At 70.5% G+C, this 109,863-nt stretch carries 116 protein-coding genes (2 of these 116 only partly in view); 41 read left to right on the top strand and 75 right to left on the bottom strand.

Annotated elements, in window-relative coordinates; all coding sequences use genetic code 11:
* A protein-coding gene (locus tag ABC766_RS29210; protein ID WP_287091317.1) for an ArsR/SmtB family transcription factor crosses the window boundary here: on the bottom strand, nt 1-26 show its 5' portion. The gene continues 982 nt to the left of window position 1, outside the view; 26 of the gene's 1,008 nt are visible here — the first part of the coding sequence; it begins with the start codon at nt 24-26; its stop codon lies off the left edge, out of view.
* A gap of 131 nt (nt 27-157) precedes the next feature.
* Here ABC766_RS29210 and ABC766_RS29205 point away from each other — a divergent pair, with 131 nt between their 5' ends.
* Nucleotides 158-739 (top strand): histidine phosphatase family protein, encoded by a 582-nt coding sequence (locus ABC766_RS29205; RefSeq protein WP_345820081.1) that lies wholly within the window; start codon nt 158-160, stop codon nt 737-739.
* A 9-nt stretch (nt 740-748) separates the two neighbouring features.
* Here ABC766_RS29205 and ABC766_RS29200 read toward each other — a convergent pair whose 3' ends face one another.
* From ABC766_RS29200 to ABC766_RS29190, 3 genes are all read right to left on the bottom strand, one after another.
* Nucleotides 749-1,645 carry a bestrophin family protein gene (locus ABC766_RS29200; RefSeq protein WP_287091315.1) on the bottom strand — a complete coding sequence of 299 codons (897 nt, stop codon included), beginning with the start codon at nt 1,643-1,645 and terminating at the stop codon, nt 749-751.
* Nucleotides 1,646-1,840: 195 nt separating this feature from the next.
* Nucleotides 1,841-2,779 carry an ROK family protein gene (locus tag ABC766_RS29195; RefSeq protein ID WP_043384370.1) on the bottom strand — a complete coding sequence of 313 codons (939 nt, stop codon included), beginning with the start codon at nt 2,777-2,779 and terminating at the stop codon, nt 1,841-1,843.
* Entirely contained in the window at nt 2,779-4,152 is a 1,374-nt protein-coding gene (locus tag ABC766_RS29190; RefSeq protein ID WP_043354440.1) for a dicarboxylate/amino acid:cation symporter, read from the bottom strand. Before ABC766_RS29190 ends, ABC766_RS29195 begins: the two co-directional genes overlap by 1 nt.
* Before the next feature lie 244 nt (nt 4,153-4,396).
* Between ABC766_RS29190 and ABC766_RS29185 the strand changes: the two genes are divergently transcribed.
* Nucleotides 4,397-4,825, top strand: a complete 429-nt coding sequence (locus ABC766_RS29185; protein WP_345820080.1) for a L,D-transpeptidase — start codon at nt 4,397-4,399, stop codon at nt 4,823-4,825.
* A gap of 185 nt (nt 4,826-5,010) precedes the next feature.
* On the opposite strand, the gene ABC766_RS29180 is transcribed toward ABC766_RS29185, so the two are convergent.
* The 3 genes from ABC766_RS29180 to ABC766_RS29170 form a co-directional block, all read right to left on the bottom strand.
* Complete coding sequence (locus tag ABC766_RS29180; RefSeq protein ID WP_043354429.1) at nt 5,011-5,985, bottom strand: hypothetical protein; 975 nt, start codon at nt 5,983-5,985, stop codon at nt 5,011-5,013.
* Between the two features lie 319 nt (nt 5,986-6,304).
* Nucleotides 6,305-6,715, bottom strand: coding sequence for a peptide-methionine (R)-S-oxide reductase MsrB (gene msrB / locus ABC766_RS29175; protein WP_043354431.1), 411 nt, complete (start codon nt 6,713-6,715; stop codon nt 6,305-6,307).
* A 100-nt stretch (nt 6,716-6,815) separates the two neighbouring features.
* On the bottom strand, nt 6,816-8,006 hold the full coding sequence (locus ABC766_RS29170; RefSeq protein ID WP_043354433.1) for a YihY/virulence factor BrkB family protein: 1,191 nt from the start codon (nt 8,004-8,006) through the stop codon (nt 6,816-6,818).
* A gap of 113 nt (nt 8,007-8,119) precedes the next feature.
* Between ABC766_RS29170 and ABC766_RS29165 the strand changes: the two genes are divergently transcribed.
* From ABC766_RS29165 to ABC766_RS29155, 3 genes are all read left to right on the top strand, one after another.
* Complete coding sequence (locus tag ABC766_RS29165) at nt 8,120-9,193, top strand: UV damage endonuclease UvsE (protein WP_345820079.1); 1,074 nt, start codon at nt 8,120-8,122, stop codon at nt 9,191-9,193.
* Nucleotides 9,194-9,239: 46 nt separating this feature from the next.
* Nucleotides 9,240-9,797, top strand: a complete 558-nt coding sequence (locus ABC766_RS29160; protein WP_345820078.1) for an alpha/beta hydrolase — start codon at nt 9,240-9,242, stop codon at nt 9,795-9,797.
* Between the two features lie 149 nt (nt 9,798-9,946).
* Complete coding sequence (locus ABC766_RS29155; RefSeq protein ID WP_012319110.1) at nt 9,947-10,174, top strand: hypothetical protein; 228 nt, start codon at nt 9,947-9,949, stop codon at nt 10,172-10,174.
* A gap of 4 nt (nt 10,175-10,178) precedes the next feature.
* Here ABC766_RS29155 and ABC766_RS29150 read toward each other — a convergent pair whose 3' ends face one another.
* From ABC766_RS29150 to ABC766_RS29115, 8 genes are all read right to left on the bottom strand, one after another.
* Nucleotides 10,179-11,210 carry a YcjF family protein gene (locus ABC766_RS29150; RefSeq protein WP_043384384.1) on the bottom strand — a complete coding sequence of 344 codons (1,032 nt, stop codon included), beginning with the start codon at nt 11,208-11,210 and terminating at the stop codon, nt 10,179-10,181.
* A 31-nt stretch (nt 11,211-11,241) separates the two neighbouring features.
* On the bottom strand, nt 11,242-12,687 hold the full coding sequence (locus ABC766_RS29145) for a YcjX family protein (RefSeq protein WP_043354447.1): 1,446 nt from the start codon (nt 12,685-12,687) through the stop codon (nt 11,242-11,244).
* A gap of 72 nt (nt 12,688-12,759) precedes the next feature.
* On the bottom strand, nt 12,760-13,896 hold the full coding sequence (locus tag ABC766_RS29140) for a hypothetical protein (RefSeq protein WP_345820077.1): 1,137 nt from the start codon (nt 13,894-13,896) through the stop codon (nt 12,760-12,762).
* 139 nt (nt 13,897-14,035) lie between these two features.
* The gene (gene hisN, locus ABC766_RS29135; RefSeq protein WP_345820076.1) at nt 14,036-14,824 is read right to left on the bottom strand and encodes a histidinol-phosphatase; all 789 of its coding nucleotides are present in this window, start codon (nt 14,822-14,824) and stop codon (nt 14,036-14,038) included.
* Nucleotides 14,825-14,942: 118 nt separating this feature from the next.
* Nucleotides 14,943-16,997 carry an AI-2E family transporter gene (locus ABC766_RS29130; protein ID WP_345820075.1) on the bottom strand — a complete coding sequence of 685 codons (2,055 nt, stop codon included), beginning with the start codon at nt 16,995-16,997 and terminating at the stop codon, nt 14,943-14,945.
* A 114-nt stretch (nt 16,998-17,111) separates the two neighbouring features.
* Nucleotides 17,112-18,566: an MmgE/PrpD family protein gene (locus tag ABC766_RS29125; protein WP_345820074.1), complete on the bottom strand. Its 1,455-nt coding sequence runs from the start codon at nt 18,564-18,566 to the stop codon at nt 17,112-17,114.
* Between the two features lie 113 nt (nt 18,567-18,679).
* Nucleotides 18,680-19,972 carry a nicotinate phosphoribosyltransferase gene (pncB, locus tag ABC766_RS29120; RefSeq protein WP_043352305.1) on the bottom strand — a complete coding sequence of 431 codons (1,293 nt, stop codon included), beginning with the start codon at nt 19,970-19,972 and terminating at the stop codon, nt 18,680-18,682.
* Nucleotides 19,973-20,094: 122 nt separating this feature from the next.
* Nucleotides 20,095-20,598, bottom strand: a complete 504-nt coding sequence (locus tag ABC766_RS29115) for a pyridoxamine 5'-phosphate oxidase family protein (protein WP_043352302.1) — start codon at nt 20,596-20,598, stop codon at nt 20,095-20,097.
* 144 nt (nt 20,599-20,742) lie between these two features.
* Between ABC766_RS29115 and ABC766_RS29110 the strand changes: the two genes are divergently transcribed.
* The 3 genes from ABC766_RS29110 to mobA all read left to right on the top strand — a co-directional run bounded on the left by ABC766_RS29110 (nt 20,743) and on the right by mobA (nt 22,968).
* A complete protein-coding gene (locus tag ABC766_RS29110; protein WP_043352300.1) occupies nt 20,743-21,015 on the top strand; it encodes a hypothetical protein in 273 nt (90 codons plus the stop codon).
* A 158-nt stretch (nt 21,016-21,173) separates the two neighbouring features.
* Nucleotides 21,174-22,322 carry an iron-sulfur cluster carrier protein ApbC gene (apbC, locus tag ABC766_RS29105; RefSeq protein ID WP_043352298.1) on the top strand — a complete coding sequence of 383 codons (1,149 nt, stop codon included), beginning with the start codon at nt 21,174-21,176 and terminating at the stop codon, nt 22,320-22,322.
* Between the two features lie 4 nt (nt 22,323-22,326).
* Nucleotides 22,327-22,968, top strand: a complete 642-nt coding sequence (gene mobA / locus ABC766_RS29100) for a molybdenum cofactor guanylyltransferase MobA (RefSeq protein ID WP_345820073.1) — start codon at nt 22,327-22,329, stop codon at nt 22,966-22,968.
* Nucleotides 22,969-23,162: 194 nt separating this feature from the next.
* Here the strand turns inward: mobA and ABC766_RS29095 are convergent, their stop codons facing one another.
* From ABC766_RS29095 to ABC766_RS29070, 6 genes are all read right to left on the bottom strand, one after another.
* Nucleotides 23,163-23,621, bottom strand: a complete 459-nt coding sequence (locus ABC766_RS29095) for a peptidylprolyl isomerase (protein WP_043352288.1) — start codon at nt 23,619-23,621, stop codon at nt 23,163-23,165.
* Nucleotides 23,622-23,698: 77 nt separating this feature from the next.
* Nucleotides 23,699-24,196 (bottom strand): hypothetical protein, encoded by a 498-nt coding sequence (locus ABC766_RS29090; protein ID WP_345820072.1) that lies wholly within the window; start codon nt 24,194-24,196, stop codon nt 23,699-23,701.
* A 7-nt stretch (nt 24,197-24,203) separates the two neighbouring features.
* Nucleotides 24,204-24,752, bottom strand: a complete 549-nt coding sequence (locus ABC766_RS29085; RefSeq protein WP_043352284.1) for a peptidylprolyl isomerase — start codon at nt 24,750-24,752, stop codon at nt 24,204-24,206.
* Between the two features lie 16 nt (nt 24,753-24,768).
* Nucleotides 24,769-25,272, bottom strand: a complete 504-nt coding sequence (coaD, locus tag ABC766_RS29080) for a pantetheine-phosphate adenylyltransferase (protein WP_043352282.1) — start codon at nt 25,270-25,272, stop codon at nt 24,769-24,771.
* Between the two features lie 61 nt (nt 25,273-25,333).
* On the bottom strand, nt 25,334-28,096 hold the full coding sequence (gene gyrA, locus ABC766_RS29075) for a DNA gyrase subunit A (RefSeq protein WP_345820071.1): 2,763 nt from the start codon (nt 28,094-28,096) through the stop codon (nt 25,334-25,336).
* Nucleotides 28,097-28,283: 187 nt separating this feature from the next.
* A complete protein-coding gene (locus tag ABC766_RS29070; RefSeq protein ID WP_078947154.1) occupies nt 28,284-28,601 on the bottom strand; it encodes a hypothetical protein in 318 nt (105 codons plus the stop codon).
* A gap of 219 nt (nt 28,602-28,820) precedes the next feature.
* Here ABC766_RS29070 and ABC766_RS29065 point away from each other — a divergent pair, with 219 nt between their 5' ends.
* A complete protein-coding gene (locus ABC766_RS29065) occupies nt 28,821-29,678 on the top strand; it encodes a S49 family peptidase (RefSeq protein WP_345820070.1) in 858 nt (285 codons plus the stop codon).
* 45 nt (nt 29,679-29,723) lie between these two features.
* Here ABC766_RS29065 and ABC766_RS29060 read toward each other — a convergent pair whose 3' ends face one another.
* Nucleotides 29,724-30,650 carry an NAD(P)-dependent oxidoreductase gene (locus ABC766_RS29060; RefSeq protein WP_345820069.1) on the bottom strand — a complete coding sequence of 309 codons (927 nt, stop codon included), beginning with the start codon at nt 30,648-30,650 and terminating at the stop codon, nt 29,724-29,726.
* A 50-nt stretch (nt 30,651-30,700) separates the two neighbouring features.
* On the opposite strand from ABC766_RS29060, the gene ABC766_RS29055 reads away from it, so the two are divergent.
* Entirely contained in the window at nt 30,701-31,723 is a 1,023-nt protein-coding gene (locus tag ABC766_RS29055; protein ID WP_345820068.1) for a P1 family peptidase, read from the top strand.
* A gap of 118 nt (nt 31,724-31,841) precedes the next feature.
* Nucleotides 31,842-32,108, top strand: a complete 267-nt coding sequence (locus ABC766_RS29050; protein WP_051044832.1) for a GCG_CRPN prefix-to-repeats domain-containing protein — start codon at nt 31,842-31,844, stop codon at nt 32,106-32,108.
* A gap of 342 nt (nt 32,109-32,450) precedes the next feature.
* On the opposite strand, the gene ABC766_RS29045 is transcribed toward ABC766_RS29050, so the two are convergent.
* The 11 genes from ABC766_RS29045 to ABC766_RS28995 all read right to left on the bottom strand — a co-directional run bounded on the left by ABC766_RS29045 (nt 32,451) and on the right by ABC766_RS28995 (nt 46,320).
* Nucleotides 32,451-34,808: a bifunctional diguanylate cyclase/phosphodiesterase gene (locus ABC766_RS29045; protein ID WP_345820067.1), complete on the bottom strand. Its 2,358-nt coding sequence runs from the start codon at nt 34,806-34,808 to the stop codon at nt 32,451-32,453.
* A gap of 858 nt (nt 34,809-35,666) precedes the next feature.
* A complete protein-coding gene (locus tag ABC766_RS29040) occupies nt 35,667-35,948 on the bottom strand; it encodes a hypothetical protein (RefSeq protein ID WP_043352597.1) in 282 nt (93 codons plus the stop codon).
* Nucleotides 35,945-38,335 (bottom strand): PAS domain-containing hybrid sensor histidine kinase/response regulator, encoded by a 2,391-nt coding sequence (locus ABC766_RS29035; protein ID WP_179696632.1) that lies wholly within the window; start codon nt 38,333-38,335, stop codon nt 35,945-35,947. Before ABC766_RS29035 ends, ABC766_RS29040 begins: the two co-directional genes overlap by 4 nt.
* Before the next feature lie 53 nt (nt 38,336-38,388).
* Nucleotides 38,389-39,285, bottom strand: coding sequence for an EamA family transporter RarD (gene rarD / locus ABC766_RS29030; RefSeq protein WP_043352599.1), 897 nt, complete (start codon nt 39,283-39,285; stop codon nt 38,389-38,391).
* Between the two features lie 116 nt (nt 39,286-39,401).
* The gene (locus tag ABC766_RS29025) at nt 39,402-41,093 is read right to left on the bottom strand and encodes a methyl-accepting chemotaxis protein (protein ID WP_345820066.1); all 1,692 of its coding nucleotides are present in this window, start codon (nt 41,091-41,093) and stop codon (nt 39,402-39,404) included.
* Nucleotides 41,094-41,337: 244 nt separating this feature from the next.
* Nucleotides 41,338-41,940: a pyridoxamine 5'-phosphate oxidase family protein gene (locus ABC766_RS29020; RefSeq protein WP_043349369.1), complete on the bottom strand. Its 603-nt coding sequence runs from the start codon at nt 41,938-41,940 to the stop codon at nt 41,338-41,340.
* Nucleotides 41,937-42,269 (bottom strand): lipid-A-disaccharide synthase N-terminal domain-containing protein, encoded by a 333-nt coding sequence (locus tag ABC766_RS29015; protein WP_043349371.1) that lies wholly within the window; start codon nt 42,267-42,269, stop codon nt 41,937-41,939. Before ABC766_RS29015 ends, ABC766_RS29020 begins: the two co-directional genes overlap by 4 nt.
* On the bottom strand, nt 42,263-43,030 hold the full coding sequence (locus ABC766_RS29010) for a glycosyltransferase (protein WP_345820065.1): 768 nt from the start codon (nt 43,028-43,030) through the stop codon (nt 42,263-42,265). Before ABC766_RS29010 ends, ABC766_RS29015 begins: the two co-directional genes overlap by 7 nt.
* Nucleotides 43,027-44,760, bottom strand: coding sequence for a glycosyl transferase (locus ABC766_RS29005; protein ID WP_345820064.1), 1,734 nt, complete (start codon nt 44,758-44,760; stop codon nt 43,027-43,029). The genes ABC766_RS29010 and ABC766_RS29005 overlap by 4 nt, the downstream gene beginning before the upstream one ends.
* Nucleotides 44,761-44,848: 88 nt before the next feature.
* Complete coding sequence (metC, locus tag ABC766_RS29000) at nt 44,849-46,039, bottom strand: cystathionine beta-lyase (RefSeq protein WP_043757405.1); 1,191 nt, start codon at nt 46,037-46,039, stop codon at nt 44,849-44,851.
* 107 nt (nt 46,040-46,146) lie between these two features.
* Entirely contained in the window at nt 46,147-46,320 is a 174-nt protein-coding gene (locus ABC766_RS28995; protein WP_164706383.1) for a ribosome modulation factor, read from the bottom strand.
* Nucleotides 46,321-46,409: 89 nt separating this feature from the next.
* Here ABC766_RS28995 and ABC766_RS28990 point away from each other — a divergent pair, with 89 nt between their 5' ends.
* The gene (locus ABC766_RS28990) at nt 46,410-46,679 is read left to right on the top strand and encodes a hypothetical protein (protein ID WP_043384437.1); all 270 of its coding nucleotides are present in this window, start codon (nt 46,410-46,412) and stop codon (nt 46,677-46,679) included.
* An 88-nt stretch (nt 46,680-46,767) separates the two neighbouring features.
* Here the strand turns inward: ABC766_RS28990 and ntrC are convergent, their stop codons facing one another.
* The 3 genes from ntrC to dusB are packed head-to-tail and all read right to left on the bottom strand — an operon-like array spanning nt 46,768 to nt 50,447.
* Nucleotides 46,768-48,234: a nitrogen regulation protein NR(I) gene (gene ntrC / locus ABC766_RS28985; protein WP_043384440.1), complete on the bottom strand. Its 1,467-nt coding sequence runs from the start codon at nt 48,232-48,234 to the stop codon at nt 46,768-46,770.
* 48 nt (nt 48,235-48,282) lie between these two features.
* Nucleotides 48,283-49,425 carry a two-component system sensor histidine kinase NtrB gene (locus ABC766_RS28980; RefSeq protein WP_043384443.1) on the bottom strand — a complete coding sequence of 381 codons (1,143 nt, stop codon included), beginning with the start codon at nt 49,423-49,425 and terminating at the stop codon, nt 48,283-48,285.
* The gene (dusB, locus tag ABC766_RS28975; RefSeq protein ID WP_345820063.1) at nt 49,422-50,447 is read right to left on the bottom strand and encodes a tRNA dihydrouridine synthase DusB; all 1,026 of its coding nucleotides are present in this window, start codon (nt 50,445-50,447) and stop codon (nt 49,422-49,424) included. The genes ABC766_RS28980 and dusB overlap by 4 nt, the downstream gene beginning before the upstream one ends.
* A 171-nt stretch (nt 50,448-50,618) precedes the next feature.
* Here dusB and ABC766_RS28970 point away from each other — a divergent pair, with 171 nt between their 5' ends.
* Nucleotides 50,619-51,950, top strand: coding sequence for a bifunctional 2-C-methyl-D-erythritol 4-phosphate cytidylyltransferase/2-C-methyl-D-erythritol 2,4-cyclodiphosphate synthase (locus tag ABC766_RS28970; protein ID WP_345820062.1), 1,332 nt, complete (start codon nt 50,619-50,621; stop codon nt 51,948-51,950).
* A gap of 226 nt (nt 51,951-52,176) precedes the next feature.
* Here ABC766_RS28970 and ABC766_RS28965 read toward each other — a convergent pair whose 3' ends face one another.
* Complete coding sequence (locus tag ABC766_RS28965) at nt 52,177-52,575, bottom strand: MAPEG family protein (RefSeq protein ID WP_043757423.1); 399 nt, start codon at nt 52,573-52,575, stop codon at nt 52,177-52,179.
* Nucleotides 52,576-52,676: 101 nt separating this feature from the next.
* Between ABC766_RS28965 and ABC766_RS28960 the strand changes: the two genes are divergently transcribed.
* Nucleotides 52,677-53,174 (top strand): CinA family protein, encoded by a 498-nt coding sequence (locus tag ABC766_RS28960; RefSeq protein WP_043384461.1) that lies wholly within the window; start codon nt 52,677-52,679, stop codon nt 53,172-53,174.
* Between the two features lie 22 nt (nt 53,175-53,196).
* Nucleotides 53,197-54,414, top strand: coding sequence for an FAD-dependent oxidoreductase (locus ABC766_RS28955; protein ID WP_345820061.1), 1,218 nt, complete (start codon nt 53,197-53,199; stop codon nt 54,412-54,414).
* A gap of 75 nt (nt 54,415-54,489) precedes the next feature.
* On the opposite strand, the gene ABC766_RS28950 is transcribed toward ABC766_RS28955, so the two are convergent.
* The 7 genes from ABC766_RS28950 to ABC766_RS28920 all read right to left on the bottom strand — a co-directional run bounded on the left by ABC766_RS28950 (nt 54,490) and on the right by ABC766_RS28920 (nt 61,611).
* Nucleotides 54,490-54,948 carry a type II toxin-antitoxin system RatA family toxin gene (locus ABC766_RS28950; protein ID WP_043352527.1) on the bottom strand — a complete coding sequence of 153 codons (459 nt, stop codon included), beginning with the start codon at nt 54,946-54,948 and terminating at the stop codon, nt 54,490-54,492.
* Nucleotides 54,949-54,963: 15 nt separating this feature from the next.
* Nucleotides 54,964-55,947 (bottom strand): lipoyl synthase, encoded by a 984-nt coding sequence (gene lipA, locus ABC766_RS28945; protein ID WP_043757429.1) that lies wholly within the window; start codon nt 55,945-55,947, stop codon nt 54,964-54,966.
* Nucleotides 55,948-56,084: 137 nt separating this feature from the next.
* Complete coding sequence (locus tag ABC766_RS28940) at nt 56,085-56,816, bottom strand: MIP/aquaporin family protein (RefSeq protein ID WP_043352530.1); 732 nt, start codon at nt 56,814-56,816, stop codon at nt 56,085-56,087.
* A gap of 280 nt (nt 56,817-57,096) precedes the next feature.
* Nucleotides 57,097-58,602: a glycerol kinase GlpK gene (gene glpK, locus ABC766_RS28935; protein ID WP_043757431.1), complete on the bottom strand. Its 1,506-nt coding sequence runs from the start codon at nt 58,600-58,602 to the stop codon at nt 57,097-57,099.
* A 55-nt stretch (nt 58,603-58,657) separates the two neighbouring features.
* Nucleotides 58,658-60,190, bottom strand: a complete 1,533-nt coding sequence (glpD, locus tag ABC766_RS28930) for a glycerol-3-phosphate dehydrogenase (protein WP_345820060.1) — start codon at nt 60,188-60,190, stop codon at nt 58,658-58,660.
* An 84-nt stretch (nt 60,191-60,274) separates the two neighbouring features.
* On the bottom strand, nt 60,275-61,096 hold the full coding sequence (locus ABC766_RS28925; RefSeq protein WP_043352536.1) for a DeoR/GlpR family DNA-binding transcription regulator: 822 nt from the start codon (nt 61,094-61,096) through the stop codon (nt 60,275-60,277).
* A gap of 269 nt (nt 61,097-61,365) precedes the next feature.
* The gene (locus ABC766_RS28920) at nt 61,366-61,611 is read right to left on the bottom strand and encodes a hypothetical protein (RefSeq protein WP_051044842.1); all 246 of its coding nucleotides are present in this window, start codon (nt 61,609-61,611) and stop codon (nt 61,366-61,368) included.
* A 206-nt stretch (nt 61,612-61,817) separates the two neighbouring features.
* On the opposite strand from ABC766_RS28920, the gene ABC766_RS28915 reads away from it, so the two are divergent.
* From ABC766_RS28915 to ABC766_RS28880, 8 genes are read left to right on the top strand one after another with little or no spacing between them, the layout of a single operon-like run.
* Nucleotides 61,818-62,312, top strand: coding sequence for a chemotaxis protein CheW (locus tag ABC766_RS28915; RefSeq protein WP_043352540.1), 495 nt, complete (start codon nt 61,818-61,820; stop codon nt 62,310-62,312).
* Nucleotides 62,313-62,319: 7 nt separating this feature from the next.
* Nucleotides 62,320-63,864 carry a protein-glutamate O-methyltransferase CheR gene (locus ABC766_RS28910; protein WP_345820059.1) on the top strand — a complete coding sequence of 515 codons (1,545 nt, stop codon included), beginning with the start codon at nt 62,320-62,322 and terminating at the stop codon, nt 63,862-63,864.
* Nucleotides 63,864-64,436 (top strand): chemotaxis protein CheW, encoded by a 573-nt coding sequence (locus ABC766_RS28905; RefSeq protein ID WP_043352543.1) that lies wholly within the window; start codon nt 63,864-63,866, stop codon nt 64,434-64,436. The genes ABC766_RS28910 and ABC766_RS28905 overlap by 1 nt, the downstream gene beginning before the upstream one ends.
* A gap of 37 nt (nt 64,437-64,473) precedes the next feature.
* Nucleotides 64,474-66,147 (top strand): methyl-accepting chemotaxis protein, encoded by a 1,674-nt coding sequence (locus ABC766_RS28900; RefSeq protein WP_345820058.1) that lies wholly within the window; start codon nt 64,474-64,476, stop codon nt 66,145-66,147.
* Between the two features lie 13 nt (nt 66,148-66,160).
* Nucleotides 66,161-68,401, top strand: coding sequence for a hybrid sensor histidine kinase/response regulator (locus tag ABC766_RS28895; RefSeq protein WP_345820057.1), 2,241 nt, complete (start codon nt 66,161-66,163; stop codon nt 68,399-68,401).
* A complete protein-coding gene (cheB, locus tag ABC766_RS28890; RefSeq protein WP_043387373.1) occupies nt 68,398-69,465 on the top strand; it encodes a chemotaxis-specific protein-glutamate methyltransferase CheB in 1,068 nt (355 codons plus the stop codon). Before ABC766_RS28895 ends, cheB begins: the two co-directional genes overlap by 4 nt.
* Nucleotides 69,462-71,183 carry a response regulator gene (locus tag ABC766_RS28885; protein WP_043387375.1) on the top strand — a complete coding sequence of 574 codons (1,722 nt, stop codon included), beginning with the start codon at nt 69,462-69,464 and terminating at the stop codon, nt 71,181-71,183. The genes cheB and ABC766_RS28885 overlap by 4 nt, the downstream gene beginning before the upstream one ends.
* Entirely contained in the window at nt 71,176-73,062 is a 1,887-nt protein-coding gene (locus ABC766_RS28880; RefSeq protein WP_345820056.1) for a response regulator, read from the top strand. Before ABC766_RS28885 ends, ABC766_RS28880 begins: the two co-directional genes overlap by 8 nt.
* Before the next feature lie 489 nt (nt 73,063-73,551).
* Here ABC766_RS28880 and rplQ read toward each other — a convergent pair whose 3' ends face one another.
* From rplQ to rpsM, 5 genes are all read right to left on the bottom strand, one after another.
* Complete coding sequence (rplQ, locus tag ABC766_RS28875; protein WP_342144361.1) at nt 73,552-73,962, bottom strand: 50S ribosomal protein L17; 411 nt, start codon at nt 73,960-73,962, stop codon at nt 73,552-73,554.
* Between the two features lie 200 nt (nt 73,963-74,162).
* A complete protein-coding gene (locus ABC766_RS28870; RefSeq protein WP_010686165.1) occupies nt 74,163-75,182 on the bottom strand; it encodes a DNA-directed RNA polymerase subunit alpha in 1,020 nt (339 codons plus the stop codon).
* Nucleotides 75,183-75,290: 108 nt separating this feature from the next.
* A complete protein-coding gene (locus ABC766_RS28865) occupies nt 75,291-76,163 on the bottom strand; it encodes an MBL fold metallo-hydrolase (RefSeq protein WP_043355054.1) in 873 nt (290 codons plus the stop codon).
* 34 nt (nt 76,164-76,197) lie between these two features.
* Nucleotides 76,198-76,587 (bottom strand): 30S ribosomal protein S11, encoded by a 390-nt coding sequence (rpsK, locus tag ABC766_RS28860; RefSeq protein ID WP_010686167.1) that lies wholly within the window; start codon nt 76,585-76,587, stop codon nt 76,198-76,200.
* A 172-nt stretch (nt 76,588-76,759) separates the two neighbouring features.
* A complete protein-coding gene (rpsM, locus tag ABC766_RS28855) occupies nt 76,760-77,128 on the bottom strand; it encodes a 30S ribosomal protein S13 (RefSeq protein WP_010686168.1) in 369 nt (122 codons plus the stop codon).
* Between the two features lie 252 nt (nt 77,129-77,380).
* On the opposite strand from rpsM, the gene ABC766_RS28850 reads away from it, so the two are divergent.
* Nucleotides 77,381-77,737 carry a hypothetical protein gene (locus ABC766_RS28850; RefSeq protein ID WP_043355044.1) on the top strand — a complete coding sequence of 119 codons (357 nt, stop codon included), beginning with the start codon at nt 77,381-77,383 and terminating at the stop codon, nt 77,735-77,737.
* A gap of 37 nt (nt 77,738-77,774) precedes the next feature.
* On the opposite strand, the gene ABC766_RS28845 is transcribed toward ABC766_RS28850, so the two are convergent.
* From ABC766_RS28845 to ABC766_RS28765, 17 genes are all read right to left on the bottom strand, one after another.
* Complete coding sequence (locus ABC766_RS28845; protein WP_043757447.1) at nt 77,775-78,005, bottom strand: hypothetical protein; 231 nt, start codon at nt 78,003-78,005, stop codon at nt 77,775-77,777.
* Nucleotides 78,006-78,099: 94 nt separating this feature from the next.
* On the bottom strand, nt 78,100-78,702 hold the full coding sequence (locus ABC766_RS28840; protein ID WP_043355040.1) for an adenylate kinase: 603 nt from the start codon (nt 78,700-78,702) through the stop codon (nt 78,100-78,102).
* A 170-nt stretch (nt 78,703-78,872) separates the two neighbouring features.
* Nucleotides 78,873-80,219 (bottom strand): preprotein translocase subunit SecY, encoded by a 1,347-nt coding sequence (gene secY, locus ABC766_RS28835; RefSeq protein ID WP_043387379.1) that lies wholly within the window; start codon nt 80,217-80,219, stop codon nt 78,873-78,875.
* A 145-nt stretch (nt 80,220-80,364) separates the two neighbouring features.
* Nucleotides 80,365-80,868 (bottom strand): 50S ribosomal protein L15, encoded by a 504-nt coding sequence (gene rplO, locus ABC766_RS28830; RefSeq protein ID WP_043355037.1) that lies wholly within the window; start codon nt 80,866-80,868, stop codon nt 80,365-80,367.
* Between the two features lie 10 nt (nt 80,869-80,878).
* On the bottom strand, nt 80,879-81,070 hold the full coding sequence (gene rpmD, locus ABC766_RS28825) for a 50S ribosomal protein L30 (protein ID WP_043355035.1): 192 nt from the start codon (nt 81,068-81,070) through the stop codon (nt 80,879-80,881).
* Between the two features lie 12 nt (nt 81,071-81,082).
* The gene (gene rpsE / locus ABC766_RS28820) at nt 81,083-81,670 is read right to left on the bottom strand and encodes a 30S ribosomal protein S5 (RefSeq protein ID WP_043355033.1); all 588 of its coding nucleotides are present in this window, start codon (nt 81,668-81,670) and stop codon (nt 81,083-81,085) included.
* A gap of 154 nt (nt 81,671-81,824) precedes the next feature.
* Nucleotides 81,825-82,187 (bottom strand): 50S ribosomal protein L18, encoded by a 363-nt coding sequence (rplR, locus tag ABC766_RS28815; protein WP_010686176.1) that lies wholly within the window; start codon nt 82,185-82,187, stop codon nt 81,825-81,827.
* A 10-nt stretch (nt 82,188-82,197) separates the two neighbouring features.
* The gene (rplF, locus tag ABC766_RS28810; RefSeq protein ID WP_043387380.1) at nt 82,198-82,731 is read right to left on the bottom strand and encodes a 50S ribosomal protein L6; all 534 of its coding nucleotides are present in this window, start codon (nt 82,729-82,731) and stop codon (nt 82,198-82,200) included.
* A gap of 23 nt (nt 82,732-82,754) precedes the next feature.
* Nucleotides 82,755-83,150 (bottom strand): 30S ribosomal protein S8, encoded by a 396-nt coding sequence (rpsH, locus tag ABC766_RS28805; RefSeq protein ID WP_012319176.1) that lies wholly within the window; start codon nt 83,148-83,150, stop codon nt 82,755-82,757.
* A gap of 10 nt (nt 83,151-83,160) precedes the next feature.
* A complete protein-coding gene (gene rpsN, locus ABC766_RS28800) occupies nt 83,161-83,466 on the bottom strand; it encodes a 30S ribosomal protein S14 (protein ID WP_043387382.1) in 306 nt (101 codons plus the stop codon).
* Nucleotides 83,467-83,506: 40 nt separating this feature from the next.
* Nucleotides 83,507-84,073 (bottom strand): 50S ribosomal protein L5, encoded by a 567-nt coding sequence (gene rplE, locus ABC766_RS28795; protein WP_043348261.1) that lies wholly within the window; start codon nt 84,071-84,073, stop codon nt 83,507-83,509.
* Nucleotides 84,066-84,380, bottom strand: a complete 315-nt coding sequence (gene rplX / locus ABC766_RS28790) for a 50S ribosomal protein L24 (RefSeq protein ID WP_012319178.1) — start codon at nt 84,378-84,380, stop codon at nt 84,066-84,068. Before rplX ends, rplE begins: the two co-directional genes overlap by 8 nt.
* Nucleotides 84,380-84,748 carry a 50S ribosomal protein L14 gene (gene rplN, locus ABC766_RS28785; RefSeq protein WP_010686182.1) on the bottom strand — a complete coding sequence of 123 codons (369 nt, stop codon included), beginning with the start codon at nt 84,746-84,748 and terminating at the stop codon, nt 84,380-84,382. Before rplN ends, rplX begins: the two co-directional genes overlap by 1 nt.
* 445 nt (nt 84,749-85,193) lie before the next feature.
* Nucleotides 85,194-85,571, bottom strand: coding sequence for a hypothetical protein (locus ABC766_RS28780; protein ID WP_043348264.1), 378 nt, complete (start codon nt 85,569-85,571; stop codon nt 85,194-85,196).
* Nucleotides 85,572-85,966: 395 nt separating this feature from the next.
* A complete protein-coding gene (locus ABC766_RS28775) occupies nt 85,967-86,662 on the bottom strand; it encodes an amino acid ABC transporter permease (protein WP_345820055.1) in 696 nt (231 codons plus the stop codon).
* Complete coding sequence (locus ABC766_RS28770) at nt 86,659-87,396, bottom strand: amino acid ABC transporter permease (protein WP_345820054.1); 738 nt, start codon at nt 87,394-87,396, stop codon at nt 86,659-86,661. Before ABC766_RS28770 ends, ABC766_RS28775 begins: the two co-directional genes overlap by 4 nt.
* 16 nt (nt 87,397-87,412) lie before the next feature.
* On the bottom strand, nt 87,413-88,216 hold the full coding sequence (locus ABC766_RS28765; protein WP_345820053.1) for an ABC transporter substrate-binding protein: 804 nt from the start codon (nt 88,214-88,216) through the stop codon (nt 87,413-87,415).
* A 720-nt stretch (nt 88,217-88,936) separates the two neighbouring features.
* Here ABC766_RS28765 and rpsL point away from each other — a divergent pair.
* The 15 genes from rpsL (at nt 88,937) to rpsQ (ending at nt 98,570) form a co-directional block, all read left to right on the top strand.
* Nucleotides 88,937-89,308 (top strand): 30S ribosomal protein S12, encoded by a 372-nt coding sequence (gene rpsL, locus ABC766_RS28760; RefSeq protein ID WP_007557568.1) that lies wholly within the window; start codon nt 88,937-88,939, stop codon nt 89,306-89,308.
* A gap of 128 nt (nt 89,309-89,436) precedes the next feature.
* On the top strand, nt 89,437-89,907 hold the full coding sequence (gene rpsG, locus ABC766_RS28755; protein WP_007557567.1) for a 30S ribosomal protein S7: 471 nt from the start codon (nt 89,437-89,439) through the stop codon (nt 89,905-89,907).
* A 30-nt stretch (nt 89,908-89,937) separates the two neighbouring features.
* Complete coding sequence (gene fusA / locus ABC766_RS28750) at nt 89,938-92,013, top strand: elongation factor G (RefSeq protein WP_043348274.1); 2,076 nt, start codon at nt 89,938-89,940, stop codon at nt 92,011-92,013.
* A gap of 58 nt (nt 92,014-92,071) precedes the next feature.
* Entirely contained in the window at nt 92,072-93,262 is a 1,191-nt protein-coding gene (tuf, locus tag ABC766_RS28745) for an elongation factor Tu (protein WP_345819341.1), read from the top strand.
* Between the two features lie 80 nt (nt 93,263-93,342).
* Nucleotides 93,343-93,651: a 30S ribosomal protein S10 gene (gene rpsJ / locus ABC766_RS28740; RefSeq protein ID WP_043351245.1), complete on the top strand. Its 309-nt coding sequence runs from the start codon at nt 93,343-93,345 to the stop codon at nt 93,649-93,651.
* Between the two features lie 51 nt (nt 93,652-93,702).
* Nucleotides 93,703-94,428 (top strand): 50S ribosomal protein L3, encoded by a 726-nt coding sequence (rplC, locus tag ABC766_RS28735; protein WP_043351246.1) that lies wholly within the window; start codon nt 93,703-93,705, stop codon nt 94,426-94,428.
* On the top strand, nt 94,428-95,048 hold the full coding sequence (gene rplD / locus ABC766_RS28730) for a 50S ribosomal protein L4 (protein WP_043351248.1): 621 nt from the start codon (nt 94,428-94,430) through the stop codon (nt 95,046-95,048). The genes rplC and rplD overlap by 1 nt, the downstream gene beginning before the upstream one ends.
* Nucleotides 95,045-95,341, top strand: a complete 297-nt coding sequence (locus tag ABC766_RS28725) for a 50S ribosomal protein L23 (protein WP_012319188.1) — start codon at nt 95,045-95,047, stop codon at nt 95,339-95,341. The genes rplD and ABC766_RS28725 overlap by 4 nt, the downstream gene beginning before the upstream one ends.
* 25 nt (nt 95,342-95,366) lie before the next feature.
* Nucleotides 95,367-96,203 carry a 50S ribosomal protein L2 gene (rplB, locus tag ABC766_RS28720; protein ID WP_244007018.1) on the top strand — a complete coding sequence of 279 codons (837 nt, stop codon included), beginning with the start codon at nt 95,367-95,369 and terminating at the stop codon, nt 96,201-96,203.
* A 5-nt stretch (nt 96,204-96,208) separates the two neighbouring features.
* Nucleotides 96,209-96,487 (top strand): 30S ribosomal protein S19, encoded by a 279-nt coding sequence (gene rpsS / locus ABC766_RS28715; protein WP_012319190.1) that lies wholly within the window; start codon nt 96,209-96,211, stop codon nt 96,485-96,487.
* Between the two features lies 1 nt (nt 96,488).
* On the top strand, nt 96,489-96,875 hold the full coding sequence (rplV, locus tag ABC766_RS28710) for a 50S ribosomal protein L22 (RefSeq protein WP_012319191.1): 387 nt from the start codon (nt 96,489-96,491) through the stop codon (nt 96,873-96,875).
* A gap of 10 nt (nt 96,876-96,885) precedes the next feature.
* Nucleotides 96,886-97,632 carry a 30S ribosomal protein S3 gene (gene rpsC / locus ABC766_RS28705; RefSeq protein WP_012319192.1) on the top strand — a complete coding sequence of 249 codons (747 nt, stop codon included), beginning with the start codon at nt 96,886-96,888 and terminating at the stop codon, nt 97,630-97,632.
* An 11-nt stretch (nt 97,633-97,643) separates the two neighbouring features.
* Entirely contained in the window at nt 97,644-98,057 is a 414-nt protein-coding gene (gene rplP, locus ABC766_RS28700) for a 50S ribosomal protein L16 (protein WP_043384884.1), read from the top strand.
* A 12-nt stretch (nt 98,058-98,069) separates the two neighbouring features.
* The gene (gene rpmC / locus ABC766_RS28695; RefSeq protein WP_091719333.1) at nt 98,070-98,285 is read left to right on the top strand and encodes a 50S ribosomal protein L29; all 216 of its coding nucleotides are present in this window, start codon (nt 98,070-98,072) and stop codon (nt 98,283-98,285) included.
* Nucleotides 98,286-98,306: 21 nt separating this feature from the next.
* On the top strand, nt 98,307-98,570 hold the full coding sequence (rpsQ, locus tag ABC766_RS28690) for a 30S ribosomal protein S17 (protein ID WP_043346666.1): 264 nt from the start codon (nt 98,307-98,309) through the stop codon (nt 98,568-98,570).
* A 473-nt stretch (nt 98,571-99,043) separates the two neighbouring features.
* Here the strand turns inward: rpsQ and recA are convergent, their stop codons facing one another.
* The 8 genes from recA to flgB all read right to left on the bottom strand — a co-directional run bounded on the left by recA (nt 99,044) and on the right by flgB (nt 106,838).
* Nucleotides 99,044-100,105, bottom strand: coding sequence for a recombinase RecA (gene recA, locus ABC766_RS28685; RefSeq protein ID WP_391526775.1), 1,062 nt, complete (start codon nt 100,103-100,105; stop codon nt 99,044-99,046).
* Nucleotides 100,106-100,430: 325 nt separating this feature from the next.
* On the bottom strand, nt 100,431-103,193 hold the full coding sequence (gene cckA, locus ABC766_RS28680) for a cell cycle histidine kinase CckA (RefSeq protein WP_078947320.1): 2,763 nt from the start codon (nt 103,191-103,193) through the stop codon (nt 100,431-100,433).
* Between the two features lie 162 nt (nt 103,194-103,355).
* On the bottom strand, nt 103,356-104,423 hold the full coding sequence (flhB, locus tag ABC766_RS28675) for a flagellar biosynthesis protein FlhB (protein ID WP_043384892.1): 1,068 nt from the start codon (nt 104,421-104,423) through the stop codon (nt 103,356-103,358).
* A gap of 53 nt (nt 104,424-104,476) precedes the next feature.
* Nucleotides 104,477-105,238: a flagellar biosynthetic protein FliR gene (gene fliR / locus ABC766_RS28670; RefSeq protein ID WP_043351488.1), complete on the bottom strand. Its 762-nt coding sequence runs from the start codon at nt 105,236-105,238 to the stop codon at nt 104,477-104,479.
* A 51-nt stretch (nt 105,239-105,289) separates the two neighbouring features.
* The gene (fliQ, locus tag ABC766_RS28665; RefSeq protein WP_043351489.1) at nt 105,290-105,556 is read right to left on the bottom strand and encodes a flagellar biosynthesis protein FliQ; all 267 of its coding nucleotides are present in this window, start codon (nt 105,554-105,556) and stop codon (nt 105,290-105,292) included.
* A 60-nt stretch (nt 105,557-105,616) separates the two neighbouring features.
* Nucleotides 105,617-105,931 (bottom strand): flagellar hook-basal body complex protein FliE, encoded by a 315-nt coding sequence (gene fliE, locus ABC766_RS28660; RefSeq protein WP_342144243.1) that lies wholly within the window; start codon nt 105,929-105,931, stop codon nt 105,617-105,619.
* Between the two features lie 32 nt (nt 105,932-105,963).
* Nucleotides 105,964-106,371: a flagellar basal body rod protein FlgC gene (gene flgC / locus ABC766_RS28655; protein ID WP_043351491.1), complete on the bottom strand. Its 408-nt coding sequence runs from the start codon at nt 106,369-106,371 to the stop codon at nt 105,964-105,966.
* 65 nt (nt 106,372-106,436) lie between these two features.
* Entirely contained in the window at nt 106,437-106,838 is a 402-nt protein-coding gene (gene flgB, locus ABC766_RS28650; protein WP_043351493.1) for a flagellar basal body rod protein FlgB, read from the bottom strand.
* A 353-nt stretch (nt 106,839-107,191) separates the two neighbouring features.
* Here flgB and ABC766_RS28645 point away from each other — a divergent pair, with 353 nt between their 5' ends.
* Both ABC766_RS28645 and ABC766_RS28640 read left to right on the top strand, forming a co-directional pair.
* Nucleotides 107,192-108,403, top strand: coding sequence for a hypothetical protein (locus ABC766_RS28645; RefSeq protein WP_345820052.1), 1,212 nt, complete (start codon nt 107,192-107,194; stop codon nt 108,401-108,403).
* Between the two features lie 200 nt (nt 108,404-108,603).
* Complete coding sequence (locus ABC766_RS28640) at nt 108,604-108,840, top strand: hypothetical protein (protein ID WP_043351494.1); 237 nt, start codon at nt 108,604-108,606, stop codon at nt 108,838-108,840.
* 51 nt (nt 108,841-108,891) lie between these two features.
* On the opposite strand, the gene ABC766_RS28635 is transcribed toward ABC766_RS28640, so the two are convergent.
* Nucleotides 108,892-109,863: the 3' portion of an MFS transporter gene (locus ABC766_RS28635; protein ID WP_345820051.1), read on the bottom strand. It continues 333 nt past the right edge of the window; only the last 972 of its 1,305 coding nucleotides appear in the window; the start codon falls outside the window, past its right edge — the gene reads right to left on this strand; the stop codon is at nt 108,892-108,894.

Here is a 109,863-nt window from a genome sequence, read left to right as displayed (position 1 = left end):
GCCTCTTGCCTGCGTTCAATAGACATAAAGATATGTTTATGTGCGTTTCGCGGTGGGCGCAAGCACGAACTTGCGGGGGTTTGCCGGGTGGATGAGACCGAAGCGCGGCGGCCGCGTTGATGGCAGGGCCGCCGAGTGCGGGCCCGGGGAGGCGTGCATGTCCGAGAGCCCGTTCCCGCAGATCACGCTGGTCCGCCACGGCGAGACCGCCTGGAGCCGATCCGGCCAGCATACCGGGCGCAGCGACATACCCCTGACCCCGGAGGGCGAGGAAGCGGCGCGCGCCCTCGCCCCGCGCCTTGCGGCCCGCTCCTACGCGGAGGTCTGGTCGAGCCCGTCGAGCCGGGCGGCCAAGACCTGCGCGCTGGCGGGCTTCGGTGACCGGCGCGTGATCGATCCGGATCTCGCGGAGTGGGATTACGGCGCCTACGAGGGCCGGACCACGCAGGCGATCCTGGCCGAGCGGCCGGATTGGCGCCTGTTCCGCGACGGCTGCCCCGGCGGCGAGACGGCGGAGGCGGTCGGCGTTCGGGCGGACCGGATCATCGCCCGCGCCCGCGCCCGTGATGCCGACCTCGTCGTGTTCTCCAGCGCGCATGTCCTGCGGGTGCTCGCCGCGCGCTGGATCGGGCTGCCGCCGCAGGGAGGGGCGCTTCTCGTCCTCGGCACAGCGAGCGTCTCGGTGCTCGGCTACGAACACGACCGCACCGAGCCCGTCCTGCGCGCCTGGAACGGCTAGGCGCCGACGCTAGCGCAGCCAATACCCATCCGGCGCGAGCGCGTCCGGCATCGGCTCGCCGAGGGCGTGGTGCACGATCCGGTCGACGGCGCGGACCATGGCGTCGAGGGGCAGGTCGTTCGGCTCGGTGCCGAATGGCTCCTCGAGCTCGTCCCCGAGGGCGTCGAGGCCGAAGAACGTGTAGGCCACGAGCGCCACCACGACGGGCGTCGCCCAGCCCAGGGAGCCCGTGAGGCCCACCGGCAGGAGCAGGCAGTAGAGCCACGCGGTCCGGTACACCAAGAGGGTGTAGGCGAAGGGCAGCGGCGTGTTGGCGAGGCGCTCGCAGGCGGTGTGCACGCCCGACAGCGCCTCGATCCGGGCTTCGAGGATGCCGAACTGGATGTCGCTGAGCCCGCCCGCGCGCATCAGCGCGGCCAGGTCCCGGGTGATGGCGCCCAGAACCGAGTCGGTGGGATTCGGGCCCGACAGGTCCGATCCGGGGCTCATCCGGCCCACCGCGGCGGCCTCGTCGAGGGCGCGCAGGCGGGCATGAAGCCCGTGGGCGAAGGCCGAGAGGCGTCGGAGTTGGCGCGCCGCCTCCCGCTCCGGCAGCAGGGCCGGGAGGATGCGGGCGAGGTTGCGCACCTCGCCGATCAGGTTGCCCCAGTGCTTCCGGGCTTCCCACCAACGCTCGTAGCAGGCGTTGTTGCGGAAGCTCAGGAAGATCGAGAGGGCGAGGCCGACCACCGTGAACGGGGTGACCCCCGCGGTGACCGGGAACAGTTCGGGCCATCGCGATTCCGCCCATACCACCGCGCAGGACACCGCGACGATCCCGGCGAGCTTCGGCGCCACCCGCGGCAGGATCGAGCCGCGCAGGGTGAACAGCAGGGTCAGCAGGTTGGGCCGGGTGCGGACGATCATCGGGGCTTCGAGTCTGGGGGGCTTCTTAGCCCTGCCCTGCCCCCCGCGCCCCGGCAAGGAACGTGTTGGTGAAAAGGGGCGCCGGCCGCCCAGCCCGGCGGGGCGGACCGTGCGAGCTGGCCCGGCTGACGGCGCATCCGGGACCCGTCGCGCGGGCCGCGGGCGGCCGATCGTGCAACGGGGCCCTGGCCGGGATCAGGCGCCCTCTGCCTCCCACAGCCATGCCGCGCCGCGCACGCCCGATGCGTCCCCGTGCAGGCTCGCCCGGATGGGGGTGTCGAAGGTGTCCGAGAAGACATGGGGGGCGATCGCGGCCGGCAGGCCGGCGATCAGCTCCGGGATCCGCGACAGGCCGCCGCCGATCACGATCACATCCGGGTCCAGCAGGTTCACCACCTGGGCGGCCGCGCGCCCGAGCCGCTCGAGATGCGCGGCCAGCGTCTCCTGCGCCGCCGGACTGCCGGTCCGGCCCTCGGCGACGACGGCCTCCGCGGTGAGGTTCCCGCCGTGCCGCCGGGCGTGGTCCGCCGCCAGCCCGGGCCCGGACAGCCAGGTCTCGACGCAGCCCCGGCGGCCGCAATAGCAGGCGGGACCCGGTCGCTCGTCGTCGCGGGGGGCCGGCAGGGGACCATGGCCCCATTCGCCCGCGATGCCGTTGCGCCCCGTGAGCACCCGCCCGTCGAGGGCGATGCCGGAGCCGACGCCGGTGCCCAGGATCACGGCCCAGACCACACGGGCCCCGGCGCCGGCGCCGTCGATCGCCTCCGACACAGCCAGGCAATTGGCGTCGTTCTCGATCCGCAGAGGCCGCTGCAGCCGCTGCTCGAGATCGGCCGCGAACGGGTGTCCGTTGAGCCAGTGCGAGTTGGCGTTGCGCACGAGGCCCGTCGCCGGGGACAGGCTCCCCGGCATGCCGATGCCGACGCTGCAGGGCATGCCGGCTTCGGCTTCGAGACGCAGGACCAGATCGGCCACGGCCTCGACGGTTTCCCCATAGGCGCCGCGCGGGGCGGCCACCCGGGCTTCGGCCAGGGTCGAGCCGTCCCGGCCCAGGACGATCCCGGCGATCTTCGTGCCGCCGAGATCGATGCCGAGGCGCGGGCGCCCTCCGGATCCTGCCGCGGGCGACCCCATCACTCGGCGGCAGCGACCTTGCTGTCGGTTCCCATCGGCTGCGGCGCCTCGTCGGCGATGTGGGTGCCGATGGCGAGCGGATGGGCCATCACCTCGTTGAGCTTGGCCACGTCGAGCTCGCCTTCCCAGCGGCTGACCACCACGCAGGCGACGCCGTTGCCCACGAGGTTGGTGAGCGCGCGGCACTCGGACATGAACTTGTCGATCCCGAGCACGAGGGTCATGGCGGCCACCGGGACCGGGCTGTTGGGGATCGCCGAGAGGGTCGCCGCCAGGGTGATGAAGCCCGCGCCGGTGACGCCCGATGCGCCCTTCGAGGTCAGCATCGCCACCAGGATGATGGTCGCGTACTGGCTGATCGACAGGTCCACACCCACGGCCTGCGCCAGGAACAGCGTGGCCAGCGTCATGTAGATGTTGGTGCCGTCGAGGTTGAACGAGTAGCCGGTCGGAACGACGAGGCCGACCACCGAGTCCGAGGCGCCGAGCCGGCGCATCTTGGTCATGAGCTGCGGCAGCACCGTCTCGGAGGAGGAGGTGCCGACCACGATCAGCAACTCGTCCTTGATGTAGGCGAGGAAGCGCAGGATCGAGAAGCCCGCGATCCGGGCGATCGTCCCGAGCACAACGAGCACGAACAGCAGCGCCGTGATGTAGAAGGTGCCGACCAGCCACGCGAGGTCGTAGACCTTCTGGATGCCGTACTCGCCGATCGTGAAGGCCATGGCGCCGAAGGCGCCGACGGGGGCGAGCTTCACGATGATGCCGATGATCCGGAAGAAGATCTGGCCGGCGGTGTCGATCGCCCGGTTTACGCCGGCCGCCCGCTCTCCGAGGTTCGTCACCACGACGCCGGTGAGGATCGAGATCAGCAGCACCTGAAGCAGGTCGCCGGTGGCGAAGGGATCGAGGAAGCTCTTGGGGATGATCGCCAGGATGTGGGCGACGGTGGAATCGGCGGCCGCCTTGCTGGCGTAGGTCGCGACCTTGCTGGCGTCGAGCTTCGACGGGTCGGCGTTGAACCCGGCGCCGGGCCTGATCACCTCGCCGACGATGACGCCGATCAGGAGCGCGATGGTGGAGACCACCTCGAAATAGACCAGCGCCTTCAGCCCGACCCGGCCGACCTTCTTCAGGTCGCCGATCGACGCGATGCCGTGCACGATGGTGCAGAAGATGATCGGCGCGATCATCATCTTGATCAGGCCGATGAAGGCGTCGCCGAGCCACTTCATCGATTTGCCGGTGGCCGGGTCGTACCAGCCGAGCAGCACGCCGAGCGCGATGGCGATCAGGACCTGGATATAGAGCACCTTGTACCAAGGCTCGCGGGGCGCTGCGGCGGGAGCCGGCGCGTGGATTGCCTGTGCCATGTCCATCCCGTGCGACGACCGCGCACCCTCCCATTGTGCCGGCACGCTAGCGATTATCATCCGGCGCCTCAACGCCCGCACGGTTATGGTCCGGGAACCATCCGTGACAAAAATCTGTCGATCCCGGCCGAAGTCACTTCTCTCGTCTGACAAGTGCGCGCAGGCTGAGCAGCGCGGCTGTTTCTGGTCTCCGGCGGATTGAGCCGGCCAATCGACGGCATCCGGTGAGCTCTGGAGAGTGTCCGTGGCTGGATTCCACCGGGCCCGAACGGCGTTCCTGGGCGCGCTGCTCACCGGCATCCTGATCGAGCCCGCCTCGGCCGGCGTCGTCGCGCGGATCGACCAGTCGCGGCAGCGCATGCGCGTCTATGTCGACGGTTATCCGGCCTATGAATGGCCCGTATCCACGGCCCGTCGCGGCTACGTCACGCCCAGCGGACGGTTCCGCGTCGGGCTGATGGCGCCGATGTGGCGCTCCCGCAAGTATCACGGCTCTCCGATGCCGCACGCGATGTTCTTCCGCGGCGGCTACGCGATCCACGGCACCTATGCCACCGGGGCCCTCGGGCGCCGGGCGAGCCACGGCTGCATCCGCCTGTCGCCCGGCCATGCCGCCGCCCTGTTCGGCCTTGCCCGCAGCCGCGGCGGAGCGACGGTGGTGATCCGCGATTGAGCGACCGGGCCGCCCCACCCCTGCCCCAGGCCTGAGCGGAGATGCGCTTGCGTCGCATGCCGTCGGCACCCGGCACAGAGGCCCGGATCCCCCGGGACCGCCCGAGGAGGGCCGGGTCCCGAAACGCAAACGGGCCGCAGCGCGATCTGCGCTGCGGCCCGTTTTCTTGACGCCTTATCGTGGGCTCAGGTCTGCTGCTGGGTCCGGCGGGGCCGGACGGTCCAGCGCTCGAACATCGAGGCGGGATCCTCGCTCTTCGCGTCCTTGTTCTCCGCCGCGTGATCGGGCTGCTGGTGGATCGCAGCGCCGAGCGCCTGGGACAGGCTCTCGATGACGTCGTCGATGCGGGCATCTCCGTGCAAGGGGTCCCCCGGGCCGGTCTGGGCGGCGGGCGTCTCGGCGGGCGCGGCCGCCTCCGGCGCGGGCTCCGGCTGAGGCTCCGGCTCGGGGTGATGCTCGGGGGCCGGTTCGGGCGGGCGCGCGGCCGCAGCCGGCTCCGGGGCCGGGGGCGCGGGAACGACCGGCGCGGCGGCCGGGACAGCCGCGGCGGCCGGCGTCACGGCCCGACGCATGGCGCTCGTCGCACCCTCGTCGGACTCGGCGTTCCGGCTGCTGCTGCCGTAGCGGCCGAAGCCGAACCGGGGCTCGATCAGGTCCAGCACCGCGTCGAGCGCGGCGTTGCTCAGCGCCACCTCCTCGGCGGCCGGCACGCCCTGGATCGCGAGGGCCTGCCGCTCGAAGGCCGGCTCGTTGCTGACCTCCCGGCCGAACCAGCTCGGGGCATGGAAGGCCGCGGCATCGCCGTCATTGTCGAAGGTGATGCTGATCAGGTCCAGGCTGCCGGGGGTGACGTAGCGGTCGATGGCGATCTCGCGGCCGCCGGCATTCAGGGTGGTGCGGTCGTAGGCGGCCTTCCCGGGGCAGACGTCCAGCAGGGCGTCGCCGTGGGCGCGCGGCACGTCGGTGCGCTCCTCGACCGGGATGCCGTCCGCCCCCTTGTTCACCAGGACCAGCTGGCAGACTTGGCCGTCGACACGCACATAGGACGCGCGGCCACCCTGCGGGGCGAAGTGCCCCTCGGTGATCCGGGCGCCGCCCCGCTCCTTGCGGATCAGGCGGACCAGGGACGGTGCGACCAGAAATCGGCGAACGGTGCTCATGAACTCAAAACCCCTCCCGCTTGGTCGGCAGTGCGCCGATCCGGCGGACAGCCCTCAGCGCCGCCGGGCCGCACGGAAGGGTGCAAGTGGAACCGACCCGCACGGCGTATAAGCTGGACTGCCACGCCGTATTCGTCAGAGCCTGACCGCTTCCGTCGCCAATCACCGGACAGCGACAACCTGAGACTATAGAGCGCTAAGCAAAAACGCGACGAAATCAAGACCGGATCGGGTCGAGGCTCCGGCCGCGGCGCCTTCTATCCCCGATATCCCGGCTTTTGAGCCCGAATTCCGATCCCAGGTTAGGCCGGAACGCGCCTCATTCCGCGGGCTCGAAATTCATCGCCGCGCCGTTCATGCAGTAGCGCAGGCCGGTCGGAGCCGGGCCGTCGTCGAAGACGTGGCCGAGATGGCCCTGGCAGCGGGCGCAGTGGACCTCGGTGCGGACCATCCAGTGGCTGCGGTCCACCGTGGTCTCGACGGCGCCCGGCAGGGGCTCGAAGAAGCTCGGCCAGCCGGTCCCGGATTCGAACTTGGTACCCTGCTCGAACAGCGGCTGCCCGCAGCCGGCGCAGGTGAAGGTGCCGGCGCGCTTCTCGGCGAGCAGGCAGCTCGTGCCGGCCCGCTCGGTGCCGTGCTCGCGCAGGACCCGGTACTGCTCCGGCGTCAGCGTCGAGCGCCATTCCGCGTCGCTGCGGGTGTCCGGGCTGGTGGTCGGCGTGTCGGCCATGGCGATCTCCCTTTTCGCGAAGCTATATAGGGATTGCGCACGGTTTTCGGCAGTCCCGGAGCGTATCGCAATGCCGCGTCCGGCACCGGCGAGGCCGCGATCAGGCGGCCGCGCCGACGGTGTCGGCCATCCGCGCCCGGCGCAAGCCCATCGGCAGCGGCGCGCCCGTGGTGGTGTCGCGGGCGGTCTGGTGCTCCAGCTCGGCGTTGATCTCGCCGCCGAGCAGCACGATCGTCGAGGAGATCCAGATCCAGGTCATGAAGCCGATCACCGCGCCCAGCGAGCCGTAGGTCTCGTTGTAGGTGCCGAAGCTGGCGACGTACCAGGAGAACAGGAGCGAGGCGATGAGCCAGAGCAGGCCCGCGACCACGCTGCCGACCCCGACCCAGCGCCAGCGGGCATGTTCCCGGCTCGGCCCGAAGCGGTAGAGCACCGACAGGCCGCCGAGCAGGACGATCAGGATCGCCGGCCAGCGCAGGGCCGCGAGCAGCCACGCGGTCGAGCCGAGGCCCAGGAAGTTCAGCACCACCGGCACGACCACGATCACGTTGAGCGCGATGATGATGAACAGCAGAGCCCCCACCGTGAAGGTGAGGGACCGGAGGTTCAGCCAGAAGAAATTGCGCTTCTCCTCCTCCTCGTAGACCACGTTCAACGCATCGAACATCGCCTTCATGGCCGCGTTGGCGCTCCAGAGCGACAGCAGCAGGCTGGAGAAGAACGTGATGCTGAGGGATCCGCTGCCCTTGGCGGCGATGCGCTTGACCTGATCGCCGATGAGTTCGACCGCGCCGGACGGCAGGACCGCGTGAAGCTGCGCGAGGTGATCGTTGATGACGGTCACGTCGGCGAACAGGCCGTAGCAGGAGACCAGCGCGGCGATGGCGGGAAACAGCGACAGCAGCGAGTAGAAGGTCACCCCGGCGGCGACCGCCAGCACACGGTCCTTGTTGAACTCCAGGTAGACCCGGACGGCGATGTCCTTCCAGCCGGACCGCGTCATCTCGGTGGGGCTGTCGGCGGCGCGGCCCCGCTCGGCCTGCGTCGCGGCGGTGAGCTGCGCGGCGCGCCCCGAGATCGAGCGCGCGCCCGCGGCCACACCCTTCTGCAAACCCCGATCGTCGGCCGTCGGCTCGCGGTCGCTGGGCGGTTCGCTCGCGGGGGGAGCCGCCGACACGCCGCGCCGCGCCGGCGCCGCCGCGAGGGCGACCAAAGCCGAGCCGAGCATCAGGATCCACAGGATCGAGCCGGTCTCGGATGGTCCGGTCGAACGCGACGGTGACGGAGGCATGTATCGGGGCCAGTGCGCGGAACTGCCGCGCTCGGGACTCCCAACGTCGTCGTGCCGTGGCCGTTCCGCGCATTTGGCGGGGACGCTGCGGCCCTCCGCGCGTTGTGACCGTTATGCACGCTCAGCCCCGCCTCGGATTCTGCTGCAAGTTTGTCCTGGACGAGCCTCCCGGCACCCACGCCACCCTCAAGGCGGAGCGGGAGGCCACGCTGCACATGAATCTCACCAGCGTGACCATGGCCCATCTCACCAAGCTTGAGCCCGCCGCCCGGCGGGCCAAGCTCGCCGGCCTCGTCGCCCACAACCTCGCCGCGCTGGCCCGCCAGATCGCCTGGGTCGGGGCCCGGCCGCCCCTGGAGCGCCTCCTGCGCATGGCGAGCAACGTCCTGCCGGGCTACACCCACCCCATCGCGCAGGCGATCTACGCCGAGCCCGAGATGGCTGCGCTGGTCCAGCGCGGCCTCGCGGAGGCCGGAGCCCTCGCACGCCGGCTCGGCGTGCGCCTGAGCTTCCATCCGGGGCCGTTCTGCCTGCTGGCGAGCCGCAACCCGGCGGCCATCGCGAACGGCCTGTCGGAACTCGACTATCACGCCGAGATCTTCGACCGGATGGGCTACGGCGGCGGCTGGCATCCGCACGGCGCCCACATCAACATTCATGTCGGGGCTGGCGACCCCGGGGTCGCGGGCTTCCGCGAGACCCTGCCCCGGGCGAGCCGGGTGGCGCGCGACCTCGTCACCGTGGAGAACGACGAGAACGTCTTCGGCCTCGACGCGGTGCTGCAACTCGCCGACATCGTGCCGGTGGTGCTCGACCTGCACCACCACTGGGTCGAGAGCGGCGGCGCATACCTCGAACCGGACGACCCCCGGATCGCCCGGGTGACGGAGTCCTGGCGCGGCGTGCGGCCCGTGGCCCATATCAGCGTGTCGCGCGAGGCGGTCTCGTCCGACTGCGATCCGGACGCCCTGCCCGACTTCCCCGCCCTGCGCGGGGCCGGTCACGCGGTCCGGGATCTCGCGGCCCATTCCGACATGATGTGGAACCGGGCGGTGAACGATCTCGTCGCCCGCCATCTCGCCTGGGCGGATTTCGAGATCGAGGCCAAGGCGAAGAACCGCGCCTCCATGCAGATCGCCCGTCACATCCAGGCGCTGGAGCAGGCCGCGCCGATCGCGGCCGAATGACGGGGCGGTCTCGACGTCTCCGCCGGTCCGCTCTAGGCAATCCGACATGAAGACCGCCGATTGCGACATCCTCATCGTCCCGGGGCTCGGAGGTTCCGAGGAAGACCATTGGCAGGCCCGCTGGGCGGGCCGCCTCGCCACGGCGCGGGTGGTGGAGCAGGACCAGTGGCACGCCCCGACGCCGGAGGCGTGGTGCGGGCGCATCGCCGAGGCGGTCGCGGCGGCGACTCGGCCGGTCATCCTGATCGCCCACAGCCTCGGCGTCGTGGCCTGCGTCGAGGCGGTGCCGCTTTTCCCCGCGGGGGTTGTGCGCGGCGCCCTGCTGGTCTCCGTCCCGGACGTGGAGGAGAACCCCGACGTGCCCGCGGCGGCGCGCGTCTTCGCGCCGGTGCCGCGGGACCCCCTGCCCTTCCCGTCGCTTCTGGTCGCCAGCCGGACGGATCCCTATTGCCGCTACGAGCGGGCCGACGACTTCGCCCATGCCTGGGGCTCGCTGACGGTCGATGCCGGCGAATCCGGCCATATCAACGTGGCGAGCGGGCACGGGCCGTGGCCCGAAGGGCTGATGCGGCTCGCCGGGTTCCTGAAGGGTCTGTCCGTGTGACGGTCCTGAATGGCAGGGCTGCACGGAACCCGCCGTCGGCCAGGCTCCGATCCCCGACGCGGTCACCGCATTAACGCGCTGTTTACCACCGCCCCCTTCAGTGGCGGCACGGGCGGTCCTTCGTCCCGAAGCCGCCCCTGGAGAGCACCGTGACGCGCAAAGAGCTTCTGGAACGACTCGAAGCGGTGCAGACCGCCCTCGGCCCCCGGGCCCAGAGCAACTTCAACAGCTCGCTGTTCAACGACGTGACGCTGCTCAAGCGGATCGAGGCCTTCGAGGCCAAGCTCGGCGAGCCCGAGAAGCCGAAGACCGCCGACTATACCGGCAACATGTTCTCCCGCATCGCCAACCGCCGCGCCGCCGCGGGCGCCAAGTAGCCCGCTACGATTTCGGCTCGGCCTCGGCCGAGCGCAGCAGCTCGCCGGCGACGTCGGCGAGCCGCGGCGGGGCCTCCCGCACGAAGGGCAGCGGACGGCAGACATTCAGGGCCGCGAGCCCGAACCGGGCGGTCATCAGCCCGTTGAGCACGCCCTCGCCCAGCTTGGCGGAGACCCGGGCGGCGATCCCGAGCCCCAGAACCTGCTGCATGACGCTCTCGCCCACCGCCATCCCGCCGGTGACGGTGAGATGCGCGAGCGCCGCGCGCCCCAGCCGCAGGAAGCCCAGGAAGCCCGGCCGGCCGCCGTAGATCGCCGCGATCCGGCGCAGCAGCCGCACCGCCGCGAACACCACGAAGGCCACGTCGACGATCGCCCGCGGGCTGAGCGCGGTCACCGCCGAGACCTGCTTGGCCGTCGTCGCGATGGCGTTGCGCGCCTGCCGGTCCAGCCCGGCCAGCAGCTCGTGCTCGGCGAGCCCGATCCGGTCGTCCACGTCGAGGATCGCGTCGGCGGCGGCGTCGATCCGGGCGCGGCCCGCCGACAGCGTGTCGCGGTCGGCGTAGAAGGTCGAGAGCGCCTGCACCACCGCCTGCGCGCCGGTGTGGTCGCGGGTGGCGAGGGCGTCCAGCGCCGACTGGCGCAGGCGCTCGATCTTCCGTTCGCGCCGCAGGCCGGCGAGTTCCCGGACCACGATCGCGAGCAGCGCCAGCGCGGCAAGTCCCAGAAGCGCGAGGGCCACCCAGCCGAGCCAGGGGGCGGCCTGGAACAGGTCGGCGATCATCCGCTCGACCGACAGGCCGACACCGAGGGAGACGAGGCCGCCCACCGCCGAGAGGAACAGGGTGCCCCAGGGCGAGCGCGACCGCGGCGCCACCGGCACGGCGACGCCGTCGGCGGCGTCGACGATCTCGAAGGGCTCGTCCACGATCCGGGCCTGGGGCGGCCGGGCGGCGAGCGGCGTCGTGATGACGCTCGGCTCGGCGGCCGGCTCGGGCGTGATCCGGAAGGCGCGGGGTTTCTGGCCGGAGGTCATGCTCGAAGGCTCCGCGGAGTCGCACACATCGTCACGCCAGACGGTCGCCGATCAGGAACTGCATCGCCCGGTCCAGGCGGATCTGCGGCAGGTGGCCGGGGCGGCCGAGCCCGTCGGGCCTGACCAGCGGCGGCCGGAAGCGCGGGAAGCGCAGCGAGCCCGGCTCAACCGCGCCCTCCAGCACCGCCTCGGCGCGGGCCGGCAGCTCGCCCGGGAAGATCGCGGCCTCGCTGTTGCCGTCGAAGACCTCGTCGCCCACCACCTCGCCGGCTTCCGGGGTGCCGGCCACCGCCCGCAGCGTGTCCGACCCGTCATGGACGGTGGTCTCGCGGGTGGCGCGCACGGAGGCCAGCGCCACCGTGCCCACCCGGGCACCCGCCGCCTCGGTCCGCCGCATCGCCCGGGACACCAGAAGCCGCAGCAGGGCGTCGAGCCGGTCGTGGCTCGTCTGGTGGAGGTGGTCGGCCTTAGTGGCGGCGAACAGCACGCGGTCGGCCCGCGGCGCGAACAGCCGCGACAGCACCGTGTTGCGGCCGATGTTGAGGCTGAGCAGCACCGCGTCCAGCGCCTCCTCCAGCTCGGCCAGTGCGGTGGGGCCGGCATCGACCGCCGAGAGCACGTCCACCAGCACGATCTGCCGGTCGACCCGCTGGAAATGGTCGCGGAAGAACGGCGTCACGACCTTGGTCTTGTAGGCCTCGAAGCGCCGCTCCATCAGCCCCGCGAGGCTGTCGGGCGCGATCGCCTCGGGGAGCCGATCGAGGGGCGCGAAGGTCAGCGCCGGGGAGCCCGCGAGGTCGCCGGGCATCAGGAAGCGGCCGGGCGGCGTCGTCGCCACCGCTTCCGGGCCGGCGCGCAGGCCCGCCAGGTAGGTCTTGAAGGCGTCGCTCGCCCGCTCGGCCGCGACCTCGTCGAGGGGCCCGTTCGGATCGAAGCCCTTCAGCGCCGCGAGCCAGGGCGCCGCCACGGCGGCGCGGCCGGGGCGGCGGGTGCCGCCGATCGTGGCCCGGGACCACGCCGTGTAGCTGGTCTCGATCAGGGCGAGGTCGAGGAGCCATTCGCCCGGGTAGTCGACCACGTCGAGCATCAGGGTGGCCGGGCCGGTGCGCCAGCCGGCGGCACGCTCGTAGGCGATCTCCAGGCGGAACTGGCTGATCCGGTCGGTGGAGCGCGGCCAGCACCGCGCCTCGGTGAGCGTGGCGAAATGCTCCTCGAAGGGGAAGCGCGGCACGTCGTCGTCGGGTTGGGGCACCAGCTTGGCGCGGCGCAGGCGGCCCTCCTGCGCGGGGGCGAAGGCCGGCAGCGCGTGCGTCTCCACGAGGTGGTGGATCAGGGCCGTGGTGAAGACGGTCTTGCCCGAGCGCGCGAGCCCGGTCACGCCCAGCCGCAGGGTCGGCTGGACCAGCAGGTCGTGCGAGGCTTCGGCGAAGGCTTTGACGGCCGAGCCGGCGCGCGCGGCAAGGTCGATCAGGGGCACGGGCGGGCTCGTCGTGAGGGGAACAGGCCGGGCAGAGGTGGCGCGGCGGGGGCCGAACCGCAAGGCTTGACGCTAAGGCGTTGCACCGATGGCGGCGGGCGTGAGCGGCCTCAGCCGTGCGATCGCCCCGGCGACGAGGTCCGGGCCGGCCCGGAGCGTGCCGAGTTCCACCGCCGACATCGCCAGCATCACCGGGGCCAGATTGGCGCGCGGTGTGCCGTCCGGCCCGAACAGGTCGAGGTCGTCGCCGGGCTTCAGGCCGACGCTGGCGCTGATCCGACCGGCATAGGCCTGGATCCGGACCTCGTCGCCGGTGCAGAGCGGGGCCGGCAGGCGCAGGTCGAGGACCGGCAGGCCGGCGGCGATCGCCGGCAGCAGCGCGGATTCGGCCACCATCCGCTGGGCACTCGGAACCCGGCTCGCCGTCTTCCGCTCGAGGAGCGCCGTCGGATCGGCGACGCTCCGGGCCGGCCGCGCCGGCTCGGCCGACGGGGCGATCCCGGCCGCGATGTCGGGCACCGGCTGAAGCATCGCCACGCGCGGCACGGCAGCCGGGCGGCGGGCGGGACGGCCGGCCATCCGGGCGAGGGGCGACCAGGGCTGCACCCGCAGGGCCGCCCGGCCCCGTGGCGCCCCGCCGGGGCGGTGCGCGGCGAGATAGCGGGCCCGGAGGGTCCGCCCGAGGCCCCGCGGCGCGAGGGCCGCCGAGACGGCGGGGGTCACGGCCGAGCGCCCCGGCCGCGCGGGTGCGGACGCGACGCGGCACTCCGCCGGCGCCCAGCGGCGCACGATGGCCAGCGCCGTACGCCGGCCGTAATCGCGGTAGTAGCGCCGCAGCAGGCTCGCGGCGGCATCGGCGCCGTCCTCGAGGGTGGCGAAGGCGGTGTGGCCCTCCCCGTCGGCGCCGATCTCGCCGGACCAGCGGGCGGACTTGATGCACCAGCCGTTGTTGAGCCGCACGCAGCGGGCGACGTAGGGCGGATCCTCCGCCAGCGAGGCCGTGACCGCCAGCGCCCGCGGCATCAGCTGCGCGCCGGTTTGGGCGTGCCAGTTGGAGACCGAGCGGGTGGCGGGATCGAAGCGCGGGGGCGGGCTTTCAGCCGGGGCGGAGGCCGCGGCGAGGGGCGGCAGGGCGTGCGTGAGGGCTGCCGCGCCGGCCTCGGCTCGGGGGACCAGGGTCGTGAACAGGATCAGCGCGTTCAGCAGCACGCGGATGGATCCTGTCGGCGGATCGGAGTCCCCACGCGCTCCCGCCCCCTGCATAGGGGCGCGGGAGAGCGCGTGCCTCCGACCGCGGCGCGCCCGTCCGTTCCCCCGCTCAAAGACATGGCCGTGCGCCGCCGCCGCCTCACGGGGTCAGCACCTTGAGCGCCGCCTCGTGCAGCCGCGGGTCGCCCGCCGCGATCACGCGCCCGCCGCCCGCGGCGGGACCGCCGTCCCAGGCCGTAACACGCCCCCCGGCCCCCTCGACGATCGGGATGAGGGCGACGATGTCGTAGGGCTTCAGCCCGGCCTCGACGACGAGGTCGATCTGGCCGGCGGCCAGCATGCAGTAGGCGTAGCAATCGGCGCCGTAGCGGGACATCCGCACCTGCCCCTCCAGCGACCGGAAGCGCTCGGCCTCCGCGCCCGCCGCGAACAGGCGCGGATCCGTGGTGGCCAGGATCGCCTGGGCGAGGTCCGCGCAGCGCCGCGTCCGCAGCGTCCGCTCGCCCGACGGCGCACGCAGGCGCGCGCTGCGCCCGTCCCCGGTGAAGCGCTCCGCCAGATAGGGTTGGTGCATCATTCCGCGCACCGGGACGCCGTTGCGGCTCAGCCCGATCAGGGTGCCCCAGGTCGGCAGGCCTCCGATGAAGGCCCGGGTGCCGTCGATCGGGTCGAGGACCCAGACGCATTCGGCGTCGGTGCGCTCCGAGCCGAATTCCTCGCCGAGGATGCCGTGGCCCGGAAAGGTCTGGCCGATCATCGCCCGGAGCACGACCTCGGCGGCCCGGTCGGCCTCGGTGACCGGGTCGAAGGGCGCTCCGCCGCGGGCCTTGTCGTCGAGGCCGAACTGGGCGCGGAAGAACGGAAGGATCGCCTTGCCGGACGCGTCCGCGAGGTCGTCCATGAACCGTCCGAGTTCGACGACGCTCATCCGTTCCGTTCCCTGCTGTGCCCGAAGGCCGCCCGACCGACTGCCCGACCGACTGCCCGACCGACCGCCCGATCCCGACGAAACCGGGGTGCCCCCCCGCCCGTCAAGCCCCCCGGGCTCATGCGCCGGCCGAAGCCGGCAGACGCGGCGCCCCGCGCTCCGGGTCCGGGGCGCCGTCCGGCGCCGCGCCGGGTCCGGCTGCGACGGTGGCGTCCGCCTGCGCCAGGACCGCCTCGACGGCCTCGCGCAGCGACCCCACCTGCCCATCCGCCTCCGCGGCGCCCCCCGGTCCGCCGGCGAGGCGGCTCGCCCCGTCATCCTGGGCGAGCCACAGGCCGAGCAGGATCGGCACCCCGGGCAACCGACCCTTCAGCCGGCGGATCAGCCGGCGCAGATGAGTCGGCTCGCCGTCGAGGGCGAGGGAGACCACGCAGACCATGCGCGCCGTCCCCGGATCGAATCGCCCGATCCGCGCGGAAGCCGTCTCGGCGAAGGGGATCGTGCGGACGCCGAGGCCGCGCTTCTCCAGGATCTGTGCGAGGATCGCAGCCGCGGCCTCGTCCAGGAAGCCGCGGCCCGCGACGCACAGGACCGCGCCCGCGCGGGTCCAATCCTCGGAGAGCGCCTCCGGGGTCGGACCCATCGGCAGCGCGCTGCAGGCGCCCTCCTCCCCGTCGCCGGACGCGGCCGCGACGGCGTCGCTCCGGTCGGAGAGGTCGGCGATCAGCTCGGCGAGGGCCGCGCGCATCGCCGCCTTCTGCTGGGCGGTCAGCACCCCCCGGGCCGCGTCCTGGGCGGCGAGTTCGAGGGCCTTGAGCACCACGTCGTCGTAATAGGACGAGAGCGAGCATTGCTGCAGGATCAGCTCGGCATGGCCCAGCACCTCCTCGGCATCACCCGCCAGGACCCGCTGATAGAAATTCTGGACGGGGGTCAGGGCCGGCCGGTCGCCGAACAGCACGTCCAGGAATTCCAGACGCTCCACGTAGCGGCCGAGCACGACGAGGCAGACGGTGAGCGGCGTCGAGAGCAGCAGGCCGACCGGTCCCCACAGCCAGGTCCAGAACAGCGCCGAGACCAGGACCGCAAAGGGTGAGAGCCCGGTGGATTGCCCGTAGACGATCGGCTCGAAGACCTGGCCGGTGAGCGGCTCCAGCACGACGAACAGGATCGCCACGGCGATCATCATGTTCCAGCCGGGATCGACCGCGGCGGCGAGCGCCATCGGCAGGAGGGCCGACAGGACGGCCCCCAGATACGGCACGAAGCGCATCAGGGCCGCGAAGATCGCCCAGAGCACCGGATTCGGCACGCCGATCACGTAGAGGCCGATGCCGATCACGATCCCGAAGGCGGCGTTGAGGGCGAGCTGCACCACGAAGTAGCGGCTGAGCCGCTTCGCGGCGTCGTCGATCGCCACGGTGGTCCGGTGCAGGTCGCTCGATCCCGCCAGCCGGATCATGCGGTCGCGCAGATCCTCGCGCTGCATCAGCACGAACAGCAGCACCACGAAGACGATGCCGACCGTCGCCAGCGGATGCATCACCGGCGAGAGCACGGTGGACAGCATCTCGATCGGGCCCGGCGGGCTCGCGGCGACCTCGACCAGGACGGGTTTCGGCGCGGCCTGGGGCTGCTCGGGACCCGGCGGCGTCGGCGGCGGTGTCGGCGGCGCGGGCGGCTGCGCCTCCGGGTTGTTCACCTCCTTGGCGCCGCCATGGAGCGCCCGCCCGATATTGGCGACGTATTCCGTGGCGTGTCCGACGGGCGAGTCGCGCAGCCCGTTGATCTTGCGCTCGATGGTGGCCCGGTAGCGCGGGACGTCGCCCGCGAGATCCGCCGCCTGGATGCCGATCAGGGTCGCCAGGGCGGCCACGATGCCCAGGGTCAGACCGACGCTGACGCCGACCGCCACCAGCCGGGGCAGACGCAGCCGCCGCAGGCGGTTCACCAGCGGGGTGAGCACGAACGACAGGAGCAACGCGATCGCGATGGGGATGAAGATCTCGCGACCGAAATACAGGGCCGCGATGATGGTCGCCCCGACCACCACGGGCGACGCCATGGCGGCCCGCGGCGTCTCGGCCGCGGCAACGCGGGTCGGCCGCGGCGGAAGCAGAGGCGCCCTGGACCGGGCTGCCGGTTCGACCCCGACCGGGGTTTTGGTACCCATACGCTGATCCGCATCCCGTACGCGACGTGCGGGACTCCGCCGGGAGCAACGGAAGCCACGCGCACGGGGAACGGCACGGGGGCTGAAAATGATCCCGCGGGCTGCGCCGGCCGTCTACGCCCCCGACACGCCGGCCCGCGCCACGTCGCCCGCATCCTTCAGTTCGGGCAGCGACCGGCACAGCTGCATCACCCGCTTGGCCTGCGCCTCCGGGAGGATTCCGGCGGCGAGATCGGCGAACTTCGCGTCCAGCTGCGCGTCGGACATCGGCTTCTCGACGCTGCCGATGGCATGCTCGATGTACCGGTGGACGGTCCGCCCGTCGTTCAGCGTCACGGTCATGTCGACCTGCGCGGGCTCGATGCCGGGGGTGATCACCGGGACCACCTTCTGGCGCATCGCCACCACGCGCGGATCGTTCACCGCCCGGTCGCTGAACTGCTTCTCGCCGCCCGCGCCCTCCACGAAGGCCACCGCCGCCGCGTGGTAGATGCTGAACTTGCCCTCCAGGCCTGTCTTCGGCGCGGTCTTGCCGGTCAGCTCCAGCACGAGCGGATGGACCTTCAGGTCGACTCGCTTGATGTCCTCCGGCCGGACGTTGTCGGCGTCGCGGATCTGGATCGCCGCGTCGATCGTCGGGTGCATGACGATGCCGCAGGCGAAGGGCTTGTAGGTGTTCAGCTGCGCCTCGTAGCGGCTGCCGAGGCCGTCGGTGATCTCCGACCAGTCCTGCTTCGTCGAGATCGTGTTCGCCCAGCCGCGCTTGGCCTCGATCATCCCGTCCGACGAGGTGAAGCCCTTCGCCGCCAGGATCGCGGCGAACAGGCCGTTGGAGGCTGCCCGGCCCGGGTTGAAGCTCTTGTTCATCGAGCCGAACGACTCGCGCAGGCCCACGGGCTGCGAGGCGGCGAGCCCCAGCGCGTAGACCATCTGCTGCTCGGTGAGACCCATCAGCTTGCCGGCGGCCGCCGCGGCGCCGAACGGCCCGCAGGTGCCGGTGATGTGCCAGCCGGCATCGTAATGGTTCGGGTAGACGGCATTGCCGATCCGGCACTCGGTCTCGATCCCGACCACGAGGGCGTCGAGGAAGGCCTTGCCGGTGACCGGCTTCATCTCCGCATAGGCCAGGATCGCCGAGGCGACCGGGCCGGCGGGGTGGATGATCGTCTTCAGGTGGGTGTCGTCGAAGTCGAAGATGTGGCTCGACACGCCGTTGAGGAAGGCGGCGTTCAGGATGTCGAACCGCTCGGTCCGGCCGAACAGCCCGGCCTGGGGCGGACCCGAGAAGGGCTGCAGCGCCGAGACCGCCACATCCACGGTCTCATGGTGCGAGCCGCCGATCGCCACCCCCACCCAGTTGAGGACGCTGCGCACGCTCTCGCGGCGGACCGGATCGGGCAGCGTGTCGTAGGACGACCCCAGGATCCATTGGGCGAGGATCTTCGTGACGTGCGGCGGCGGCGTCTTGGCGGCGGGCTTTGCCGCCTCGGCGGCCTGTCCGACCTGCAGCGCGGGCGTCGCGAGGGCGAGCCCCGCGGCCCCGATGAGCGAGCGGCGATTCATCGACATGGCGTTCTCCCAGGCAGGGCCGCTCCCGGCGGCTCCGGTTGGTCGACATGATAATGAATTCGATTGTGTCCGGTCAGCCGGGGCGTTTCATCGCGCCCGGTCTGACACCGCTCTCAGACCAGCACCGGCAGCGCCTCCTGCTCGCCCACGCCGAAGACCCGCCGGTAGCGGGCGACCTCGTCGGCCGGGCCCTGCGCCTTGGTGGGATTGTCGGAGAGTTTCACGGTGGGTCGGCCCTTCGCCTCCGTGACCTTGCAGACGATGGAGACCGGATCGAGCTTGCCGTCCGGCAGGAGGCCGCGGAAATCGTTGGTGAGCAGCGTGCCCCAGCCGTAGCCGATGCGCATGCGCCCGTGGAACCGGGCGTGGATGCGCTCGATCTCGTCGATGTCGAGCCCGTCGGAGAAGATCGCGAGCTTGTCCCGCGGATCGTGCCCGCGCGCCTGCCAGAACCGGATCACCTCCTCGCCGCCCTCGATCGGATCCTTCGAATCGATGCGGATGCCGGTCCAGTCGCTGACCCAGTCGGGAGCATTGGCCAGGAATCCGGTGGTCCCGTAGGTGTCGGGCAGGATCACCAGCAGGTTGCCGCCGTAATCCTCCTGCCAGTCGGCCAGCACCGCGTAGGGCGCGGCGGCGAGCGCCCCGTCGTCCTCGGCGAGGGCGGCGTAGACCATCGGCAACTCGTGGGCGTTGGTGCCCACCGGCTCGACCTCCTGCCGCGCGGCGATCAGGCAGTTCGAGGTGCCGAGGAACGCGCCGCCCAAGCCTTCGGCCATGGCCTGCACGCACCAGTCCTGCCAGAGGAAGCCGTGGCGGCGGCGCGTGCCGAAATCCGCCACCGACAGGTCCGGCAGCTTCTGCAGCCGCTCGATCTTCTCCCAGACCCGGGTCATGGCCCGGGCGTAGAGCACCTGAAGGTCGAGCTTGCCGAGGCCCCGCAGCACGGCGCGCGCCCGCAGCTCGTTGAGGATCGCGAGCGCCGGGACCTCCCACATCGTGGTCTCGATCCAGGGACCGTGGAAGGTCAGCTCGTACTGGCCGTCATGGACGGCGAGCTCGTAGTCGGGGAGCCGGAAGGTCTCGAACCACGCCACGAATTCCGGCCCGAGGATGCGCCCCTGACCGCGGAACACGTTGCCGCGCAGCCAGGTGATCTCGCTCTTGCTCAGCCGCAACGTCCGGGCGTGATCGAGCTGTTCGCGCAGCAGTCCGGCATCGACCTCGTCGGCGATGCGGATGCGCCGCGTGCGGTTGGTGATGCCGAAGGTGGTTTCGATCGCGGGGTGCCGGCGCAGGATCGTCTGCGCCATCAGCAGCTTGTAGAAATCGGTGTCGAGCAGCGACCGCACGATCGGGTCGATGCGGAAACTGTGATCGTAGACCCGCTTCGCCAGATCGAGCATTCTTTTCGCACTCTGCCGCGCTTCGATGGCGCAGAGCGCATGCCGAGCCCGCGCCCGTCAAGAAGACGGGCGGCCTCCTCCCGGAAACCGCCCGTGCGAACGCCTGTCCTGAAGACCGATCCTCAGGCGAGGTCGACCTTCTTGGTCTCGGTCTTGGGGCTCTCGCCGGTGAGGGAGGCCTTCACGTAGCCGTAGAGGTGCAGCATCGTGCTGTTGGGGCTGTCCCAGTACTCGCCCTTCTCCGGATGGACGCGGATCAGCGCCACCTCGGGATCATTCTTGCCGTTGGGGAACCACGTCTTCAGGCTCTCATTCCACTTGGCGTCGATGATCGCCTGATCGCGGACGATCTCGGCCTTGCCGGCCACCGAGACGTAGTTCTGGCTCGACGGGTCGGAATAGGCGAGGTTGATCTGGTTGTCGCGGCTGATCTCCGTCGTCTTGGGCGAGTGCAGCTTGGTGAAGAACCACAGGTCGCCGTTCTCGTCGGCATCGTTGTTCCACATCGGGCGGCTGTTGAGCGTGCCGTCGGAATCGACGGTGGTCATCATGGCGATCTTCACGTCCTTGATGAGCTCGAACAGCTTCTTCGCGCCTTCGTGGTCGCGGTGGTTGCCCTGATGCATGAAAATGGTCTCCTACGCGTCGTGTCGGTCCCGGCGGGCCTCTCCGAGAGGGGGGGGCGCCGAAGGCTGCCCCGACAACGGATCAATCTCCCGTTGGTTCAGCTTGCCCGTGCGGTGACGGAGGTTCGGATGAAACGCGTTCGGATGATCGTCCGTGCGGCGGTGCCGCTGGTGCTGGTCACGCTCGGCCTCAGCCTGCGGCCGGCCGCGGCCGAGGTGCGCTTCGGCCCGGGCGTGCGCATCGGCGGGCATGACTTCTCGCACCGGCGCTATGGCAGCGTCCATATCGAGCGCGTGAAGCGCCTGCGTGGCCCCCTCGGCTGCCGCCGCCTGCGTCACGGCGTCTACCGGCGCGGCGACGGGACCGTGGTGCGCGGACCCATGGAAGACTGTAACCTCATCGCTCGACCGCGATGACCGAAGACGACCGCGGAGCGGCGTGAGGCCGATCCGGGCAGGACGGGCGTCGGGACGCAGGCGATCGGGCCGGTCGTCGATTGAGGACGCGGGGTCTGGTGTTCTCGGCCCGCTCGGTTACATGCACGGGCATACTTGTTTGCCCGCTGGAGGACATCTTGGCGATTACCCGCGACGACGTGCTGAAGGCGCTCGCCAGCGTCACCGTCGATGCCGCCGGCACCACCCTGCCGGGCTCCGGCCGGCTCTCCCAGGTCGTGGTCGATCCGAACAACCGGGTGATGTTCTCGATCCTGGTCGATCCCAGCGAGGCCGAGCGGTTCGAGCCGGTGCGGCGGCAGGCGGAAGGGCGCGTCCTGCAGATGCCGGGCGTCTCGGGCGTGTTCGCGAGCCTCACCTCCGAGCGGAGCCAGAGCCATCCGGCGCAGAGCAGCGCCGCCCCGCGTCCCGTGACGCCGCCGCCGGTCGCCCCGCCGCGGCCCGGCGCGCCGCCGAACCAGGGTCCGCAGATCGCGGGCGTGCGCCACATCGTGGCGGTGGCCTCCGGCAAGGGCGGCGTCGGCAAGTCCACCACCGCCTGCAACCTCGCCCTGGCGCTCCAGGCCCAGGGGCTGAAGGTCGGCCTCCTCGACGCCGACATCTACGGCCCGTCGGTGCCCAAGCTGTTCGGCCTCTCGGGCAAGCCCACCGTCGTGGACAACAAGGCCATGGAGCCGATGGTCGGCTACGGGCTCAAGGTCATGTCGATCGGCTTCCTGATCGAGCCCGAGACGGCCATGATCTGGCGCGGCCCGATGGTGCAGTCGGCCATCACCCAGATGCTGCGGGACGTGCTCTGGGGCGAGCTCGACGTGCTCCTCGTCGACATGCCGCCCGGTACCGGTGACGCGCAGCTCACCATGGCGCAGGCGACGCCGCTCTCGGGCGCCGTGATCGTCTCCACACCCCAGGACCTCGCGCTGATCGATGCCCGGCGCGGCGTCACCATGTTCAAGAAGGTCGCGGTGCCGATCCTCGGCGTGATCGAGAACATGGCGACCTTCGTCTGCCCGAATTGCGGCCACGCCTCGCACATCTTCGGACATGGCGGCGCGCGCATCGAGGCGCAGCGTCTCGGCGTGCCGTTCCTCGGCGAGGTGCCCCTCGACATGACCATCCGGGAGACTTCGGATTCCGGCCGGCCGGTGGTGGCCACCGACCCGGACGGGCCGCACGCGAAGGTCTATCGGGAGATCGCCGCCCAGCTCTGGGCGAACCTGTCCGGTGCGCCGGCCGGGCGGACGGCGCCGAAGATCGTCTTCGAGTGAGCACGTGCCCGCCCCTCCGGTCCTGGGCCTGATCCTGGCCGGCGGGCAGGCGCGGCGGATGGGCGGGGGCGACAAGCCGCTGCTCCGCCTCGACGGGCGGACCCTGCTGGAGCGGGTGGTCGAACGGCTCGGGCCGCAATGCGGGGCGGGGCTCGCCCTCAGCGCCAACGGCGACACGGCCCGGTTTTCCGGGTTTCCCGGGCCGGTCCTGCCGGATCCGCTGCCGGATCAGCCGGGCCCGCTCGCCGGCATCCTCGCCGGGCTGGAACACGCCGCAGGACATGGGATGGCGCGGGTGGTGAGCGTGTCGGGCGACGCGCCCTTCCTGCCGGAGGATCTGGTGGCGCGGCTATGCGCGGCCGGCCCTGAATCGGGCATTGCCCTGGCTGCCTCGGGCGCGCGGCGGCACTTCACGATCGCCCTCTGGCCGACGATTCTGCGCGACGACCTGCGGGACTATCTGGGGCGCGGCGAGCGCCGCGTCGGCGCCTTCATCGACCGCCATGGCGCAGCGGTGGCGTCCTGGCCGGTCGAGCCGGTGGACCCGTTCCTCAACGTCAACACGCCGGAGGATCTGGCCGCGGCGGAAGACGCGGCGAGATCGGAAGCCGCCGGTCTGGAGATCGGGCCATCTGCGGGCGCGTGAGCCCGATCCGGATCCTGGATAGGCCCTCATCCTGAGGAGCCGAAGCGCAGTGGAGACCGCGAAGGCGGGCTGATCGCGCACCGGCTGGAGCGCGCCGTCCGAGGCCTGCTGCCGCGGGCATCTCAGGAAGAGGGCGTGGACGGGCGGTGCGAGGCCGCCCGCAGGCTGCGGGCGGCCCAGCGTCCCGTTCAGCCTCAGGCGGCGCCGACGGTCGCCTTCACGATCTTGTCCGGCGAGCGCGGCGGCTCGCCCTTGTTGATCGTGTCGACGACGTCCATGCCTTCCACGACCTTGCCCCACACCGTGTACTGCTTGTCGAGGAAGCGGGCGTCGTCGAAGCAGATGAAGAACTGCGAGTTCGCCGAATGCGGGAAGTTGGTCCGCGCCATGGAGCAGGTGCCGCGCACGTGCGGCTCGGCGTTGAACTCGGCCTTCAGGTCCGGCAGGTCCGAACCGCCCGAGCCGGTGCCCGTCGGGTCGCCCGTCTGGGCCATGAACCCGTCGATCACCCGGTGGAACGGCACGCCGTCGTAGAAGCCCTGGGCGGCGAGCGTCTTGATCCGCTCGACATGGCCCGGGGCGAGGTCGGGACGCAGCGCGATGACGACGCGGCCCTTGGTGGTCTCCAGTACGATGGTCTCGTTGTCGGCCATAGTCTTTCCTTCCGGTTGGGGGAACTGTATCGGCGCGCGCCGGATCCGGCCAGCGCCCGTAACGGGTGCGACGGCCCTCAGGCCGGCGGGCGGTAGACGAAGCGGAGCGCCACCGGCCGGCCCGCGATGGCCCGGCCCAGGCCCGCCGTGATGTGGACCGGGGTGCAGCGCGCCAGGGCGTCGAGGGTGCCGCGCACCAGAGCGGTCCGCTGATCGCCCGCGGCGCCCGCCGCGTATGTGACGCGCGGCGGGCCGATCAGGCTCCCGTCGCGCCGCAACGCGAGCCGCACGGTGATCTCGATATCGCCGGCCCCGCCGCCCGGGCGGGCGAGGCCGCCCGGCGCCTGCCAGCAGGCGGCGAGCGCCGGATAGAGCTCGGCCAGGGTGTCGGCGGGCCGCGTCGCCATCCGCGACACCGGCACCGCGATCGTCGCGCGCAGGGTCTGGGGCAGGCTCAGCGGATAGCCGCCCCCCGGCTCGTCGGCGTAGCCGTAGAAGGGGGCGCCGTCATAGGCCGCGGCGGCCGCCGGGATCAAGCTCACCAAGAGGAGCGAGGCGGCGCGCCGACCCGGCATGCGGCCGCTACTTGGCCTTCTCGGCGAGGGTCATGCTGACGATCTTGTCGGGGTCCTGCACGGCGCCGCCGGGCGCGCCGGGGGCGGCCTTCTTGATCTTGTCGAGCACGTCGAGCCCGTCCGTGACGTTGCCGACGATCGTGTACTGGCCGTTCAGGAACGGCGCGTCGCCGAGGCAGATGAAGAACTGCGAGTTCGCCGAGTTCGGATCCTGCGAGCGGGCCATGCCCACGGTGCCGCGGCGGAACTGGGCCGATTGCGTGAATTCCGCCGGGATGTTCGGCAGGCTGGAGCCGCCGGTGCCGTTGCCCTTCGGATCGCCGGTCTGGGCCATGAAGCCGTCGATCACCCGGTGGAACTTGAGGCCGTTGTAGAAGCCCTGCGAGACCAGCGTCTTGATCTGCTTGACGTGCTTGGGCGCCAGATCCGGCCGCAGCTCGATGGTGATCCGCCCGTCCTTGGTCTGGAGGTAGACGGTGTTGGCGTCGGCAGCCCAGGCCGCCGGGGCCGTGCCGAGCGTGAGGGCGAGCGCGAGGAGGGCGTGGCGTCGGTTCATCGAAGTCCTTCCAGTCTCAGGAATGGGCGGCGAAGCGCTGCCGGAGGCGCGCGGCCACGGCGGCGGGCACGAAGGGCGAGACGTCGCCCCCCATGCCGGCGATCTGGCGCACCAGCGTCGCTGTGATCGGGCGCACTTGGATCGAGGCCGGCAGGAACACGGTCTGCACCTCCGGCGCCATGGCGCCGTTCATGCCGGCGAGCTGCATCTCGTAGTCGAGGTCGGTGCCGTCGCGCAGGCCGCGGATGAACAGCGCGGCACCGCAGCGCCGGGCGGCCGAGACGGCGAGATCGTTGAAGGTCACGATCTCCAGCGTCGCGCCCTCCTCCTGCGCCACCGGCCCGCAGGTCTCGGTCAGGAGCGCCGCCCGCTCCTCGGCGGAGAACAGCGGCGCCTTGCCGGGATGCACGCCGATGGCGATCACGAGGCGGTCCACCAGCCGGCAGGCCTGGCGGACCACGTCGAGATGGCCGTTCGTGACCGGGTCGAACGAGCCGGCATAGAGGGCAGTGCGGGTCATCGCGACCCGACCTAGAGCATTTTTGCGCGGGACGGAACCTCGGGGCGGGACGGCCGGAGCCTCATGCCTCCTCGGGACCGCCCTCGATGCTGCCCTCGATGCCGGGCTCCTGCCCGGCTTCGCCGTTGGTTTCGTCCTCGCCCTCGATGTGCTCCACCGAGACGACCTTCTCGTCCTTGGCGGTGTTGAACACCGTCACGCCCTGCGAGGCGCGGCCGACGATGCGGATGTCGTCCACCGGCACGCGGATCAGCTGGCCGCCATCGGTGACCAGCATGATCTGGTCCGAGGCCTCCACCGGGAAGGACGCCACGAGGCTGCCGTTGCGGGCATTGACCCGCATCGCCGTGATGCCCTTTCCGCCGCGTCCCGAGGTCCGGTATTCGAACGACGAGGAGCGCTTGCCGTAGCCCCGCTCCGACAGGGTGAGCACGTATTGCTCGGCCGCCCCCATCTCGTTGTAGCGGTCCAGCGAGATCGCCGCGGCCTCGGCGCCGTCCTCGGCCTCCGACTCGCCGTTCTCCTCCGCCTCGCCGGTCACGGCGCGACGCATCTTCAGGTAGCCGGCCCGCTCCTCCGCGGTGGCGTCGAAGGCGTTCAGGATCGTCATCGAGATGACCCGGTCGTCCTTGGCGAGCTGGATGCCGCGCACGCCGGTCGAATCGCGGCCCTTGAAGACGCGCACGTCCTCGACGGGGAAGCGGATGCACTGGCCGAGCGCCGTGGTCAGCAGCACGTTCTGGTCCGGACGGCAGATCTCGACATGGACGATGTGGTCGCCGGGATCGAGCTTCATGGCGATCTTGCCGTTGCGGTTCACCGTGGTGAAGTCCGACAGCTTGTTGCGCCGGACGTTTCCGCTCGCGGTCGCGAACATTACGTCCAGCGTCTCCCAGGACGCCTCGTCCTCGGGCAGCGGCATGATCGTGGTGATGCGCTCGGAGGTGTCCTGCAACTGCAGGATGTTCACCAGCGCCTTGCCGCGGGCGTTCGGGGCGGCCATCGGCAGGCGCCAGACCTTCTCCTTGTAGGCCTGGCCCTGGCTGGAGAAGAACAGCACCGGCGTGTGGGTGTTGGCCACGAACAGGCGGGTGACGAAATCCTCGTCGCGGGTCGCCATGCCGGAGCGGCCCTTGCCGCCGCGGCGCTGGGCCCGGTAGGTCGAGAGCGGCACGCGCTTCACGTAGCCGGCATGTGACACGGTCACCACCATGTCCTCGCGGGCGATCAGGTCCTCGTCCTCGACGCTGCCGTCGAAGTCGACGATCTCGGTCCGGCGCGGGGTAGCGAATTGCTCGCGGACCTCGATGAGCTCCTGCTTCACGATGGTCTGGATGCGCACCCGCGAGCGCAGGATGTCGAGATAGTCGGCGATCTCGTCGGCGAGCGTCTTCAACTCGTCGCCCACCTCGTCGCGGCCCAGAGCCGTGAGGCGCTGCAGGCGCAGGTCGAGGATGGCGCGGGCCTGGGTCTCGGACAGGCGGTAGGTGCCGTCCTCGGCGACCCGATGGCGCGGATCGTCCACCAGGGCGATCAGCGGCGCGATGTCGTGGGCCGGCCAGTCACGGCCCATCAGGGACTCGCGGGCCGTGTTCGGGTCCGGCGAGGTCCGGATCAGGCGGATCACCTCGTCGATGTTGGCGACCGCGATGGCGAGGCCGCACAAGACGTGCGCCCGCTCGCGGGCCTTGCCGAGGAGGAACTTGGTCCGGCGGGAGACGACCTCCTCGCGGAAATCCACGAAGGCCTCGAGCAGGTCCTTCAGGTTCATCAGCTCGGGGCGGCCGCCGTTCAGCGCCACCATGTTGCAGCCGAAGGAGGATTGCAGCGGCGTGAACCGGTAGAGCTGGTTCAGCACCACGTCGGCCATGGCGTCGCGCTTGATCTCGACGACGATGCGCATGCCCGTCCGGTCGGATTCGTCGCGCAGGTCCGAGATGCCCTCGACGCGCTTTTCCTTCACCAGCTCGGCAATCTTCTCGACGAGCGTCGCCTTGTTCACCTGATAGGGGATCTCGGTGAAGATCAGCGCCTCGCGCTCCTTGCGCAGCTCCTCGACATGCGACTTGGCGCGCATGATCACCGAGCCGCGCCCCGTCGCGTAGGCCTGGCGCGTGCCGGCGCGGCCGAGGATCATGCCGCCGGTGGGGAAGTCCGGGCCGGGCACGATCTCGGTGAGCTGCTCGATGGTCAGGCCCGGATCGTCGATCAGGGCCACGCAGGCGTCGATCAACTCGCCGAGATTGTGCGGCGGGATGTTGGTGGCCATGCCGACCGCGATGCCGCCGGCGCCGTTGACGAGGAGATTCGGGAAGCGGGCCGGGAGGACGGTCGGCTCCTCGCGCGACTCGTCGTAGTTCGGTCCGAAATCGACGGTGTTCTTGTCGATGTCGGTGAGCAGCGCGGTGGCGGGCTTGGCCAGCCGCGATTCGGTGTAGCGCATGGCGGCCGGCGGATCGCCGTCCACCGAGCCGAAATTGCCCTGCCCGTCGATGAGCATGAGGCGCATGGAGAAGTCCTGCGCCATCCGCACGAGGGCGTCGTAGATCGATTGGTCGCCGTGCGGGTGGTAGAGACCGATCACGTCGCCGACGATGCGCGCCGACTTGACGTATTTCCGCTCGGGCAGGTGCCCGGATTCGAAGGCGGAGTAGAGGATGCGCCGGTGGACCGGCTTGAGACCGTCCCGGGCGTCGGGAAGCGCCCGGCTCACGATCACGCTCATCGCGTAATCGAGGTAGGAGCGGCGCATCTCGTCGGTGATGGAGACGGGGCGGATGTCGCTGGCGGGCGGGGCGGCGCCAGTCGGATCGTTCTCGGCCAAGTCGATTTCCGTTCTGAGGCCCGGACGGGCGGTGCTCGCGGCGGCCAGGCGGCGCGCGATGCGCCGCAACGGCCTTACGGAAGAGCAGTGATATCAGACGGTTAAATAAGGTTTTCCGAGGCCGCCCGCAAGGTCGCCCGCGAGGCCGCGTCCCGGCCGGATCGGGCCGGGACGCGGGGGGCTTCGCTCAGTAGAACGTCACGTGCCGGGGACCGAAACGGCGGCCGTGCCAGACGTGGTGGCGGTGCCAGTGACGGCGGAAATGGTGGTGCCGGTGCCAATGGTGACGGCGGTGCCAATGGTGGCGGCGGTGATGCCAGTGACGGCGCCAATGATGGTGCCGGTGCCAGTGGCGCCGGTAGTGCCAGCGGGCCTGCTGCACGGCGGGGGCGGGCGCTGCGGCCTCGGCGCTCGCCGGGACCGGCAGGGGCGCCGCGCGCGCAGGCGCACTCGCCAGCCCGCCGAGCAGGGCGGCGAGGAGGACCAGGATTGGCCAGGGTCGCATCGTTTCTCTCCCGTGTGAGCACCCGTCCGAGTCCAGCGGATCCGGGCCGGCACGAGGCTCGCGCCGTCGCCGGAAACGGCCAAGGTCGGCAAACGGTTCGATCCGTTCTGACTGCGCAGATGCGCCGCCCTTGCGTGCGGCGGCAAAGCGCCCAGTTTCCGGACAGGCGCATCCGGGCCGTCCCCCGCCCGGTCCTTCGACGAGCCGCGTAAGACTCCCATGGCGTTCGCGTTCCCAGACTCCGTCCGCGCCCTCCTGCCGCGCCGCTTCAGGGATCGCCGTCCGCGGGTCGCCGTGGTCCGGCTCTCCGGCACCATCGGGGCGGTGTCTCCGATCCGTCCGGGCCTCTCGATCAGCGGCGTGGCGGGCAGCCTCGAGCGGGCCTTCGGGATGCCGGGGGTCAAGGCGGTGGCGCTGCTGATCAACTCGCCGGGCGGTTCACCGGCGCAGTCGCACCTGATCCACCGCCGCATCCGGGCCCTCGCCGAGGAGAAGCGTCTGCCGGTCATCGCCTTCGTGGAGGATGTCGCGGCCTCCGGCGGCTACATGATCGCCTGCGCGGCCGACGAGATCGTCGCCGATCCGACCTCGATCGTCGGCTCCATCGGCGTCGTCTCGTCGGGGTTCGGCTTCCATGGCCTGCTGGAGAAGCTCGGCGTCGAGCGTCGCGTTCATACGCAGGGCGAGGCGAAGTCGATGCTCGACCCGTTCCGCCCGGAGGATCCCGCCGACGTGGAGCGCCTGAAGCGCATCCAGGCCGACGTGCAGGACCTGTTCACCGGCCTCGTCACCGCCCGGCGCCCGACCCTGGCCCGCACCGAGAACCTGTTCACCGGCGCGGTCTGGACCGGGCGGCAGGCGCTGCCCCTCGGTCTCGTCGATGCGCTCGGCGACCTGCGCACCGCGATGCGCGCCCGCTTCGGCGAGACGGTCGACCTGCGCCTCGTCGCCGAGGCCCGGGGCGGCCTCGTCTCCCGCCTGCTGCGCCGGGGCGGCGCGCCGGGCGGGATCGAACTCGCCGAGGGGGCGATGGCCGCCGTCGCGGAGCGCGCAGCCTTCGCCCGTTACGGGCTCTGAGACGGGGCCGGAGGGCTTCGCGCTTCGGTGCCCTTCGGAGATCCGCTACCGCCCTGCACGCCGTGCGGAGACGCGGGCGAGCGCCGCGAGATCCTTCTCGCCGTCGCCGTGGCTGATCGCCTCGATGAGGCCGTCGCGCAGCACGCTCGCGAAGGGCATCGGCACCCCCGCGCCCTCGGCGGCCTGGAGGGCGAGCCGCATGTCCTTGGCCCCGAGCTTGAGGAGGAAGCCCGGCGGCTCGTAGCGGTTCTGCGCGATCGAGGCGCCGTAGCCCTTGTAGACCGGCGCGGCGAACAGCGTGTTGGTCATCAGGTCGAGGAAGTCGGCGCCCGGGACGCCGTGGCCCTCCGTGAGGGCACAGGCCTCCGCCATGGCCTCGATCGCCGAGATCAGCATGAAGTTGCCGGCGAGCTTGACGGCGTTCGCCCGCGCCGGGTCGTCGCCGAAACGCCAGGTCCTGGCACCCATGGCGTCGAGGAGCGGGCCCGCGCGGTCGATCAGGGCCGCCGCCCCCGCCGCCACGATGTTGAGCTTGCCGGCCTCCGCCACGTCCGGCCGCCCGAAGACCGGCGCCGCGATGTAGGGGACGCCCGCCCGCTCGTGCACGGCGGCGAGCTGCCGGGCGAGCGCCACCGAGATCGTGCTCATGCCGATGTGCAGGCCCGGGCGCTCCGGCCGGTCGAGCAGGCCGCCGGCCACGATCACGGCTTCGAGCGCCGCGTCGTCGGCCAGCATGGTGATGACCGCGTCGCCGGCGAAGGCCTCGGCGGCGCTCGCCACCGGGGTGACGCCGTCGATGCCGCGCGCGGCCTCGGGCGAGCGGTTCCAGGCGCGGACCGTGTGACCCGCCCGCGCGAGGTTGGCGGCCATGGCGCGACCCATCCGCCCCAATCCGATGAATCCAACGTCCATGCCGTGCTCCTCGACGCGCTCTGCCGCCTGCCAACCTGGGTAACCCCGCGCGGCGGTCAACGGCGCCCGGCCGGATTTGCGCCGATCGCCGGCCGTGGCAAGCTCGACCCATGCTGCAGAATCGCATCACCGACATCCCCGGCCTGCGGGTCGGTCACGCCACCGATCTGCGGCTTGCGAGCGGCGTCACGGCGATCCTGTTCGACGATCCGGTGGTCGCCTCCGTCGACGTGCGCGGCGGCGGGCCGGGCACCCGCGAGACCGACCTGCTCGATCCCGAACGCACCGTGGAACGGATCGACGCCCTCGTCCTGTCCGGGGGCTCGGCCTTCGGTCTCGACGCGGCGGCCGGGGTGACGGCGTGGCTCGCCGAGGCCGGGCGCGGCTTCCCGGTCGGCGGCATGCGGGTGCCGATCGTTCCCGGCGCGATCCTGTTCGATCTGCCCAACGGCGGCGACAAGGCCTGGGGGCGCTACCCGCCCTACCGCGAACTGGGCTTCGCGGCCGCCGCGGCTGCGGCCGCGGACTTCGCCCTGGGCTCCGTCGGGGCCGGGACCGGCGCGCGCACGGGTCGGCTCAAGGGCGGGATCGGATCCGCCTCGGCGCGGGTACCGGGCACGGACTTCCGGGTCGGGGCCCTCGCCGCCGTGAACGCCTTCGGCAACGCGACCGTCGGCGACGGCCCGCATTTCTGGGCCGCGCCCTTCGAGGAGGGTGACGAGTTCGGCGGCCTGGGCGCGCCGGCCCTTGTTCCCGCCGAAGCCCACGCCTTCCCGATGCGCGCGCTGCCCGGCGCCGCCACGACGCTCGCCGTCGTGGCGACCGACGCGGCGCTGACCAAGGCGCAGTGCCGGCGCCTCGCGGTGGCGGCGCAGGACGGCCTCGCCCGCGCCCTCGTGCCGGCCCATACGCCGCTCGACGGCGATCTGGTCTTCGCCGTGGCGACCGGCGCCGTGCCCCTTGCCGACCCGGTGGTGGACCTCGCTCGCCTCGGAGATGTCGCCGCGCGGGTCCTGGCCCGGACCGTGGCGCGCGGGGTGTTCGCCGCGACGAGCCTGCCGGGGCTCGCGCCGTCGCCGCCTCTGGCGGGTGCGGGGCTTCCGCCGGCCTGGCGCGACCTCTACGGCGCCTGATCCGCCACGCCCGTTCCGGAACGAAGCGGCAGGACCGGGGTTACAGGGCGCGGCCGAAGGCCGTGTCGTGGCTCGGATCGCGCCGGGCCGCGACCTGTGCCAAACGGGAGGATTCTTCATGAAAATGACCGGCCTGATCATCGCCGCGTCCGTCGCACTGTTCGCCGGCGGCGCCCAGGCGATGCCCGTGGCGCCGCTGTCCGGCGGCGACGCCTCGGTCACCCTCGTGCGCGGCGGGTGCGGGTTCGGCGCGCATCGCGGGCCGTATGGCGGCTGCCGCCTGAACCGCGGTCCGCGTGGTGCGATGCGCCGCGCCATGACCGGCGCGCCCCGCGGCTGCCCGCCCGGCCTCTACCGCGGCCCGCGGGGCTTCTGCCACCGCTGAGCGATGGCGTCGGTGCCGCCCGCCGGGGCGGCGCCGACGCACGACGGCGTCGGGTCCGACTGGAGTGCCTTCGGGGCGAGCGGAACGGAACCGCACGCTGGCGAGACGCCGGGAGGCTCGGACCCGCGTGGCGGCTCGGACGCGGCCCCGAGCCCCGGGCTTGCTGCGGGACCGGTGTCTTGCGGCCCGCGTGCCATGTCGGCGGCGGTGCCGGCCCCCGCGCTCAGGCCGGTCGTTTCAGTTTCGAGGCGGCGCGTCTGCGTGCAGGCCGGCTCGGACGCTTTCTGCGGATCGGTGGCCCGCCTTCGGAGGAGCCGAGCGTGACCGACGGTCCCACCGACCTTAGAGCGCGCGGCTCGCCATTGCGGGCGGCGGCGATGACGCTGGTCGTTCCGGGCGCCCGATCAGGTAACCCTGGACGGCATCGCAGCCCAGTCGCCTGAGAAGCGCCAGTTGATCCGCATCCTCGACCCCTTCGGCAAGGGTGAGGATGTTCATGTCGCGGCCCATCTGGGTGATCGCCTTGATCACCGCCATCGAGTGGTTGTCCGTCAGTGCGGCCGCTACGAAGCTGCGATCGATCTTGATCCGGTCCAGAGGCAGATCGCGCAGGTGTGCGAGGGACGAGTAACCGGTCCCGAAATCATCCATCGCGATCTTCAGACCGAGCTGGCGCAGGGCGGAGAGGGTGTGGGCGATCTGACGCCCGTCCTCGACCAGCGCCGTCTCCGTCAACTCGATCTCCAACCGGTGCGGCGGCAACCCGCTCTCGGCCAGAGCTGCGGTGATGTGGGCGAGAAGCATCGGCGAGCGGAACTGGACGGCCGACACGTTCACGGCGACATGCTGATGCGGCTGCCAGCGGGTGGCTTGGCGGCACGCCTCGCCCAGCACCCAGGTCCCGATCGGCACAATCAGCCCCGTCTCTTCCGCCACCGGGATGAAGCTTGCCGGCGCGACGAGCCCCCGCGTCGGATGCTGCCACCGGATCAGCGCCTCGAAGCCGACGACAGCGTCATCGGCGAGGGCCATGATGGGCTGGTAGGCGAGATGAAATTGCCCCTCCGTCAAGGCGATCCGGATGTCGTTCTCCAGGGTGTGGCGCTCGGCGACGGCCTCCATCATGCCCGATGCGTAATGCGCTGCGCGTCCTCGTCCGTGACGCTTCGCCTCGTACAGAGCGATGTCGGCGCGCTGCAGCAGCTCTTCCGGACTCGACCGATCCGCGTTGTCGCTCAAGCCGATGCTGCAACCGACCATGACCGTGAGGTCGTTGAAGGCGTACGGCTTCTCGACGTCCACGATGATGTCTTCGGCCAGGCGGCTCGCTGCATCGGCATCCTGTGTGACCACGGCCATCTCGTCGCCGCCCAGGCGCGCCACGAACCCTGACGCGCCCGCTAGGGCGCGCAGGCGCGCGGCAACGGTGACGAGCAGGCGATCGCCGACGCCGTGACCGAACGTGTCGTTGACCGCCTTGAACCGATCGAGATCGATCAGCAGGAGCGTGAAGGCCTGTCCGGTCTCATGGACGAGCGCCATGTGTTCGATGAGCGAGCGGCGATTTGCCAGACCCGTGAGGGGATCACGGTAGGCGAGGTGCAGGATCTCTCGCTGCGCCTGCTTCTCCCGCGAAACATCGTCGAAGGTCAGCACCGCGCCATCGTCGATGGGCTGGCAGGCGATGGACAGGATCCGGCCGTCGTCGAAGGTATGCTCGACGAGCGTCTCCTCGCTCCGGGCCATCCAGGTCCGATGATTCGCCAGCACCCGCGCGATGCGGGTTTCGTCCCAGGCATTGGCGCGGCCGGTCACATCCAGAAAGGTCGATAAGCTCATGCCTCGGGCCATGCTCCCCGGCGGCAGGTTGAGCATCGTGCACAGTTTCTCGTTGTACAACTCGACGACTTCGGCGCCGGAAACCTTCAGGATCCCGTTCGACATGTTCTGCAATGTCGTCGCCAGGATTTGCGCATGCGTGGCCTCCTGCCCCTCGAAGCGCTTGGCAACCAGCAGGGCGAGCAGTGTGCCGAGCAGGAGGATGGCGGCGCCCGTCGCGGCGAGGGCAGCGAGTTGGACCTGCATGATCGGCAGGAGCTGATCGGACCGCGCTCCGACCAGCGTGGTGCCGGCGATGGAGATGAAGTGCGTGCCGCAGACCGCGGACACGATGAGAAACAGGGTGACGAACGGTGGACGGGTATGTCGCGCCACGGTCCGAGCCAACGCCATACAGATGCCGCCGATGAGGCTCGCCAGGATGTCGAGGTCGGGCGATTGCGTTTGGCTGCAGCCCTTCAACGCGGCCATGCCGATGAGGTGCATGCCGCCGATCCCCAAGCCCGCCGCCGCGCCGGCTGCTGCGCGCGTCCATGTCCGCGCGCATTGCGTCGACAGGGCCAGCGGCCCGCCGACTGCGACAATGGCCACGGCCGCGGAGCCCAGGGTCGTCGCCGCCTCGTAATTCAGAAGGAGGTCGGTCCGGTACCCGAGCATCGCGACGAAGTGGGTGGTCCAAACGCCGGTCCCGGCAACCACGGCCGTTCCGAGTTGCCAGCGCCTCCTGACACGCGCCGAAGCGCTCTCCGCTTGCCGGATGAAGTGGACGAGCAGCCACGCACTGAAAAAGCAGATGACCATCGCCGCCAGGGCGAAACCGGCCGCCTGACTGTCCAGAAGGGCTGCGACGAAGAGATCCATAGGATCATCATGCACCACAAAGATGTGCGCAAACTAAATCATCATCGTGAAGAATTCTCTGGGCGTACCCCCATAGACGGCCGGGTGTAACAACTAAAAATTGAAGGTGTCGGGCAAGCTCGGATGTCCTGCCGAACGGCGTCAAAATCTGCCGGTTTTGACCGCCGGAGCTCCGAGCCTCCGCGACGTCGAAGCTCCGGGCGTGAACGCGGACGATTCGCTGTTCCGGAATACTGAGGACTACAGCCAGCCACCCATACCGTCGGTACTAGGCCGGAAGAATGTTTTCGTGCTTCGCGATGTCTCGAATTGTTCTCGAAGAAATGATCGATCTCAATTTTCGTGAGAAGGCCAATCGCGCCGTCTGAGACATAGCGAATGCCGCGCCGGATCCGGCAGGTTTGGCCGGACCTTGGAGTCTCGCGACGGCCTGGCTATTTTTACTGTCGCTATCTAACGCATTTGTTGGCCGAACTTACAGTATTTATGCCAATTTGTTGTATTGAACGTCGGGCATTCGTCGTATGGATGTGATCGCCGCGCGGGCGGCTGGAACGGCGACGTTGATGCCCGAGCCGGATCCTTGCCGGGACGCCGGTCGCGCCGATGCGCGATGGCGTGTGATTGGCCCGGATCTACAAAAGATCTTCGCCGTCCCCACCCTGCTCCGGGGCTGACCGGCGCAGGCGTGATGCTGCTTCCGCCTGCGGGTCGTCCCGCACGGGCAGTGCCACGGCATCCCGGTCGATGCTGCCCGCGCCGTCCTCGCGCGCGGCCAAGCGAACCACGACCGAATGCGGCCTCCCGGTGTCGCGCAACCGGAGGGCTTCGCCGCGCCCGCGAGGGGGCGGCGGCGCCTCACACCTCGGCGCGAGCCTCCTCCAGCAACTGCGCCAGCCCGGCATCCACCTCCGCGGCCAGCATCCGGCGCTCGGCGTCGGTGAGATCCTTGGCCCAGGCCCCGCTGCCGAACCCCTCCGTGCAGCGCGCCCGCTCGGAGGCGAAATAGGCTTCTGTCTCGGCCGGCCGCGTCTTCATGGCGTGGACGAGGCCGAACCACGCCGCCCGCTCCACCACCGCCAGCCGTGCCCGCAGGCGGATGGCCACCGCCTTGTCCGCATCGATCCCGGGATCGCTCATGGTCTCTCTCCGCCCTCCTGCTCCGCGAGCTGCGCGAGCAGGCCCTGAAGCTGTCCCGGAACCGGCTCGTTCGCCGAACGCGCGTAGAGGACGCGCAGTTGCCGGCCGATCTCCGCGAGGCTCATGGAGCCCTTGGCGATCACCCGGTCGGCCTGCCGGTTCAGGCTCTCCTTCTCGGCGGTGGTGATCTCCTTGGCGGTCAGCACCACCACGGGCACGTCGCCATCGGGCCGCGAGCGGAGCGCCCGCAGGAAGCCGAACCCGTCCATCTCGGGCATCATCAGGTCGAGCAGGATCAGGCTCGGCCGCGCCTGGCTGAAGCGTTCCAGGGCGATCCGGCCGTTCTCCGCCTCGTCGACGGTCCAGCCCTCCCGGCCGAGGGAGCGGCGCAGGCGCTCCCGGGCATCCGCATCGTCATCCACCACGAGGACCCGTGCCTCGTTCGGCGCCTCGGGCCGGTAGCGCTCCATCAGGCCCTTGAGCCGGTCCCAGTCGATCGGCTTGACGAAATAGTCGGTGGCGCCGAGCGCCTGGCCGAGCCCCTGCTCGGCCACCACCGAGGTCATGATCACCGGGGTCCCGGCCAGTTCGGGATCGTTGCGCACGGCGTGAAGCACCGCCCAGCCGTCCATGCGGGGCATCTCGACGTCGAGCAGGATCGCCCGCGGCCGGAGCGCCCGGGCGAGCGTCAGGCCGGCGCGGCCGTCATTGGCGCTGCGGACGTGGAAGCCCTCGCGCTCCAGGAAGCGCTGGAGCAGCTCCCGGGCGGCCGGATCGTCGTCGACCAGCAGCACCGTCTCGTGCTCCTCGTGCGGCTCCACCGGCGTGAGAGCCTCGGCCTCGGCCGTCGGCGCATCCTCGGGGCTCAGGATCGCGGGCAGGCGGACCGTGAAGGTCGCCCCCGCCCCCGGAACGCTGGTGACGCCGATGTCGCCGCCCATCGCCTCGCAGAAGGCGCGGGTGATGGCGAGCCCGAGACCCGTGCCGCCGAACTGGCGGGTGGTCGAGTCGTCGGCCTGGACGAAACGCTCGAACAGCCGCCCGATCTGGGCTTCGGTCATGCCGATCCCGGTATCGGCGACCGCGAAGGACAGCCAGTCCGCCCCCTCTTCCCGGTGCCGCCGTACCGTCAGGGTGATCGTCCCCTTCTCGGTGAACTTGGCGGCGTTGCCGAGCAGGTTCACCAGGCACTGGCGGATCTTGGTCTGATCCTGGTGCATGGACCCGAGATCGGCGCCCGCCCCTTCGCCGGCATCGAGGACGAAGCGGTTGCCCTTCTTCTCCATCAGCGAACCGGTGGAATCGCCGACATCGCGGAGCAGGTCCGCCACCGCGAAGGTCTCGGCCGAGGCGGTCATGCGGCCGGCCTCGATCTTCGAGATGTCGAGGACGTCGTTGATCAGCGACAGCAGGTGGCGCGCGGCCGCCTCGATCTTGCGCAGGTCGGGCAGGAGGGCGGCCTGGCCGATATCCTCCAGCTCCTCGCCGAGCATCTCGGAATAGCCGATCACCGCCGAGAGCGGCGTGCGCAGCTCGTGGCTCATGTTGGCGATGAACTGGCTCTTCGCCCGGTTGGCCGCCTCGGCGGCCTGGCGGGCGCGCTCCACCGCCTCCTCGGCCTCCTTCCGGTCGGTGACGTCGACGCAGGTGCCGACCCATTCCCGGAGGGAACCGTCCTCGGCGAGGACCGGCACGCCGCGCACCTCCATGGTGCGCCAGGCCCCGTCGTGGCGGCGCAGCCGGTACTCGACCTCGTAGAGCGCCCGCGCCTCCACGGAGGCGGCCCAGGCATCGGCCGCGTGACCCCGGTCCTCGGGATGGACGGCGTCCAGCCAGCCCCAGCCCTGGTAGGCCTCCTCGGTCTGGCCGGTATAGATGCTCCATCGGACCTGCGGCGGCATCAGCTCGCCCGCCGCGTTGGTGTTCCAGATCACCGCCGCCGAGGCGTCGACCAGCGCCCGGAACCGCTGCTCGGAATGGCGCAGGCGCTCCTCGATGGCGCGGCGGCCGGTGATGTCGGTGTTGGTCCCGTACCAGCGCAGGATCCGCCCGGATTCGTCCCGGTGCGGCAGCGCCTTCGACAGGAACCAGCGATAGGTCCCGTCCCGCCCGCGCAGGGGGAACGTGTCCTCCCAGGACCGGCCCAGGGTGATCGCGGCCCGGTAGCGCTCGGTCACCGCCTCGACGTGATCCGGGTGATGGACCGTGCGCCAGCCCCATCCCCGCATGTCCTCGAGGGACGTTCCGGTGAAATCGTACCAGCGCTGATTGTACCAGATGATCGTGCCGTCGGCCTCGGCGATCCAGGCGAGCTGCGGCAGCGTCTCGGCGAGGTTGCGGTAATCGGCATCCGTGACGGATCCTGGGCCGCTCTCAGTCTCGCTCATCGACCCGACGCTGTCCCGTCATCCGCCCCAGCGGCGGCCTATACCAGTATTCCTTATACACGCATCGCGTCCGGATCCGACCGCGGCGACGCCGCGGCCGGCAGGCGGCGAAACCGCAGGGCGTCCACCGTGTAGAGCGCGAGCGCCACCCAGATCAGCGCCAGCATGAGCGCCCGGTGCGGCTCGACGTGCTCGCCGTAGACGAGGACGCTGAGGAGAAGCAGGCAGGTGGGCGCCACGTATTGCAGCAGGCCGAGGGTGGTGAGCCGCAGGCGCACCGCCGCGGCGGCGAACCAGATCAGCGGCAGCGCGGTGGTCAGGCCCGTGAGCATCAGGAGCGCGCGGTCGCCCGGCGCGGACGGCAGGAACGGCTCGGGCGAGAGGACGAGCCAGACGATGGCGGCCGGCAGGAGCAGGAGGGTCTCGGCCAGGAATCCGACCAGCGCGTCGACGGCGACGATCTTCCGGGCGAGCCCGTAGAGCGCGAAGCTCACCGCCAGCGACAGCGACATGAGGGGCAGCTCACCGGCCCAGACCACCGCGACGGCGACGCCCGTCGCGGCGATGCCGATGGCCAGCGCCTGTGCCGGCCGCAGCCGTTCGCCCAGCACCACCCGCCCGAATGCCACGCTGACCAGGGGATTGATGTAGTAGCCGAGGCTCGCGTCGAGCAGGTGCCCGCTGCTGACCGCGTAGAGGTAGAGCAGCCAGTTCACGCCGATCATGGCCGCCGAGAGCAGCAGGAGCGCGTGCCGCTTGCGCAGCGGGAACGGCAGGTTCAGGCGGTGGCGCGCCGCGAGGACCAGCGCCAACGCGCCGGCGAACAGGCTCGACCAGACGATGCGCTCCGCCAGGATATGATACGGGGTGTAGGCCCCGAGCATCCGGAAATGCACCGGAACCAGGAGGCCCCAGCTCAGATAGGCGGCGAGCGCGTAGACGAGGCCCACGGCGTCCTCCCGGTCGACCCGGATGGGCGGCCGGGCCGGCGGGCTTTAGCGTGCCGGGCCAGTCCCTGTCAGGGGGTGCCGCGCAGGGCAGCCATCCGGCGGTCGCGGTCGGGTCTTCACGCCGCGCGGATCGTGGCGAGGAAGCGCCGAACCTCACCGCCGAGGTCCGCGGATTGGCGGGCCAGCGCGGCGGCGCAGGCCTGCACCCGATCGGCGGCCGTCCCGGTCTCTCCGGCAGCCGCGGCAACGGCCGCCATGGTGGTGGTCACCGCGCGGGTGCCGGTGGAGGCCTGCACGACGTTGCGGGCGATCGCCCGGGTGGCCGCCTCCTGCTGCGCCACCGAGGCCGCGACGCTGGCGGCGACCCCGTCGATCTCGCGGATCCGTGCGGTGATCGCGGCGATCACCGCGACCGCCTGATCGGTCACGCCCTGGATGCGGCCGATCTGTCCCGAGACGTCGCCCGTCGCCTGGGCCGCCTGCGCGGCGAGGTCCTTCACCTCGCTCGCCACGATCGCGAAGCCCCGCCCCGCCTCTCCGGCGCGGGCCGCCTCGATGGTGGCGTTGAGCGCCAGCAGGTTGGTCTGACGCGCGATGGCCCCGATCAGCTCCACCACCGCGCCGACCTTGGCGGCGGCGGCGCTGAGATCCTGCACGAGGGTCGCGGTCCGATCCGCTTCGACGACGGCGCTCTGAGCGAGGATGGCCGAGCCGCCGATCTGCCGGCCGATCTCCGCCACGGTGGTTTCGAGTTCCTCGGCGGCGGCCGCCACCGTGCCGACGTCGCGCGCGGCCGTCTCGGCGGCACCCGCGACCGCCGTGGATTCGCCGACGGTCCGCGTCGCCGTGACGGTCATGATCCGGGCGGTGGTCTGGAGGGTGGCGATCGACTCCGACACCAAGCCGATGATGCGTCCCACCGTCAGCTCGAAACCCTCGGTGAGCCGCAGGAGGGTCCGGCTGCGGTCGGCGGCGGCGTCCTCGGCCTGCCGCCGCGCGGTCTCTGCCTGCTCGACGGCCTTCCGCGCGACGAGGGCCTTGATGCCCGCGACGGCGCTGCCGATGGCACCGATCTCGTCGCTGCGCCGCGCTTCCGGGACCTCCGCGTCGAGCCGCCCGGCCGACATGGCTTTCAGAGCGGCCGTCAACCGGCCGAGGGGGCGGGCGACGCCGACATGCACCACCAGAACACCGATCAGGATGCTGGCGGCGATACCACTTGCCGACAGGCTGATCGCCCAGGACAAGGTCGTGCGGGTGTCCGCGCTGAGGGCCGCGGAACCCGTGCGGATCGACGTGCTCAGATCGTCCACGAAGGCGTCGAGGGCGGCAAACAGCGTCTTCTGGAGCGGATCCACCTGCGTGTGCGCCAGCGTCAGGGCCTGGGCGCTCATGCCCTTCTTGGCCATGGCGCACATCTCGCCGGTGAGTGCGATGTAGGTGCCCAGGAGCGTCGCGATCCGGTCGGTCCGAGCGTCGAATGTCGGGGCGTTCCGGCGCACGCCGTCGAGGAGGCGTGCGGCTTCGGCCGGAAGGGGCTCGAACGCGGCGCCGATGCGGTCCGACGCGTCCGGATCGGCCTCGCCGAGGGTGCGGAAGGCCACGTAGCTCATCTGATAGACCACGCGTCCGAGGCGTGCCGCCATCGTGGCCGCCGTGGCGTCGTTGCCGAGATAGGCGCTGTAGGCCGCATCGGCCGCGGTCATCCGTTTGGAGATGTACCATAGAAAGCCGACCGCATTCACCGCGATGAAGGCGAACGCGAAGGCGATCTTGACGGCAATGGGGAACTTGAAGTGGCGACGCACTGGGAAAAACTCCGCGCTGCCGCTGCTTATGTGTTAGCGGATGGCGAAGTCGATTGCGAACGCGGGGCTTGGGACGGATCGGACATCGAATGGGATTGTCGCGCAATCTTTCATCCGGGACGTGTGGATTGATTTCGCGTTCAACCGTCGGCGCGTCGAATCGCGGCACGTTCCGCGTGTTCGGACGAGTGCGCCCCGGCGGGCCGTCGCGCGCGCGACATCTTCCCCGCGCGGCGGCACTCTTTCAGGGGGCCAGCCAGCCGCCCTGCCATGCCGACCCGCACCGGTGCCAGGCGGCCCGCCGGTGACCGCGGCGGTCGAGGTAGAGGAAATCCAGGCGCTCCACCCGGACCAGCACGGCGGCGAAATGCGGCCGTCCCAGCGCACCGGCCGCGGCCTCGTCCGGCAGGGCGTAGGCGTCCCCCGCCGGCAGGGCCGTGCCCGGGCCGGGTTCGCTCCCGTAACAGACCCGGCTCATCGCCCGGGACCCGGCCCAGGCCGCCTCGGCCACCGCGTCGTCGACGTGCAGCGCGGCGCGCCCCTCGATGCGGATCTGGATCTTCGTCGCCTCGTCGTAGGCCGTGAGCGCGCAGGCCGGGTTCGCCAGGATCTCGGCGGCCTTGTCGGAGCGGCGGTCGCAGTGGAACCGGAGGGTTCCGGCATCCCGGTCGGCGGCGCGCAGCACCACCGTGCGCAGCCGCGGGCCGCCCGCCGCGCCGAGCGTCGCCACCACCGGCAGGTGGAACCCGCTGCGGCCGTGCGCGGCGCCGTCCGCCAGATGGCCCCACAGCGCCGCGAACGTCGCGTCCAGGTCGTCGTAATAGGCGGGCAGCGGCGCGCGGCTCACGGGCTGCCGCGCCTCCGCCGCCGCTCCCGGAAGATCAGCGCGAGGTTGCGCAGGTAGATCCCGGTGGAGAGCCCCTGGCCGATGATGATCACCGGCTCGCGGCGCACGAACCCGTAGACCAGGGTCATCAGCCCGCCGAGGATCGACAGGAACCAGAACGACAGCGGCATCACGCTCCGCCCGGCCCGCTCGCTGGCGATCCATTGCAGGATGAAGCGCGAGCCGAACACCACCTGTGCGACGATGCCGAAGACCAGCCAGAAGTCGAGCCGGGTGACGAACACGTCGTAGAAATAGGCCGGCAGATCGTGGGCGAGCTGGATCAGCATCCGACGTCCTGGTCTGCGGGTTGGCCGGCCGGGTCGACGATCTCCTCGGGTCGCGGATCGGCGCGCTTGCGCCGGATCAGCCACCAGACCCCGGCGAGATCGAGGAGCCCGACCCAGAGGCGGTCGAACAGGCCGTAATTGGACACCCCCGTCAGCCGCGGCCGGTCGACCACGTCGCGGTGGACCACCGAAAAGCCCTCCCGGGCCACCAGGGCCGGCATGAACCGGTGGAGGGCGTCGAAATACGGCAGCCTGAGATACACGGCGCGCCGGAACACCTTCAGGCCGCAGCCGGTATCGCGGGTGGCGTCGTTGAGGATCCGCCCGCGGACGCCGTTGGCGATCCGGGACTGGAGCATCTTGAACGGGCCGTCCTTGCGGCCGCGCCGCTGACCCTGGGCGAGGCCGGCGCCGGGCCCCGCCGCCTCCAGGGCTTCCAGCAGGGCGGGGATGAAGGCCGGATCGTTCTGGCCGTCGCCATCGAGGGTCGCGACGATCGCGCCGCGGGCCGCGAGGACGCCGCTGCGCACCGCCGCCGACTGGCCGCCGCTCCGGGCGTGGCGCAGCGCCCGCAGCCAGGGGCGCCCGGCCCGGGCCGCCGCGATTGCCGCCGGGGTGCCGTCGGTGGAGCCGTCATCCACGTAGATCAGCTCGAAGGCCAGCCCCGCGCAGGCGGCCTCGATCTCGGCCACCAGGGGCGCGATGTTGCCGGCCTCGTTCTTCACCGGCACGACGACGCTGAGATGGGGATTCGCGTTCACGGGGCCACCGCGTAGGCCGTCACGAAGACCCGGCGGCCGGTATTGAGGTTGAAACCCTCGACCTCCGCCAGGGGGGCGGGTGCGCCGCGCCCCACCGGCCAGGCCGCGTTGAAGTCGTCGCGGTCCCGGGATTCCACGAAGAGCAGGCGGCAGCCGCCGCCTTCCAGGAAGGATCGCGCCGCGGCGCCGTCGGGCGGCAGGGCGAGGCCGGTGCCGATCAGGAACACGAGGCTCGGCTCGCGGTAGCCCAGGCTCGCCACCTGCGGGTTCGGGCAAGGCACCCGGTCGCGCAGGGCCGCGAGCCGGGGCGAGACCTTCAAAGCCGGCAGCGAACGCTGCGCCACGCCGAGCACCGCCGGACCGAGCAGGGCCGAGGCCAGGACCCCGAGCGCGAGGGCGCGCTCGGCGGATCCCTGCGCGAAGGCGAGCCAGGCCAGGATCGCGACCGCGCAGGCGGCGGCGAGGAGGGGCAGAGCCGGCCACGGGATGGTGTGGGCGTCGAGGCGCCAGCCCGCGAGGCAGAGGCCGAGGCTGAGCGCGACCGGGATCGCCGGCACCAGCAGGGCCGTCAGGCGCGCGCCCCGCAGGCGCGGATCCAGCGCTCCGCGGGACAACGCCAGCACGGTGAGGATCGCGAGCCAGGGCATCAGCGGCAGCACGTAGTGGGGCAGCTTGGTGGGCACCGCCTCGAAGATCAGCCATGCCGGCAGCACCGCGGCGATGAGGAAGGCCACGGCGGGCTCCCGCCGCGCCCGCCACGCGAAGGGCAGGCTCATGGCCGCGAAGGCCGCCCCGGGCCAGAAGGTGGCGAAGAACACGAGCGCGTAGGCCCCGGGTGGCCCCCAGTGCCGCTCCGCCGCCCCGCCGACCTTGCCGAGCATGTCGTGCCCGACGGCCTCGGCGTAGAAGGCGCCGCCGCTCTTCCAGGTGATCGCCGCGAACCAGGGTGCCACCAGCAGGAGCGTGAGGGCGAGGCCCGGCCAGGGCCGGAGGGGCAGCAGCCAGCGGGCGGATCGCGCCCGAAGCGACAGGCCGAGCGCCGGCAGCGCGACGAAGAGCGGCACCATCGGCCCCTTCACCAGGATCCCGACCGCCATCCCGAGCCAGAATGCCGCAAAGGTTGGTCCGGAGGTCGGCCCTGAGGTCGGTGTGCCGTCCCGCGGCGCCAGCCACGCGCGGGCGAGTGCGGCAAGGCTCGCGGTGGCGCAGGCGGCGAGCAGGGCGTCGGTCTTGGCGAGGTGCGCTTCGGCCGAGAGCATCAGGCAGGCGCCGTAGAGGGCGGCCGCCAGCAGTGCGGGCCGGCGGGGCAGGAAGGCCAGCGCCGCCCAGTAGGCGAGCAGCACCGAGGCGATGGCGCCGATCAGCGAGGGGATGCGGTACAGGGCGATCTGGGTGCGGGCCCCGGGCACGCCCAGCGCCTCGCCGGCCGCCACGGCGGCGGCCTGGGCCCAGTAGATCCCCACTGGCTTCTTGTGCCGCGCTTCGCCCTGGAAGCGGATATCCACGAGGTCGCCGCTCTCCAGCATCTGCTTCGAGGCCTGGGCGAAGCGCGGCTCGTCCCGATCCATCGGCTGCAGGGAGATCTGGCCCGGCAGGAACAGGATCAGGCACAGCGCCAGCAGGGCGGCGACGGCCCGGCCATGGGTGAGGCTCAGCGCGTCGAGTCCGCGGCCGATCCGGTCGACTGGGGCGAGGCGCGGAGCGCCGTCGGCGGAGAGGCTCGTGGTCATGCCGGGCCGGTCAATCAGGATCGGGCGGGAAGGTCAAATGCAGCCGCGTCGTCGCCGGTCGCCCCCCGCCGTCGGCGCCCCGATCCGCCTACGTGGCGGCTCGCAGGCGCGCGAAGCCGGCATCGAGGTCGGCCTTGAGGTCGGCGGTGTCCTCGAGGCCGATATGGAAGCGCAGGGCCGGTCCACCGGGCGCCCACTTCGTGGCGGTCCTGTAGCCGGCACAGTCGAACGGGATCACGAGGCTCTCGAAGCCGCCCCAGGAGAAGCCCATCCCGAACAGCTGCAGCCCGTCCAGCATGGCGGCCAAAGCCACCTCGGGCACCGGCTTGAGGATCACGCCGAACAGGCCCGAGGCGCCCGCGAAGTCGCGCGTCCAGATCGCGTGGCCGGGATCCTCGGGCAGGCCGGGATGGAGCACCCGCAGCACCTCGGGCCGCGCCTGGAACCATCGGGCCATCTCCAGCCCGGCGCGGCCGTGCTCGCGCAGGCGCAGGTTCATGGTGCGCAGGCCGCGCAGCGCCAGGAAGATGTCCTCGGCGCCGGCGCACATGGCGAAATGGTCGAAGGTGCGGCGCACGGCCGGGTAGTAGCGCGCGTTGGCGGAGGTCAGGCCGATCAGCAGGTCCGAGCCGCCGCTCAGGTACTTGGTGCCGGCCTCCACGGCGATGTCGACCCCGCGCTCATGCGGCGGGAACAGCAGCGGCGTCGCCCAGGTGTTGTCCATGATCACGCAGGCGTCGCGGGCGTGCGCAACCTCGGCGATCGCGGGAACGTCCTGCATCTCGAAGCTCTGCGAGCCGGGGGCCTCGACCAGCACGGCCCGGGTGTTCGGGCGCATCAGGTCCGCGATGCCGGCCCCGATGATCGGGTCGTAATAGGTGACCTCGACGCCGTAGCGCGCCAGCACGCCGTCGCAGAACTGGCGGGTCGGCCGGTAGGCGGAATCGGTGACGAGGAGATGGTCGCCCGCCGAGACCGCGGCCATCAGCGCGACGGTGAGCGCCGCGAGGCCCGAGGGCGTCACGACGGTGCCGGCGGCGCCGGCGAGCTCCGTCCAGGCGGTCGTCAGCGCGTCCATGGTGGGCGTCGCCGAGGTGCCGTAATTGTAGCGCCCGCGCCGGTTCTTGATCGCGTCGTAGGTCGGATAGAGGACCGTGGAGCCCCGATAGATCGGCGTGTTCACGAAGCCGTGCTGCTCGCCCGGATCGCGGCCCGCATGCACGAGGCGCGTCGCGGGCGCGAAGGTCTGCTGGGCGTCGGGCGAAGGCTTCAGGGACATCGAGGCTCGGTGATCGCGTTGCGGTGCACCGCACGAAGCGCGCCGCATCCGGCGAGGTCAAGCCGGACGCGGCGTTCCGCAGCCCTGAGACGCCGTGTTTGCCGCGCTCACGGGGTCTCGGGCGAATCGGAGACGGCGGCCTCCTCGTAGGCCTCCATCCAGGCGGCACGCTCCTGGGAGCCTTCCGGATAGGGGCATTCGCTCACGGGTTTTCCGTAGAGGCGCGCGTTGCGGCCCTGGATGAACGGGCTGTCGCTCGCGGTGGCCTGGACGTTGGTCAATATCGCCTCCCGAAGACTTGAGGGTGGGGCTTCGTTAACGGCCGCGCCGTAAATCTGTTGCCGTCTCAAGTCGCGTCCCGGGTCGTTGCGTGCGTATCCTGCGTTCCCTCCTCGGCGCCGTCCTCGTCCTCGTCTCGACGGCGACCGTCGCCCTCGTCAGCGCCGATCGGCTCGCCCATCTGGCGCCGGCCCCGGTGGTCCGCGCCGCCCAGGCCGAGCCGTCGGCGACGGGGTCGATCCCGGCTCCGGTCAAGGCCGCGCCCGCGCCGAAGCCGGCCGTGCCCAGCATCCCGAACGGGTTCGACACCGAGCGGCTCCACGCGCTGATGCGCGGCGACCCGATCCTGCCGGGCCGCTGAGCACCGTCACGCCTGTCCCGCCCTGGATCGCATCCCGAGGCGCCGGAGCGCGGCGGTGGCCGCGAAGCAGCCGTCCGGCCGGCCGCCGCTAACGCGCCGTGCGGAACACCTGCAGGTCGAGGTCGCGGACCTTCTTGCGCAGGGTGTTGCGGTTGACGCCGAGCAGTTCCGCCGCGCGGATCTGGTTGCCGCGGGTGGCGGCGAGCGCCGCGCCGATCAGCGGGCCTTCGATCTCCCGCAGGATCCGGTGATACAGCCCGGGGGGTGGCAGGGTGTCCCGATAGCCGGAGAAATAATCCGAGAGGTGGCGCTCCACCGCGCTGGACAGGCTCTCGGATTCCCCGTTGGCCTTGCGGGCCGCGCCGTTGGCGGCCGGGGCCGCGGGCGTCGCCAGCGGAAGGGTGTCGAGCTCGGCCTCGATCACCGGGCCGGTGATCGTCTCCTGCGGGTAGAGGGCGGCCAGCCGGCGGACGAGGTTCTCCAACTCGCGGACGTTGCCCGGCCAGCGGTAGCGCTTGAGACGCTCCATGGCGTCCCCGTCGAGGGTCTTCCGGGTCAGGCCCTCGCGCTCGACCAGCACGAAGAAGTGGCGGACGAGATCCGGCACGTCCTCGGAGCGCTCACGCAGGGCCGGCAGCCGCAGGGGCACGACGTTGAGGCGGAAGAACAGGTCCTCGCGGAAGATGCCCTGCTGGATCGAGACCCGCAGGTCCTTGTTGGTGGCCGCGATGATCCGGACGTTGGTGCGGATCGGGACGCGCCCGCCCACGGTCGTGTACTCGCCCTGCTGGAGGACGCGCAGCAGCCGGGTCTGCGCCTCCATGGGCATGTCGCCGATCTCGTCGAGGAACAGCGTCCCGCCCTCGGCCTGCTCGAACCGGCCCGCGGAGCGCTGCAGGGCCCCCGTGAAGGCGCCCTTCTCGTGGCCGAACAGCTCGGATTCGATCAGGTCGCGCGGGATCGCCGCCATGTTGACCGGCACGAACGGGCCGGTGCGGCGGCGGCCGTAATCGTGCAGCGCCCGGGCGACCAGCTCCTTGCCGGTGCCGGACTCGCCGGTGATCATCACGGTGAGGTCGGTCGGCATCAGCCGGGCCAGCGCCCGGTAGATCTCCTGCATGGCGGGCGAGCGCCCGACCAGCGGGATGTCCTCGTTCTCGGGGGGCGCCCCGGCCGGCGCCGCGCCGCGGGGACGCGAGAGCGCCCGGCCCACGATGGCGATCAGCTCCTTCAGGTCGAAGGGCTTGGGCAGGTACTCGTAGGCACCCCGCTCCGAGGCGCGGATCGCCGTCATGAAGGTGTTCTGCGCGCTCATGACGATGATCGGAAGCTCCGGCCGCACGCGCTTGATGCGCGGCAGGAGGTCGAACACGTTCTCGTCGGGCATCACCACGTCGGTGATGACGAGGTCGCCCTCCCCCTGCGCGACCCAGCGCCAGAGGGTGGCGCAATTGCCCGTCGAGCGAACCTCGTAGCCCGCCCGTGACAGCGCTTGGTTGAGCACGGTGCGGATTGCGGCGTCGTCGTCGGCGACGATGATGTGGCCGTTCGGCATGACTCTCTACTCAGACCTCCGACGGGGGGCCGGATTCGGGGATCGACATCACGGATCGACCGCCGATTCGCGCCCGTCCCGGGCACTCGACATCGGCAGAAGGATGCGGAACGCCGTGCGGCGCGGGGCAGGATCGCATTCGACGATCCCACCGTGATCGCCGACGATCTTGGCCACCAATGCAAGACCGAGGCCGGAGCCTTGTGCCTTGGTGGTGACGAACGGATCGAACAGGTCCGGCAGCAGGTCGGCCGAGATGCCCGGGCCGTTGTCGCGCACGGCCACCTCGATCGGCAGGCTGACCCGCTCGCGGGAGCCCGGCACCTGCAGGCGCAGGCCGGTGCGGAAGGCGGTCGACAGGGTGATCTCGCCCTCGACCGCGTCCGGGCCGATCGCCTCTGCGGCGTTCTTCACGAGGTTCAGGATCACCTGGATCAGCTGGTCGCGGTTGCCGAGAACCGGCGGCAGCGACGGGTCGTAGGTCTCGATGAAGCGGATATGCCGCGCGAAGCCCGACTGCGCCGAGCGCTTCACCTGATCGAGCACCCCGTGAACGTTGACGGCACCGCGATCCGAGGGGCGCTCGTCGCCGAACAGCTCCATGCGCTCGACGATGCGGACGATCCGGTCGGATTCGTCGCAGATCAGGCGGGTGAGCAGCCGGTCCTCCTCGGCGCCGGTGCTCTCCAGGAGCTGCGCCGCGCCGCGGATGCCGGCGAGCGGGTTCTTGATCTCGTGGGCCAGCATCGCGCCCAGCGCCACCATCGAGCGCGCCGCCCCGCGATGGGTGAGCTGGCGGTTCATCTTGTCGGCGATGGTCCGCTCCTGGAGCATCATCACTACGGCGTCGCCGTCGTCGCCGAGCGGTGTCGCGAACACGTCGACGCTGCGCTCCAGGCCGAGGCGGGGCTGGGTCAGCTCGACCCGGTACTCGCTGACGCTGGCGCGCCGCCGCCGGACCTCGGCCACCAGGGCGATGATCGGCGAGGCGAAGGGGATGATGTCGCGCAGCCGCCGGCGCTGCATCAGCCGCGCCGAGTAGTCGAAGAAGGCCTCCGCGGCGTGGTTGCAGTGGAGGATCTGCTCGTCGCCGCCGATGGTCAGGACCGGCAGCGGCAGGGCGTTGAGCACGGCCTCGGCGGCGGTGTCGCGCCGGCTGCCGGTCGCCTGCGGGAGAGAATCGTCGCTCACGCGGCCTCCTGGACAGGATCCGCCGAGCCTGCAAAGGCGCGGGCCAGCAGGGCCTGGGCCGTCGCCGGATCGGTGGTGGTGAGCAGCGCCGCGCGCTCCGCCGGGTCCAGCGCCCCTCCGGTCTCGGCATAGGCGGCGAGGTGCTTGCGCGCGTGCCGCACGCCCATGTCCCGGCCGTAGAGCGACAGGAGCCCCGCATAGTGCTCGGCGGCCAGGGAGGCCTGATCCGCCCGCTCCGGTTCCGGCATAGGCCGTCCGGCCAGGGCCGACGCGATGTGCCCGACCAGCCAGGGCCGGCCGGTCGCCGCCCGGCCGATCATCACCCCCGCCGCCCCGGACGCCGCGAGGCAGGCCCGGGCGCTGGCGAGGTCGGTCACGTCGCCGTTGGCGATCACCGGGATCGACACCGCCGCGACCACCGAGCGGATCGCCACCCAGTCGGCGCGGCCCTTGTAGAATTGCTGCCGGGTCCGCCCGTGGACGGTCACGGCGTTGAGGCCCAGCCGCTCGGCGCGGGCGGCGAGATCGGCGGCGTTGCGGTTCGCGTCGTCCCAGCCGAGTCGCATCTTCACGGTCACCGGGACCGACACCGCGCCCCGCACGGCCGCGAGCAGGCGCTCGGCGTGGTCGAGGTCGCGCATCAGCGCCGAGCCTGACGCGATCCCCGTGACGATCTTGGCCGGGCAGCCCATGTTCACGTCGATCACGTGGGCGCCCCCGGCCTCCGCCAGCCGGGCCGCCTCCGCCATCGGGGCGGCCTCGCAGCCCGCGAGCTGGACCACGTGCAGGTCGACGCCGGAGCCTTCCGCGCGCAGGGTGGCCTCGCCGGAGCCGCGGGTGAATTCCCGCGCCGCCACCATCTCGGAGATGACCGCGTCGGCGCCGCAGCGGCGGGCGATGCGGCGCATGTGCAGGTCGGTGACGCCCGAAAGCGGGGCCAGCAGGCAGAGCGGGGCGGCGTCTGCCGCTCCGGCCTTCGCACCTTCGCGGCGCAGCGCGCTCAAATAATGGTCAGTCGTCATTCTGCACAACAATGAGGCAAGCCCGGCCCGCTGGCAAGCGGGACCGCGCGTTGATTTCGGGCCCTCCCCCGCTTAAACGACGGGCATCCTCTGCGGCAGGCTTCCGGCGGCAGCGCTGGCCCGCGCGCCGGCCGCCCCTCCGCTCCTCAGGCCCTCACGAGTTCGTCGCCCATGTCCGCCACCGGCACGCCAGCCATCGGACCCGCCAGCGCGGGAGCCGGCGTCGCCGCGGTGGTGGTGGCCGCGGGCCGCGGTATCCGCATCGGCGGCGGCACGCCCAAGCAGTACCGCCGGGTCGGCGGACAGGCGGTCCTCACCCGCACCCTAGCGGCCCTCGCCGCGGATGACGGGATCGCGCTTATCCAGCCGGTGATCGCCGCCGACGCGGCGGACTTCTTCCGGAACTGCCTGGACGAACTTCCACCCGCAATCCGCGCGAAGATCACGGCGCCGGTGGCGGGCGGGGCGACCCGCCAGCTCTCCGTGCGCGCCGGGCTCGAAGCCCTGGCGGTCGGGTCGGCGCCCGAGATCGTTCTGGTCCACGACGCGGCGCGCCCCTATGTGGACGCCGCGCTCATCGCCCGGGCGATCGCGGCGGGGCGGGATCACGGCGCGGCCGTACCCGGCGTCCCGGTGACCGACACGGTCAAGCGCGTCGTCGATATCGCGCCCGGCATCGGCCGGGTGCACGAGACGCCGCCCCGGGAGCACCTCCGCGCGGTGCAGACGCCCCAGGCCTTCACCTTCGGTCCGCTGCTCGCCGCCCACCGGGACGCCGCCGCGCAGGGCCTCGACGGCTTCACCGACGACGGCGCGCTCGCCGAATGGGCCGGCCTGCCGGTGGTGGTCTTTGCGGGCGACGTCGCCAACCGCAAGATCACCCAGCCCGCCGACCTGATCGAGGCGGACCGCGCCTTCGCGACCGAGATCAACGAATCGCCAGCGCCGGGAGCCCGCGCCATGACCACCTACGTGACCCGCCTCGGCACCGGCTTCGACGTGCACGCCTTCACCACCGGCGACCATGTCTGGCTGGGCGGCGTGAAGATCCCCGCGGATCGGGGCGTCCTCGCCCATTCCGACGGCGACGTGGCGCTGCACGCCCTGACCGATGCGCTGCTCGGCGCCATCGCGGACGGCGACATCGGCACCCATTTCCCGCCCTCCGACGAGCGCTGGCGCGGGGCCGCCTCGGACCAGTTCCTGGCCCATGCCTGCGGGCTGGTCCGTGCCCGCGGCGGCCGCATCGACCACCTCGACATCACCGTGCTGGCCGAGGCGCCGCGCATCGGGAAGCACCGCGAAGAGATTCGCGCGCGCATCGCCGCCATCGCGGGTGTGCCGCTCTCGGCGGTCTCCATCAAGGCGACGACCACCGAGAAGCTCGGCTTCGTCGGCCGGGCCGAAGGCCTCGCCGCCCAGGCCGCCGCGACCGTGCGGCTGCCCGAGGAGGACGGTCCCGCCCTCGATGCGCAGGCCGAGACCGCGATGCGGCAGGGCTGAAGCCAGGGCCCGGGACGCGGTCGGGACATGACGACCGCGCCCTCCGCCTGCTGGCACCGATGGTGACACCGGAACGCGACCGGCCCGTCTCTCGCGCGGGACAGGGGCCCGCGTCCGATCCGGAAATCGCGGTGCAGGATCCGATCCGCGAATCGGCATGTCGGCGAGGGCGAGCCGCCGGGACAACCGCTCTCTAACCGCTTGAAGCGTCCGGCCGCGCTCCGCTTCAAGCCACCCGCAGCAGCAGCGCGATCGCCGCGATGGCCAAAGCCGCCATCGTCAGCAGGATGCCGCCGCCCCGGCAGGCGAACTGGCGCGGGGAGTTCGGGGGCGCGAACATCCCGATCGGGTGCAGGATCCGGCCGACCAGCAGGGCGATCAGCAGGGCCTGGACCAGAGTGTGGCCGCCGCCGCCCGCCTCCAGCAGGCCGATGACGATGAGCGCCAGGGGCACGTATTCCGCGAAATTGGCGTGCGAGCGGACGCGCTTGAGCATCGTCTCGTCGCCCCCGTCCCCGAACAGCACGTTGCCGGAGACGCGGCTCGCCATCACCCAGCCCGAGAGGCCGAGGTACACGAGGGCGAGCAGCCCGGCAAAGACGGCCGTGGTCGCGGGGAAGATCATGGATGGGTGTCTCCGATGGCGGCCGCCGGTCCTTGAGCCGGGCTCGGCCTTGGGTCACAACACGAGATAGGGCGCGGCCGCCCGACGGGAGCCCGTTCGCGATGATCGAAGACGCAGAGCTTCTCGCGCGGGCCGCGGCGCTGGTGGCGGCCTTCACGGCGGCCCGGCGCACCATCGCCACGGCCGAATCCTGCACGGGCGGGCTCGTGGCGGGCCTGCTGACCGCGGTACCGGGTTCCTCGGCCGTCGTGGAGCGCGGGTTCGTCACCTACTCGAACGAGGCCAAGGCCGAATCCATCGGCGTGCCGATGGATCTCATCCGCCAGCACGGTGCCGTGAGCGCGCCGGTGGCGGGAGCGATGGCCGCGGGCGCGCTCGCCGCATCGCGGGCCTCCGTCGCGGTGGCGATCACCGGCATTGCCGGACCCGGCGGCGGCAGCGCCGAGAAACCGGTCGGACTCGTGCATTTCGGCCTCGCCCAGCGGGAGGGCGGCATCCGCCTTCTGGAGCGTCGCTACGGCGATCTCGGACGCGCGGGCATCCGCTGCGCCGCGGTCGCCGACGCCCTCGGCCTTCTGGAGGAGGCCATTCGCGGCTGACCGCAACCCGGGAGGGACGTCCATGGACAGGGTGACGACGCGCCTCTGCATCGTCGGCGGCGGCCCGGCCGGGATGATGGCCGGACTGCTCTTCGCCCGCGCCGGGATCGACGTGACCGTCCTGGAGAAGCACGCGGATTTCCTGCGCGACTTCCGCGGCGACACGATCCACCCCTCGACCCTCGACCTGATGGACGAGCTGGGCTTCACGGAGCGCTTCCGCGCCCTCCCCCAGCGGCGCGTCGAGACCTTTTCGGGCGTCGTCGATGGACGCAGCTACCGGGTCGCCGATTTCAGCCGGCTGCCGACCCGGAACCGCTTCCTGTCCTTCATGCCGCAATGGGACTTTTTGGATTTTCTGGCCGGCGCGGCGGCCCAGTATTCTGGGTTCCGGCTGCTCCGCCGGACCGAGGCCCGCGATCTCATCGAGGCGGATGGTCGGATCGCGGGCGTGCGGGCCGAGGGGCCGGATAGGCCGGTGGAGATCCGGTCCGATCTCGTGCTCTGTGCGGATGGCCGTCACTCGCGGATGCGCGCGCGCGCGGGCTTTACGCCCCGGGCCTTCGGGGCGCCGATCGACGTGCTGTGGTTCCGCCTGCCGCGCCGGGATGGCGACCCGGAGGCGGCGGCCGGACGGTTCGGTCCGGGGCGGATCCTGATCACCCTCGACCGGGGCGACCTATGGCAATGCGCCTACGTGGTGCCGAAGGGCGGCGACGCGGAGCTCCGCGCGAAGGGCCTGCCGGCCTTCCGGGCGGCGGTGGCGGCGATCGCGCCGTTCCTGGCCGACCGCACCGCGGCCATCGCCGATTGGGACGACGTCAAGCTCCTGACCGTCACCGTCGACCGGCTCGACCGCTGGTACCGACCCGGGCTGCTCTGTATCGGCGATGCCGCGCACGCGATGTCGCCCGTGGGCGGCGTCGGAATCAACCTGGCGATCCAGGATGCGGTGGCGGCAGCCAACCTCCTGGTCGAGCCCCTGCGGGCCGGCCGGCTCTCGGAGGCCGATCTCGCCCGGGTCCAAGCCCGGCGGATGTTCCCGGTCCGGGCGACCCAGGCGCTCCAGCGGATGATCCAGTCCCGGGTGATCGCCGCGTCCCTCGCGGCCGATGCGCCGTTCCGGGCGCCCCTGGCGCTGCGCCTCCTCGATGCCGTGCCGCGACTGCAGGTCCTGCCGGCGCGGATGATCGGCATGGGCGTGCGGCCCGAGCACGTGCGTGCGCCGCTGCGCGCCTGACGCCCTTTCCCCGAACGCGGCGGAGCCATCCAGGGCCGGCCCTGCGGGCTTCGCGGCGCGCGGTGACGGTGCGGCCTATGCTCCGGCGCCGTACATCCGGTTGGCGCGCCCCTCGAAGGCGTCGGTGAACTTGCGGAAGGCCCGGTCGAACATCGTGCCCATGAGGAGCCCCAGGGTGCGGCTCTTGAACTCGTAGGTGATGAAGAAGTCGACGTTGCACCCCCCGTTCGGCGCATCCTTGAAGAGCCAGCGGTTTTCCAGATGCCGGAACGGACCGTCGATATACTCGGCCACGATCTTGAGGTTCGCGGGATCGAGGGTGACCCGGGTGGTGAAGCGCTCGCGGATCGCCTTGTAGCCCACGCCCATCTCGGCGATCAGCACTTGGCCGCCGTCGGGCATGTCCTGGCGGCGGATGATTCGCAGGGATTCGCAGAGCGGCAGGAACTCGGGATAGCGCTCCACGTCGGCGACGAGGTCGTACATCTGCTGCGGCGTGTGCTTCACCGCGCGGGTGACCCGGAAGGACGGCATGGTGTTGGGATTTCCTCAGGCCGAGAGCGCGGGCGACAGTTTCGCGAGGCGGGCCGCCTGAAGGCGCGAAAAGTCCTCGCCGGCGTGGTGCGACGAGCGGGTGAGCGGTGTGGCCGAGACCAGCAGGAAGCCCTTGGCGTAAGCGGTGGTCTCGTAGGCCTTGAATTCGTCGGGCGGCACGAAGCGCACGACCTCGTGGTGCTTCTTCGACGGCTGCAGATACTGGCCGATGGTCAGGAAGTCGACGTCGGCCGAGCGAAGGTCGTCCATGAGCTGGAGCACCTCGTTCCGCTCCTCGCCGAGCCCGACCATGATGCCGGACTTGGTGAAGATCGTCGGGTCGAGCTCCTTCACCCGCTGGAGCAGGCGCACCGAGTGGAAGTAGCGGGCGCCGGGCCGCACCGTCAGATACTTGGCCGGGACCGTCTCGAGGTTGTGGTTGAACACGTCGGGCTTGGCGGCGACGACGACCTCCAGAGCCCCGTCCTTGCGCAGGAAGTCGGGGGTCAGGATCTCGACGGTCGTGCCGGGGCTCGCCCGGCGGATCGCCGCGATGGTTCGGGCGAAGTGCTCGGCGCCGCCGTCCTTCAGGTCGTCCCGGTCCACCGAGGTGATCACCACGTGGTGCAGGCCGAGCTTGGCCACCGAATCGGCGATCTTCTCGGGCTCCCCGGCGTCGAGGGCGTCGGGCAGGCCGGTGCGGACGTTGCAGAAGGCGCAGGCCCGCGTGCAGGTGTCGCCCATGATCATGAAGGTGGCGTGCCGCTTCTCCCAGCACTCGCCGATATTGGGGCAGCCGGCCTCCTCGCAGACCGTGACGAGGCCGTGCTCGCGCACGATCTTCTGGGTCTCGGTCCAGGCCTTGGAGCCGGGCGCCTTCACGCGGATCCAGTCCGGCTTCTTGGCCTGGACGGGCTGGTCGGGCCGGTGCGCCTTCTCGGGATGGCGCAGGCGCGCGGTGCGCGGATCGTTCTTCAGGATGTCGAGGACGACGGCCATGGGTCGGGGGCTGCCACACCGCGGGGAGGCGCCCGTGGGCGCGGTCGGGATCGCCCTGACTTAAGGCCCAAGGCGTCGCGCCGCAAACCGCCGCGACGCCGGGCCGCCCCGCGGCGGTTGAGGGTGCGGGATTTCCGTCAGATCCCGAGCAGGCGTACGAACAGCCCGGCCAGCACGGCCCCGACCACGGGGCCGGCCACGGGAATCAGCGCGTAGCCCCAGTCGGAGGAGCCCTTGCCGGCGATGGGCAGGACCGCGTGGGCGATGCGCGGCCCGAGGTCGCGGGCCGGGTTGATGGCGTAGCCGGTGGTGCCGCCGAGCGACAGGCCGATGCCCCAGACCAGCATGCCGACCATGTAGGGCGCGACGCCCCGCGGGATCGCCCCCGCGGAACCCAGCGTGGTGGTCACGAGGGCGGAGATCGTCAGGATCAGGAAGAAGGTCGCGATGATCTCGGAGAGCCAGTTGGCCTTGGCGTCGCGGATCGCCGGACCGGTGCAGAAGCAGGCGAGCTTGAGGCCGGTATCCTGGGTCGCGCCCCAATGCGGCAGATAGTGGAGCCAGACGATCACGGCGCCCACGAAGGCGCCGAGCATCTGGGCGGGAATGTAGGTGGCAAGCTTGCTGAAATCGCCGGAACTGACGGCGCCCGCCACCGTGACCGCGGGGTTGATGTGGGCGTCGGCGCTGCCGGTGGCGTTGGCCACGAAGACCCCGGCGAGGACCGCGAAGGCCCAGCCTGCCGTGATGGCGATCCAGCCGGCATTCTCGCCCTTGGAGTGCTTGAGCAGGGCGCCCGCGACCACGCCGTCGCCGAGCACGATCAAGGTCATCGTACCCAGGAATTCGCCCAGGAATGGTGATGTCATAGTCTTGTCTCCCCCGTTCGCTGCTTTTTTGTAAGAGTTAAAAGCTTGTGCGAGCGTGTGGCCGCCGAAGGCGGTCACCGAATGTCTGACCGTTTCTGGTCTTCACCCGTATCCTGAGATGCAGGCGCGGAGCGGACGCCTTGAAAGAGCCTCCAGCCGGCCGCGCGATCTCTGGAGCCCTCCTTCGAGGCGGCTTCGCCCCACCTCAGGATGAGGTCGCGGTGGGCGGGATCGGATCACGACGGACCCCGAGCCCGCGCACGGGCCCGAGAGCCGTTCGTCAATCCTCGTCGGTCTTCCAGTCGAAGGAGCGCTGCACCGCCCGGCCCCAGGCCGCGGCGATCTTCTCGCGCTGGCCGGCATCCATCTTCGGCGTCCAGCGCTTGTCGACGCCCCAGTTGCGCTTGAGATCGTCGAGCCCCTTCCAGTAGCCGACCGCGAGGCCCGCCGCGTAGGCGGCGCCGAGCGCGGTGGTCTCGGCCACCTTCGGGCGCACCACCGGCACGTCGAGCAGGTCGGACTGGAACTGCATGAGCGTGTTGTTGGCGACCATGCCGCCATCGGCCCGCAGCTCCTTCACCGGGATGCCGGAATCCTTGGCCATGGCCTGCAGCACCTCGCGGGTCTGGAAGGCGGTCGCCTCCAGCACCGAGCGGGCGATGTGGCCGCGGTTGACGTAGCGGGTAAGCCCGATGATCAGGCCGCGGGCACCCTCGTTCCAGTGCGGGGCGTAGAGCCCCGAGAAGGCCGGCACGAAGTAGACGCCGCCGTTGTCCTCGACCGTCGTGGCGAGCGTCTCGACCTCGGCGGAATCCTTGATCATGTGCAGGTTGTCGCGCAGCCACTGCACCAGGGCGCCCGTGATGGCGATCGAGCCTTCGAGGGCGTAGGCCGGCTTCTGCCCGTCGAGGCGGTAGGCCAGCGTTGTGACGAGGCCGGCCTTCGACGGGACCGGCTCGGTGCCGGTGTTCATCAGCGCGAAGCAGCCGGTGCCGTAGGTGTTCTTGGCCTCGCCCGGCGCGAAGCAGGTCTGGCCGAACAGCGCCGCCTGCTGGTCGCCCAGGATGCCGGCGATCGGCACGCCGGCGAAGGGCGCCTTGGTCTCCCCGTAGACCTCGCTCGACGAGACGATCTTCGGCAGCATCGCCCGCGGGATGCCGAAGGTCTCGAGCATGCCGTCGTCCCAGTCGAGGGTCTTGAGCGACATGAGCTGCGTGCGGCTGGCATTGGTCACGTCGGTGACGTGAAGGCCGCCCTCCGTCCCGCCGGTCAGGTTCCAGACGAGCCAGGTGTCGATGTTGCCGAACAGCACGTCGCCGGCTTCGGCCTTCTCCCGGGCCCCCGCGACGTGGTCGAGGAGCCAGCGGAGTTTGAGTCCGGAGAAATAGCTCGCCAGCGGCAGGCCGGTGAGATCCCGGAACCGGTCGCGGCCGCCGTCGCGGGCAAACTCGCCCACCAGCCGGTCGTTGCGGGTGTCCTGCCAGACCAGGGCATTGTGCAGGGGCTTGCCGGTCGTCCGGTCCCAGATCAGCGTGGTCTCGCGCTGGTTGGTGATGCCCACGGCCGCCAGATCGGAGGGCTGGAGCCCGCCTTTCTCCAGCGCCTCGCGCATCACCGCCTGCGTCTTGGTCCAGATCTCGCCGGCGTCATGCTCGACATGGCCCGGCGCCGGGTAGATCTGCGCATGCTCGGCCTGGGCCAGCGCGATCACGCTGCCCTCGCGGTCGAACACGATGAAGCGGCTGCTCGTGGTGCCCTGGTCGATGGCCCCGACGTAACGGCTCATCGTTCCCTCCCCTGTGATGCCCGACCGGTCTGGCGCCGGATCGGGGCCGAAAAGATCAGGCCGCCTCGGCCTTGCGGTCGAGGTAGGCGGTCAGGCGCGCCGCGCTCTCCGCGCTGGTGCGCAGGCCGAGCTTGGAGCGCCGCCAGAGGATGTCCTCGGCGGTCACGGCCCATTCCTCGGTGCGCAGGTAATCGACCTCGGCCGCCGTGAGCCCGCCGTCGAAGACCTCGCCGAGATCGGCCATGGATTGTGCGGTCCCGACGATGTCCCGGGCCCGGGTGCCGTAGGCGCGGGCGAGGCGCCGGGCGGTCTCGTCGGGCAGGAACAGCTTCTCGGCCCTCAGCTTGGCGAGGAACTGGTCGAAATCGGCATCCTTCATGGCGCCCCCGGGCAGGACCGCGTCGCCGGTCCAGGCCTTCTTGAGCGCCGGGAAGTACGGCTTCAGCTTCTCCAGCGCGTGCTCGGCGAGCCGCCGGTAGGTGGTGATCTTGCCGCCGAAGACCGAGAGCACCGCCGCCCGTCCGCCCTGGTCCTCGACGTCGAGGACGTAGTCGCGGGTCACCGCCGAGGCATTCTCGGCCGCGTCGTCGTAGAGCGGGCGCACGCCCGAATAGCTCCAGACCACATCGGCCGGGGTGATCTTGGTGTCGAAGGAGCGGTTGATGCAGCCGCACAGGTAGTCGGTCTCTTCCGGCGAGATCGAGACCGGGCCGGGCTCGCCCTCGTAGGGGACGTCGGTGGTGCCGATCAGCGTGAAGTCCCGTTCGTAGGGAATCGCGAAGATGATGCGCTTGTCGGGCTGCTGCAGGATGTAGGCCTGATCGCCCGCGAACAGGCGCTTGACCACGATGTGGCTGCCCTTGATCAGGCGGACCGCCGCGCGGCTGTTGATGCCAAGCGTGCCGCCGAGCGTCTCGCTGACCCAGGGGCCGGCGGCATTCACCACCGCCCTGGCCCGGACGGTGCGCTCGGTCCCGCCGCGCTCGTCGCGCAGCGTCGCGACCCAGCCGTCGCCCTCGCGCCGGGCCGAGACGACGCCGGTGCGGGTCAGCACCGTGGCGCCGCGCTCGCGGGCATCCATGGCGTTGAGCACGACGAGGCGGCTGTCCTCGACCCAGCAGTCGGAATAGACGAAGCCGCGCTTGAGGCGCTTCTGCAGCGGCGCGCCGTAATCGGAGCTGCGCAGGTCGACGCCGTGTGAGCCCGGCAGCGTCCGCAGCCGCGCCAGATGATCGTAGAGGAACAGGCCGAGCCGCAGCATCCAGGCCGGGCGCAGGCCCTCGTCGTGGGGCAGCACGAAGCGCAGCGGCCAGATCACGTGCGGCGCGAGCCGCAGCAGCCGTTCGCGCTCCGCCAGCGCCTCCCGGACGAGGCGGAACTCGTAATATTCGAGGTAGCGCAGGCCGCCATGGATCAGCTTCGTCGAGGAGGACGACGTGAATCCCGCGAGATCCCCGCGTTCGGCCAGCAGGACCGACAGGCCCCGGCCGGCTGCGTCCCGGGCGATGCCGGTGCCGTTGATGCCGCCGCCGACGATCAGGAGATCGTAGGCGTCGGACGGCTCGCGCTGGCGCGTTGCTGCCGCCATGGTTCCTCCAAGGCCGCCCTGCTGGCGGGTTGGCATAATATTGACACGGCCGTGTGTTTTCGCAAGCGAAAAAATGGATGTTCGTTACGGTTCGTCCGCGCTGTCGGCCACCGCGAGGGTGACACCCTGGCGCTCCATGAGCGCGACCACCTCGGCCGGCGGCATCCGGTCCGTGAAGAAGGTGTCCACCTGCTCCAGGCGCCCGACCTGGACCATCGGCCGACGACCGAACTTGGTGTGGTCGGCCACCAGGAAGGTCTTGCGGGCATGGGCCAGGATGGTCTGCGTCGCCCGGACTTCCTCGTAATCGTAGTCGAGGAGCGCCCCGTCGGCGTCGATGCCGCTGATGCCGATCACCGCCACGTCGACGCGGAACTGGCTGAGCGTGTCGCAGGTGAGCTGGCCCAGCACGGCGCCGTCGCGGTTGCGCACGGTCCCGCCGGCCACGACGATGCGGAACTCGGTGGCCTCGGCCAGGGAGATCGCGACGTTGAGGTTGTTGGTGATGATGCTGAGATCGTCGTGCCGGGTCAGCTCCCGGGCGACGGCCTCCGGGGTCGTGCCGATGTTGATGAAGACCGAGCAATGCGACGGGATGCGGCTCGCCGCGAGGCGGCCGATCCGGCTCTTCTCCGGCAGCAGGGTGACGCGGCGGTCGGCGTAGTCGATGTTCTCGACACTCGACGGCAGGCCGCCGCCGCCGCGGTAGCGCTCCAGGCGGCCCTCGGCGCTCAATTCGTTGAGGTCGCGGCGGATCGTCTGGACGGTGACGCCGAACTGCGTCGCCAGGGCCTCGATGGTGACGAAGCCGCGCTGCCGCACCGCCGTGACGATGGCGCTGCGTCGCCCCTCGACGCCGGTCGCCTCGACCCTGTCGTCGGATCTCCGGTCGAGCGGTCGTGACATCGATACTCCCTCGCGTTGCCTCCGGCCGCCGCACCGCTGTAGCGGTGTTCGGCCGATGTTCGTTTGCGAACATTTTTCGTTGTCGAAGGCCGCCGCGCAAGCTTGGACCGCCTCCGGCCGGCCCGCAACCGCCGTCGGTCCGAACTATGATTCAAGGGGGCGCGGATGCCCGGCCCGCCCGCGAGCGGGCACAAAAAAGGCCTGCCGCGCATGCGACAGGCCGAGCCACCCGGGCGGTGCCGTCTCCGGCACGCCCTGGGGCCCTTCGATCACATGTTGTGGCGCATCCGGCGGTGATGCTTCATCATCTTCTTGTGCTTCATGCGCTTGCGCATCATCGGACGCTGGGCCGGAGCGGCGCCCTGCTCCATCGCGGCAGCCTCGCCGGCGCGCTCCATGCCGCCGCGCGGGCCGCCGGCCTGCGCGCCAGAGGCGTTGTAGGGCGAGTTACCCTGGGCGTAGGCGGAGCCCGCGAGGAGCGTCAGCGACGCGGCGGCCAACAGAAGTTTCCTCATCATCAATCCCTGGCGTAGACCGGCGCAGGCAAAGCGTCGCACCTCGTCAGGCGCGTTGCCGCTGCGTCGGAAAATAAGCGGCCCAGACGAGACTTGGTTCCGCAGTCCCCGCCCTTGCAGCGCACAATTGCCGGGAGCGTTAACTCGGCCTATGTCGCGTCCCGTCCCGGCCCGGCCGCGACCGAGCACGAGGGGAGCGGGTGGCGGTGGCCAGCAGCGGTTCGGCCTATCTCCTGCTGGATGTCGCCGGCACGGCCTGCGCCCTGCCCCGCAGCGCGGTCGCCGAGATCCTGCCGCTCCCGGATCTCCACACGCCCCCCGCGGCCGGAGGCTGGCTCCTCGGCTTCCTCAATCTCGGCGGCGCGCCGGTTCCGGTGATCGATCTGGCGACCCTGCTGGGCCTGCGCCCGGCGGTCGCGGCGCCCGGCCTCTACGCCCACCTCGCGCTGATGCAGGGCGAGGCCGTCGCCTATCTCGTCGATCGCGTGGCGGATCTCATGACCGTCCCGGACTCCGCGATCCGGCAGGCCGAGGAGGCCGATACCCTCAACGGCTGCGTCGCCGCCGAGCTGGTCCTCGGCGAGCGCCTCGTCCACGCGCTGGCGCCGGAGCGTCTCCTGACCGCGCAGGAGCGCATCCGCGTCGACGCCCTGACGCGGGCCGCCGCCGAACGTCTCGCCGCGCTGCCGCACTCCGTCTGACCGCGCGATGGCCCGTCCGGGTAGTCCCCGTCCCGATCTGGGTGCCGATCCCGCCTACGCGCCCCTCAAGGCGCGGATCATCGCGCGCACCGGCCATCATTACTACATCGACAAGGACGAGTTGCTGATCGAGCGGCTGCACCGCCGCTTCCGCGCCGCGGCCGTGGCCGACTGCGCCGCCTACGCGGGTCTCCTGTCTGACGGCGCGTCGGGTGAGGCGGAATGGGCCCGGCTCGAGGCCGAGATCACCGTCGGCGAGACGTTCTTCTTCCGCTACGCCGAGCAGTTCCAGGCGCTGCGCGAGACGATCCTGCCGGCGCTGATCGCCGCCCGGGCCTCCGAACGCGTCCTGCGCATCTGGAGTGCGGGCTGCTCCACGGGGGCAGAGCCCTATTCCCTGGCGATCCTGGTGCACGAACTGCTCGGCGATGCCCTGCCCGACTGGCGGGTCGCGATCCTCGGAACCGACATCAGCACCGAGGCGCTGGCCACCGCCCGCGCCGCCGAGTACGGCCGATGGGCCCTGCGGACCATGCCGCCGGAGGACCGGCTGCGCTACTTCACCCGTCTGCCGGCCGCGCCGGGCATCCGGCGCGAGGGCGGCTACGCCCTGCGGCCGGAATTCCGCGGACCGGTCCGGTTCGAGCGGGGCAACCTGCTCACCCTTGCCGCCCCCGTCCCGTCGCAGGGCGAGCCTTTCGACCTGATCCTCTGCCGGAACGTGCTGATCTACTTCGAGGCCCGGACGGTGGCCGCCGTGGTGCGCGGTCTGGGCCGCAGGCTGCGGCCGGACGGGTGGCTGCTGCTCGGCCACGCCGAGCCGAGTCCCGCCTTCGCGAGCTTCCTCGACGCCGTCAGCCTGCCCGGCACCGTGGCCTACCGCCCTCGCCCCGAGGCGCCGCCGCTCGCCCTGGCCGCCGTGTCGGCGGCGGATCCGCCCCGTCCGGCGCCCCAGGGGGCGGAGCCGTGCGGCCAGAGGTCCGGCCGGATACCGACCCCGTCCGCCGTCGACGCGGCCGTCGACGCTGCTGCCGATCCCGCCCCGAACCCGGCTGCCGATGCCGCAGCCGGGACGATCTCCGCCGAGACGATCTCCGCCGAGACGGGCCCCCCGGACGCTTGGTCGGCCGAGGAGGAGGCGGGAGGGCTCGACCGCATCCGCACGCTCGCCGATGCCGGGGAGACCGGCGCGGCCTGGCGGGCCCTGCGGACCGCGCTGGATCGAGATCCGACCGACACGGCCCTGCGCTTCTACGAGGGGCTGCTGGCCCATACCCTCGGGCGCGACGCCGAGGCCGAGCGGGCGCTTCGGGCCGCGCTCTACCTCGACCGGGGCTTCGTGATGGCGCACTATCACCTCGGCCTGCTGCTGATCGCGCTGCAGCGCCCGCACGAGGCCGTTCGCGCCCTCGACAATGCCGTCGCCTTGAGTCAAGCCCTCGGCCCGGACACGGCGCTGCCCGAGGGCGACGGCGCTTCCGCCGGCGAGATCGCGGCCAGTGCGGCCGCGGCCCGCGCCGCGCTCTGCGTCACCGACAGCAGGAGGTCCTGATGGGGGCACGCCCGAGTGCGCAGGAGGCCCGGCCGCGGACCCGGCCGGAGCGGGATCTGCGCGCCGAGCGCGCGGTCGCCCTCGCCCGCCGCGGCGCGGTCGCGGCGGCCGCCGGCCTGGACATCGACCAGCTCGTCTGCGCCTGCGGCAGTGAGCGTTATGGCCTGCCCCTAGCAGCCGTCGCGCAGGTCCTCCCGTCACGCCCCTGTACGCCGATGCCCGGCGCGGTGCCGGCGCTGGACGGCCTCATCGCCCTGTCCGGGCGGATCGTCGGGGTCCTCAGCCTCGCCCGCGCTCTCGGCCGGCCCGACGCGGCATCGGATGCGGGGTCGGAGGGTCATCTGATCGTGCTGCGCGGGCCCCATCCGCAGCCCCTCGCCCTCGCGGTGGACCGCGTGCTCGGCATCGCCCGGGTCGCCGCCTCCGGCGAGGCCGCCGTCGATCCCGACGGCTTGGGCAACGAGGCCGCTTCGGTCTATGCGCCGGGCTCCGCCTCCGGAGCGGTCGGCGACGGCCGCCCCGACTTCGTCGTCATCGACCTCCCCCGTCTCCTGCGCCGCGCCCTGCCCTGAACCGGGCCGCCTGCCCCAACCGGAGCCCTCCCCGCCCGTGTCGCTCTCGATCGGAAAACGCATCCTTCTCGGCTTCTTCGCCATCACCGCCGTGGTGGTGGCGCTCGGGCTCTACGCCCTTGAGCAGATCGGAGCGGTGCGCGACACGACCGACGCGATCGTCCGGCGGGACATGACGGTCCTGCGCCAGCTCGACGATCTCGGGAACGAGGCGCGCGATCTCGGTCTCCTGCGCCGCACCGCCGTGATCGGGATGCTGATGCAGGCTCAGGGCCGCCCGGCCCAGACCGGCGAGACCCTCACGGCCTGGCGCCAGACCGCGGCCCAGGTGGAGAACCGGCTCGCCACGACGATCCAGCTCGCCGGCGAGTACCGGGCGCAGGGCATTTCCGCCGAGCGCATCGCGGCCTGGGACCGCATCGCCGCCGCGGCGAACACGGTCCAGGGCTTCTTCCGCGAGGTCAAGGCCCAGGGCGAAGCGCAGTTCGCCGCCATCGCCCAGCAGGATGTCGCGGCGGTCGAGGCCCGCAACGCGGAGATCAGCCGCCTGCAGGCGCCCTTCCTCGACGGGATCAAGAACCTCCGGTCGCAACTCGACGGCAGCATGGCCCTGGGCCAGCGCGCCGCGCAGGCGGTCTACGAGCGCTCGCGCCTCTCGATCTACCTGACCCTGGGCGCCTCGGTGCTGCTGGCGCTCCTGATCACGTGGCTGATCAGCCGCGCGGTGGTGCGCCCCCTCGAATCGGTCATGGCCTTCGTCGCCCGCGTCGGCGAGGGCGACCTGTCCGGCCAGCTGACGGCGGGCGGCCGCGACGAGATCGGTCAGCTCTCCGCGCGTCTCAACGCGATGGTTGCGGGTCTGTCGGATCTGGCGCGGACCAACCGGGCGGCGACGGCGGACCTGAACGCGGCGGCGGCGGAGATCCGCGCCTCGGCGCAGGAGCAGGCGGCCTCGGTGGAGCAGCAATTCGCGGCGGTGCAGGAGACGGCGGCCACGGTCGACGAGATCACCCATTCGGGCGCGCAGATCAGCAAGCGGGCCACCGAGGTGATCGCCACCGCCCAGGCGACCGCGCAGACCTCCCGCCAGGGCCTGCGCGCCGTGTCCGACACCGCCAAGGCCATGGAGGCGATCCGCGAGCAGGCGGAGGCGGTGGCCGGCAACATCGTCAGCCTGTCGGAGAAGACCCAGACGATCGGCGACATCATCGAGACGGTCAACGACATCTCGGAGCGCACGCACCTGCTGGCGCTCAACGCCGCCATCGAGGCGGCGGCGGCCGGCGAGAGCGGGCGCAGCTTCGCGGTGGTCGCTTCCGAGATGAAGCTCCTGGCCGATCAGGCCAAGGCGGCCACCGGCCAGGTGCGGGGGATCCTGGGCGAGATCCAGCGGGGCATCAACACCTCGGTCATGCTCACCGAGGAGGCGGTCAAGCGCGCCGCCGCCGGCAAGACGCGCTCGGACACGACGCAGCGGACCATCGAGGAGATCACCGCCCGGGTGGAGGAGAACGTCCAGACCTTCCAGCAGATCGTCGCCTCGACCAACCAGCAGCAGCTCGGCATCGAGCAGGTGATGGGCGCGCTCCAGAACATCCGCCAGGCCAGCCAGCAGACCGCGGCCGGCACCCGGCAGGTCGAGGCCGCCTCCGCCAACCTCACCGAACTCGCCCAGGCCCTCATGGCCCTCGCCGAACGCTACCGGAACTGAGGCGGCGCGCCCCTTGGCCGAGGATATCCGCAAGCTCCTGCTCGCCGCCTTCGATGTGGAGCATCGGGAGCACGTCACGGCGATCCGCGGGGCGCTCGGCAGCGCCACGCCGGATTGGAACGACGTCTTCCGCCGGGCCCACAGCCTGAAGGGGGCGGCGCGCGCCGTCGACCTCCCCGCGGTCGAGGCGGTCGCCCACCGCCTCGAGACCCTGTTCGAGGGCGTGCGCACCGGCGCCACCGCCCTCGACCGCGAGGCGGCCAACGCCGTCCACCTCGTTCTCGACCGGATCGAGTCCTACGTCGCCGGCCTCACGGACGGGGCCGGCCCGGAGATGCCGCCCGACGCCCTGGCGGCGCTCGGGCGCCTCCTCGATCTGCCCGGGGAAGCGCCGCCGCCCGGCCCGGCCTCGGCTCCGGCCCCGAGCCCGCCCGCCATGCCGGCGGCCCCGTCACCGACCCCGTCACCGGCCGCGCCTGCGCCGAAGCCGGCCCCCGAGCCGGCCGAAGCCTCCGCCGCCATCCTGCGGGTGCCGGCGGACGCCGTCGAGGCGCTGGCCCGGGCGAGCCACGATCTGGCCAGCACCCTGGCGGGCCAAGCGCCCGCGGCCGACGGCCTCGCCCGCCTCGCCCGCCTCGCCCGCGACCTGCGCCTCGGCGCGGAGACCCTCGCCGCCGGGGCCGGCGCGGAGCGGCCCGAATGGCGCGCCTTCGCGGCCCGCGCCGACGCCTTCGCCCGGGAGGCCGCGGATCTATCGCGGCGCCAAGCTTCCGCGACCAGCGCGGTCGAGGGGGCGGCGACCCGCGTCCGGGCCGCCGCCGAGCGCCTCGCCCTGGTGCCGGCCGAGACCGTGCTGGCGCCGCTGGCCCGGTCGCTGCGCGAGACGGCCCGGGAGCAGGGCCGCGAGGTCGATATCGACCTGCGGGGCCTCGACCTGCCGGTGGAGCGCGGCACGCTGCAGGCCCTGAAGGATCCGCTGCTCCACGCCCTCCGCAACGCCCTCAGCCACGGCTGGGAGGCGCCGGAGGTGCGGCGCGCGGCCGGCAAGCCGGAGGCCCTGGGCCTCGGGCTCGCGGTCGCAGTGCAGGGCTCCCGCCTTCAGGTCACCGTCTTCGACGATGGGCCCGGGCCGGACCTCGCCCGGATCGAGGCGGCGGCCCGGGCCCGCGGCCTCCTCGGTCCCGCGGCCGCCGCCGACCCGGAGACCCTGCTGCGCCTCGTCTTCGAGCCCGGCTTCTCCACCGCCGAGGCGGTCGATACCCTGTCGGGGCGCGGCTACGGCCTCTCGGTCGCCGCGGACGCCGCCCGCCAACTCATGGGCAGCGTCCGCCTGGAGCCGCGCGATCCGGCCGGCACCGCCCTGATCTTCAGCCTGCCGCTCTCGGCGGCCCGGCGCAGCCTGCTGCTGGTCGAGGCGGCCGGGCGCAGCTACGCGCTGCCGGGGGGCGCCGTGGAGCGCCTCCTGCGCCTCAAGCGCGGCGAACTCCCGGTCGCGATGGGACGGACGATCCTGCGGCTCGGTGAGGGGGATGCGGCGACGAGCCACCCGGTCACGGACCTCGCCGCGATGCTCGGACAGTCGGCCGATCCCGCCGATCCCGGCATGCTGACCGCCGTGGTGCTGCGGACCCGCGGCGGCCGTCTCGCCCTTTCGGTCGATCGTCTGCACGACGTCCGTCCGTTCCTGGTCCTGCCCGCGCCCGCCTTCGGGGCCGATCCGGGCCTGATCGCCGGCACGGCGGTCCTGCACGGGGACGTGCCGGTCCTGGTCCTCGATCCCGAGGGGATCGCGGTTCGCGCCCTGGCCGGGGCGTCGGGCGGGTCGCTCGGAACGATGGGGCCGGCTCAACGTTCGACGACTCCCGTGTCGCCGCGCGCATCCGCCCGCGCGACGATTCTGGTCGTCGACGATTCGATCACCACCCGGACCTTGGAGAAGGGCATCTTGGAAGCCGCCGGCTACCGTGTGGTCGTTTGCGTCGACGGGCAGGATGCCCTCGAACGGCTGCGCGCCGAGATCGAGCCCGTGGACCTGGTTCTCGCCGACGTGGAGATGCCACGGCTCGACGGGTTCGGCCTGCTCAAGGCCCTCCGGGCCGACGAGCGCTTCGCCCGGCTTCCGACGATCCTGATGACCTCCCGCGGGGATGCCGCCGACGTCGCCCGGGGCCTGGATCTCGGCGCCGACGCCTACCTCACCAAGCAGAAGTTCGACCAGCGCCAGTTGCTGGATACGATCGGGCAGCTCCTATGACCCCCGTCCGTGTGATGCTCGTGGAGGACAGCCTCGTGGTGCGCGAGCTGCTGCGCCACATCGTCTCCCGCGATCCCCGCCTCGAACTCGTGGCTGCGGTCGCGTCCGGCGAGGAGGCCCTCGACAAGCTCCGGACCGTGCGGCCGGACGTGATCTCGATGGATATCCGCCTTCCGGGCATCGACGGCCTCGAGACGACCCGCCGGATCATGGCCGAGCACCCGACACCGATCGTCGTCGTGGCGGATTCGGTCGAGGATTCCTCGCTGCGCATCTCCATGAACGCGCTGCGGGCCGGGGCCCTGTCGGTGGTCGAGAAGCCGGTGGCCACGACCCATGCCGGCTATGAGGGCGTGGCCGGCGAGATCTGCACGCAGCTGCGGATCATGGCCCAGGTTCCGGTCATCCGCCGCCGCCCGATCGGCACCGAATGGGCGGGCCGTGCCGTCGCTGCGCCCCACGCGCCGCCGGCCGAGCTGACCGGGCAGGCCCCGAGCCTCCTGGGCATCGCCGCCTCGACGGGCGGCCCTCCGGCGCTGGCGCGGGTGATCGGCGCCCTGCCCCAGGATTTCCCCCTGCCGGTGCTGGTGGTCCAGCACATGGGGGCGGCCTTCATGGACGGGTTCGCCAGCTGGCTCGACAGCGTCGTGACCCTGCCGGTGGCGCTGGCCCGGGACGGGGAGCGGGCCGAAGCCGGCCGCGTCTACGTGGCCCCGGGCGACCGCCACCTGGAGATCGGCTCCGGCCGGATCCTGCGGGTGATCGACTCCGCGCCGGTCTCGGGCCAGCGCCCCGCCGCCACCGTGCTGTTCCGGTCCATGGCCCGGCAATCCGGAGCCTCCGGCATCGGCGTGCTGCTCACCGGCATGGGCGAGGACGGAGCCATCGGTCTCGCCGACATGCAGAAGGCCGGCGCCCAGACCGTCGCCGAGCATGAGAGCACCGCGGTCGTCTACGGCATGCCGGCGGCGGCCGTAAGGCTCGGGGCCGCCCGGGCCGTTCTCCCCCTCGACCGAATCGCCGACCACGTCCTGCGCCTCGTGGACGGGGGGGCTCGGCCGTGATCGAGGCCGGCACGGTTGAGGTGCCGGCCCGGATCCTGCTCGTCGAGGATTCGGAGACGCAGGCCCTGGAGCTGCGTCTGCTCCTGGAGGCGCACGGATTCGCCGTGGAGCGCTGCGCCTCCGCCGAGACCGCCCTCGACCACCTCAACCGCAGCCAGCCCGATCTCGTGGTGGCCGACTATCACCTGCCGGGCATGAACGGCGACGAGCTGATCCGGCAGATGCGCCTGTCCCTGCGCACCCGGGCCCTCCCCGTCCTGATGCTGACCGGCGGCAGCGGGGGCGAGCGTCAGGGCCTCGAGAGCGGCGCCGACGCCTACCTGCCGAAATCCGCCGATCGCGACCTGATGATCCTGCGGATCCGCGCCCTGCTGCGCGAGCGTCGCCCCGCAAGCGAGGGCGAGGGCCCGGGTGCGGCCGCGTTCCGGCGCGGGCGGATCCTGGTGATCGACGGGAGCGCGACGTACCGGACCTTCCTCGCCGGCCTGATGGGCCAGGACGGCCATCACGTGGTCAGCGCCGACGGGCCGGACGCGGCGCTGGCCGCCCTGGACGCGGCGGCCGGCGCCGAGGCCTTCGACTGCGTGACGGTCGATCTCCTGGGCCACGCCTATGACGGCCTCGCCCTGTGCCAGGTGATCAGCGAGCGGCGCTCCGGCCAGGCGGCGGGTGCGGGCTTCCACCTCGTCGGGATCGCCGGCAGCGATCCGGCCAAGACTTTCCTCGTCGAAGCCTACGCGGCCGGGGCCGACGACGTGGTCTCGAAGACCGATGCCGAGGTCCTGGCGCTGCGGGTGCGCGGCTTCGTGCGGCGGCGCCTGCTGGAGGAGGATGACCGGCGCATCGCCGGCCAGTTCGGCGAGCGCGAGCGGGCGGTGGAGCGCGCCCGCGCCGAGGCCGAGGCGGCCGAGGCGCGGGCCGGGCTCGCCGACGCCCTGGAGCGCGCGAACCGCGACCTCGCCGATGCCAATCGCCAACTCACCGAGGCGCAGTCCAAGCTCGTCCAGGCCGCCAAGATGGCTTCGCTGGGCGAACTGGTGGCCGGCATCGCCCACGAGATCAACAACCCGCTGGCCTTCATCCTGGCCCATCAGGGCACGGTCGAACGCCTGCTCGGCGAATTGCCGGATGCCGCGCCGGACGCGGCCGCCCGCGCCGTCGACAAGGCCCGGCAACGGGTCGGCTCGATGCGGATGGGGCTGACCCGGATCCAGGATCTCGTGCTGAACCTGCGGAAGTTCTCGCGCCTCGACGAGGGCGAACGTGCCCTGGTCAACGTCCCGGAGGCGATCGAGACGGTGCTGGCCCTGATCCAGCACAAGCTCGGCGACCGGATCGCCGTGGAGCGCAGCTTCGCGGGGCGCGCCGAGATCCACTGCACCCCGGCGCTGCTCAATCAGGTGGTGATGAACATCCTGGGCAACGCCGCCGACGCGATGCCGGAGGGCGGCACGATCCGGATTACGACCCAGTCGAGCCCAGAGTTCGACGAGATCCGTATCAGCGATACCGGTCCCGGAATCCCGGATACGTTGCGGGAGAAGATCTTCGAGCCGTTCTTCACGACGAAACCGGTGGGATCCGGTACCGGTCTGGGTCTTGCGATTGCATACAGCGTCGTTCAAGCGCATAGCGGCTCGCTCACCGTGGAGACGGCCCCGGGTGGGGGAGCCTGCTTCGTGATCGGGATCCCGCGGCAGGCGCCAGTGCATGAGTGACGGTACGGCAGGTGTAGGGACGATCCTGGCCGTCGACGACGAGCCGGATATCCTGATCGCCCTGGAGGACCTGTTCGAGGAGTCCTACCGGGTGCTGACGACCTCGCGCCCCGCGGAGGCGCTGGAGATCCTGCGCGCCGAGCCCGACATCGCCGTCGTGCTCTCCGACCAGCGCATGCCCGGCCTGACCGGCGACGCGCTCCTCGCCGAGGCCCGCACCTTTCACGACGCGCAGGCGATCCTGCTGACCGGCTACGCCGACATCACCGCGGTGATCGCCGCCCTCAACCGCGGCGGCATCGTCGGTTACGTCACCAAGCCCTGGGATGCCGGCCTGCTGCGCTCCACCGTCCGGCAGGCCTTCGAGCGCCATAGCCTCGGCCGGGACCTCGCCACCGAGCGGGCGCTCCTGCGCGGCCTCCTCGACCACGCCCAGGACGCGATCAGCTTCAAGGACGCCCAGGGCCGGTTCGTGCGGCTGAACGCCCGCAAGGCCGCCCTCCTCGGCCACGACATCGCCGCCTGCCTCGGGCGGCGCGAGGGCGAGCTCCTCGGCCCGAAGGCGGCCCCGGTGACGGCGGCGGACGAGGCGGCGATCCGCTCCGGGGTGGTGGCCGAGAGCCTCATCAGCGATGGCCCGACGGGGGCCGAGCAGTGGAGCCACGTGACGCGCGTGCCGATCCGCGATGCCGGCGGTTCGATCAGCCACCTCGCGATGATCGAGCGCGACGTGACCGAGCAGCGGACCCTGGAGGCCCGGCTGCGGCAATCGGACAAGATGCAGGCGCTGGGCACCCTCGCGGGGGGCATCGCGCACGATTTCAACAATCTCCTGACCGCGATCCTCGGCAGCCTCGAACTCGCCGCCCCGAAGGTTGCCGACCAACCGCGGGTCCAGCGGCTGATCGAGAACGCCCGCGGAGCCGCCGAACGCGGCGCGTCCCTGACGAAGCGCCTCCTCAGCTTCAGCCGTGCCCACGACCTCCAGGCACGGGCCGTCGACGTGAACACCCTGATCACCGGGATGAGCGACCTGTTCGGGCGCAGCCTCGGCGGCCTCGTCACGGTCCGGACCGACCTCGAGGAGGGTCTTGCGGCGGTCCAGGTCGATCCGGACCAGCTCGAACTCGCCGTGCTCAACCTCTGCATCAACGCCCGGGACGCCATGCCGGACGGGGGCACCATCACGGTGGCGACCCGGCAACTCAGCATCGGCGGCGATCCCGAGATCGCCGACGGCACCTATCTGGGCATCAGCGTCACCGACGAGGGCACCGGCATACCGGAGGAGATCCTGCGCCGGGTCTGCGAGCCGTTCTTCACAACCAAGGCGGTCGGCCAGGGGACGGGGCTCGGGCTCGCCATGGTGTTCGGCCTCGCACAGCAATCCAAGGGCCGGCTGGTGATCGACAGCGTGGTCGGGCGCGGTACCCGTGTCGAGCTGGCTCTGCCCTTCGCCGACCAAGCCCCCGAGCAGGCCGCCGAGGCGTCCGGTGCCGCCCCGGTCGCCGGCCGGCGCGCCCGCGTCCTCATCGTCGACGACGACCCGCAGGTGCGGCACGTGACGGCCTCCTTTCTGACCGGATTCGGCCACAGCACCACGGAGGCCGGCGATGGCGAGGCTGCGCTCCGGCTTCTCCAGGGGGACCGCTACGACATCGTCGTGGCCGATCTGGCCATGCCCGGCATGAGCGGCATCGAGCTGGCCGCCGAGATCCGCGACCGGGATCCGCACATGCCGGTCCTGATCCTCACGGGCCACGCCGATGCGATGCAGATCCCTGAGGACCTGCCGGTGCTCGCCAAGCCGTTCCGCTCGGCCGATCTCGCGGCCCGGGTCGCCACGCTGCTGGAGGGCGCGGTCGGGACCTCCGTCTGAGGGGGGGGCTTGCAACCAACCGGTTGCCGGCTCATTCTCTCTCCGTGGAGCCCGATGGCTCCGGGTTACGAAGAGGAGGTGGACCATGAGCAATCACGGCATCTTCCCGCGCCGCAGGCGTGACAACGATCTGGACCAGGACGGTCCACCGGACGAGTTCCGGCAGGGATAGGGGTTTTCGGAACGCGGCGCGGTCGAGTTCCCGGCCCGTCCGATACGGGCCGCCAGGGCGAGCTCCCGCGACCATCCGAGACGTGGACCCTGCTACAGACCCGTCGGCGCGAGCCGGCGGGTTTTTTTATGACTTGCGCATCGTCATCGCGAGCGGAGCGAAGCGACCCAGGGACACGCGACAGCCTGAGACCGCGCGCTGCCTTGGATTGCTTCGCTCCGCTCGCAATGGACACAGACGCGAAACGCAAGAAGCCGCCCCGGATGAGCCGGGACGGCTTCTCAGACATCGGGAGCGCCGGAACGCCCTTCGATGGATCAGGCGGCGTCGGCGACCTGGCTCGGACCGGAATCCTTGCCGCGGGCCTCGACGTCGCGATCGACGAACTCGATCACGGCCATCGGGGCGTTGTCGCCCTGGCGGAAGCCGGCCTTCATGATGCGGCAATAGCCGCCCGGACGGCCCTTGTAGCGCGGGCCGAGCACGGTGAAGAGCTTCTTGACCATGTCGGCATCGCGCAGCTGCGCCATGGCGAGACGACGGGTGTGAACGCTGTCGATGCGGCCGAGCGTGATCAGCTTCTCCACCACCGGGCGCAGATCCTTGGCCTTCGGCAGGGTCGTGATGATCTGCTCGTGCTTGAGCAGAGCGACCGACATGTTGGCGAACATCGCCTTGCGATGCTCGGCGGTGCGGTTGAAACGGCGGCCGCGATAACCGTGACGCATGGTGCTGGCTTCCTTTTCGTCTCGGCCGCCGTGCCACGGTACGGCCGGGTGCCCCGAAATCGGGGCGGTTGATTCCGCATGACCCTGCGGCGGGATTCTTTCGGGACCTCGCGTCGGCGCGGCGAAGTCCCGGGTCTGGACCGGCCAAACCGACGGCGCCGTACAGCGCCGCCCCGTTCAGCCCGAGGCGGCTTCGCCTCTCAGTAGTGCTCCTCGAAGCGCTTGGCGAGGTCCTCGATGTTCTCCGGCGGCCAGCCGGGGATGTCCATGCCGAGGTGCAGGCCCATGCCGGCGAGCACTTCCTTGATCTCGTTGAGCGACTTGCGGCCGAAGTTCGGGGTCCGCAGCATCTCGCCCTCGGACTTCTGGATGAGGTCGCCGATATAGACGATGTTGTCGTTCTTCAGGCAGTTCGCCGAACGGACCGACAGCTCCAGCTCGTCCACCTTCTTGAGCAGCGCCGGGTTGAAGGGCAGCTGCGGCGCGAGCGGCGCGGCCTCTTCCTTGCGCGGATCCTCGAAGTTCACGAAGACCTGGAGCTGGTCCTGGATGATGCGGGCGGCATAGGCCAGCGCATCCTCCGGCGAGACCGCGCCGTTGGTCTCCACCGTCATGGTGAGCTTGTCCTTGTCGAGATCCTGGCCCTCGCGGGTCGTCTCGACGCGGTAGCTGACCTTGGTGACCGGCGAGAACAGCGAGTCGACCGGGATCAGGCCGATCGGGGCGTCCTCGGGGCGATTGCGCTCGGCCGGGACGTAGCCCTTGCCGGTGGCCACCGTGAACTCCATCCGGATCTCGGCGCCGTCGTCCAGCGTGCAGATCACGAGGTCGGGGTTCAGGATCTGGATGTCGCCGACCGTGCCGATGTCACCGGCCGTGACGAGGCCCGGGCCGGTCTTGCGCAGGGTCATGCGCTTGGGCGCGTCGGTCTGCGAGCGGATGGCGATGGTCTTGATGTTGAGGACGATGTCGGTGACGTCCTCGCGCACGCCGGGGATCGACGAGAACTCGTGCAGCACGCCGTCGATCTGCACCGAGGTCACGGCCGCGCCCTGGAGCGACGACAGGAGCACCCGGCGCAGGGCGTTGCCCAGCGTCGTGCCGAAGCCGCGCTCGAGCGGCTCGGCGACGACGGTCGCGACCCGCTTGGGGTCGTCGCCGGTCGTGACCTGCAGCTTGTTCGGCTTGATCAGTTCCTGCCAATTCTTCTGAATGACCACGATCCTACCTCTCGTCCATGCCCGGGATCCGCGACGCCCGTTCCCGCGCTTCGGCCGTTCGGCGCCGCCCCTTGGCGCCCCGAACGGTCCCTGAATCCGTGTTTGCCGTTACTCGCCGCCGACCCAGAGTGCCGGAACGAAGCTGTATCCCGCCCCGTCCCGATCCACGTAGCCGAGCGCCGGGAATTCGAGATGCGAACCGGCGATGAAGGTCCGCTCGCTCGCCACCGCGTCCATGATCTTCTTGCGCGTCTCCCGCGCCTGATCTCCGTCGACGTCGAAGCCCACACCCGCCTGGGGGTTCTTGAACTGGATCGCCGGCAGGTGCACCACATCCGTCCACATCAACAGCGACTGTCCACCGGAGACGATGCGGAAACCGCAATGGCCCGGCGTATGGCCGGGCAGATGGAGCGCGGTGATGCCGGGCAGAACCTCGCCACCCCGATGCTCCCGCATCCGCTTGGCATAGGGCGCCACGGCTTTCCGGGCGCCCTCGAAATACGGCTTGGCCGCATCCGGCGCCCGCGACAGGGCCTCGTCCGGCAGCCAGTGGGCCGCCTCGTCGGCGTGAACCACGATCTCGGCGTTCGGGTATCGGGCCGCACCGTCCTTCACGAGCCCGCCCACATGGTCGGGATGCAGGTGGGTGACGAGAACGGTTTCGATCTCCTCCGGCTTGACGCCCGTGAGGGCCAGCGCCGCGCCGGCCCGGCCGAGGGTCTCGGCCGGAGCCAGATCGCCATAGCCCGTATCGATCAGCACCGGCTTGCGGCCGGCGCCGGTGATCAGAAAGGCGTTCAGCGTGATCTTGGGCTGCTCGGTGCGGAAGCCCGCCACCTGAAGCCGCCCGGCCTCCTCCTGGGAGATCCCCGTGACGAGATCGAGGCTGGCCTGAAACCAGCCGTCGTTGAGCGCGGTGACCGTAAGGTCGCCGAGGTTCCAACGCAGCACGCCCGGAAGCGGCTTCGATCCCGTCATGAGCTTCTCCGTCAAAAGGCTTCTCCGGCTCGGATCAGACGCGGCGACGCTTGCGCGGCCGGCAGCCGTTGTGCGGGATCGAGGTGACGTCGCGGATCGAGGTCACCGTGAAGCCCGCGGCCTGGAGGGCGCGCAGCGCCGACTCGCGGCCCGAACCGGGACCCGACACCTCGACCTCGAGGGTGCGCATGCCGTGCTCGGCGGCCTTGCGGCCGGCATCCTCGGCGGCAACCTGGGCGGCGTACGGGGTCGACTTCCGCGAGCCCTTGAAGCCCATGGCGCCGGCGGACGACCACGAGATCGTGTTGCCCTGCGCGTCCGTGATGGTGATCATCGTGTTGTTGAACGAGGCGTTCACGTGGGCGACGCCCGACACGATGTTCTTGCGTTCGCGCCGGCGGACGCGTTGCGGTTCCTTAGCCATCTGTTCTCACTCTTCCTTCAGGCACGCCCGTAACACCAGGCGCTCGGGATTCTTCTTGGGACTTGGCCGCTTGGCCCGTGCAGGGCTGGCGAGCCAGGGCCAGGCGCCTCATGGGACGCCCAGCGGGACGGAATGGAGGCCGAGCGAAGCCCGGCCTCCCGATCCCAAAAGATTACTTCTTCTTGCCGGCGATCGGCTTCGCCTTGCCCTTGCGGGTGCGGGCGTTGGTGTGGGTGCGCTGGCCGCGGACCGGCAGCTGCTTGCGGTGACGCAGGCCGCGATAGGCGCCGAGATCCATCAGGCGCTTGATGTTCATCGACACTTCGCGGCGCAGATCGCCTTCGACCAGGTAGTCGCGGTCGATCGTCTCGCGGATCGAGAGAACCTCGGCGTCGGTCAGCTGGTTGACCCGACGTTCGGCGGGGATGTTCACCTTCTGGGTGATCTCCTCGGCCTTCTTGGCGCCGATGCCGTGGATGTACTGAAGCGCGATGACGACGCGCTTGTTGGTCGGGATGTTGACGCCTGCGATACGGGCCACGATCACTCTCCATGTCAGGCCCGGGTGTCCGGGCTGGTGTCGCGCGCGTCCGGTGGAGGCCGGCCCCTGCGCACGTGAAACGACGACGCGGCCCGCGGGCGGCCCTGGACAGGGCACCTCGGACCATCGTTCGGTTGGACGAAGGAGGGCCTGCTAGCGCGCGTGCGGCCCGATGTCAACGACCGTCAGGCATGACCGCGTCCCGTCATGCGCCGCGTGCGGGACCCGGGCCGAGAAGATTGAGGAGCCAAGATGGCGGTTCTGACCAGCGACGGCGCAACGCTCCGGGCCTTCGCCGACTCGGTGTTGCGGGCCGCCGAGGAAACCCTGGACGAGGTCTTGCCGGTGACGCTCGCGGTCATCGGCGGCATCCTCGCCGAAGCGGAGCCCGGCTCCGTGGCGCTTCAGAGCGCGGATGACGGGCCGCCCCTGCTCTGGGCGACCTTCGCCGGGCACCGCATGGTCTTCCGCTACAACCCGATGACGGCGATGATCGAGCTGCGCATCGGCACCGACGAGGGCTACCCGTTCCGCCTGTTCGGCCACCGCTCGCTTCAGATGGATATCGCCAACTTCTTCGGGAGCCTGCGTCGCGAAGGGCGGATCTGATGCATCGTCCCGGGCGCTGCGAGTCGGCAGCCGCGTCTCAGCGGAAGCCCTGGTTCCGCAGCCGGCAATAGCCGCCCATATCCTGATAGCCCGCGGGGCAGCGGCGGGCGCAGGTCCCCGCCACATACTTGAGCGGCGGCCGGCAGGCATGGCGGAAGCGCTTCTGCCCGTACACGAAGGACTGGGCGGGGCTCTGCGCGAAGGCCGGCAGAGGGGGGAGTGCGACCGCGAGGAGGAGCGTCGCGGTGGCGAAGAGGCGGAGGGTCATGGCGATTCCGATCCGGGATGCGCCTCTCAACCCACTGACCACGCCTCGGGTTCACGTCCGCGCGCCACCGAGCGGTCGGCGCGCGGCGATCGACTCAGGAGGCGACGCGCTCCTCGTGCGGCTCCAGCACCGCCATCAGGTCGGCCGTGACCTTGTCGATCGGCTGCATGCCGTCGATGGTCTCCAGCATGCCCTGCTTGGCATAATAGGCCGACAGCGGGGCCGTCTGGGCGCGATAGGCCTCGAGACGCTGCTTGAACACCTCCGGGGTGTCGTCCTTCCGCACCGCCTGGCCGCGGGCCAAGGTCTCGGCGGCCCGCTTCTCGATGCGGCCGACCAGGGCGTTCTCGTCGACCTTCAGCTCGACCACCGCGGAGAGGCCCATCCCCTTGCCGGCCAGCATCGTGCCGAGGGCCTCGGCCTGCGCCACCGTGCGCGGGAAGCCGTCCAGGATGAAGCCGCGGCGGGCATCCGCCTCCTCGATCCGCTCGGCGACGATGCCGACCACGATCCGATCCGAGACGAGACCGCCGGATTCCATCACGGCCTTGGCCTCGAGGCCGATCGGCGTCCCGGCGGCTACGGCCGCGCGAAGCATGTCGCCGGTGGAAAGCTGCGGGATGCCGAAGCGCTGTACGATCCGCTCGGATTGCGTCCCCTTCCCCGCACCGGGCGGCCCGAGCAGAATGATACGCATGGCGTTGTCCTCGTTCGGCCCACTCTCTCTGTGGGCACAAGCCGTGGTGGCGAAGCCTCCCTGGCATCGCCGGGTTCGGGGTCTTCTAGCCGGTCAGGGCCCGACAGGCATCCAGACCTTTGGGCCAGAGGCGGGCGTGTCCTTGGTGACGGCCCGCCTCTGTAGCAGGCTCAGCGCCGGCGTTGCGTGGTCGAGGCGCCACGCAGCTTGGCCTTCTTCACGAGGCCCTCGTACTGATGGGCCATCAGGTGCCCGTGGATCTGCGCCACGGTGTCCATCGTGACCGAGACCACGATCAGCAGCGACGTGCCGCCGAAACCGAGGCTCGCCGCCGCGTAGGACGACAGGATCTCCGGGCACAGGCACACCAGGGTCAGGTACAGGGCGCCGATCACCGTGATGCGGGTCAACACCTTGTCGATGAACGCCGCGGTGCGCTCGCCCGGCCGGATGCCCGGGATGAAGCCGCCATGCTTCTTCAGGTTGTCGGCCGTCTCCTGTGGGTTGAAGACCACCGCGGTGTAGAAGAACGTGAAGAAGATGATCAGCGCCGCGTAGAGCACCATGAACAGCGGGGTGCCGTGGCCGAGATAGGCCGTCACCGTGCCGAGCCAGCCGGTGGCGCCGCCATTGGCCGAGAAGCTCGCGGCGGTCGCCGGCAGCAGCAGAAGCGACGAGGCGAAGATCGGCGGGATCACGCCCGAGGTGTTGAGCTTGAGCGGCAGGAACGAGGTCTGGCCCTCGTACATGCGGTTGCCGACCTGGCGCTTCGGGTAGTTGATCAGGAGGCGGCGCTGGGCGCGCTCCATGAACACGATGAAGTAGACGAGCGCCACGGCGGCGACGCCGACGCCCAAGATGATCGCCGGGGACAGGGCACCGGTGCGTCCGAGTTCCAGCGCGCCCGCGATCGCCACCGGCAGGTGGGCGACGATGCCCGCGAAGATGATCAGCGACGAGCCGTTGCCGATGCCGCGCGAGGTGATCTGCTCGCCGAGCCACATCAGGAACAGGGTGCCGCCGGTGAGCGTGATCACCGTCGAGGCCAGGAAGAACGGTCCCGGATCGATCGCGGCCGAGGAGCCCTGCAGGCCGATGGCGATGCCCCAGGATTGCACCAGCGCCAGCACCACCGTCAGGTAGCGGGTGTACTGGTTGATGACCTTGCGGCCGGACTCACCCTCCTTCTTCAGCGCCTCCAGGCTCGGGATCACCGAGGTCAGGAGCTGCACGATGATCGAGGCCGAGATGTAGGGCATGATGTTCAGGGCGAAGATCGCCATGCGCTCGACCGCGCCGCCCGAGAACATGTTGAACAGGCCCAGCACGCCGCCCGATTGCTGCTGGAAGTTCCGGGCGAACTGCTCCGGGTCGATCCCGGGGATCGGGATGTACGTGCCCAGCCGGAACACCACGAGGGCGCCGAGCGTGAACCAGATGCGCTTCTTCAGCTCATCGGCCTTGGCGATCGCACCGAAATTGAGGTTGGCGGCAAGCTGCTCGGCGGCTGAGGCCATAAGCGTCGCGTCCTGGACATGTCGCCGGGCGGTGGAGCCCGGATGAAACGAAAAACGGCGGCCCGCGTGGTCGCAGGGCCGCCGCTCGAAGGTTCGGCTTAAAGGGTGCGCGGAAACCGTGCAACGGGTCCCGGCGTCGCTCCCGTCAGGCCGTCGCCGCCTCGCTGCCGCCGCGGGTGGAAGCACCCTGGGCGTAAACGACGGTGACCGAGCCGCCGGCCTTCTCGACCGCCTCGACGGCGGACTTGGAGGCGCGGGTGACCTCGAAGCTGAGCTTCGCGGTGAGCTCGCCGACGCCGAGCAGCTTCACGCCGTCGCGGGGACGGGCGATGAGGCCGGCGGCGACCAGGCTCTCCACCGTCACGGTGGCGGCCTTGTCGAGCTTGCCCGCGTCGACAGCCTCCTGGATCCGGCCGAGGTTCACCTCGTTCAGGTCCTGGGCGTAGAGGTTGTTGAAGCCGCGCTTCGGCAGGCGCCGATGCAGCGGCATCTGACCGCCCTCGAAGCCCTTGATGGACACGCCGGTCCGGGCCTTCTGACCCTTCACGCCGCGGCCCGCGGTCTTGCCCTTGCCGGAGCCGATGCCCCGGCCGACGCGCATCCGGTCCTTGGTGGCGCCGGGATTGTCGCTGATCTGGTTGAGCTTCATCGGGACCTCCTCACGCCACGTCGCCGTGGACGCGCACGAGGTGCGCAACCTTGCGGATCATGCCGCGCACGGAGGGGGTATCCTCCAGCTCGGACACGCGGTGGAGCTTGTTGAGCTTCAGGCCGATCAGCGTCGCGCGCTGGCTGGCCTCGCGGCGGATCGGCGAACCGATCTGCTCGATGCGGAGAGTCTTCTGTGCCATCGGACCCTCCCCTTACGCGACCGCGGCTTCGGACTGGTCGGCCGGGTCGGCATCGCGGCGGCGCGACTGGAGGGTCGACACCTTGATGCCGCGGCGGGCCGCCACGGAGCGCGGGCTGTCCTCGTTCTTGAGCGCCTCGAAGGTGGCGCGCACGAGGTTGTAGGGGTTCGAGGACCCCAGCGACTTGGCGACGACGTCCTGCATGCCGAGGGTCTCGAACACGGCGCGCATCGGGCCGCCGGCGATGATGCCGGTACCCTGCGGAGCCGCGCGGAGGATCACCTTGCCGGCGCCGTGGCGGCCGTTGACGTCGTGGTGCAGGGTCCGGCCCTCGCGGAGCGAGACGCGGATCAGGCCGCGCTTGGCGGCCTCGGTCGCCTTGCGGATGGCCTCCGGCACCTCACGGGCCTTGCCGTGGCCGAAGCCGACGCGGCCCTTCTGGTCGCCGACGACGACGAGGGCTGCGAAGCCGAAGCGACGGCCGCCCTTCACCACCTTGGCGACGCGGTTGATGTGGACGAGCTTGTCCACGAACTCGCTGTCGCGCTCCTCGCGATCATCGCGGCGGCCGCGGCCCCCGCCTTCTCGTTCACGTGCCATTGCTTTACCCGTTCATCTCACTGGCGCAGGCGGCGGGCCTGCTCGCTCGATTGCTTCGAATGCCGGACATGCACCGCACGTCCGGCCCGCCGTCGTTCAACGATCCCGATCGGGGCCGCCGGCGGCGGATGCGCCGCCAGCGAGGTCCCTAAGATCAGAACTCCAGGCCACCCTCGCGGGCGGCCTCGGCCACGGCCGCGACACGGCCATGGTAGATGTAGCCGGAGCGGTCGAAGATCACCTTCGTGACGCCCGCGGCCTTGGCGCGCTCGGCGACCAGCTTGCCCACCGCCTTGGCGGCGGCGACGTCGGCGCCGGTCTTGAGTTCGCCCTTGAGGGCCTTGTCGATCGACGAGGCCGCGGCCAGCGTCTTGCCGGCGACGTCGTCGATGACCTGCACGTAGATCTGCTTCGACGAGCGGAACACCGAGAGCCGCGGGCGGCCGTTGGCGGCGGCCCGCAGCGCGCGGCGGACGCGCGCCTTGCGGCGATCGAGGGCTTCGAGCTTGCGAGACATGATGCCCTCCTTACTTCTTCTTGCCTTCCTTGCGGAAGATGAACTCGCCCGCGTACTTCACGCCCTTGCCCTTGTAGGGCTCAGGTCCGCGGTAATCGCGGATCTCGGCGGCGACCTGACCGACCTGCTGGCGGTTGATCCCGGAGATCGTGATCTCGGTGGGCTTCGGGGTAGCGATCGTGATCCCCGTGGGGATCGCGTATTCGATGTCGTGGCTGTAGCCGAGCGACAGCTTGAGGGCCTTGCCGGCCATCGCGGCGCGATAGCCGACGCCGGTGATCTCGAGCTTCTTCTCGAAGCCCTTCGACACACCCTCGGCGATGTTGGCGATCTGCGCCCGCGACGTGCCCCACAGGGAGCGCGCCGGCTTGGACTGGTTGACGGGCTGCACCTCGATGGCGCCGTCCTTCATCGCCACGGCGACGAGCGACGGGACGTCGTAGGACAGTTCGCCCTTCGAACCCTTCATCTTCACCGTCTGACCGGTGACCGTGGCGGTAACGCCAGCCGGCACGGGGACCGGCTTCTTGCCTACGCGAGACATGGGATAACCTCCTTATGTCCCGATCAGAACACGGTGCAGAGCACTTCACCGCCGACGTTGCGCTCGCGCGCCTCGTGATCGGCCATGACGCCCTGCGGGGTGGAGACGATGGTGACGCCGAGGCCGTCGGCCACGTGCGGCAGCTCGCCGACGGACGAGTAGACCCGGCGGCCGGGCTTCGAGACGCGCTTGATCTCGCGGATCACCGGGCGCCCGTCGTAGTACTTGAGCTCGATGGCGAACTCGGTGCGGCCGTTGCCGAGGTCCGTCGCCGCGTAATCGCGGATGTAGCCCTCGGCCTTCAGGACGTCGAGGACGCTGGCACGCAGTCGCGAGCCGGGCGTCTGAACGACGTTGCGACGGCGCAGCTGGCCGTTGCGGATGCGGGTGAGCATGTCGCCCACGGGATCGTTGACCATGGGGACCTCCTTACCAGCTCGACTTGACCAGGCCGGGGATCAGGCCCCGGTTGCCAAGCTCGCGCAGCGCCACGCGCGAGATGCCCATCTTGCGGTAATAGGCGCGCGGGCGGCCGGTCATGCCGCAGCGATTGCGGATGCGGGTGGCCGACGAGTTGCGCGGCAGTTCCGCGAGCTTGAGGCGCGCCTCGAAGCGCTCCTCCATCTCGAGGGCTTCGTTGTTGGCGATCTCGAGGAGCGCCTTCCGCTTGGCCGCGAAGCGCTTCACCAGCGCCTTGCGAGCCTCATTCTTCTCGACTGAGCTTTTCTTCGACATGTGGTCTATCTCCGGTGTCCGCGTCTGAAGCCCGAGAGCTTCACTGCCGGAACGGGAACTTGAAGGCGGCGAGCAGGGCCTTGGCCTCGGCATCGGTCTTGGCGGTGGTCGCCACGACGATGTCCATGCCCCAGGTCTGCTCGGCCTTGTCGTAGGAGATCTCCGGGAACACGAGGTGCTCCTTGAGACCGAGGGCGTAGTTGCCGCGGCCGTCGAACGAGCGCGGGTTCAGGCCGCGGAAGTCACGCACGCGCGGCAGCGCGATGGTGATCAGCCGGTCCATGAACTCGTACATGCGCTGCTTGCGCAGGGTCACCTTGCAGCCGATCGGCATGCCCTCGCGGACCTTGAAGGTCGCGATGGCCTTGCGGGCCCGGGTGATGACCGGCTTCTGGCCGGCGATCAGGGCGAGGTCGCCCGCCGCCACCGAGGCCTTCTTCGAGTCCGCGGTGGACTCGCCGACGCCCATGTTGATCACGATCTTGGTGATCTGCGGCACTTCCATGGGGTTCTTGTAGCCGAACTCTTCGATCAGCTTCTGGCGAACCACCTCGTCGTAGTGCTTGCGCAGGCGCGGGGTGTAGGCGTTCTTGTCGGCCTCAGCCATCGATCTGATCCCCCGTGGTCTTGGCGAACCGGACCTTGCGCCCGTCTTCGAGGATGCGGAAACCCACGCGGGTCGGCTTGCCGTTGGCATCCGCGACCGCGATGTTCGAGAGCTGGATGGCGGCCTCCTTGGAGATGATGCCGCCTTCCTGGTTCTGGGTCTGCTTCTGGTGCTTCTTGACCAGGTTGATGCCGCGCACGAAAGCCCGGCCTTCCTTCGGCAGAACCTGGATCACCTCGCCCGACCGGCCCGAATCACGGCCGGTGAGCACGACGACCTTGTCGCCCTTCTTGATCTTGGCAGCCATTACAGCACCTCCGGAGCCAGGGAGATGATCTTCATGTGGTTGCGGGCGCGGAGCTCGCGCGGAACCGGTCCGAAGATACGGGTGCCGATCGGCTCCTTCTGATTGTTGATCAGGACCGCGGCGTTCTTGTCGAAGCGGATAACCGAACCGTCGGCACGCTTCACGTCCTTGGCGGTGCGAACGACGACCGCCTTCATGACGTCGCCCTTCTTGACGCGACCGCGCGGGATCGCCTCCTTGACGGAGACGACGATCACGTCGCCCACGCCGGCATACTTGCGCTTCGACCCGCCGAGAACCTTGATGCACATCACACGGCGTGCACCCGAGTTGTCGGCGACGTCCAGATTCGTCTGCATCTGGATCACGTGCGTGACTCCTTGTTTCAGGCGGGTTTCCGCACACGGACGGTATTGCCCGGCGGACGACGCCTGATGGGAACCTGATGTCCCCGGCTCATGTGTTCGACCGCGCTGGCGGTGTCGCAAGGACACCGGCGCGGTCACCGCGTTCACAGGGTGCGAGCACCCATCGGAATGTCGCGAAGGCCGGGCGGATACTACGGGCCGCCCCGGATGGCAAGCGGAGCGGCGCGAAATCGTCGGCGGCGCATGGCTGGATTGACCCGATGCACGGCCTGGTTCCAGCCGGCGCCCGTCAAGAGGCCGCGTCGCATGGGGATCGTCGGCGCGCCCCGATTCGGCCTCGCGCGCACGACTCGCTGCGGATGCGTCATGCGGGCCGGCGTGCCTCTCAAAACGCGACGACCGGCGCGCCTCTCGGCGCACCGGTCGCTGAGCGCTCGGGCGAGACTCAGGCGGGCTGGCCGCCTGATTCGAACAGGAAGCCGTCGAGGCTCGGGATCGTCACCGACGCGCCGCTCGCGGGCTTCGACAGGCGCCAGGGCCGCTCCGAGCGGGCGCGGATCGCTTCGGAGGGGCGGAGCCGCCGCATGAGACCGTCCTCGCCGACCTCCTCGATCGCCAGGAATCCGTAGACCTGAAGCCGGGAGGCCGTCAGTTTCGTCCCGCGATCCTCGGCGGCGACGACCATGCTGCCGGTGGCGTAGACGGCATCGAGCAGGGACCGCTGCTCGCTGCGCCGGCGGCTGCGTGCCTCCCACTCGCCCGGTGCCTGGGCGGGAATGGCCCGCCGGAACGGAACGACGTTGCTGACCGCGACGCAACCCATACGCAAAACCCTTGACGCAGACCCGCGGCGGCACACGGGCCGCCCGTTGATCGCGACAATTCGATGGATCGCTTTAATTCTCCGTAGACCCTGCCGGCGCCCCCCTGCCCCGATCCGGTACGTCCCCTCCGGCAACCCGGCAGGATTTGCCGGCTTGCCCGCGTCCGGGGCGGGGTCCTCACGGCGGCCGCACCGGCCGTCAACGGGCCTCCTCTCATCTCCGCCGGATGGCTTCGGCCCCTCTGGGCTGCCTCCTCCCCCCGACAGCGGAGTGGGACGCATCGCGTGACGGTTTCGGCGGGAGACCGTTTCATCGCCGGCCGAATCCGAGGTCGCGGCCATCGTTCGATCCGGCACGACGGGCGACCCAGGGGCCTGCTCCGGTCAGGATGGCCTCAGCCGAGATGCGCCTTCGGTCGCGAGCGGCGCCGCACGAGCCGCGCGGCGAGCCTGTCGAGGGCGACGCACAGGCCCGCGTAGAGGGCGCCGACGAACAGGAAGATCTCGGCCGGGTAGACCATGGTGCGGTTGTTCACCTGGGTGGCCACGAAGGACAGCTCGGGCACGCCGATCACGTAGGCGAGCGAGGTGTCCTTGATGAGCGTGGTCCATTGATTGACGAAGGACGGCACCATGGCCCTGAGCGCCTGTGGCAGGACGATGAAGCGCAGCACCGGCCAGCGGCCGAAGCCGAGGGCGAGGCCCGCCTCCCACTGGCCGTGGCCGATGCTCTCGATCCCGGCCGCCACCCCGTACGAGAGATAGGCCCCGCCGACGAGCGCCAGGGTCGCCGCCACGGTGCCGATCTCCGGAACCGATACGCCGAACAGGATCGGCAGCAGGAAGTAGCTCCAGAAGATCAGCATCACGATCGGCACGGCGCGGAAGACGCCGAGCCCGATGGTCAGAGCGACGCGGGACGGCCCCGCGCTCATCGCCAGGGCGATGCCCAGGACGAGACCCAGCAGGGCCGAGGCGAGGCCGGACAGGCCGGAGAGGATCAGCGTCAGCGCCAGCCCGCCGACCGGGCCCCTGGGCCAGGCGCCGAGCAGCAGGTAGCCGAGATTGTCGGTGATGATCGCAGGGTTCATCGGCGCGGTCCCGGAGCCGCGGCGCGGCGGGCCACCGCCTGCCCCGCCGCCTCGACCAGGGCGACCGCGCCCACATAGAGCAGCGTCGCGATGCCGAAGGCCTGGAAGGTCTTGAAGGTCTCGGTCTCCACCTGCCGGGACGCGTAGGACAGCTCCGCGAGGCCGATCGTCATGGTGAGGGCGGTGTTCTTGATCGTGTTGAGGTACTGGCCGACGATCGGCAGCCAAGCGACGCGCAGGGCCTGTGGCAGGACGATGTGGCGGAAGGCCTGGACCGGCGTCAGGCCAAGGGCGATGGCCGCCTCCCGCTGGCCGGGGCGGACACCGTTGACGCCTGCCCGGCCCTCCTCGGCGATGTAGGCGCCCGCATAGACGGTGAGGCCGAAGAATCCGGCCAGGGTCTCGTAGGCCGGCCAATGGACGGCGCCGAATCCCAGATCGAGGGCGTGCGGCGTGTTCAACCAGGTTGTCGCGCCGCTCGGCAACAGGGCTGCGCCCACGAAGTACCAGATGAAGAGCTGCACCAGCAGCGGCGTGTTCCGGACGATCCCGACGAAGCCGGCCACTGCCCGCCCGGCCGCGGCGCCGCCCGCTTCCCGCAGGCAGCACGCCGCGAGACCCACCCCGGTGCCGGCGAGGCACACGGCCGCCGAGAGGGCCAGGGTGAGTTCGAAGCCTTGGATCAGCCAGACGAGGTAGCGAGGCGCCAACAGGTCGCCGAAGAGCTGGCCCATCGCCGCCCGGCCTCGGCTAGTTGCGGTCGCCGATTCGGAACAGGCGCGGCAGCGGCTGCTCGGTGTTCGGGCCGAACCAGCGATCGTAGATCTGTGCCGCCTTGCCGCGCGCCTCCAACTCGCGCAGCGCCTCGTTCACGAGATCCCGAAGCCGGCCCTCGCCCTTCGGGATGCCGACGCCGATATAGTCGTTGGAGACGCTGAAGGGCGGGATCTCGTAATTCTGCCGGTCCGGCACCTTCGCCAGCAGCCCGACGAGCTTCGGCCCGTCCTGCGTGATCGCCTGGACGTTGCCGTTGCGCAGGGCCGTGAAGGCGAAGGGCGTGTCATCGAAGGCGACCACCGTCGCCTTCGGGAAGTCGCGGCGCAGCACGATCTCGTTGGTGGTGCCCCTGTCGACGCCGATGCGCAGGCCGTTGAGCTGATCGGGGGACGACAGCGTGCCCTTCTTGGTCAGGAACTGCTGGCCGGACGCGAAGTAGGGGATGCTGAAGTCGAGTTGCTTGCCCCGCTCCCTCGTGATCGTGAAGTTCGCCAGAACCAGATCGACTTTGCCGGAGATCAGCAGCGGGATCCGATTCGCCGGGTTGGTGGGACGCAGTTCGACCTTTACGCCGAGCTTGTCGGCGATGGCCTGGGCGTAATCGACATCGAGTCCGGCAATCTGCAGGGTCCCGCGATCAACGAAGCCGAAGGGCGGATTGCTGTCGAAGACGGCCACCCGGAGAACGCCGGCCTTCCGGATGTCGTCGAGCCTGTCGGCCTGAGCTGCACCCACCGAACAAAGGATTGCCAGGGCGAGAGCGAAGAGGCGGCGCACGCGAATCTCCATTGGACAGAGCGGTGACAAAAATTCGGGCCGTTCACGGACGACGAAAGATTTTCGGTGCCGGGTGCAAGACGATCTCCGGTCCGGAGAAGACGATCGGAGCGGTCTGTCCCGATCCTCCGCATCATTCTCTGAAAGCCGCAATCCGATCAACGGACCGGATTTCCGTTTTTCACCGGGTCATCAGCACAGCGTGCTGGGGACGCGTGGAGAAAGGCGGTGGATGTTCTTCTTGCACCGGCAGGAAGAGTCGCGTGATCTTGCCCGGAATCTGCCGCGGGTTGATGCCATCGCGGATCGAGCGCGGGGGCGGCCAAGGTTGACGGTCCGGTGATGCGGTGAGGGTTGTGTACGCGCGGACGGGGATTCCGCGCCTTGACCGATCCTTAACCTCCGGCGCGGTGCAGTTTTCTGCCGCCAACGCATTGACCTGCGGGACAACCGCGGCTAGAAGCGCGCCACTTCGGACGGCCATCGGCTGCCGACGGCCCTTGGGCATACCCCCTTGACGCCGCCGCCATCGCCCCGCGCGCTCCGAGGGTTCAAATCGCCTGACGCTTAAGTCAGATCCGTAGGTATGAGCGCGTTCGTTTCGGGCGTGCTCCTCTGCCCACACCGCGCCGAGGGTCCGTGACAGGCCCTCCGGCGCATATTCGTTTTGCGGACTGCCCTGTGCAGTCCGGCCTAGGTGACCGAGGAAGAGGGCACAGGATGCCGACGATCAACCAGCTGATCGCCCAGCCGCGGAAGATCCAGCGGAGCCGCAACAAGGTTCCGGCGCTCGACGCTTGCCCGCAGAAGCGCGGCGTCTGCACCCGCGTCTACACGACGACCCCGAAGAAGCCGAACTCGGCGCTCCGTAAGGTCGCCAAGGTGCGCCTCACCAACGGCTTCGAGGTGATCGGCTACATCCCGGGTGAGGGTCACAACCTTCAGGAGCACTCCGTGGTGATGATCCGCGGCGGCCGCGTGAAGGATCTTCCGGGCGTGCGCTACCACATCCTGCGCGGCGTGCTCGACACGCAGGGCGTGAAGAACCGCAAGCAGCGCCGGTCGAAGTACGGCGCCAAGCGTCCGAAGTAAGTCGGACGCCCGGATTTTTCCCGGGCGCCGGTCTGCGTTTCCACGGCCTCGCAAGGATGTCGCCGGCCTTACGGCTCAGGCGGCCTGCGCGGGGTGCTTAAGATCTTTTCGTTCGAGAGTTCCAGAAGATGTCCCGTCGTCACTCTGCCGAGAAGCGTGAGATCATCCCGGACCCGAAGTACGGGGACGTGGTGCTGACGAAGTTCATGAACTCCATCATGTACGAGGGCAAGAAGTCGACCGCCGAGCGGATCGTCTACGGTGCCTTCGACATCGTCGAGAACCGCGCCCGCGCCAACCCGATCGAGGTGTTCCGCGCCGCCCTCGACAACGTCGCCCCGATGATCGAGGTCCGCTCCCGCCGCGTCGGCGGCGCGACCTACCAGGTCCCCGTCGAGGTGCGCACCGAGCGTCGCCAGGCCCTCGCCATCCGTTGGCTGATCCAGGCGGCCCGTTCGCGCAACGACCGGACCATGATCGAGCGGCTCTCCGCCGAGCTGCTCGACGCCGCCAACAACCGTGGCAACGCCGTCAAGAAGCGAGAAGACACGCACCGGATGGCGGAAGCCAACCGCGCCTTCTCGCACTACCGCTGGTAAGCGGTTCCGCCGTCTCTCAGGAGCAATTCGATGCCCCGCACGCACGCGATCGAGGACTACCGCAACTTCGGCATCATGGCCCACATTGATGCCGGCAAGACCACGACGACCGAGCGGATCCTCTACTACACCGGAAAGTCCCATAAGATCGGCGAGGTCCATGAGGGCGCCGCCACCATGGACTGGATGGCGCAGGAGCAGGAGCGTGGCATCACGATCACCTCGGCTGCGACGACCTGCTTCTGGCGCGACAAGCGCCTGAACATCATCGACACCCCCGGCCACGTCGACTTCACCATCGAGGTCGAGCGCTCCCTGCGCGTGCTCGACGGCGCCGTGTGCGTGCTCGACGGCAACCAGGGCGTCGAGCCGCAGACCGAGACCGTGTGGCGCCAGGCCGACAAGTACGACGTGCCGCGCGTCGTGTTCGTCAACAAGATGGACAAGATCGGCGCCGACTTCTTCAAGTGCGTTGCCGACATCATCGACCGCGTCGCCGGCAAGCCCGTCTGCCTGCAGCTGCCGATCGGTGCCGAGTCCAGCTTCCAGGGCGTGATCGACCTCATCAAGATGAAGGCGATCGTCTGGACGGGTGAGGCGCTCGGCGCCAACTTCGACGAGACCGAGATCCCGGCCGACCTGAAGGATCAGGCTGTCGAGTACCGCACCAAGCTGGTCGAGGCCTGCGTCGAGCTCGACGATGAGGCGATGTCCGCCTACCTCGACGGCAGCGAGCCGGACGAGGCGACCATGCGCCGCCTAGTGCGCAAGGCCGTGCAGCTGCGCGCCTTCCACCCGGTGCTGTGCGGCTCGGCCTTCAAGAACAAGGGCGTGCAGCCGCTCCTCGACGCCGTCGTGGACTACCTGCCCTCCCCGGCCGATCGCGGCGAGATCAAGGGCATCGACTTCAAGACCGAGGAAGAGACCGTCCGTCACCCGACGGATTCGGATCCCTTCTCCATGCTCGCCTTCAAGATCATGGACGATCCCCACGTCGGCACGATCACCTTCTGCCGCGTGTACTCGGGCAAGGTCGAGACCAGCGCCAACGTGCTCAACTCGTCCCGCGACAAGAAGGAGCGCGTCGGCCGCATGCTCCTGATGCACGCCAACAACCGTGAGGACATCAAGGAGGCCTTCGCGGGCGACATCGTCGCCCTGGCCGGCCTCAAGGATACCCGCACGGGCGACACCCTCTGCGATCCGCAGAAGGCCGTGATCCTCGAGAAGATGGAGTTCCCCGAGCCCGTCATCGAGATCGCCGTCGAGCCGAAGTCGAAGGCCGATCAGGAGAAGCTCGGCATCGCGCTCTCGAAGCTCGCCGCCGAGGATCCGTCCTTCCGCGTGTCCACGGACCAGGAATCCGGCCAGACCATCCTCCGGGGGATGGGCGAGCTCCACCTGGACATCAAGGTCGACATCCTGCGCCGCACCTACAAGGTCGACGCGAATATCGGCCAGCCGCAGGTGGCCTACCGCGAGAAGCTGACCCGTCGTCAGGAGATCGACTACACGCACAAGAAGCAGACCGGCGGTACCGGCCAGTTTGCCCGCGTGAAGTTCGTGGTCGAGCCGAACGAGCCGGGCGCCGGCTTCCAGTTCGAGTCGAAGATCGTCGGCGGCGCGGTGCCGAAGGAGTACATCCCCGGCGTCGAGAAGGGCCTCAACTCGGTCCTGGGCGCGGGCGTCCTCGCCGGCTTCCCGGTGGTCGACGTGAAGGTCGAGCTGATCGACGGCGCCTACCACGACGTCGACTCCTCGGCGCTCGCCTTCGAGATCGCGTCCCGTGCAGCCCTCCGTGAGGCCCTGCAGAAGGGCGGCTCGGTCCTGCTCGAGCCGGTGATGAAGGTCGAGGTCGTCTCGCCGGAAGAGTACACCGGCTCGGTCATCGGCGACCTGAACTCCCGCCGCGGCCAGATCCAGGGTCAGGACATGCGCGGCAACGCCAACGTCATCAACGCGATGGTGCCGCTGGCCAACATGTTCGGCTACGTGAACAACCTGCGCTCCATGTCGCAGGGCCGGGCGAACTTCACCATGCAGTTCGACCACTACGAAGAGGTGCCGCGCGGCGAGGCCGACAAGGTCATCGCCAAGTACGCCTAAGGCTTCGGCCTGAGGCATCTCTTCTTCCGCAACGCGAATTCGAATCTAGGAGGCTCTGATGGGCAAGGAAAAGTTCTCCCGCACCAAGCCGCACTGCAACATCGGCACGATTGGTCACGTTGACCACGGCAAGACGTCGTTGACGGCGGCGATCACGAAGGTTCTGGCGGAGACGGGCGGGGCGACGTTCACGGCCTACGACCAGATCGACAAGGCTCCGGAGGAGAAGGCGCGCGGGATCACGATCTCGACGGCGCACGTGGAGTACGAGACGCAGAACCGTCACTACGCGCACGTGGATTGCCCCGGGCACGCCGACTACGTGAAGAACATGATCACGGGCGCGGCGCAGATGGACGGCGCGATCCTGGTGGTTTCGGCGGCCGACGGCCCGATGCCGCAGACCCGCGAGCACATCCTTCTGGCGCGCCAGGTCGGCGTTCCGGCGCTGGTGGTGTTCCTCAACAAGGTCGACATGGTCGACGACGAGGAGCTCCTGGAGCTGGTCGAGCTGGAGGTGCGCGAGCTCCTGTCGAAGTACGACTTCCCCGGCGACGACATCCCGATCACCAAGGGCTCGGCGCTGATGGCGCTCGAGGACAAGGAGCCGAAGATCGGCAAGGAGGCGGTGCTGGCGCTGATGGCGACGGTGGATGCCTACATCCCGCAGCCGGAGCGTCCGATCGACCTGCCGTTCCTGATGCCGATCGAGGACGTGTTCTCGATCTCGGGCCGCGGCACGGTGGTGACGGGTCGCGTCGAGCGCGGCATCGTCAAGGTCGGCGAGACGGTGGAGATCGTCGGCATCCGCGACACGCAGACCACGACGGTCACGGGCGTGGAGATGTTCCGCAAGCTGCTCGACCAGGGCCAGGCGGGCGACAACGTCGGCGTGCTGCTGCGCGGCACGAAGCGCGAGGACGTGGAGCGCGGCCAGGTCGTGTGCAAGCCGGGTTCGGTGAAGCCGCACGCCAAGTTCAAGGCCGAGGCCTACATCCTGACCAAGGAAGAGGGCGGCCGCCACACGCCGTTCTTCACCAACTACCGGCCGCAGTTCTACTTCCGCACCACCGACGTGACCGGGATCTGCACGCTGCCCGAGGGCACCGAGATGGTGATGCCGGGCGACAACGTGACCATGGACGTGGCGCTGATCGTGCCGGTGGCCATGGAGGAGAAGCTGCGCTTCGCCATCCGCGAGGGCGGCCGCACCGTCGGTGCCGGCGTCGTCGCCGCCATCAACGATTGAGCTCGAGCAAGCATCCTTAGCAGGGCGCGGCGGGGTCAAGGCCCCGCACACCCCGCCGTCCCTCTCAAGGTTCCAGGATCATGAACGGTCAGAACATCCGTATTCGCCTGAAGGCGTTCGATCACCGCATCCTCGATGCGTCGACCAAGGAGATCGTCTCCACGGCCCGGCGCACCGGCGCGACCATCCGGGGTCCGATCCCGCTCCCGACGCATATCGAGAAGTTCACCGTGAACCGCTCGCCGCACATCGACAAGAAGTCGCGCGAGCAGTTCGAGATGCGCACGCACAAGCGTGTGCTCGATATCGTCGATCCGACGCCGCAGACCGTGGACGCGCTGATGAAGCTCGACCTCGCCGCTGGCGTGGACGTGGAGATCAAGCTCTGAGTCCGCTGAGGACTTAGAGCTTACCGTTTCATCGCGCGAGGGAGAGAACCTATGCGCTCAGGCGTCATCGCACAGAAGGTCGGCATGACCCGCGTCTTTACGGACGCGGGGGAGCATGTCCCCGTCACGGTGCTCAAGATCGACCAGTGCCAGGTGGTTGCCCACCGCACCGTCGAGAAGAACGGCTACGTTGCGCTGCAGGTCGGCGTCGGCAAGGCCAAGGTCAAGAACGTCTCGGCCGCCGAGCGGGGCCGCTTCGCGGTCGCGAAGGTCGAGCCGAAGAAGAAGCTCGCCGAGTTCCGCGTGTCCGAGGACGCGCTGATTCCGGTCGGCGCCGAGATCACCGCGGACCATTTCATCCCCGGCCAGTTCGTGGATGTCACCGGCACGACGACCGGTAAGGGCTTCGCCGGCGGTATCAAGCGCTGGAACTTCGGCGGTCTGCGCGCCACCCACGGCGTGTCGATCTCGCACCGCTCGATCGGTTCGACCGGTGGTCGTCAGGATCCCGGCAAGACCTTCAAGAACAAGAAGATGCCGGGTCACCTCGGCGTCGAGCGGGTCACGACCCAGAACCTGCGCGTCGTGCGCACCGATCCCGAGCGTGGCCTCATCCTCGTCGAGGGTGCGGTTCCGGGCGTGGCCGGCGGCTGGATCCAGATCCGCGACGCGGTGAAGCGCAAGCTCCCCGCCGACGTTCCGCTGCCGGGCAAGTTCCGTGAGAACGGCGCGTCCGCCCCGGCTCCCGAGGCCGCTGCGGCTGAGGAGACCGCGTGATGAAGCTCGATATCAAAACCCTCGACGGTGCCGGTGCCGGCTCGGTCGAGCTCAACGAAGAGATCTTCGGGCTCGAGCCGCGCGCCGACCTGCTGCAGCGCATGGTCCGCTGGCAGCTCGCCAAGCGGCGCGCCGGCACCCATGCCGTGCAGAACCGCTCGGACGTGAACCGGACCCGCAAGAAGCTGTACAAGCAGAAGGGCACCGGCAACGCCCGTCACGGCGCGGCTTCGGCGCCGCAGTTCCGCGGCGGCGGCCGGGCCTTCGGCCCTGTGCCGCGTGACCACAGCCACGACCTGCCCAAGAAGGTCCGTGCGCTGGCTCTGCGTCATGCCCTGTCGGCCAAGGCCAAGGCCTCGACCCTGATCGTCGTCGACGACATCAAGATCGAGGATCACAAGACCAAGGGTCTCGTCGAGCGCTTCGGCAAGATGGGCCTCTCGAACGCGCTGATCATCGGCGGGGCCGAGGTCGACGTGAATTTCGGCCGGGCCGCCCGCGCCATCCCGCAGATCGACGTGCTGCCCGTGCAGGGCATCAACGTCTACGACATCCTGCGCCGCGACACGCTCGTCCTGACGAAGGCCGCCGTCGACGCGCTGGAGGAGCGTTTCAAATGAGTGCCGATCCGCGCCACTACGACATCGTCGTCTCCCCGGTCATCACCGAGAAGGCGACGAACCTGACCGAGCAGAACAAGGTCGTGTTCCGGGTCGCCCCCAAGGCGACCAAGCCTCAGATCAAGGAGGCCGTGGAGAAGCTGTTCGACGTCAAGGTCACGGCCGTGAACACCCTTGTCACCAAGGGAAAGAAGAAGATTTTCCGCGGCCTCCGCGGACAGCGCTCCGACGTGAAGAAGGCGATCGTGACCCTGGCCGAGGGCCACACGATCGACGTCACGACCGGGCTCTGAGGACGGGTTTTAGGGATCCAAGCCGATGGCCTTGAAGACATTCAAACCGGTCACGCCGAGCCTGCGCCAGCTCGTGCTCGTCGACCGCCGTGAGCTCTACAAGGGCAAGCCGGTGAAGGCGCTGACGGAGGGCAAGTCGTCCTCCGGCGGCCGGAACAACCTCGGCCGCATCACCGTCCGCTTCCGCGGCGGCGGCCACAAGCGCGTGCTGCGCAACGTCGACTTCAAGCGGCGGGAGCAGCTCGGCGTCTCCGCCACCGTGGAGCGGATCGAGTACGATCCGAACCGCACGGCGTTCATCGCGCTGATCAACTTCCCCGACGGGAAGCAGAGCTACATCCTGGCCCCGCAGCGTCTGCAGCCGGGCGACAAGGTGGTGGCCGGCGAGAGCGTCGACATCAAGCCGGGCAATGCTGCTCCGGTCGGCTCGATGCCGGTGGGCACGATCGTCCACAATGTCGAGCTGAAGATCGGCAAGGGCGGCGCGATCGCCCGCTCGGCCGGCAACTACGCGCAGATCGTGGGCCGCGACCAGGGCTACGTGACCCTGCGCCTGAACTCCGGCGAGCAGCGCCTGGTCCATGGCCAGTGCTTCGCCAGCGTCGGCGCGGTCTCGAACCCGGACCACATGAACATCTCGCTCGGCAAGGCCGGGCGCAACCGTTGGCTCGGCAAGCGCCCGCACAACCGCGGTGTGGCGATGAACCCGGTCGACCATCCGCACGGCGGCGGCGAGGGTCGCACCTCGGGCGGCCGCAACCCGGTCACGCCCTGGGGCGTGCCCACCAAGGGGAAGAAGACCCGGTCCAACAAGCGGACCGACGTGTTCATCCTGTCCAGCCGCCACAACCGCAAGAAGTAATCGCTATGGCACGCTCTCTCTGGAAGGGGCCGTTCGTCGACGGCTACCTCTTCAAGAAGGCCGAGGCGGCGCGGGGCTCCTCGCGTTCCGAGGTCATCAAGATCTGGAGCCGCCGCTCCACGATCCTTCCGCAGTTCGTCGGGCTCACCTTCGGTGTGCACAACGGGCAGAAGCACATCCCGGTCTACGTCACCGAGGAGATGGTCGGTCACAAGTTCGGCGAGTTCTCGCCGACCCGCACCTTCCCGGGCCACGCGGCCGACAAGAAGGCGAAGAGGCGCTGAGATGGGCAAGCAAGCCACCCCCCGCGCGCTCCCCGAGAACGAGGCGAAGGCCGTCGCGCGCATGCTGCGCGTCAGCCCGCAGAAGCTCAACCTCGTGGCGCAGATGATCCGCGGCAAGAAGGTCGACACGGCGCTCGCCGAGCTGCAGTTCTCGCGCAAGCGGATCTCCACCGAGGTCAAAAAGTGCCTCGAGAGCGCCATCGCCAACGCCGAGAACAACCACGACCTGGACGTGGACGACCTCGTCGTCTCCCAGGCCTTCGTGGGCAAGGCGCTGGTTCTCAAGCGTTTCCACGCCCGCGCCCGCGGCCGCGGTGCGCGCATCCTGAAGCCCTTCTCGAACCTCACCATCGTGGTTCGCGAAGTCCGCCAGGCCGAAGCGGCCTGAGGAGGATCTGATGGGCCAGAAAGTCAATCCGATCGGTCTCCGGCTCGGCATCAACCGGACCTGGGACTCCCGCTGGTTCGCCAACAAGGGCGACTATGCGAAGCTCATGCACGAGGACGTCGCGATCCGCGCCGCCCTCATGAAGCAGCTCAAGCAGGCGGCGGTCTCCAAGATCGTCATCGAGCGTCCGCACCGGAAGTGCCGCGTCACCATCCACTCGGGCCGTCCGGGCGTCGTGATCGGCAAGAAGGGCGCGGATATCGAGAAGCTGCGCAAGCTCGTCGGCACGATGACCAAGGCCGACGTGACCATCAACATCGTCGAGGTGCGCAAGCCCGAGATCGACGCCACCCTGGTGGCCGACTCGATCGCCCAGCAGCTCGAGCGCCGCGTCGCCTTCCGGCGCGCCATGAAGCGGGCCGTTCAGTCGGCCATGCGTCTCGGCGCCGAGGGCATCCGGATCAACTGCTCGGGTCGTCTCGGCGGCGCCGAGATCGCCCGCCAGGAATGGTACCGCGAGGGCCGGGTCCCGCTGCACACGCTGCGTGCGGACGTGGATTACGGCACGGCCACGGCGTTCACGACCTACGGCACCTGCGGCATCAAGGTGTGGGTGTTCAAGGGCGAGATCCTTGAGCACGATCCGATGGCTCAGGATAAGAAGGCCCAGGAAGAGGGCGGCCGCTCCGGCGGACGCCGTGAGCGCGATGGCGAGGGCGGCCGCGAGCGCGGACGCCGCGAGCGCGAGCACGCGTAAGGTAGGAAGCCATGCTGCAACCGAAAAAGACCCGCTTCCGCAAGCAGTTCAAGGGCCGCATCCACGGTGCGGCCAAGGGCGGCTTCGAGCTGAACTTCGGCCAGTTCGGCCTGAAGGCGGTGGAGCCCGAGCGCATCACCGCCCGCCAGATCGAGGCGGCCCGCCGCGCGATCACCCGCGAGATGAAGCGCCAGGGCCGCGTCTGGATCCGGGTGTTCCCGGACGTGCCGGTCTCGTCGAAGCCGACCGAGGTCCGCATGGGCTCCGGTAAGGGCGCCCCGGACTATTGGGCGGCCCGGGTCCATCCCGGCCGGATCATGTTCGAGGTCGACGGCGTTGCCGAGAACATCGCCAAGGAGGCGCTCCGCCTCGGCGCCGCGAAGCTTCCGATCCGCACGCGGGTCGTCCAGCGCATCGCCGACTGAACGGAGGATATCGTGAAGTCGACCCAGAGAGTGTCTGATCTCAAGGCCCTGTCGCCGGATCAGCTGAATGACGAGTTGATCAACCTCAAGAAGGAGCAGTTCAACCTGCGCTTCCAGGGGGCCACCGGCCAGCTCGAGAACGTCGCCCGCGTCCGTGAGGTCCGCCGCGACATCGCCCGTGTCCGGACTCTGCAGCGTTCCAAGACGCTGCAGCAGGCCAAGGGCTGAGGCGGGGACTAGGAGACAACCATGCCGAAGCGCATCCTGCAGGGCACCGTCGTCAGCGACAAGGGTGAGAAGACCATCGTGGTCAAGGTGGAGCGCCGCTTCACCCACCCGGTGATGAAGAAGACCGTCCGCCGCTCGAAGAACTACCACGCGCACGACGAGGCGAATGTCGCCAAGGTCGGGCAGACGGTGTTCATCGAGGAGTGCCGTCCCTTCTCGAAGACCAAGACCTGGAAGCTGGTCGAGGGCGACGCCGCCCAGGCCGAGGCCGGCGAGGCCGCCTGATCCTGGGATCCCGGCGGCTGCGGTCTCCGCATCCGCCTGATCCCGGTTCGCGACGCTGCGGGATGGCCCCCGAGACGGGTCCATTCGTGGGTCGCGGCATGACCGGTTCGACGAACGCCCGGACGCAATTCGACTCGCAAGAGCCGGATTTGTGCCGGGCTTCGTCGTTTCGGCATCCTGTGATCTGAATGCGTGTGCAGGCGCCGACGTGAAGCGCGGACGTCTCTGCCGGGACGGCCGCTCGGCGCGGTCACTTTGCATCCGGGACGGGGGCTTGCCTGTTCGGTGGTGCCCCAACTCTGCGTCGAGGGTCTCTGAGGCCGCGGCCGAGACCGGACGCCCGCTTCTTTCTATTCCGCTATCAGATCGGTGCCTCGGGCCCAAAACAAAACCCCATGGCGATCCTGCGATCGCCATGGGGTTCGGTCTTCAGGGATCGGGCGCCGGACTTGGTCCACCGCCCGGTCTTCGGATCAGGCTTCGCCCTCGTCGAGATCGTCGGCGGTCGGGGTCGCGTTCTCCAGGATCTTCTCGGCGACCAAGCCGGAATTCTGCCGGATGGAGCCCTCGATCTCGGCGGCGATCTTCGGGTTGTCGCGCAGGAAGCCCTTCGCGTTCTCGCGGCCCTGGCCGAGGCGCTGGCTGTTATACGAGAACCAGGCGCCTGACTTCTCGACGATGCCGGCCTTCACGCCGAGGTCGATCAGCTCACCGACCTTCGACACGCCCTCGCCGAACATGATGTCGAACTCGACCTGCTTGAACGGCGGCGCGACCTTGTTCTTCACCACTTTGACGCGAACCTGGTTGCCGATCGCCTCGTCGCGATCCTTCAGGGTCGAGATGCGGCGGATGTCGAGGCGCACCGAGGCGTAGAACTTCAGGGCGTTGCCGCCCGTGGTGGTCTCGGGGCTGCCGTACATCACGCCGATCTTCATCCGGATCTGGTTGATGAAGATGACCATGCAGTTCGAGCGCGAGATCGAGCCGGTCAGCTTGCGCAGGGCCTGGCTCATCAGACGGGCTTGAAGGCCCGGCTGGCTCTCGCCCATCTCGCCCTCGATCTCGGCGCGCGGGGTCAGCGCGGCCACCGAGTCGACCACCAGCACGTCGATGGCGCCGGAGCGCACCAGCGTGTCGGTGATCTCCAGGGCCTGCTCGCCCGTATCGGGCTGCGAGATCAGCAGGTCGTCGAGGTTGACGCCGAGCTTGCGGGCATAGACCGGATCGAGGGCGTGCTCGGCATCCACGAAGGCGCAGACGCCGCCCTTCTTCTGGGCCTCCGCGATAGTGTGGAGCGCCAGCGTCGTCTTGCCGGACGATTCGGGGCCATAGATCTCGATCACCCGGCCGCGCGGGAGGCCGCCGACGCCGAGGGCGATGTCGAGGCCCAACGATCCGGTCGAGACGGTCTCGACCTCCTGAACCTTGTCGTTCTTGCCGAGCCGCATGATCGAGCCCTTGCCGAAGGCGCGCTCGATCTGAGCCAGGGCGGCGTCAATGGCCTTGGACTTGTCTTTGTCCACGGGGGGCATGTCGACCACTTTCAATGCGGGCTGGGCCATCTGGCGGGCTCCTTATGAAGGGGTTGGACGCAGTTCACAACGCGCGTCGCCACCGCCTTCATGTACCTGTTTTGTTCTCATTCGACAAGGGCGGTACCGTGGGTTGTGCATAGCCTGCCGGCGCCATCGATGCGGTTCAGGGCGAACCGCGGACTCCGGCGCGCCGATCCGTCGGGGCATGCCCGGGATCCGGTGCCGCATTCCGTTCAGGGTCTGAACACGGTGGGCGGCACCGGATGCCGGATTTCGCAGGGAAGGGCCGGGACGCTGCCATCGACGCCGCCATCGACGCCGTTCAATCGGCCATCGTCTTCTTCACGGTCTCGACGAGCTGCTTCAGACTGAAGGGCTTCGGCAGGAAGTTGAAGGTCTCCCCCTCCGGCAGGTTCTTGCGGAAGGCGTCCTCGGCGTAGCCGGAGACGAAGATCACCTTCAGGTCGGGCTGATGCTTGCGCACCTCTCGCAGCAGGGTAGGGCCGTCCATCTCGGGCATGACGACGTCGGAGACGACGAGGTCGATCGGCTGGGTGCCCTCGCGGACGATCGCCAGGGCCTCGAGGCCGGAGGCCGCCTCCAGGACCGTGTAGCCGCGGGCCGAGAGGGCGCGGCTGTTGACCGCCCGGACGGGATCTTCGTCCTCCACGAGCAGGATGGTGCCCTGCCCCGTATGATCCGCGGCGGGCTTGCGCGGCGCCGGCTTGTCGGCCGTGGCCGGAGCCGGTGCACTTCGCGGCGCGCCGGCATCGCCCGGCTCGGCAGCCGGCCGCGGCGACCCGGAGACCGGCGCGAGCGGCTCCGCGCGCGGGAGCGCCGGCACCGCAGCCGGGGCCGGAACCTCCTCCGGTTCGGCCACGGGCACATGCCGCGGCAGGTAGATGCGGAAGGCGGTCCCCTCCCCGATCGTCGACTGCACGTCGATGGTGCCGCCCGATTGCTTGACGATGCCGAACACCGTCGACAGGCCGAGTCCGGTGCCCTTGCCGATCTCCTTGGTGGTGAAGAACGGCTCGAAGATCTTCTCCATCAGCTCGGGGGGGATGCCCTGGCCGGTGTCGCGCACCTCGATCAGCACGTGGTCGCCGGCCGGCGCCCCGCCGCGTCCCTCCGCATCGGAGGCCGCCCCCGGATCCAAGACGTTCTCCGTCCGGATCATCAGCTTGCCGCCCTCCGGCATGGCGTCGCGGGCGTTGACCGCGAGATTGACGATCACCTGCTCGAACTGGTTGACGTCGGCCTTCACGGGCCAGACCTCGCGGCCGTGCTTCAGCTCCAGGGCGACCCGCTCGCCGAGCAGGCGCTTGAGCAGGAGGGTGAGTTCGGAGAGCGCCTCCCCGACATTCATCACCTCCGGACGCAGGGTCTGCCGTCGGGAGAACGCCAGGAGCTGGCGGACGAGGCCTGCCGCCCGGTTGGCGTTCTGCTTGATCTGCATGATGTCCTGGAAGGCCGGGTCGGTCGGCCGATGGCTCGCCAGCAGCAGGTCCGAATACCCGATGATCGCCTGCAGCACGTTGTTGAAGTCGTGCGCGATGCCGCCCGCGAGCTGGCCGACCGCGTTCATCTTCTGGGCCTGGGCGACCTGCTGCTCCAGTTGCCGCTGCGCCGTCGTGTCGAGGGCGTACAGGATCACCCGCTCGGCCTCGTCGGTCTGCTGCCCCGGATCGCCGCCGTCGGCGGGGCTGAGCCAGACCCGGGCCGAGCGGCCGCCGGGCCCGGTCAGCTGGACCTCGATGGGTTCCGGATCGGTCCGACCGCTCGCCGCCCGGGCGAGCCCGGCCTCCAGGGCGGTCCGGTCGGCCACGGAATCGGCGACGTTCGGCTCGACCCGTGTCGCGCCGTCACCGTCGAAGGCGCCGTCATCGGCCTGGCGCGGCACCGTGCCGAACAGCCGGGTGAACGAGGCGTTGGCCCGGGCGATGCAGCCGGTCCGGTCGAGGGTCGCGATCGCGATCGGCGAGTTGTTGAGGAAGCGGGCGAGGCGCACCTCGGCGGCGCGCTGCGGCTCGTCGGTCTCGGCCCCGGCGGAGCGGTTGATCACGAAGGTCCGCGACGAGCCGGGCTTGCCGTCCTTGCCGAAGGCGACCCGGTGGTAGAGCCGCACCGGCAGGGTGTGGCCGTTGCGGCGGCGCAGGTCGAGGTCGAAGCGGTCGGTGCGGACCTCGCCGGGCAGGCCGGCGGTGCGCACGAGAACATCCGCCTCCGGGGCGATCTCGGTGAGATGCGGCCCGCCGGGGCCGACGCTGGCGAGATCGTAGCCCAGCCAGGCGGCGAGCGTCGCGTTCATGTAGACGATGGCGCCGGCCGGATCGATCGACAGGAAGCCCGCCGGGGCGTGGTCGAGGTAGTCGATGGCGTGCTGGAGTTCCTGGAAGACGTTCTCCTGCCGCTCGCGCTCGGCGGTGATGTCGGCCACCGTCCAGAGCGAGGCCGCCCGGCGCGGACGCGCAAGGGGCCGCACCGAGACGCGGTACCACCCGAAGCCGCGCTCGCCGACCGTCGGCCCGAGGGGCGGCGACATCCGGACTTCCTCGGTATGGGCCCTGGCATCGCGCGAGGCCTGCGACAGGCGGTAGACCGCCTCGGAGACCTCCGGAGAGCCGACGAGGATGCGCTCCACCGGCACGAGGTTCGAGAACGTGTCGCCGCTGGCGATCCGCAGATAGGCCTCGTTGGCGTAGATCAGCCGGCCCCCCTCCTCGACGACCAGCTTGCCGTCCGGGGAGGCGTCGACGATCCCCTTGGTGATGTCGTCCCGGGCCGCGCTGCCGCTGAGCTGGAGCGCCCCGATGGCGAGGGCGAACAGGAAGAACACGCCCGCCATGGCCAGCAGGGCCAGCAGCCAGACGATCAGCGACTGGGCCTGCTCGTTGGCCACGAAGGACAGGCCGATGGCGGCGCCGACCAGCAGCCCGGCGAGCACGAGGAGCAGGCCGACCCGGCCCGGCTGCTCCGACCGGTCGATCGAGCCGGTGCCCAGCAGGGCGGACGCCTGCGAGACCGGAGGCCCCGAATTCTGCGGGCCCGCGGCAGGCGCCGGAGGTCCAGTGACGTCGGCCATCGGCTTCATTCCAGAACAGTCACCCGGTTGGTCAGCCGGCCATATCAGGACATGCGGGGCGCGGCACCACTCTCGTCGCGACAAGCCTTGATACAGCCTCGCGAAAAAAGGTGGAGGAAGCGTGGCTTTCCGTCGGCTCCGGCCCGCGGCATCGCGCGGTTGCTAGGCCGCCCGCCTCCGCAGGCGCAGCACGAACCCGATGACCTCCGCCACCGCGCGGTAGTGCTCGGCCGGGATCTCCCCGTCGATCTCTACAGTGGCGTGGAGCGCCCGGGCGAGAGGCGGATTCTCGATCACCGCGACGCCGTGCTCGGCCGCCACCGCGCGGATGCGCAGGGCCAGGGCGTCGACGCCTTTGGCGACGCAGATCGGCGCCGCCATGCCGGTCTCGTAGCGCAGCGCCACCGCGTAGTGGGTCGGGTTCGTCACCACCACGGTGGCGGTCGGCACCGCGGCCATCATGCGCTTCTTCACGCGGGCCATCCGCAACTGCCTCAGGCGGCCCTTGACCTCCGGGTTGCCCTCGGACTCCTTCATCTCCTGCTTGAGCTCTTCCTTCGACATCCGGTGACGCTTGCGCCAGCGGAACCGCGCGTAGAGGGCATCACCCAGGGTGATCGCGAGATGCATGCACAGCATGCCGGCGAGCAGCTTCAGGCTGAGGGTCAGGATCGCCGGCAGGGAGGCGGCCGGGTCCAGGCGGGCGAACACCTCCAGCCGGTCGCGGTCGTTCCACAGCAGCACCGCGCCGACGACGCCAACGGCGCCGATCTTGGCCAAGCCCTTGCCGAACTGGAACAGGGCCTCGACGCCGAGGAGCCGCTTCACGCCCGCCATCGGCGACAGGCGCGAGAATTTCGGCATCAGCGTCTCGGTGGAGAAGACCAGCGGGTGCTGCAGGAGTCCCGCGGCCAGTCCGGCCACGACGGCCAGGCCCACCGGCACGGCCACCGCCTGGAGCCACAGCCACAGGCCGCGCGTCATGGCCGCCTTCATCGCCGTGGCGTCGTCCGGCAGGGCATGGGCGTTGGCGAGGTAGGCCTTGAGGCCGTGCAGGAGGTTCGTGGCGATGCTCGGGGCCGCGACCAGCAGGGTCAGGGTGAACGCCCCCAGCATCGCGAAGGTGTTGATCTCGGTGCTGGTCGCGACGTCGCCACGCTCGATGGCCTGATCGAGCCGCCGTTGGGACGGCTCCTCGGTCTTGTCCTCGTCGTCGGTATCGTCGGCCATCTCGCTTCGCTTTCAGCGCGGACGGGTGATCGGGGCGCGGGTGGTCCGGCCGCTCAGCGGCCGACGTAATCCCCGAGATACCGGCCCAGATCGTCCAGGAAGACGCCCATCATGACGCCGAGGCAGCCCATCAGCAGCAGCATGCCGATCAGCACCGAGGCCGGGACCGCCAGGAAGAACACCTGCAATTGCGGCATCAGCCGCGAGAGCACCCCGAGACCCAGGTTGAACAGGATCCCGAAGGCGATGAACGGACCGGAGATCTGCACCGCCAGGGTGAAGCCCCGGGCGAGCGCCTTCGTGGCCAGCATCAGCGCGTCCGAGAAGGACGGCACGCCGTCGGGGGGCAGAACCTCGTAGCTGCGGGCCACGCCCTCGATGGCGAGATGATGCAGATCCGCGGCGAAGATCAGCGTGATCCCGAGCAGCGACAGGAAGTTGCCGATCGCCACCTGCTGGCCGCCCTGGTTCGGATCCACCGTCATGGCGTAGGACAGGCCGACCTGTGCCGCGATGATCACACCGGCGGTCTGAAGGGCGGCGAGGATCATGCGCACCGTCAGGCCGAGCACCAGCCCGATGATCGTCTCCCCGAACAGGAGCCCGATCAGCCGCGGGCCGGCCACGCCCTCGGTCCCGCCCAGCAGCGGACGCACGGTCGGGAACAGCACCAGTGCGGTGAGCAGCGCGAAGGCGAGGCGCAGGCGCGGCGGCACCGTCTGCTCCCCGATCCCCGGCATCAGCATGATCAGCGTGCCGATGCGCGCGAAGGTGATCAGGTAGGCCGAGGCGATGCCGGGCAGGAGCAGGTTCATCGCGGCCTCTATGGCACGCGTGGGCCGCGCCTGTCCCGGCCGGGGCGGGCATCAGCCGCCGGCCGCGATGCGGGCGGCGATGCGGGTCATGTAGCCGGCCATGGCATCGCCGATGAAGGGCAGCATCAGCAGGAGCGCGGCGAACACCGCCACGATCTTGGGCACGTAGATCAGCGTCTGTTCCTGGATCTGGGTCAGGGCCTGGACCAGGGAGACCGCGAGCCCGACCGCCAGGGCGACCAGCATCAGGGGCCCGGCCACCTTGAGGAACACGAAGATGCCGTCGCGGGCGACGTCGAGGATGGCGAGGCCGGTCATGGGGATGCGATCTGTACGGAGGGCGCGGGCGGCGGAATCGGCGAGGGACCGGGCCGCCGTTCAGATCTGCATGCGCATGATCTCCTCGTAGGCGGAGATCATGCGGTCGCGCACCGCCACCATGGTCTGCAGGGCGGTCTCGCTCTCGGCCACCGCGGTGACCACGTCCACGACATTGGCCTTGCCGGCGGCGGCCGAGACGGCCTGCGTGTCGGCCCGCCGGCCGGCATCGCCGACGCTGTCCAGGGTCTGCCCGAGGAGCTGCATGAAGTCGCTGCCGGTCCCGGTCGTCGCCTGGACCCGGGGCGCGGGCCGGCCGCCGGCGAGGCCCTGAACGGCCGCGTAGGCACCCGCCGCGAAGTTGCTCGAAGCCATCGCCATGCGTCCTTGCTATGCGTCCTGCAGGCTCACTTCAGGATGCCGAGGGTCTGTGCCAGCATCTTGCGGGTGGCGCTGATCATGTTGAGGTTCGCCTCGTAGGAGCGCTGGGCCTCGCGCAGGTCCATGTTCTCGATCTGCGCATTGACGTTGGGCATCTGCACCACGCCCTGGGCGTCGGCTGCGGGATTGCCCGGCTCGTACTTCGTCCGGAAGGCCGACGGGTCGCGCCTGACGCGCCCGGCCTCGACGAGCCGGGCGCCGGTCTCGTCGTCGAGATGGCTGGTGAAGGTCGGGATCTTGCGCCGGTAGGGCTGCGCCCCGGCGGAGGCCGGCGCGGAATCGGCGTTGGCGATGTTCTCGGCGATGATGCGCATCCGGCCGGACTGGGCCTTGAGGCCCGCCGCCGCCACCGCCAGTGACTTGGTGAATTCCATGGCTCAGGCCCCTCCTGCTGCCGTGACCGTGCGGCCGTCGGCGCTCCCCCCTCGGTCGTCGCGCATCAACTCTTGCCGATCGCGATCTTCAGGGTGGTCAGGCTGTGCTGATAGAGCGAGGCGGCGAGTTGGTAGTCCGACTGGTTCTCGCCGGCCTTCATCATCTCGTCCTCGAGGTTGACGCCGTTGCCGCTCGGGCGGACCTCGAAGCCCTTGGCGCGCTTTGAATCGGCCCCGACCGTCTGACCGGCGGGCGCCATGTGGCCCGGGCTCGTCAGCGTCAAACCGGTCGCGGTGGCGGCCAGCGTACCGGTCGCCCGGTCGAAGCGCGGCTCCACGAGGTCGCGGGGCTTGAACCCCGGCATGTCGGCATTGGCCACGTTCTCGGCGATCACGCCCTGGCGCGCCTGCGCCCATTGCATCCGCGTGCGCAGCATGCTCAGCACGGGCAGATCGGTGAGAGCCAAGGTCGCCTCCGGGATGGCGTGGCCGCGCCGGAACGAGCGGGCTCGGCAAAATCTGCCGTGCGCATGGTTAACGGTGCGTTAAGCCCGCGATCGGGGACGGTCGGTCTGCGGATCGGCCGCGGGATCGCGGCAGCCTTTGCGGCGGACGAAGGACCGTCCGGCCTCGGATCCGCTGACCCGGCGGCTTATCCCCGACCTACTGTCTTGATCGCGCTCAATTAAAAGGTCTGTTAACGAACTCTTAACGTCGTTTGCCCTGCCGCCCCCCCGGCGTGGTATGGACAAGTCCGTGCCGGCGCGCACCCGCGGCGGTCGGAACCTGCGAGTGCGTAACCTTGCGATGGCTACAATCCGTGTTCGGCTCTGACGGCTCCCCTATCATCCAGTACATCGTGATCTTCGCCGTCATCTTCACGGCGCTCGCGGCCATCGTGTTCACGGTGCGTCGGCTCACCGGCCGGAGCCTGGCGCTGCCGGGGCGTTCCGGAGGCCGTGGGCGCCAGCCGCGGCTGGGGATCGTCGACGTGTACGAACTCGACCGCGCCCGGCAGCTGATCCTGCTGCGCCGGGACAATGTCGAGCACCTGCTGCTCGTGGGCGGCCCCAACGACGTCGTGGTCGAGCGCAACATCCAGCGCGGCCAGCGGCCGTTGCCCGAAGCGTCCATCCGGCCGGAGCCGGCCTCCGAGCCGCTGGACGAGCCGCTCCCGGATCCCCTCGTCCAGGGCGGTCGCCTGCCCGAACCGCCCCGGGTCCTGCCCGAATCCGGCGGGCGCCGCGCGGAACCGCTGTTCGATCCGGGCTTCGAGATGCCGGTGGTCGTGCCGCCGCCGGTCCCGCGCTCCGCCGCCGCCCCGCCCATCACGCTGCCCCTCGATGCGGCGTTGCTCGGCGGCGACGAGCCCGGTCAGGATGTTTCCGCCCCCCTGACGGCCGCCCCGCCCCCGCCCTCACCCGATCTGCTGGTACCGCCGCCGGTGGAACTGCCCGCGCCGCCGGCGCGCGAGCCGACGACGCCGCGGCGGATCCTCAGCCGGACCGCGCCGCCGCTGGTCGAGCCGCGGCCCGGTCCAGCCTCCGAGCGCAAACCCGACGGGTCCGCGGTCGAGGCGGAGCCCGCCCGTCCGGCGCCGAGCCTCGCGGTCCCGTCCGAGCGCAAGTCCGTCGATCCGGGGGTCCTGTCCGACATGGCGCGGCAGCTCCAGGCCGCCCTGTCTCGGTCGTCTTCGGCCGTGACGCCGCCGCCGCCCGTGCCATCGCCCGCCGTGCCGGAGGGCGTCGATCCGCTCGCCGCCGCGATGGCGAGCGCGCCGCTCGATCCGGTGTCGCCTTCGGTATCGCCGCCGGTGCCGCCGCCGGTTGTTCCGCAGGAGGCCCCACCGCCCCCGGCGCCGGTCCCGCCCAAACCCGTGCTGCCGCCGGCGATGCCCAAGGCCGCCCCCGTCCCGCCGCCGCCTTCTTCCGCGCCGCCCGAAGCGAAGTCCGCCGGCAATCCGTTCTCCGTGGAGGAGATCGAGGCCGAGTTCGCGCGCCTCCTGGGTCGTCCCCTCGACAAAAGGAGCTGAACGTACCCGTTTCGGCCGAGCCGTCACGCGGCCGGGGTCGCAGGTCGCAGGTCGCAGGCCGACGTAACGATCCGTCGGTCTCGGCGCTGCCCGGCACGGTTCCGACCGAACTTTCCCAGCCGGTTTTCGAGGGCGGCAGACGCGGCGATTGACGTTTGGTTAACCGTCTTCCCGGACGCTCGGCCTCCGAGGAGATCGCAATGCTCGCGCTGGATGCTGAAACGGCTCACCGGAGCCGCGCGTACCGGACATTCAGGCTCGACCGGGCCGGGCGCGTCCGCGCGGCCGAGATCCTGTCCGCCGAGGACGACACGCAGGCGCGCCGCCGCGCCCGGGCGATGGTTCAGCGCGACCCGATCGAGCTGTGGGAGCGGACCCGGTTTCTCGGGCGCTTCGAGCCGGTCGTGCAGGGGGGCGTCGATCGTCAGGCGCCCTGAGGCCGGCCTCGGCCGGACCGCGCGGCGCAGCCTCCGCGGCGGCGTGACCGGTCAGCGATCGGCGGTTTCCGGCATCGCGAGGACGGCCAGGAAGCTGAGGATCGCGGCGCCCGACAGATAGAACCCGACGAATCCGATCCCGCCATAGGCCGCGAGTTCCTGCGCGATGTAGGGTGCGCCCGAGGCGCCCAGGATCCCCGCGAGATTGTAGGTGACCGAGGCGCCGGTGTAGCGCACCCGCGTCGGGAACAGTTCGGGCAGCACGGCGCCCATCGGCCCGAACACCCAGCCCATCGTCAGGAGGCTGAGGCAGAGAAAGCCCAGGACGGGCGGCCACGTGCCGCTGCCGGCGGCGTGGCCCAGCATCGGCCCCATGAGGAAGCCCAGCAGGAACGTCACGGCCATGCCGGAGAGCAGCACCGGCCTGCGTCCGAAGCGGTCGGCCGCGGCACCCGACACCACGGTGCCGAGTGCCATGAAGCAGACCGCGATGCACTCGAACAGCAGGAAGGTCGGCCGGCTGTACCCGAGGGTGCCGGTGCCGAAGCCGAGGGCGAATACGGTGGAGAGGTAGAACACCGCGTAGACCGCCACCATCGCGAAGGTGCCGACCAGGACGGCGCGCCCATGCTGGGTCAGCATGGTGGCGAAGGGTACGCGCTCCGGCCGCGCCTCGCTGAGCGCCGCCTTGAAGGCCGGCGTCTCGGTCAGCTTCAGACGGACGTAGAGCCCCACTCCGACCAGGACGGCCGAGGCCAGGAACGGCAGACGCCAGCCCCAGGCCTGGAAGCTTTCGGGGGACAGGCCGAAGCTGAGGGCGAGGAAGCCGAGATTGGCCAGGATGAAGCCGACCGGCGCGCCGAGCTGCGGAAAGATGCCGTACCACGCGCGCCGGCCCGGCGGCGCGTTCTCGACCGCCAGCAGGGCGGCGCCGCCCCACTCGCCGCCGAACCCGATGCCCTGGCCGCAGCGCAGGACGCAGAGCGCCGCCGGCGCCCACCAGCCCGCGACCGCATAGGTCGG

This window comes from Methylobacterium fujisawaense, from assembly GCF_039619325.1.
GTDB lineage: Bacteria > Pseudomonadota > Alphaproteobacteria > Rhizobiales > Beijerinckiaceae > Methylobacterium > Methylobacterium fujisawaense.
This window is presented reverse-complemented; position numbering and strand designations above follow the sequence as displayed.

What these genes read in the sequence shown, in the direction of transcription:
- ABC766_RS29205 (WP_345820081.1), top strand. Translation starts at nt 158, where the DNA reads ATGTCCGAGAGCCCGTTCCCGCAGATCACGCTGGTCCGCCACGGCGAG.
- ABC766_RS29200 (WP_287091315.1), bottom strand. Translation starts at nt 1,645, where the DNA reads ATGATCGTCCGCACCCGGCCCAACCTGCTGACCCTGCTGTTCACCCTG.
- ABC766_RS29195 (WP_043384370.1), bottom strand. Translation starts at nt 2,779, where the DNA reads ATGGGGTCGCCCGCGGCAGGATCCGGAGGGCGCCCGCGCCTCGGCATC.
- ABC766_RS29190 (WP_043354440.1), bottom strand. Translation starts at nt 4,152, where the DNA reads ATGGCACAGGCAATCCACGCGCCGGCTCCCGCCGCAGCGCCCCGCGAG.
- ABC766_RS29180 (WP_043354429.1), bottom strand. Translation starts at nt 5,985, where the DNA reads ATGAGCACCGTTCGCCGATTTCTGGTCGCACCGTCCCTGGTCCGCCTG.
- msrB (WP_043354431.1), bottom strand. Translation starts at nt 6,715, where the DNA reads ATGGCCGACACGCCGACCACCAGCCCGGACACCCGCAGCGACGCGGAA.
- ABC766_RS29170 (WP_043354433.1), bottom strand. Translation starts at nt 8,006, where the DNA reads ATGCCTCCGTCACCGTCGCGTTCGACCGGACCATCCGAGACCGGCTCG.
- ABC766_RS29165 (WP_345820079.1), top strand. Translation starts at nt 8,120, where the DNA reads ATGCACGCTCAGCCCCGCCTCGGATTCTGCTGCAAGTTTGTCCTGGAC.
- ABC766_RS29160 (WP_345820078.1), top strand. Translation starts at nt 9,240, where the DNA reads ATGAAGACCGCCGATTGCGACATCCTCATCGTCCCGGGGCTCGGAGGT.
- ABC766_RS29150 (WP_043384384.1), bottom strand. Translation starts at nt 11,210, where the DNA reads ATGACCTCCGGCCAGAAACCCCGCGCCTTCCGGATCACGCCCGAGCCG.
- hisN (WP_345820076.1), bottom strand. Translation starts at nt 14,824, where the DNA reads ATGAGCGTCGTCGAACTCGGACGGTTCATGGACGACCTCGCGGACGCG.
- ABC766_RS29130 (WP_345820075.1), bottom strand. Translation starts at nt 16,997, where the DNA reads ATGGGTACCAAAACCCCGGTCGGGGTCGAACCGGCAGCCCGGTCCAGG.
- ABC766_RS29125 (WP_345820074.1), bottom strand. Translation starts at nt 18,566, where the DNA reads ATGTCGATGAATCGCCGCTCGCTCATCGGGGCCGCGGGGCTCGCCCTC.
- pncB (WP_043352305.1), bottom strand. Translation starts at nt 19,972, where the DNA reads ATGCTCGATCTGGCGAAGCGGGTCTACGATCACAGTTTCCGCATCGAC.
- ABC766_RS29115 (WP_043352302.1), bottom strand. Translation starts at nt 20,598, where the DNA reads ATGCATCAGGGCAACCACCGCGACCACGAAGGCGCGAAGAAGCTGTTC.
- ABC766_RS29110 (WP_043352300.1), top strand. Translation starts at nt 20,743, where the DNA reads ATGATCGTCCGTGCGGCGGTGCCGCTGGTGCTGGTCACGCTCGGCCTC.
- ABC766_RS29095 (WP_043352288.1), bottom strand. Translation starts at nt 23,621, where the DNA reads ATGGCCGACAACGAGACCATCGTACTGGAGACCACCAAGGGCCGCGTC.
- ABC766_RS29090 (WP_345820072.1), bottom strand. Translation starts at nt 24,196, where the DNA reads ATGCCGGGTCGGCGCGCCGCCTCGCTCCTCTTGGTGAGCTTGATCCCG.
- ABC766_RS29085 (WP_043352284.1), bottom strand. Translation starts at nt 24,752, where the DNA reads ATGAACCGACGCCACGCCCTCCTCGCGCTCGCCCTCACGCTCGGCACG.
- coaD (WP_043352282.1), bottom strand. Translation starts at nt 25,272, where the DNA reads ATGACCCGCACTGCCCTCTATGCCGGCTCGTTCGACCCGGTCACGAAC.
- ABC766_RS29070 (WP_078947154.1), bottom strand. Translation starts at nt 28,601, where the DNA reads ATGCGACCCTGGCCAATCCTGGTCCTCCTCGCCGCCCTGCTCGGCGGG.
- ABC766_RS29065 (WP_345820070.1), top strand. Translation starts at nt 28,821, where the DNA reads ATGGCGTTCGCGTTCCCAGACTCCGTCCGCGCCCTCCTGCCGCGCCGC.
- ABC766_RS29055 (WP_345820068.1), top strand. Translation starts at nt 30,701, where the DNA reads ATGCTGCAGAATCGCATCACCGACATCCCCGGCCTGCGGGTCGGTCAC.
- ABC766_RS29050 (WP_051044832.1), top strand. Translation starts at nt 31,842, where the DNA reads ATGAAAATGACCGGCCTGATCATCGCCGCGTCCGTCGCACTGTTCGCC.
- ABC766_RS29045 (WP_345820067.1), bottom strand. Translation starts at nt 34,808, where the DNA reads ATGGATCTCTTCGTCGCAGCCCTTCTGGACAGTCAGGCGGCCGGTTTC.
- ABC766_RS29040 (WP_043352597.1), bottom strand. Translation starts at nt 35,948, where the DNA reads ATGAGCGATCCCGGGATCGATGCGGACAAGGCGGTGGCCATCCGCCTG.
- ABC766_RS29035 (WP_179696632.1), bottom strand. Translation starts at nt 38,335, where the DNA reads ATGAGCGAGACTGAGAGCGGCCCAGGATCCGTCACGGATGCCGATTAC.
- ABC766_RS29015 (WP_043349371.1), bottom strand. Translation starts at nt 42,269, where the DNA reads ATGCTGATCCAGCTCGCCCACGATCTGCCGGCCTATTTCTACGACGTG.
- ABC766_RS29005 (WP_345820064.1), bottom strand. Translation starts at nt 44,760, where the DNA reads ATGACCACGAGCCTCTCCGCCGACGGCGCTCCGCGCCTCGCCCCAGTC.
- metC (WP_043757405.1), bottom strand. Translation starts at nt 46,039, where the DNA reads ATGTCCCTGAAGCCTTCGCCCGACGCCCAGCAGACCTTCGCGCCCGCG.
- ntrC (WP_043384440.1), bottom strand. Translation starts at nt 48,234, where the DNA reads ATGCCGAACGGCCACATCATCGTCGCCGACGACGACGCCGCAATCCGC.
- dusB (WP_345820063.1), bottom strand. Translation starts at nt 50,447, where the DNA reads ATGACGACTGACCATTATTTGAGCGCGCTGCGCCGCGAAGGTGCGAAG.
- ABC766_RS28970 (WP_345820062.1), top strand. Translation starts at nt 50,619, where the DNA reads ATGTCCGCCACCGGCACGCCAGCCATCGGACCCGCCAGCGCGGGAGCC.
- ABC766_RS28965 (WP_043757423.1), bottom strand. Translation starts at nt 52,575, where the DNA reads ATGATCTTCCCCGCGACCACGGCCGTCTTTGCCGGGCTGCTCGCCCTC.
- ABC766_RS28960 (WP_043384461.1), top strand. Translation starts at nt 52,677, where the DNA reads ATGATCGAAGACGCAGAGCTTCTCGCGCGGGCCGCGGCGCTGGTGGCG.
- ABC766_RS28955 (WP_345820061.1), top strand. Translation starts at nt 53,197, where the DNA reads ATGGACAGGGTGACGACGCGCCTCTGCATCGTCGGCGGCGGCCCGGCC.
- ABC766_RS28950 (WP_043352527.1), bottom strand. Translation starts at nt 54,948, where the DNA reads ATGCCGTCCTTCCGGGTCACCCGCGCGGTGAAGCACACGCCGCAGCAG.
- lipA (WP_043757429.1), bottom strand. Translation starts at nt 55,947, where the DNA reads ATGGCCGTCGTCCTCGACATCCTGAAGAACGATCCGCGCACCGCGCGC.
- ABC766_RS28940 (WP_043352530.1), bottom strand. Translation starts at nt 56,816, where the DNA reads ATGACATCACCATTCCTGGGCGAATTCCTGGGTACGATGACCTTGATC.
- glpK (WP_043757431.1), bottom strand. Translation starts at nt 58,602, where the DNA reads ATGAGCCGTTACGTCGGGGCCATCGACCAGGGCACCACGAGCAGCCGC.
- glpD (WP_345820060.1), bottom strand. Translation starts at nt 60,190, where the DNA reads ATGGCGGCAGCAACGCGCCAGCGCGAGCCGTCCGACGCCTACGATCTC.
- ABC766_RS28925 (WP_043352536.1), bottom strand. Translation starts at nt 61,096, where the DNA reads ATGTCACGACCGCTCGACCGGAGATCCGACGACAGGGTCGAGGCGACC.
- ABC766_RS28920 (WP_051044842.1), bottom strand. Translation starts at nt 61,611, where the DNA reads ATGAGGAAACTTCTGTTGGCCGCCGCGTCGCTGACGCTCCTCGCGGGC.
- ABC766_RS28910 (WP_345820059.1), top strand. Translation starts at nt 62,320, where the DNA reads ATGGCCCGTCCGGGTAGTCCCCGTCCCGATCTGGGTGCCGATCCCGCC.
- ABC766_RS28905 (WP_043352543.1), top strand. Translation starts at nt 63,864, where the DNA reads ATGGGGGCACGCCCGAGTGCGCAGGAGGCCCGGCCGCGGACCCGGCCG.
- cheB (WP_043387373.1), top strand. Translation starts at nt 68,398, where the DNA reads ATGACCCCCGTCCGTGTGATGCTCGTGGAGGACAGCCTCGTGGTGCGC.
- ABC766_RS28880 (WP_345820056.1), top strand. Translation starts at nt 71,176, where the DNA reads ATGAGTGACGGTACGGCAGGTGTAGGGACGATCCTGGCCGTCGACGAC.
- rplQ (WP_342144361.1), bottom strand. Translation starts at nt 73,962, where the DNA reads ATGCGTCACGGTTATCGCGGCCGCCGTTTCAACCGCACCGCCGAGCAT.
- ABC766_RS28865 (WP_043355054.1), bottom strand. Translation starts at nt 76,163, where the DNA reads ATGACGGGATCGAAGCCGCTTCCGGGCGTGCTGCGTTGGAACCTCGGC.
- rpsK (WP_010686167.1), bottom strand. Translation starts at nt 76,587, where the DNA reads ATGGCTAAGGAACCGCAACGCGTCCGCCGGCGCGAACGCAAGAACATC.
- ABC766_RS28850 (WP_043355044.1), top strand. Translation starts at nt 77,381, where the DNA reads ATGGCGGTTCTGACCAGCGACGGCGCAACGCTCCGGGCCTTCGCCGAC.
- ABC766_RS28845 (WP_043757447.1), bottom strand. Translation starts at nt 78,005, where the DNA reads ATGACCCTCCGCCTCTTCGCCACCGCGACGCTCCTCCTCGCGGTCGCA.
- ABC766_RS28840 (WP_043355040.1), bottom strand. Translation starts at nt 78,702, where the DNA reads ATGCGTATCATTCTGCTCGGGCCGCCCGGTGCGGGGAAGGGGACGCAA.
- secY (WP_043387379.1), bottom strand. Translation starts at nt 80,219, where the DNA reads ATGGCCTCAGCCGCCGAGCAGCTTGCCGCCAACCTCAATTTCGGTGCG.
- rplO (WP_043355037.1), bottom strand. Translation starts at nt 80,868, where the DNA reads ATGAAGCTCAACCAGATCAGCGACAATCCCGGCGCCACCAAGGACCGG.
- rpmD (WP_043355035.1), bottom strand. Translation starts at nt 81,070, where the DNA reads ATGGCACAGAAGACTCTCCGCATCGAGCAGATCGGTTCGCCGATCCGC.
- rpsE (WP_043355033.1), bottom strand. Translation starts at nt 81,670, where the DNA reads ATGGCACGTGAACGAGAAGGCGGGGGCCGCGGCCGCCGCGATGATCGC.
- rplR (WP_010686176.1), bottom strand. Translation starts at nt 82,187, where the DNA reads ATGTCTCGCAAGCTCGAAGCCCTCGATCGCCGCAAGGCGCGCGTCCGC.
- rplF (WP_043387380.1), bottom strand. Translation starts at nt 82,731, where the DNA reads ATGTCTCGCGTAGGCAAGAAGCCGGTCCCCGTGCCGGCTGGCGTTACC.
- rpsH (WP_012319176.1), bottom strand. Translation starts at nt 83,150, where the DNA reads ATGGTCAACGATCCCGTGGGCGACATGCTCACCCGCATCCGCAACGGC.
- rpsN (WP_043387382.1), bottom strand. Translation starts at nt 83,466, where the DNA reads ATGTCGAAGAAAAGCTCAGTCGAGAAGAATGAGGCTCGCAAGGCGCTG.
- rplE (WP_043348261.1), bottom strand. Translation starts at nt 84,073, where the DNA reads ATGGCTGAGGCCGACAAGAACGCCTACACCCCGCGCCTGCGCAAGCAC.
- rplX (WP_012319178.1), bottom strand. Translation starts at nt 84,380, where the DNA reads ATGGCTGCCAAGATCAAGAAGGGCGACAAGGTCGTCGTGCTCACCGGC.
- ABC766_RS28780 (WP_043348264.1), bottom strand. Translation starts at nt 85,571, where the DNA reads ATGGGTTGCGTCGCGGTCAGCAACGTCGTTCCGTTCCGGCGGGCCATT.
- ABC766_RS28775 (WP_345820055.1), bottom strand. Translation starts at nt 86,662, where the DNA reads ATGAACCCTGCGATCATCACCGACAATCTCGGCTACCTGCTGCTCGGC.
- ABC766_RS28770 (WP_345820054.1), bottom strand. Translation starts at nt 87,396, where the DNA reads ATGGGCCAGCTCTTCGGCGACCTGTTGGCGCCTCGCTACCTCGTCTGG.
- rpsL (WP_007557568.1), top strand. Translation starts at nt 88,937, where the DNA reads ATGCCGACGATCAACCAGCTGATCGCCCAGCCGCGGAAGATCCAGCGG.
- rpsG (WP_007557567.1), top strand. Translation starts at nt 89,437, where the DNA reads ATGTCCCGTCGTCACTCTGCCGAGAAGCGTGAGATCATCCCGGACCCG.
- fusA (WP_043348274.1), top strand. Translation starts at nt 89,938, where the DNA reads ATGCCCCGCACGCACGCGATCGAGGACTACCGCAACTTCGGCATCATG.
- tuf (WP_345819341.1), top strand. Translation starts at nt 92,072, where the DNA reads ATGGGCAAGGAAAAGTTCTCCCGCACCAAGCCGCACTGCAACATCGGC.
- rpsJ (WP_043351245.1), top strand. Translation starts at nt 93,343, where the DNA reads ATGAACGGTCAGAACATCCGTATTCGCCTGAAGGCGTTCGATCACCGC.
- rplC (WP_043351246.1), top strand. Translation starts at nt 93,703, where the DNA reads ATGCGCTCAGGCGTCATCGCACAGAAGGTCGGCATGACCCGCGTCTTT.
- rplD (WP_043351248.1), top strand. Translation starts at nt 94,428, where the DNA reads ATGAAGCTCGATATCAAAACCCTCGACGGTGCCGGTGCCGGCTCGGTC.
- ABC766_RS28725 (WP_012319188.1), top strand. Translation starts at nt 95,045, where the DNA reads ATGAGTGCCGATCCGCGCCACTACGACATCGTCGTCTCCCCGGTCATC.
- rplB (WP_244007018.1), top strand. Translation starts at nt 95,367, where the DNA reads ATGGCCTTGAAGACATTCAAACCGGTCACGCCGAGCCTGCGCCAGCTC.
- rpsS (WP_012319190.1), top strand. Translation starts at nt 96,209, where the DNA reads ATGGCACGCTCTCTCTGGAAGGGGCCGTTCGTCGACGGCTACCTCTTC.
- rplV (WP_012319191.1), top strand. Translation starts at nt 96,489, where the DNA reads ATGGGCAAGCAAGCCACCCCCCGCGCGCTCCCCGAGAACGAGGCGAAG.
- rpsC (WP_012319192.1), top strand. Translation starts at nt 96,886, where the DNA reads ATGGGCCAGAAAGTCAATCCGATCGGTCTCCGGCTCGGCATCAACCGG.
- rplP (WP_043384884.1), top strand. Translation starts at nt 97,644, where the DNA reads ATGCTGCAACCGAAAAAGACCCGCTTCCGCAAGCAGTTCAAGGGCCGC.
- rpsQ (WP_043346666.1), top strand. Translation starts at nt 98,307, where the DNA reads ATGCCGAAGCGCATCCTGCAGGGCACCGTCGTCAGCGACAAGGGTGAG.
- recA (WP_391526775.1), bottom strand. Translation starts at nt 100,105, where the DNA reads ATGCCCCCCGTGGACAAAGACAAGTCCAAGGCCATTGACGCCGCCCTG.
- cckA (WP_078947320.1), bottom strand. Translation starts at nt 103,193, where the DNA reads ATGGCCGACGTCACTGGACCTCCGGCGCCTGCCGCGGGCCCGCAGAAT.
- flhB (WP_043384892.1), bottom strand. Translation starts at nt 104,423, where the DNA reads ATGGCCGACGATACCGACGACGAGGACAAGACCGAGGAGCCGTCCCAA.
- fliR (WP_043351488.1), bottom strand. Translation starts at nt 105,238, where the DNA reads ATGAACCTGCTCCTGCCCGGCATCGCCTCGGCCTACCTGATCACCTTC.
- fliQ (WP_043351489.1), bottom strand. Translation starts at nt 105,556, where the DNA reads ATGACCGGCCTCGCCATCCTCGACGTCGCCCGCGACGGCATCTTCGTG.
- fliE (WP_342144243.1), bottom strand. Translation starts at nt 105,931, where the DNA reads ATGGCTTCGAGCAACTTCGCGGCGGGTGCCTACGCGGCCGTTCAGGGC.
- flgC (WP_043351491.1), bottom strand. Translation starts at nt 106,371, where the DNA reads ATGGAATTCACCAAGTCACTGGCGGTGGCGGCGGCGGGCCTCAAGGCC.
- ABC766_RS28640 (WP_043351494.1), top strand. Translation starts at nt 108,604, where the DNA reads ATGCTCGCGCTGGATGCTGAAACGGCTCACCGGAGCCGCGCGTACCGG.